Source organism: Agrobacterium sp. 22-209-1 (assembly GCF_053522485.1).
Window position 1 is genome coordinate 1 of the sequence record NZ_JBNWCH010000002.1, and the last position, 113736, is coordinate 113736.

The 113736-nt window shown below is 58.4% G+C and carries 113 protein-coding genes, 1 tRNA gene and 1 pseudogene (1 of these 115 only partly in view); 58 read left to right on the forward strand and 57 right to left on the reverse strand.

Annotation, left to right across the window (positions count from 1 at the left end; genetic code table 11):
* Positions 1–79 precede the first annotated feature (79 nt).
* The 20 genes from ACQZ48_RS04300 to ACQZ48_RS04395 all read right to left on the reverse strand — a co-directional run bounded on the left by ACQZ48_RS04300 (position 80) and on the right by ACQZ48_RS04395 (position 12911).
* Positions 80–1069, reverse strand: a complete 990-nt coding sequence (locus tag ACQZ48_RS04300) for a hypothetical protein (RefSeq protein ID WP_448728590.1) — start codon at positions 1067–1069, stop codon at positions 80–82.
* A 37-nt stretch (positions 1070–1106) separates the two neighbouring features.
* Entirely contained in the window at positions 1107–1352 is a 246-nt protein-coding gene (locus ACQZ48_RS04305) for a hypothetical protein (protein ID WP_448728591.1), read from the reverse strand.
* On the reverse strand, positions 1349–1645 hold the full coding sequence (locus ACQZ48_RS04310) for a hypothetical protein (RefSeq protein ID WP_220359614.1): 297 nt from the start codon (positions 1643–1645) through the stop codon (positions 1349–1351). Before ACQZ48_RS04310 ends, ACQZ48_RS04305 begins: the two co-directional genes overlap by 4 nt.
* On the reverse strand, positions 1645–3816 hold the full coding sequence (locus ACQZ48_RS04315) for a hypothetical protein (RefSeq protein WP_448728592.1): 2172 nt from the start codon (positions 3814–3816) through the stop codon (positions 1645–1647). Before ACQZ48_RS04315 ends, ACQZ48_RS04310 begins: the two co-directional genes overlap by 1 nt.
* 61 nt (positions 3817–3877) lie before the next feature.
* Positions 3878–4321, reverse strand: coding sequence for a hypothetical protein (locus ACQZ48_RS04320; RefSeq protein ID WP_448728593.1), 444 nt, complete (start codon positions 4319–4321; stop codon positions 3878–3880).
* Between the two features lie 62 nt (positions 4322–4383).
* Positions 4384–5829, reverse strand: coding sequence for a hypothetical protein (locus ACQZ48_RS04325; protein WP_448728594.1), 1446 nt, complete (start codon positions 5827–5829; stop codon positions 4384–4386).
* Positions 5822–6589 (reverse strand): terminase small subunit, encoded by a 768-nt coding sequence (locus tag ACQZ48_RS04330; RefSeq protein WP_448728595.1) that lies wholly within the window; start codon positions 6587–6589, stop codon positions 5822–5824. The genes ACQZ48_RS04325 and ACQZ48_RS04330 overlap by 8 nt, the downstream gene beginning before the upstream one ends.
* A gap of 77 nt (positions 6590–6666) precedes the next feature.
* The gene (locus ACQZ48_RS04335; RefSeq protein WP_448728596.1) at positions 6667–6879 is read right to left on the reverse strand and encodes a hypothetical protein; all 213 of its coding nucleotides are present in this window, start codon (positions 6877–6879) and stop codon (positions 6667–6669) included.
* Positions 6880–7059: 180 nt separating this feature from the next.
* Complete coding sequence (locus ACQZ48_RS04340) at positions 7060–7236, reverse strand: hypothetical protein (RefSeq protein WP_160297377.1); 177 nt, start codon at positions 7234–7236, stop codon at positions 7060–7062.
* Between the two features lie 780 nt (positions 7237–8016).
* Positions 8017–8094, reverse strand: a tRNA-Met gene (locus ACQZ48_RS04345).
* Between the two features lie 82 nt (positions 8095–8176).
* Positions 8177–8791 carry a hypothetical protein gene (locus ACQZ48_RS04350; protein WP_448728597.1) on the reverse strand — a complete coding sequence of 205 codons (615 nt, stop codon included), beginning with the start codon at positions 8789–8791 and terminating at the stop codon, positions 8177–8179.
* Positions 8788–9186, reverse strand: coding sequence for a hypothetical protein (locus tag ACQZ48_RS04355; RefSeq protein WP_448728598.1), 399 nt, complete (start codon positions 9184–9186; stop codon positions 8788–8790). Before ACQZ48_RS04355 ends, ACQZ48_RS04350 begins: the two co-directional genes overlap by 4 nt.
* A gap of 23 nt (positions 9187–9209) precedes the next feature.
* Entirely contained in the window at positions 9210–10106 is an 897-nt protein-coding gene (locus ACQZ48_RS04360) for a ribonuclease H family protein (RefSeq protein ID WP_448728599.1), read from the reverse strand.
* 61 nt (positions 10107–10167) lie between these two features.
* Entirely contained in the window at positions 10168–10461 is a 294-nt protein-coding gene (locus ACQZ48_RS04365; RefSeq protein ID WP_448728600.1) for a ClpX C4-type zinc finger protein, read from the reverse strand.
* Positions 10461–10682 carry a hypothetical protein gene (locus tag ACQZ48_RS04370; RefSeq protein WP_448728601.1) on the reverse strand — a complete coding sequence of 74 codons (222 nt, stop codon included), beginning with the start codon at positions 10680–10682 and terminating at the stop codon, positions 10461–10463. The genes ACQZ48_RS04365 and ACQZ48_RS04370 overlap by 1 nt, the downstream gene beginning before the upstream one ends.
* The gene (locus tag ACQZ48_RS04375) at positions 10679–11218 is read right to left on the reverse strand and encodes a hypothetical protein (RefSeq protein WP_448728602.1); all 540 of its coding nucleotides are present in this window, start codon (positions 11216–11218) and stop codon (positions 10679–10681) included. Before ACQZ48_RS04375 ends, ACQZ48_RS04370 begins: the two co-directional genes overlap by 4 nt.
* A gap of 1 nt (position 11219) precedes the next feature.
* The gene (locus ACQZ48_RS04380; protein WP_448728603.1) at positions 11220–11687 is read right to left on the reverse strand and encodes a hypothetical protein; all 468 of its coding nucleotides are present in this window, start codon (positions 11685–11687) and stop codon (positions 11220–11222) included.
* On the reverse strand, positions 11684–12541 hold the full coding sequence (locus tag ACQZ48_RS04385) for a hypothetical protein (protein ID WP_448728604.1): 858 nt from the start codon (positions 12539–12541) through the stop codon (positions 11684–11686). The genes ACQZ48_RS04380 and ACQZ48_RS04385 overlap by 4 nt, the downstream gene beginning before the upstream one ends.
* On the reverse strand, positions 12541–12702 hold the full coding sequence (locus tag ACQZ48_RS04390; protein WP_448728605.1) for a hypothetical protein: 162 nt from the start codon (positions 12700–12702) through the stop codon (positions 12541–12543). Before ACQZ48_RS04390 ends, ACQZ48_RS04385 begins: the two co-directional genes overlap by 1 nt.
* Positions 12699–12911: a Cro/CI family transcriptional regulator gene (locus ACQZ48_RS04395; protein ID WP_448728606.1), complete on the reverse strand. Its 213-nt coding sequence runs from the start codon at positions 12909–12911 to the stop codon at positions 12699–12701. The genes ACQZ48_RS04390 and ACQZ48_RS04395 overlap by 4 nt, the downstream gene beginning before the upstream one ends.
* 124 nt (positions 12912–13035) lie before the next feature.
* On the opposite strand from ACQZ48_RS04395, the gene ACQZ48_RS04400 reads away from it, so the two are divergent.
* From ACQZ48_RS04400 to ACQZ48_RS04440, 9 genes are all read left to right on the forward strand, one after another.
* Positions 13036–13731, forward strand: a complete 696-nt coding sequence (locus ACQZ48_RS04400; RefSeq protein ID WP_448728607.1) for a helix-turn-helix domain-containing protein — start codon at positions 13036–13038, stop codon at positions 13729–13731.
* Positions 13732–13805: 74 nt separating this feature from the next.
* Positions 13806–14609 carry an ORF6N domain-containing protein gene (locus tag ACQZ48_RS04405; protein WP_448728608.1) on the forward strand — a complete coding sequence of 268 codons (804 nt, stop codon included), beginning with the start codon at positions 13806–13808 and terminating at the stop codon, positions 14607–14609.
* Between the two features lie 55 nt (positions 14610–14664).
* Entirely contained in the window at positions 14665–15117 is a 453-nt protein-coding gene (locus tag ACQZ48_RS04410; RefSeq protein WP_448728609.1) for a hypothetical protein, read from the forward strand.
* Positions 15114–15782, forward strand: a complete 669-nt coding sequence (locus ACQZ48_RS04415; protein ID WP_448728610.1) for a hypothetical protein — start codon at positions 15114–15116, stop codon at positions 15780–15782. Before ACQZ48_RS04410 ends, ACQZ48_RS04415 begins: the two co-directional genes overlap by 4 nt.
* Positions 15779–16210: a hypothetical protein gene (locus ACQZ48_RS04420; RefSeq protein WP_448728611.1), complete on the forward strand. Its 432-nt coding sequence runs from the start codon at positions 15779–15781 to the stop codon at positions 16208–16210. Before ACQZ48_RS04415 ends, ACQZ48_RS04420 begins: the two co-directional genes overlap by 4 nt.
* Before the next feature lie 193 nt (positions 16211–16403).
* Positions 16404–17444 carry a tyrosine-type recombinase/integrase gene (locus ACQZ48_RS04425; RefSeq protein WP_448728612.1) on the forward strand — a complete coding sequence of 347 codons (1041 nt, stop codon included), beginning with the start codon at positions 16404–16406 and terminating at the stop codon, positions 17442–17444.
* A gap of 492 nt (positions 17445–17936) precedes the next feature.
* A complete protein-coding gene (locus ACQZ48_RS04430; RefSeq protein ID WP_448728613.1) occupies positions 17937–18695 on the forward strand; it encodes a hypothetical protein in 759 nt (252 codons plus the stop codon).
* Positions 18676–19383, forward strand: a complete 708-nt coding sequence (locus ACQZ48_RS04435; RefSeq protein WP_448728614.1) for a hypothetical protein — start codon at positions 18676–18678, stop codon at positions 19381–19383. The genes ACQZ48_RS04430 and ACQZ48_RS04435 overlap by 20 nt, the downstream gene beginning before the upstream one ends.
* A 397-nt stretch (positions 19384–19780) precedes the next feature.
* Positions 19781–20356: a type II toxin-antitoxin system VapC family toxin gene (locus tag ACQZ48_RS04440; protein ID WP_448728615.1), complete on the forward strand. Its 576-nt coding sequence runs from the start codon at positions 19781–19783 to the stop codon at positions 20354–20356.
* Here the strand turns inward: ACQZ48_RS04440 and ACQZ48_RS04445 are convergent.
* The 8 genes from ACQZ48_RS04445 to ACQZ48_RS04480 all read right to left on the reverse strand — a co-directional run bounded on the left by ACQZ48_RS04445 (position 20312) and on the right by ACQZ48_RS04480 (position 31852).
* Complete coding sequence (locus ACQZ48_RS04445; RefSeq protein WP_448728616.1) at positions 20312–22282, reverse strand: AAA family ATPase; 1971 nt, start codon at positions 22280–22282, stop codon at positions 20312–20314. The two genes, ACQZ48_RS04440 and ACQZ48_RS04445, sit on opposite strands and share 45 nt — an antisense overlap.
* A 45-nt stretch (positions 22283–22327) precedes the next feature.
* Entirely contained in the window at positions 22328–22945 is a 618-nt protein-coding gene (locus ACQZ48_RS04450; protein WP_448728617.1) for a hypothetical protein, read from the reverse strand.
* A 233-nt stretch (positions 22946–23178) separates the two neighbouring features.
* Positions 23179–24306 (reverse strand): AlbA family DNA-binding domain-containing protein, encoded by a 1128-nt coding sequence (locus ACQZ48_RS04455; protein ID WP_448728618.1) that lies wholly within the window; start codon positions 24304–24306, stop codon positions 23179–23181.
* A gap of 135 nt (positions 24307–24441) precedes the next feature.
* Positions 24442–27585, reverse strand: coding sequence for a type I restriction endonuclease subunit R (locus tag ACQZ48_RS04460; protein ID WP_448728619.1), 3144 nt, complete (start codon positions 27583–27585; stop codon positions 24442–24444).
* A 61-nt stretch (positions 27586–27646) separates the two neighbouring features.
* Positions 27647–28342 carry an abortive infection family protein gene (locus ACQZ48_RS04465; RefSeq protein WP_448728620.1) on the reverse strand — a complete coding sequence of 232 codons (696 nt, stop codon included), beginning with the start codon at positions 28340–28342 and terminating at the stop codon, positions 27647–27649.
* 3 nt (positions 28343–28345) lie between these two features.
* Complete coding sequence (locus tag ACQZ48_RS04470; protein ID WP_448728621.1) at positions 28346–28897, reverse strand: hypothetical protein; 552 nt, start codon at positions 28895–28897, stop codon at positions 28346–28348.
* The gene (locus ACQZ48_RS04475; RefSeq protein ID WP_448728622.1) at positions 28894–30201 is read right to left on the reverse strand and encodes a restriction endonuclease subunit S; all 1308 of its coding nucleotides are present in this window, start codon (positions 30199–30201) and stop codon (positions 28894–28896) included. Before ACQZ48_RS04475 ends, ACQZ48_RS04470 begins: the two co-directional genes overlap by 4 nt.
* Entirely contained in the window at positions 30191–31852 is a 1662-nt protein-coding gene (locus ACQZ48_RS04480) for an N-6 DNA methylase (protein ID WP_448728623.1), read from the reverse strand. Before ACQZ48_RS04480 ends, ACQZ48_RS04475 begins: the two co-directional genes overlap by 11 nt.
* Positions 31853–33760: 1908 nt before the next feature.
* On the opposite strand from ACQZ48_RS04480, the gene ACQZ48_RS04485 reads away from it, so the two are divergent.
* From ACQZ48_RS04485 to ACQZ48_RS04495, 3 genes are read left to right on the forward strand one after another with little or no spacing between them, the layout of a single operon-like run.
* Complete coding sequence (locus ACQZ48_RS04485; protein WP_142912748.1) at positions 33761–35947, forward strand: DDE-type integrase/transposase/recombinase; 2187 nt, start codon at positions 33761–33763, stop codon at positions 35945–35947.
* A 2-nt stretch (positions 35948–35949) separates the two neighbouring features.
* The gene (locus tag ACQZ48_RS04490) at positions 35950–36930 is read left to right on the forward strand and encodes an ATP-binding protein (protein WP_448728624.1); all 981 of its coding nucleotides are present in this window, start codon (positions 35950–35952) and stop codon (positions 36928–36930) included.
* A complete protein-coding gene (locus ACQZ48_RS04495; protein WP_448728625.1) occupies positions 36927–38774 on the forward strand; it encodes a TniQ family protein in 1848 nt (615 codons plus the stop codon). Before ACQZ48_RS04490 ends, ACQZ48_RS04495 begins: the two co-directional genes overlap by 4 nt.
* A gap of 333 nt (positions 38775–39107) precedes the next feature.
* Here ACQZ48_RS04495 and ACQZ48_RS04500 read toward each other — a convergent pair whose 3' ends face one another.
* The 13 genes and pseudogenes from ACQZ48_RS04500 to flgB all read right to left on the reverse strand — a co-directional run bounded on the left by ACQZ48_RS04500 (position 39108) and on the right by flgB (position 49001).
* Complete coding sequence (locus ACQZ48_RS04500) at positions 39108–40049, reverse strand: flagellin N-terminal helical domain-containing protein (RefSeq protein ID WP_077985423.1); 942 nt, start codon at positions 40047–40049, stop codon at positions 39108–39110.
* Positions 40050–40290: 241 nt separating this feature from the next.
* Positions 40291–41253 carry a flagellin N-terminal helical domain-containing protein gene (locus tag ACQZ48_RS04505; RefSeq protein ID WP_077983417.1) on the reverse strand — a complete coding sequence of 321 codons (963 nt, stop codon included), beginning with the start codon at positions 41251–41253 and terminating at the stop codon, positions 40291–40293.
* A 407-nt stretch (positions 41254–41660) separates the two neighbouring features.
* Positions 41661–42536, reverse strand: coding sequence for a flagellin N-terminal helical domain-containing protein (locus tag ACQZ48_RS04510; protein ID WP_077983415.1), 876 nt, complete (start codon positions 42534–42536; stop codon positions 41661–41663).
* Between the two features lie 373 nt (positions 42537–42909).
* Positions 42910–43647, reverse strand: coding sequence for a flagellar type III secretion system pore protein FliP (gene fliP / locus ACQZ48_RS04515; RefSeq protein WP_059760555.1), 738 nt, complete (start codon positions 43645–43647; stop codon positions 42910–42912).
* The gene (locus ACQZ48_RS04520) at positions 43644–44144 is read right to left on the reverse strand and encodes a flagellar basal body-associated FliL family protein (RefSeq protein ID WP_077983414.1); all 501 of its coding nucleotides are present in this window, start codon (positions 44142–44144) and stop codon (positions 43644–43646) included. Before ACQZ48_RS04520 ends, fliP begins: the two co-directional genes overlap by 4 nt.
* A gap of 27 nt (positions 44145–44171) precedes the next feature.
* A complete protein-coding gene (gene flgH, locus ACQZ48_RS04525; protein WP_077983413.1) occupies positions 44172–44891 on the reverse strand; it encodes a flagellar basal body L-ring protein FlgH in 720 nt (239 codons plus the stop codon).
* Positions 44888–45424, reverse strand: coding sequence for a MotE family protein (locus ACQZ48_RS04530; RefSeq protein WP_077983412.1), 537 nt, complete (start codon positions 45422–45424; stop codon positions 44888–44890). The genes flgH and ACQZ48_RS04530 overlap by 4 nt, the downstream gene beginning before the upstream one ends.
* Positions 45421–46473: pseudogene (locus ACQZ48_RS04535) on the reverse strand (flagellar basal body P-ring protein FlgI); the annotation flags it as partial. The pseudogene ACQZ48_RS04535 and the gene ACQZ48_RS04530, both read right to left, overlap by 4 nt.
* A 65-nt stretch (positions 46474–46538) precedes the next feature.
* Positions 46539–47027, reverse strand: coding sequence for a flagellar basal body P-ring formation chaperone FlgA (flgA, locus tag ACQZ48_RS04540; protein WP_077983410.1), 489 nt, complete (start codon positions 47025–47027; stop codon positions 46539–46541).
* A gap of 20 nt (positions 47028–47047) precedes the next feature.
* Positions 47048–47836, reverse strand: coding sequence for a flagellar basal-body rod protein FlgG (gene flgG / locus ACQZ48_RS04545; RefSeq protein ID WP_077983409.1), 789 nt, complete (start codon positions 47834–47836; stop codon positions 47048–47050).
* 17 nt (positions 47837–47853) lie between these two features.
* Positions 47854–48189: a flagellar hook-basal body complex protein FliE gene (locus tag ACQZ48_RS04550; RefSeq protein WP_020811276.1), complete on the reverse strand. Its 336-nt coding sequence runs from the start codon at positions 48187–48189 to the stop codon at positions 47854–47856.
* Entirely contained in the window at positions 48186–48605 is a 420-nt protein-coding gene (flgC, locus tag ACQZ48_RS04555) for a flagellar basal body rod protein FlgC (protein WP_065114841.1), read from the reverse strand. Before flgC ends, ACQZ48_RS04550 begins: the two co-directional genes overlap by 4 nt.
* Before the next feature lie 3 nt (positions 48606–48608).
* Entirely contained in the window at positions 48609–49001 is a 393-nt protein-coding gene (flgB, locus tag ACQZ48_RS04560) for a flagellar basal body rod protein FlgB (protein ID WP_077983438.1), read from the reverse strand.
* Positions 49002–49285: 284 nt separating this feature from the next.
* Between flgB and ACQZ48_RS04565 the strand changes: the two genes are divergently transcribed.
* Positions 49286–49936, forward strand: a complete 651-nt coding sequence (locus ACQZ48_RS04565; RefSeq protein WP_080791375.1) for a LysE family translocator — start codon at positions 49286–49288, stop codon at positions 49934–49936.
* 167 nt (positions 49937–50103) lie between these two features.
* On the opposite strand, the gene ACQZ48_RS04570 is transcribed toward ACQZ48_RS04565, so the two are convergent.
* The 4 genes from ACQZ48_RS04570 to ACQZ48_RS04585 are packed head-to-tail and all read right to left on the reverse strand — an operon-like array spanning position 50104 to position 53604.
* Positions 50104–50667: a hypothetical protein gene (locus ACQZ48_RS04570; protein ID WP_191217076.1), complete on the reverse strand. Its 564-nt coding sequence runs from the start codon at positions 50665–50667 to the stop codon at positions 50104–50106.
* 3 nt (positions 50668–50670) lie between these two features.
* On the reverse strand, positions 50671–52077 hold the full coding sequence (fliI, locus tag ACQZ48_RS04575; RefSeq protein ID WP_077983407.1) for a flagellar protein export ATPase FliI: 1407 nt from the start codon (positions 52075–52077) through the stop codon (positions 50671–50673).
* Between the two features lie 11 nt (positions 52078–52088).
* The gene (gene flgF / locus ACQZ48_RS04580) at positions 52089–52823 is read right to left on the reverse strand and encodes a flagellar basal-body rod protein FlgF (RefSeq protein WP_065114846.1); all 735 of its coding nucleotides are present in this window, start codon (positions 52821–52823) and stop codon (positions 52089–52091) included.
* A 1-nt stretch (position 52824) separates the two neighbouring features.
* Positions 52825–53604 (reverse strand): DUF1217 domain-containing protein, encoded by a 780-nt coding sequence (locus tag ACQZ48_RS04585; protein ID WP_089153245.1) that lies wholly within the window; start codon positions 53602–53604, stop codon positions 52825–52827.
* A 186-nt stretch (positions 53605–53790) separates the two neighbouring features.
* Here ACQZ48_RS04585 and motA point away from each other — a divergent pair, with 186 nt between their 5' ends.
* From motA to ACQZ48_RS04730, 29 genes are all read left to right on the forward strand, one after another.
* A complete protein-coding gene (motA, locus tag ACQZ48_RS04590; protein WP_020010426.1) occupies positions 53791–54663 on the forward strand; it encodes a flagellar motor stator protein MotA in 873 nt (290 codons plus the stop codon).
* Positions 54660–55619, forward strand: a complete 960-nt coding sequence (locus tag ACQZ48_RS04595; RefSeq protein WP_162520463.1) for a FliM/FliN family flagellar motor switch protein — start codon at positions 54660–54662, stop codon at positions 55617–55619. Before motA ends, ACQZ48_RS04595 begins: the two co-directional genes overlap by 4 nt.
* Positions 55620–55683: 64 nt before the next feature.
* Positions 55684–56223 (forward strand): flagellar motor switch protein FliN, encoded by a 540-nt coding sequence (gene fliN, locus ACQZ48_RS04600; RefSeq protein WP_077983405.1) that lies wholly within the window; start codon positions 55684–55686, stop codon positions 56221–56223.
* Between the two features lie 27 nt (positions 56224–56250).
* Positions 56251–57294, forward strand: coding sequence for a flagellar motor switch protein FliG (fliG, locus tag ACQZ48_RS04605; RefSeq protein WP_077983404.1), 1044 nt, complete (start codon positions 56251–56253; stop codon positions 57292–57294).
* Between the two features lie 125 nt (positions 57295–57419).
* A complete protein-coding gene (flhB, locus tag ACQZ48_RS04610; protein ID WP_077983403.1) occupies positions 57420–58502 on the forward strand; it encodes a flagellar biosynthesis protein FlhB in 1083 nt (360 codons plus the stop codon).
* 5 nt (positions 58503–58507) lie between these two features.
* Positions 58508–58945: a hypothetical protein gene (locus ACQZ48_RS04615; RefSeq protein ID WP_077983402.1), complete on the forward strand. Its 438-nt coding sequence runs from the start codon at positions 58508–58510 to the stop codon at positions 58943–58945.
* A gap of 308 nt (positions 58946–59253) precedes the next feature.
* Positions 59254–60546 carry a flagellin N-terminal helical domain-containing protein gene (locus ACQZ48_RS04620; RefSeq protein ID WP_077983401.1) on the forward strand — a complete coding sequence of 431 codons (1293 nt, stop codon included), beginning with the start codon at positions 59254–59256 and terminating at the stop codon, positions 60544–60546.
* Positions 60547–60856: 310 nt separating this feature from the next.
* A complete protein-coding gene (locus tag ACQZ48_RS04625; RefSeq protein WP_077983400.1) occupies positions 60857–61507 on the forward strand; it encodes a hypothetical protein in 651 nt (216 codons plus the stop codon).
* Positions 61504–62811: a MotB family protein gene (locus ACQZ48_RS04630; RefSeq protein WP_077983399.1), complete on the forward strand. Its 1308-nt coding sequence runs from the start codon at positions 61504–61506 to the stop codon at positions 62809–62811. The genes ACQZ48_RS04625 and ACQZ48_RS04630 overlap by 4 nt, the downstream gene beginning before the upstream one ends.
* On the forward strand, positions 62808–64085 hold the full coding sequence (gene motC / locus ACQZ48_RS04635) for a chemotaxis protein MotC (RefSeq protein ID WP_191217074.1): 1278 nt from the start codon (positions 62808–62810) through the stop codon (positions 64083–64085). Before ACQZ48_RS04630 ends, motC begins: the two co-directional genes overlap by 4 nt.
* The gene (gene fliK / locus ACQZ48_RS04640; RefSeq protein ID WP_191217073.1) at positions 64082–65443 is read left to right on the forward strand and encodes a flagellar hook-length control protein FliK; all 1362 of its coding nucleotides are present in this window, start codon (positions 64082–64084) and stop codon (positions 65441–65443) included. Before motC ends, fliK begins: the two co-directional genes overlap by 4 nt.
* Positions 65391–65957 (forward strand): lytic transglycosylase domain-containing protein, encoded by a 567-nt coding sequence (locus ACQZ48_RS04645; protein WP_162520464.1) that lies wholly within the window; start codon positions 65391–65393, stop codon positions 65955–65957. The genes fliK and ACQZ48_RS04645 overlap by 53 nt, the downstream gene beginning before the upstream one ends.
* A gap of 282 nt (positions 65958–66239) precedes the next feature.
* Positions 66240–66911 carry a response regulator transcription factor gene (locus ACQZ48_RS04650; protein WP_046800597.1) on the forward strand — a complete coding sequence of 224 codons (672 nt, stop codon included), beginning with the start codon at positions 66240–66242 and terminating at the stop codon, positions 66909–66911.
* Positions 66912–67016: 105 nt separating this feature from the next.
* On the forward strand, positions 67017–68294 hold the full coding sequence (locus ACQZ48_RS04655; RefSeq protein ID WP_191217072.1) for a flagellar hook protein FlgE: 1278 nt from the start codon (positions 67017–67019) through the stop codon (positions 68292–68294).
* Positions 68295–68316: 22 nt separating this feature from the next.
* Positions 68317–69795, forward strand: a complete 1479-nt coding sequence (gene flgK, locus ACQZ48_RS04660; protein WP_077983395.1) for a flagellar hook-associated protein FlgK — start codon at positions 68317–68319, stop codon at positions 69793–69795.
* Between the two features lie 3 nt (positions 69796–69798).
* Positions 69799–70902, forward strand: coding sequence for a flagellar hook-associated family protein (locus ACQZ48_RS04665; RefSeq protein ID WP_137409768.1), 1104 nt, complete (start codon positions 69799–69801; stop codon positions 70900–70902).
* A 34-nt stretch (positions 70903–70936) separates the two neighbouring features.
* Positions 70937–71281 (forward strand): flagellar biosynthesis regulator FlaF, encoded by a 345-nt coding sequence (flaF, locus tag ACQZ48_RS04670; RefSeq protein WP_063949721.1) that lies wholly within the window; start codon positions 70937–70939, stop codon positions 71279–71281.
* A complete protein-coding gene (gene flbT, locus ACQZ48_RS04675; RefSeq protein WP_004432543.1) occupies positions 71278–71727 on the forward strand; it encodes a flagellar biosynthesis repressor FlbT in 450 nt (149 codons plus the stop codon). Before flaF ends, flbT begins: the two co-directional genes overlap by 4 nt.
* Positions 71718–72188: a flagellar hook assembly protein FlgD gene (gene flgD, locus ACQZ48_RS04680; RefSeq protein ID WP_077983393.1), complete on the forward strand. Its 471-nt coding sequence runs from the start codon at positions 71718–71720 to the stop codon at positions 72186–72188. Before flbT ends, flgD begins: the two co-directional genes overlap by 10 nt.
* A gap of 48 nt (positions 72189–72236) precedes the next feature.
* Positions 72237–72503 carry a flagellar biosynthesis protein FliQ gene (fliQ, locus tag ACQZ48_RS04685; protein WP_077983392.1) on the forward strand — a complete coding sequence of 89 codons (267 nt, stop codon included), beginning with the start codon at positions 72237–72239 and terminating at the stop codon, positions 72501–72503.
* A gap of 158 nt (positions 72504–72661) precedes the next feature.
* Positions 72662–74749, forward strand: a complete 2088-nt coding sequence (flhA, locus tag ACQZ48_RS04690; protein ID WP_077983433.1) for a flagellar biosynthesis protein FlhA — start codon at positions 72662–72664, stop codon at positions 74747–74749.
* Positions 74746–75501, forward strand: coding sequence for a flagellar biosynthetic protein FliR (fliR, locus tag ACQZ48_RS04695; protein ID WP_077983391.1), 756 nt, complete (start codon positions 74746–74748; stop codon positions 75499–75501). Before flhA ends, fliR begins: the two co-directional genes overlap by 4 nt.
* A gap of 15 nt (positions 75502–75516) precedes the next feature.
* Entirely contained in the window at positions 75517–75936 is a 420-nt protein-coding gene (locus tag ACQZ48_RS04700) for a hypothetical protein (protein WP_137409770.1), read from the forward strand.
* Positions 75937–76050: 114 nt separating this feature from the next.
* Entirely contained in the window at positions 76051–76608 is a 558-nt protein-coding gene (locus ACQZ48_RS04705) for a rod-binding protein (protein ID WP_003503348.1), read from the forward strand.
* A gap of 29 nt (positions 76609–76637) precedes the next feature.
* Positions 76638–77006 carry a hypothetical protein gene (locus ACQZ48_RS04710; protein ID WP_448728626.1) on the forward strand — a complete coding sequence of 123 codons (369 nt, stop codon included), beginning with the start codon at positions 76638–76640 and terminating at the stop codon, positions 77004–77006.
* Positions 77006–77539 (forward strand): flagellar basal body-associated FliL family protein, encoded by a 534-nt coding sequence (locus tag ACQZ48_RS04715; RefSeq protein WP_077983389.1) that lies wholly within the window; start codon positions 77006–77008, stop codon positions 77537–77539. Before ACQZ48_RS04710 ends, ACQZ48_RS04715 begins: the two co-directional genes overlap by 1 nt.
* Before the next feature lie 202 nt (positions 77540–77741).
* Entirely contained in the window at positions 77742–78416 is a 675-nt protein-coding gene (locus ACQZ48_RS04720) for a WecB/TagA/CpsF family glycosyltransferase (protein ID WP_191217071.1), read from the forward strand.
* Between the two features lie 114 nt (positions 78417–78530).
* Positions 78531–80306 (forward strand): GumC domain-containing protein, encoded by a 1776-nt coding sequence (locus ACQZ48_RS04725; RefSeq protein WP_191217070.1) that lies wholly within the window; start codon positions 78531–78533, stop codon positions 80304–80306.
* A gap of 77 nt (positions 80307–80383) precedes the next feature.
* The gene (locus tag ACQZ48_RS04730; protein WP_137409774.1) at positions 80384–81283 is read left to right on the forward strand and encodes a bifunctional methylenetetrahydrofolate dehydrogenase/methenyltetrahydrofolate cyclohydrolase; all 900 of its coding nucleotides are present in this window, start codon (positions 80384–80386) and stop codon (positions 81281–81283) included.
* Between the two features lie 19 nt (positions 81284–81302).
* Here ACQZ48_RS04730 and ACQZ48_RS04735 read toward each other — a convergent pair whose 3' ends face one another.
* Positions 81303–82328, reverse strand: a complete 1026-nt coding sequence (locus ACQZ48_RS04735) for a LacI family DNA-binding transcriptional regulator (protein WP_448728627.1) — start codon at positions 82326–82328, stop codon at positions 81303–81305.
* Positions 82329–82602: 274 nt separating this feature from the next.
* Here ACQZ48_RS04735 and ACQZ48_RS04740 point away from each other — a divergent pair, with 274 nt between their 5' ends.
* From ACQZ48_RS04740 to ACQZ48_RS04775, 8 genes are all read left to right on the forward strand, one after another.
* Positions 82603–83964 (forward strand): ABC transporter substrate-binding protein, encoded by a 1362-nt coding sequence (locus ACQZ48_RS04740; RefSeq protein WP_191217068.1) that lies wholly within the window; start codon positions 82603–82605, stop codon positions 83962–83964.
* 102 nt (positions 83965–84066) lie between these two features.
* A complete protein-coding gene (locus tag ACQZ48_RS04745) occupies positions 84067–85080 on the forward strand; it encodes a carbohydrate ABC transporter permease (RefSeq protein ID WP_080791351.1) in 1014 nt (337 codons plus the stop codon).
* A gap of 1 nt (position 85081) precedes the next feature.
* Positions 85082–86242 (forward strand): carbohydrate ABC transporter permease, encoded by a 1161-nt coding sequence (locus ACQZ48_RS04750; protein ID WP_137409776.1) that lies wholly within the window; start codon positions 85082–85084, stop codon positions 86240–86242.
* A gap of 37 nt (positions 86243–86279) precedes the next feature.
* Positions 86280–87935 carry a beta-galactosidase BglA gene (gene bglA / locus ACQZ48_RS04755; protein ID WP_137410954.1) on the forward strand — a complete coding sequence of 552 codons (1656 nt, stop codon included), beginning with the start codon at positions 86280–86282 and terminating at the stop codon, positions 87933–87935.
* Positions 87936–87955: 20 nt separating this feature from the next.
* Complete coding sequence (locus ACQZ48_RS04760; RefSeq protein ID WP_077983382.1) at positions 87956–89044, forward strand: ABC transporter ATP-binding protein; 1089 nt, start codon at positions 87956–87958, stop codon at positions 89042–89044.
* 237 nt (positions 89045–89281) lie between these two features.
* Entirely contained in the window at positions 89282–89638 is a 357-nt protein-coding gene (locus ACQZ48_RS04765) for a hypothetical protein (protein ID WP_162520486.1), read from the forward strand.
* Between the two features lie 125 nt (positions 89639–89763).
* Complete coding sequence (locus ACQZ48_RS04770; RefSeq protein WP_142912770.1) at positions 89764–90027, forward strand: type II toxin-antitoxin system ParD family antitoxin; 264 nt, start codon at positions 89764–89766, stop codon at positions 90025–90027.
* The gene (locus ACQZ48_RS04775) at positions 90024–90323 is read left to right on the forward strand and encodes a type II toxin-antitoxin system RelE/ParE family toxin (RefSeq protein ID WP_191217067.1); all 300 of its coding nucleotides are present in this window, start codon (positions 90024–90026) and stop codon (positions 90321–90323) included. The genes ACQZ48_RS04770 and ACQZ48_RS04775 overlap by 4 nt, the downstream gene beginning before the upstream one ends.
* 84 nt (positions 90324–90407) lie before the next feature.
* Here ACQZ48_RS04775 and ACQZ48_RS04780 read toward each other — a convergent pair whose 3' ends face one another.
* From ACQZ48_RS04780 to ACQZ48_RS04810, 7 genes are all read right to left on the reverse strand, one after another.
* On the reverse strand, positions 90408–91772 hold the full coding sequence (locus tag ACQZ48_RS04780) for a metallophosphoesterase (RefSeq protein WP_191217066.1): 1365 nt from the start codon (positions 91770–91772) through the stop codon (positions 90408–90410).
* A 197-nt stretch (positions 91773–91969) separates the two neighbouring features.
* On the reverse strand, positions 91970–93790 hold the full coding sequence (gene edd / locus ACQZ48_RS04785) for a phosphogluconate dehydratase (RefSeq protein WP_077983378.1): 1821 nt from the start codon (positions 93788–93790) through the stop codon (positions 91970–91972).
* A 125-nt stretch (positions 93791–93915) separates the two neighbouring features.
* Entirely contained in the window at positions 93916–94614 is a 699-nt protein-coding gene (pgl, locus tag ACQZ48_RS04790) for a 6-phosphogluconolactonase (protein WP_191217065.1), read from the reverse strand.
* A 10-nt stretch (positions 94615–94624) separates the two neighbouring features.
* Complete coding sequence (gene zwf / locus ACQZ48_RS04795) at positions 94625–96100, reverse strand: glucose-6-phosphate dehydrogenase (protein ID WP_077983427.1); 1476 nt, start codon at positions 96098–96100, stop codon at positions 94625–94627.
* A 78-nt stretch (positions 96101–96178) separates the two neighbouring features.
* Positions 96179–96565: a hypothetical protein gene (locus ACQZ48_RS04800; protein WP_142912773.1), complete on the reverse strand. Its 387-nt coding sequence runs from the start codon at positions 96563–96565 to the stop codon at positions 96179–96181.
* Between the two features lie 27 nt (positions 96566–96592).
* Entirely contained in the window at positions 96593–97879 is a 1287-nt protein-coding gene (locus tag ACQZ48_RS04805; protein WP_191217064.1) for an NAD(P)/FAD-dependent oxidoreductase, read from the reverse strand.
* Positions 97880–97891: 12 nt separating this feature from the next.
* Entirely contained in the window at positions 97892–99331 is a 1440-nt protein-coding gene (locus ACQZ48_RS04810) for a glutamine synthetase family protein (protein WP_077983374.1), read from the reverse strand.
* 123 nt (positions 99332–99454) lie between these two features.
* Between ACQZ48_RS04810 and ACQZ48_RS04815 the strand changes: the two genes are divergently transcribed.
* The 3 genes from ACQZ48_RS04815 (at position 99455) to ACQZ48_RS04825 (ending at position 102057) form a co-directional block, all read left to right on the forward strand.
* The gene (locus ACQZ48_RS04815; RefSeq protein ID WP_191217063.1) at positions 99455–100639 is read left to right on the forward strand and encodes a BaiN/RdsA family NAD(P)/FAD-dependent oxidoreductase; all 1185 of its coding nucleotides are present in this window, start codon (positions 99455–99457) and stop codon (positions 100637–100639) included.
* Positions 100640–100794: 155 nt separating this feature from the next.
* Positions 100795–100929, forward strand: a complete 135-nt coding sequence (locus ACQZ48_RS04820; RefSeq protein ID WP_276327083.1) for a hypothetical protein — start codon at positions 100795–100797, stop codon at positions 100927–100929.
* Positions 100930–101184: 255 nt separating this feature from the next.
* Positions 101185–102057, forward strand: a complete 873-nt coding sequence (locus tag ACQZ48_RS04825) for a LysR family transcriptional regulator (protein WP_077983371.1) — start codon at positions 101185–101187, stop codon at positions 102055–102057.
* Positions 102058–102072: 15 nt separating this feature from the next.
* On the opposite strand, the gene ACQZ48_RS04830 is transcribed toward ACQZ48_RS04825, so the two are convergent.
* Together ACQZ48_RS04830 and aceA are read right to left on the reverse strand one after the other, a co-directional pair.
* Complete coding sequence (locus ACQZ48_RS04830) at positions 102073–102330, reverse strand: SMc00767 family acetate metabolism repressor (RefSeq protein WP_003493954.1); 258 nt, start codon at positions 102328–102330, stop codon at positions 102073–102075.
* A gap of 84 nt (positions 102331–102414) precedes the next feature.
* Complete coding sequence (gene aceA, locus ACQZ48_RS04835; RefSeq protein ID WP_137409788.1) at positions 102415–103704, reverse strand: isocitrate lyase; 1290 nt, start codon at positions 103702–103704, stop codon at positions 102415–102417.
* Between the two features lie 253 nt (positions 103705–103957).
* Here aceA and ACQZ48_RS04840 point away from each other — a divergent pair, with 253 nt between their 5' ends.
* The 5 genes from ACQZ48_RS04840 (at position 103958) to ACQZ48_RS04860 (ending at position 109758) form a co-directional block, all read left to right on the forward strand.
* Positions 103958–105373 (forward strand): helix-turn-helix domain-containing protein, encoded by a 1416-nt coding sequence (locus ACQZ48_RS04840; protein ID WP_191217062.1) that lies wholly within the window; start codon positions 103958–103960, stop codon positions 105371–105373.
* 152 nt (positions 105374–105525) lie between these two features.
* Positions 105526–106623 (forward strand): polyamine ABC transporter substrate-binding protein, encoded by a 1098-nt coding sequence (locus ACQZ48_RS04845; protein ID WP_448728628.1) that lies wholly within the window; start codon positions 105526–105528, stop codon positions 106621–106623.
* A 240-nt stretch (positions 106624–106863) separates the two neighbouring features.
* Entirely contained in the window at positions 106864–108021 is a 1158-nt protein-coding gene (locus ACQZ48_RS04850) for an ABC transporter ATP-binding protein (protein WP_142912780.1), read from the forward strand.
* 11 nt (positions 108022–108032) lie between these two features.
* Positions 108033–108941: an ABC transporter permease subunit gene (locus tag ACQZ48_RS04855; RefSeq protein WP_077983366.1), complete on the forward strand. Its 909-nt coding sequence runs from the start codon at positions 108033–108035 to the stop codon at positions 108939–108941.
* 4 nt (positions 108942–108945) lie between these two features.
* The gene (locus tag ACQZ48_RS04860; protein ID WP_004432617.1) at positions 108946–109758 is read left to right on the forward strand and encodes an ABC transporter permease; all 813 of its coding nucleotides are present in this window, start codon (positions 108946–108948) and stop codon (positions 109756–109758) included.
* A gap of 310 nt (positions 109759–110068) precedes the next feature.
* Here the strand turns inward: ACQZ48_RS04860 and ACQZ48_RS04865 are convergent, their stop codons facing one another.
* Both ACQZ48_RS04865 and ACQZ48_RS04870 read right to left on the reverse strand, forming a co-directional pair.
* Positions 110069–111733 carry an ABC transporter permease gene (locus ACQZ48_RS04865; RefSeq protein ID WP_191217061.1) on the reverse strand — a complete coding sequence of 555 codons (1665 nt, stop codon included), beginning with the start codon at positions 111731–111733 and terminating at the stop codon, positions 110069–110071.
* Between the two features lie 78 nt (positions 111734–111811).
* Positions 111812–113736: the 3' portion of an ATP-binding protein gene (locus ACQZ48_RS04870; protein ID WP_448728629.1), read on the reverse strand. Its footprint extends 1849 nt past the window's final position; only the last 1925 of its 3774 coding nucleotides appear in the window; its start codon lies beyond the right edge, outside the window — the gene reads right to left on this strand; it ends in the stop codon at positions 111812–111814.

The following is a 113736-nucleotide window of genomic DNA, read 5'->3' on the forward strand; positions in this document are numbered from 1 at the left end:
CCCATTGGAAACATTCCGCCTGCAGAGGCCGAGGAACGATACTACGCCATGCTGGACGCACCAGCATTGGCCGCATAACTTAAACCAAACGGTCTCCGGTAAATCCGGTGCGGTTCAGGTCGTCACCTGCGGCGTTCTTCAACGCGGCAGCCTTTGCCCTCAAGTCGGGGTCTGCGTTTACGGCCATGTCGTAAGCCCGCTTCAGAACGGCCTCTTTCGAGGCGGAACCACCGAGCTTCTGCTTTGCCATATGAATGAAGCTCACAAGGTCAGGCTCGGGAATCTGGTCATAGAGCGGCATGTCTTTCGACGTGCGGCCCAGCAGATCATCGATTTCCTTTTCCTCGCGATCCTCAATCAATTTCGTGGTGATGCGCTCATCGATCCGCGACGGGTCACTCATCTCGCGGATGGTGTTCTCCAGTCGGCTGATCGTCTTCAAGAGCGTTTCAGTGTTAGCGTTGCCACCTTCACCCGCGCCGCCGAACATCTGCTGAAGCTGGGGGCGCAGTTCGTAGGTGTCGGCAATCGTCATCAGCGTTTCGATCGGATTATCATCCATCTGGCGCTGAAGGTTGAACAGGTAATCGACGGCCTCGTGTGGCTTGTAGTTGCCACGGCCACCGCCGAAATATTCCTTGTAGTTGGCAAACACGTCCATGACGGGCTTGAACGTTGAGAGCGCCTGCCCCTGCTGGGAAAGCGTCTTGTGAAGCTCTTCCTGATGGGCGCGAAGGTCTTCCTTCACGTCATCAGGGATTTTGCCCCACAGGGCCTCTTTGCCGCGCCAGCTTGACGGGAGAGGAACGCCAGCCGGAGGCGTCGAAGTATCACCGGCCGCGTCTCCCTCTCCCTCACCACCTTCCAGTGGTTCGTCTGCACCGTCGCCGGCGGCATTATCAGCGGCATTCGATTTGAACCGGCCGCCCTCATCCCGAGACGAACCAGAACCGGACGCGCGATCGAACGCAGCCGCGAGGGCTTCGTCTTCGCTAACATCCGTGTTGATCATGCCGGGGTCTACATGCGCAGCATCGTTTGACTGCGCGTTGAGTTCTTCGACGCTCATCGCAAAAGTTCCTTGTTCGGTCTTGGAAGGTGGGCTGTTACCGGCCGAAAATCAGGCAGGCATAGGCAGCAAGAGCAGCAGCGAAGGCCGCCCAGGCGAAATAACGGGAGACGCGGTAGGCTTGCTCGTCCTGGCCGGCAAACTGCGAGGCGCACGCTAGGAAAGCGGCGCCGATGGCAATATTGCGGGCCCAGACATCACCAAACACGATGATGGCGACGAGAAAGATTACCGCAAAGACGGCTGCCGTGATGGCAAAGCAAACGTGCATGATGCGTGTCATCGATATTCCTCACTCACCTGAAGCCCTCGCTTGGCAGCAAAGGCCTTGTTTCGGATTTTCCCCTTGGTCGGAGACATGGATGGCTCATATTCGACGCAGCCATTGCGTTTCAGGTCATCGCGCCGTTCCGATCGAGTGCTAATCACCCGGCCGTCAATCGGGCTCCGGTATTCGGGAATATCGCTGATGATCATTGGCACCGGCACCGGCTTTGCCCGCTCTTCCGGAGAAAGCATCGGTGCGCCGGTAGCCTTGTCGACCATCTGGCCGTTTCTGCTGACGTAGACCGCCATTATTGCGTCGCCTCCATCATAACTGGCACTGGTATGCCGAGTTGTCGCTGCTTTAATTGCAGATCAGCCTGCCTGATCTGAAGCTCAAGTTGTTTCAGCTGCTCGTTCAGGCCAGCGATGATGAGGTCTTTCGCTGCCTTGGCGTCCTCGTATTTGGCCTTAGCGAGCTCTCGGCTCATCCGCTGGTCAAACTCCGCCTGAAGCCGCGCTTCGCTCTGCTGGGCCGCCTGTGTCTTGATCTGGGCGTCTATCTGCGCTGGGTCAGGTTGCGGCGCGCCGCCTTGACCTGTATCGGCCGCTTTGCGCGCTGCATCGGCCTTCGTCCTGGCATCCGTGACCATCTTTTCGAGCGTGTCTTCCACAGACTTGCCAAGATTGAACATGCGCGAGGTTGAGGCGAAGATTTCCACGGCAGCATCCGCCGGCAAAGCACCCTGCTGAACAAGGGGAGCGACCGCGGCGAAGTATGCGGATGCACCTTGCAGGAACTGCGATACTTCCGCCTTCTGCCGGGTCAGATCGGCGCGGATGGTGGAATCGCTCTCCACGTCGATCCGGTAATACGTCGCCAGCTTGCCACGAAGCAGGCCGATAACTGACGCCTTCTGCTGCATCTGCTCGGCCGTGTCGTTTGGCGTCGGCATGATGGGGATGCTGGTCATCTCCTGCAGCGTCTGGAACGTGAACCGCGTGGCGATGATTTCGGTCATCATCACGAACAGGTCGCGCGCATAGCGCTCCATCATGCGCTGCATCTTCTGGATGCGCAGAGAGCCCCACTGGCTTTTGATCTGCTGGGCGGTCGCCGTCTCCGAGGCCACCGAAGCACCGCGAACAATGTCCGAGATGCCGGATATTTCATAAATTGCCTGCTTCGTCTGTTCGCGAGCACTGTAAAGCTGCTGTAGAGCGACGATGAACTTCTCGATAGGCCAGAAGGCGATAGCGGCAGCAATGCCGCCGGCGCTCTTCGACCACAGTTCGCCGTCAGTGATTGGCGCGAATTCATCATCCTCAAGGTCGATAACGCTCTTCAGCGTCTCTTCCGTGCCCGAATACCAGCCTTTGACCTTCATGGCCTTGGTCAGCACGTCGATGCGCTTGGAAATCGTGTCCAGCTGATCGGCAAGCTTGCGATAGATCGAGAACGGGTTAACCGGCTTCAGGCGGCCCGTGATTTCGATCGGCTGCATAGGCGTGGGCACCGGAAAGAAATTCGACAGGCCAAGCGGATCGTCCACGACCTTGAGCATGAGCCCGTTATCGGAAACGAAATAGACCTTCTTCGTCTTCTTGCACCAGATTTCCCAGCCGCAAATATCCTCTCCGCTCTCCGTCCAGGTCTTTGTCTCGCTTTCATCGAACTGGCTGCGGATAAGCGAGCTATCGAAAGAATCGTGCTCGTCATCCTTCGAGATAACGAACCTGAAAGCGTCCCATGGGCGATCCTGCCAGCGCTTTGACGGGCCGTGCCGGTAATCCTTCCAGCTTACGGCTTCGAAGCTAATGCGCTCGTTTTCGAGACGTTCAGGCGAACTAAGTTCGCTATCTCTACTTCCGCCGGCGTCGAAGGAGGGTTCGGACGACCGAACACCGTCTTCTGAAGAAGCGTCTTCTGCTGCTCTGGAGTCATCTCCATAAGAGCTTTCATCTTTTGCGCCGCTCGTTGCTTCATCAGTTCGATCTGCAGCATCTTCCAGTTCCTCTTTATCAGGCTCACCACCCACGACATCGCCATGGAACTTGATGCGCACGATGCCGCGGCCAGCAAGGAACGCATCCTGCGCAGCGGCTTCAAGCTCGACCTGAAGGCGGCTGTCATCGATCTGCACCGAGATAGCACGCTCAAGGATATCGGAAACCACGCGGGCAGCCGGATCAGGGTCATTGAAGCGGCGGCGGATATCAGGAACCGGCGACGAGTTGATGACGGCCGGAACGATGGTTTCAACGTTCGAAAACAGGATGTTGAAATCATAACGCTTGCCCAGCGTCTTTTCGTTGTCTTCTGCCTTCTCTTCGTTGGTATAGGCTTTGGTCGCTATCTGGGCGTCATCAAGCCATTCTTTTTCCAGCTTCGACGCGGCCTCAACACGGGCAATCCACTTCGCGCCAAGCTCGCGCTTTGCTTTCCCTTCAGGGGTCGCAAGGTATTTCTGTTTGCGGGCCATGAGCGCTCCAAAAGAAAAGGCCCGCCGGAGCGGACCCTATGAAAGGTGATGAGAGAGACGGTTAGGGCTTGGTCGGATTGTCGGGATCGGGGTCAAGCTTGGTCGAGACGATTTCGCCCGCCGGGCCCTTGCCATCCTTGCTTGCAGCCTTTGCCCGTGCCTTACGGCCTGGCTCAAGAACCTTGTCGACGGCCTTCTGTTCAGCCTTTGCCTTATCGCTGGAAAGGTTGGGCTTGCCGGTTGCCGAGTCCTTGCTCTGGGGCTGGTTCGTCAGCGGGTTACCGCCTTCGTCCGGAACCTGTTCAACGACAGCGCCGCCGGCAGGTGCGGAAATGAACTGTTCGATACCGGGAAGTTCTTCCCGCAGTTGGTCGAGCAGCTTTTCATCCGGCTTACGTCCGGCACCGAAGACGAGTTCGGATGCGCGGGCACCAGCGAGACGACGTTCGCCGCCATTCCACTGACGCTTGATGGATTCGTAAGCCTGCTTCTGAGCTTCTTTCATTTTGAAGTCCTCGCTTCTGGACTTCGACGCACTGTTTCAACGCCGTCAGCCCTGATGGGTTCCTAGTTTCGCTCTCGCTTCCGGCGCTTGATCATCGCATCAATCTGCTCCTTGAGCGTCATGTTGCCGGTGATGGTGCCGTCCGCGTTTGCCTGCAGTCTCAATTCATCCTTCGGCGGAGGCGGCGGAGCTTCCACCTTTGCCTCTTTCCACGCCAAACCGAGATACCGGAACGATGACCCGATATGCTCCGCCCAGTCTTTGACCGGGTTCTGGCTGAAAACCTTGAACTCTGAATTCCATTCCCGCCGATAGTTCTTGAGGCCAGACACTCCAAGCTCTATGCGGTCGCCGCGCTCGTCGTCATCATCGTGGAACGTTGCGACCTTGATCGTCATTCGACCAGCGTTGATGCCATCAGCTACCGATGTGATGGTTATCGGCTTCGGCTTGCGACCACACAGCCTCATCATTTCCGATCGGCTGCGCTTCTGCCCCCAGTTCTGATGCAGGATATCGTGAGGAACATAGTCGTTCCCCTTGTACCCCTTCTCATTCAGCCAGGCGCACCATTCCTCAAGGTCTTCCGTCTCGGGCCGGTAGAAGTCCACGATCCGCGGCCCAGGCTCTCCGGGGATCACCTGGAAGCACCAGATCGGGTTATTGGCGGCCTTTCCCAAGTCCCAGACCGTATGGACCGGGTAACGGTCATCGATCGGAACCGGCTTAAATCTGCCGTCTCGCTCCGCTGCTGCGACTTCTGCGCCCCAGTAGGCACCAATCATCGCCCCGTTGAACGAGCAGTAGAATTCCTGCTCAATCAGAAGGTCTGCAATCTCCTTACCGAATAGTGCTTCGTATTCCTTGCGCTGCGCCTCGATCGCCTCAAGACTGATTGCGCCGGTATCGGCCGCCGTCAGCACTTGGACAAACCACCCATTCGGGTTCGTCAGCTTGTCGAAAACGTTGCCCTTATGCTGGTCCACCATCTTCTTGACGTGGTTGCCACCGCGAGGCGTGGTGATGAACGATGCCCATCCGCCATTTTCCGCGAGGATAGGCGACAGGTAACCCCAAGCGGTAGGATCAGCCAGAGCCCATTCCGAAGCCGTCACGCCGACAGGTGGCGTACCAACGAGGGCGTCATAGTTATCCGATCCAACAACCTGCCACGTCGCTCCGTTCTTGAAGCGAATGAACATGTCGTTGTCGCGGGTGCTGGCGCGTATCTGAGGCGGGAAAGCCTCGTCAATGCGCCTCTTCCCGGTTCTGGGGTTCACCGCGTCCCAGATGGCTTTACGGGCCTGCGCGTATTGCGGCAGCATGTGCCAATAGGTGCCGACACGATTATGAGCCGCCACCGCGTGCTGTCGAAGGTTTATGTCGTCCTTGCCTGCGCGGCGATGCCAGACGAGAAGCTGCCGATTGCAGCCATCCATCCAGCTGTCCCACGCGGGCTGCTGGTAGTGCCGAGGCTCCCACTCGTGAGGAAGATTGATCTCACCCACGTTTCACCACGTTGATGACGACATTGCCGCCGAGGTTGATCTCATCCTTGAACATGCCCAGATGCTTTGCGACCTGTTCAAGCGCCTTGTCCTGATCGCGCATCTTTATCTCGATACCGTTCGCCGTCTGCTTGGCGCCCGCGTAAAGGACCTTCGCATCGCCTTTCAGGTGGCGGGTGTCTGCGATGTGAACCTCGCCCACGCCTTCACCGTGACATTCCGGGCATTCGGCATTCGGTTCCTTCGTGCCATCGAAGCCATAGCCGCCGGCGTCAGATGGGTATTCCGGAGCCTCGCCCGTGCCTTCCGCCTTTGCATCCGCCTCTTCCATGGCTCGCTGATATTCGGTAGCGCGCCACTGGTACTTGTGATCGGTGCCCCAGCAGTATCGGCAGCAAATCCGGCGATGGCTCACAATCGCATTAGGGTCGGCTGTGGCGAGTTTCCACCACTGCGCAAGCACCATATCGGCGGTGATGTCCAAACGCTCTGCACGGGCTTCCTGAGCCGCTGCTATGGCATTCTGAATTTCAGGTTTCGTTAGGTTCTCAAACCCAACCGCGCCCGCGCTCTTTTTGCTGTATCCAGCCCGGATGGCGGCCTGCGTGGCATTGAGGTCGATCAGGTATTCCCTGACGAATGCCGCCTGTTTCGGTGTGAGCTCTGTCATAAGGTTTCGACGCCTTCGTGAATGAAATCCGGTTTGCCTTGCTTTGCACCCCATATGCCAGGTGAAACACCTGTCGAGCGGACGGCGCATGGTTCTAAGCCGTGAGCAAAGCCTTGTTCCTCGTACCGGTTGACGAGGTTAGGATCGTCCGCTCGTCCATGAAGAGGTTAGGATGGCAGGTAATACTGCCACCAGAAGTCCGGCCCGCCATACAGATACTGATGCTTCTGGATGCACCGACGCCGTACCCAGCGAAGCCAGACAAGGCGCTGGTCGTATGTGCGGACCGGGAACCATGCAAAATGGTCGTGCCAGCCGCTTACAGGGTCGCCAAACATCATCTGCGGGTTTGGCTCCCGCTCTTGCTCGGTGGTGGTCATGGGGTGGGCTGCGCATCAGACTGACGAGGCCGGACGGTGAAAGCTCGATGCTTCAGCAGATCCGCAAAGGTGAACCCCACATCAAGGCAACCGCGCTCCTCTTTGGGCAAAGCTACGAGAGCAAGGTTTGCGAACAATCGGGCAATTGCCAGCCGCGTGTACGGGAACCGTGTCATCGGGTTACTCAGCCAGCTTTTCGATAACCTTGCCGGCTTCTTTGCCGATGCGTTTTGCTTTCGAGACGGTGTAAGGCTCGTCACGGTCGACAAGCGCGCCACCGAGAGTGACGGCATCCACGGCGACAGAGACAGGGAGCGTTGCAACGTCAACCACAGTGCTAATCAGCTTGCCAAACATGCTCATCTCCTGAAACGAATGCAGCCCCACCTTGTTACGGGCGGGGCTGGTGAAAAGCAGGACAGGCCAGCGGTCGAAACGCTGCAAAGGCTCGGGACGATACCCTGACCACACCTAGCGAAGCACAGCCAAACTGGAGCCTCGCCTTGTCCTGAGCCTGCCGACTAGCGACAGGTGGGTGATACATGCCTGCCTACAGGCTTACGGATATATTCGATGCAGAGCGTGATGTTTGCAGTTGCATGGTCCGCTCATTCCCCGATTCACCGTGACCTCGCCATGGGCCTTAAATCAATATGGCAAGCACTCGAATGAACAAGAGGCGATGGCCGTCGCCCAACCATAACCGCCCGACGCTGCTTCCCGGCATCCATATCCGGCCTGCCATCAGAACCCTTTGCATCAGGTTCCCCGCGTCACGCACTGACGTGTCTCTCCAGATGTTTCCACCTGCATCGAACCCTTTCAGGAAGGAACGGCCGGGCACGAACCCCAACCTTCACGAGCTATGCCCGCCTTCCTGATTTGCTGCGAGGGCCGGACGCTACCCCGGCGATGTTTTTCACGGGGTGCTTCCCTTTCGGGCTTGCAGAGCCGTGTAGGTAACCTTCCTACCTTGCTGCGGTTCTTTTTGGACTTCCGCTATAGTCGCATTGCGTGTCTTCGAATTTCCACGCCGCCTCGCATTCCGTTGCCCTGTTGGGCGAATATGACCCACCAACGGTGCTCTTCCAAGGAGAGGCGGCGGGGGTTCTGTTGTCGGTGCCCATCGGGCGAATTTGGTTGCGGTGGCAGGATTTGAACCTGCGGCCTTCAGGTTATGAGCCTGACGATCTACCGGGCTGCTCTACACCGACATCTGCTTTATGCCGCCTCGCGCTTTCGAGCTTCACGCTGGCGGCGGATTTCAAAACCTATGTGGACCCCGGCTCGTCATCCGCTATGCAGCGGGAATTTCTTCGGGTGATGTCCACGAACGCAAACCCGATCTTATTGATTTGCCCGTGTGTTTTGCCTCGTCGTGGGCCACCTGTAAACCAGCCTCCAAGGGCCAGATTGTTCCGCTCTGGCGAATGCTGTCCTCAATTATCTGCAAAGACCGAACAATCCAGCGCTGCACTGTTCGTTTAACCCACGCCTTTTTTTGCGGGTTTCGGCGGTTCCGGTTGTTCAAATATCGGCCCCAGTCCCATCCGCGGGCCTTCACCTCTGCATAGGCAAGCAGAACCTGGCGGGCTTCGTCATCCCAGATGAAGGTCCTAATCCAGCCGAAGGCCTCTTCCATGCGCGATATCCGTTCCCGTGAACACTTGGCGCGGCGTTCGGTTCGGCGCCGCTCGGCGGCAACCATGTCTTTCTTCCACCGGCCGCCCTCTGCGATGTCCTCACGCTCCCGGGCGAAGTTCTCGGCCGGCGTGTGGATGTAATCCGGCATGGACGATCCGAAAGCCTGCGGACCGACGCGCACCGGCAGGGCAATATCCGTTTCGAACGCCTCGATCAGTCGCTCAAGAATGCCGTTTTGCGCTTCGGTCATGGATGCGTTTTTGCTCATGCGGCTTGTTCCTTCTGAAGAATGGCGCGCGCCAACTCGATACCGATAGCGACAGACTGTTTTGTGAGTGATCCACCGGCCCCAACAGAGAGGCGCAGAGCGGCTTTCTTAATCTCGGCAACATCGATAGCGGAAAACGCGCCAATCGCTTCCCTTGCCTCGCTCTGGGGGAAATGGACAGAAAGAAACCGCCATATCGACCAGAGATAGATATCATCGAAGCAAACGGGATTGCTGGCCTGGATGCAGCGGACGGTTATTCCGGTTCTGTCGATGTCCTTCCGCATCAGTCGCGCAACTTCACGTCCGCCATAGACCACATTGGCCGGTCGCGGGTCGCGCTTGAGATGATACGGCAGCACCTTGACGCCGTAACCTTCAAGGAAGCGATGCACGTTGATGCCGTTGGGTGACCGGTTCACACTGCCCCCATGATTTGCTTGAAACGGGCGTCGAGGTCATTGGCAGCATCGAGCAGAGACAGTTCATCCTCGCACCGGCCGCGCGTCTCGGCCTCCATACGCCCTTGTTCCGCCAGTTCGTCCGCGCGCTCATTGCCGGCAATGTCGGCATGGCCTTTGACCCACTTGATTGAAATACGGCTGTGGGGCGTATTTGACAGCGCCTCATCGATCGCCCTCCACAGATCCACGTTCTTAACGTGCTCGGTTGCCGCAGGGCTCTTCTTCCAGCCGTTGCGCTTCCACTTATGGCGCCAGTCGTTCACGCCGTTGACGCAATATTGGCTATCGCACCAGATCGTTATAGGCTTTTCACCAAAACTGGACGAAAGTGCCTTCGCCTTTTCGATCGCGTTCAGCAGGCCGGCGAGCTCCATCTGATTGTTCGTGGTTTCAGGATCGCCGCCGCGCAACGAGGCGATTTCCACGCCGTCCTCGAAGACAGCGACACCCCAACCGCCTACGCCAGGATTGGGAACTGACGCGCCATCACAGAAGATGTGCACGCCTTGCGAAAAGCGCTCGGGACTGAAGTCTTTGTTATGCTTATTCGATTTCGCTTTTGGTAACTGACGGTTACCTTTTTTCTTGCCATCCTTCGGGGTATTCGTGTCACGCGAATCCCTTGAGGGTATGTGTGTCATGCACATCCCTTTCTCGGTCACGGCTTTCTGGATCAGGAAGAGCGTCGATGTCATGTCGGCGCCCTTGTCGGGGAACTTCACGCGCGTGCCGAGCAGCTGCTGCGCCATGAAGGCCGCCTGACGGGCGGAGACGAAAGCGCGCGTGTCTGCGCCTTGGCCTTTGAGATAGTCGCGCAGCGGGTAAAGCGACGGCGGGAACGTGTATGTCATCGCGCGAGCCTCCATTTGCGGGCAACCAGCTGCAGCTTAATCTTGATGATTTCGAGCAGGATCATTTCGCCGCCCTCGCTTTGTGTTTTTTCTCAATGACGATGCCCATGGCGACCTCGACACATTCGTCGCAAATAAAGCTCCCGCGGCCTTCGAACAGGGTCTTTACCCGATGCTCGCTCTTGCCGCAGAATGAGCAGTAGACGGTGGGCTTGGCCTTTATGGCCTCCAGTTCCTCTTCAGCCTTCCGCTTCGCCGCCATGGCTGCGTCTGACGTCCGCATGAACTCGTCAACGCGCTTGGATGCGTCGGCTCGAATTTCCTGCAGCTTCTTGGTGGAGATGATCCTAAACATCATGCCCCCTTTTTGATTTTGAGGGGGCGGCGGGTTCTCGTGGCCGAGTCCTTGATGCTTACAAGCACTGCATCACGATCATGCCCCGTAACCAGCGTGGTTCGCAGGGCGCGCGGAACGGATGGCGTGACGAGATCACCAACCCAGAAGCCGGGACGCTTCTGGCGGAACTCGTAGAACGACGTTGACGCCGTCGGCAGCTTTGTAACGGTGGCGGTCATTCTGCAGCCTCCGTCTTTGCTGGAATATTGAACTGCTCACCGATAAGCGTCAGTTGGGCGACGATCTGGGAAAGCATTTCGGAGCCGCGCTCTAGGTTGCTGAGATGGAGATCGGCGTTCTTTCGGAATGGCAGGAGAGGGTAGAAGTCCTTGTCGGACTCGTCATAATCGTTGTCTCTCGCTTCCTGCACCTCCTTGGCAAACCATTTGGCCTCCTTATCGAAGCCTTCAGAAAGACGCTTCAGCGTTTCCGAAACGCATTTGATAATGCCCTGGTCGATGACGGTCAGCGATCCCTTGTAGGAGCCAGCCGGCAAATCCATCAGATCGAAACCCTCAGGAAGCAAAACCATAGCGGGCTTGCCGCGCTCGTTTTCCAGTTCGGCGTTGACCTCAGCCATCGCCTTTTCGATATCCGTGAATTTCTCCTTGCCGAAGCGTTCCATGAACGCCTTTTGCATGGCTTCAGGAGCCATATCGACGCTGATCGTTTCGCGGATGTAATTCTTCAGTTCTTCGTAGCGTTCTGGGGTCATTTCAGGCTTCCTTGTTCGGGTTGATGTCGTTTTCGATCAGAATCCGGCCCCACCAATCCGCCTGCCTTGGCGTCAGTGTGAGCTTGTTTTTGTAAAGCTTCGCCCAAGCCAGCACCTGGTTGATGAACAAAATCTCTTTTTCATTGAGGTCACATTCGCTGACGAGGTGCGGCGCCCAGTTCATCACGACTTCCCAATCCACCTTGACGCGGTCTGGCATCGGCGGCGGTGGCGGTTCAGCCTTCTTCCTCGCCTTCGGCTTCTTTGACTCGGGCCGATCTCGGTAAACCACACGGTCAACGACCCTCACTTTCGGCTGCATCTCGCCGGCAAGGTCGTGCAGTGAGGCACCGGATTTTTCGAGGATGCGAATGATTGCTCGTGCTGTGGCGACGACTTCGCCGTCATGGTCACTCGCAAGACGCGGGAAAAGCTTGCCGAGCTTGTCGATCGTGGCGAGAGCGATCATTGCCGAACCTCGCCCGCGCGCGCAGCGTCATACTCAGTTGGTTCATGGGCTCCGCCCAAACCCGCAAGGAACTTCGTCCCTTGACCCAAAGCACTGGCTTCGCCAGCGCCGTTTTCACAGTTATCCTCCTCGTCATCGCCAAACAGCCATGCGCCGATTGCAGGAGCGTCCAGTTTTGCTTTTGAGGGGTCGATAACCGGAAACGACGGTGTGCCGGCTTTCATGGTGGATGTGCGGCGAACATCGGCCTCGGATTGATCCGCATATGCCTTTGCTTCGTCTTCCGTGTCGAACCTGCCCAAGTCCATGGTGACGCCCATGGCCGTGATCGTTGCGCGCCACTTTGAGCGACCGCGATCAAATCGAACGTGAGTTGAAACGACAAGAGAAGATGGGGAATTTAACGGTGAAGATTCCACTATTACGCTGCGCGCGCGTTCTTTATATAGGGCAGGCGATATTTTTTCTTTGGGACCAGCGGTCAAAATGTCCGGTTGGTCCCCAACGTTTAACAGGACATTTTGTCCGGTTGGTCCCATACGCTTGGCACCCATGATTTGCTCCTTGGTCAGGGTGAAGTCGTGATCCAGTTTCAGGCAGATGAGGTCAGCAGCGCGACCGCGCCGTTCTGACGCTTGCCGGCGGCTTCGGGACACGAGGCCGAGAGTTTCCAAAGCGGTGATCCCTCGTCTGGCTGTGCGTTCCGCAACATCAAGCCGATCGGCAAGTTCTTCTCTGGTGATGCCGCAGGCGCCAACATCATCAGCGCAACGCGACAGCACCTTCAGGATCGCCATAAGCGTCCTGTCGGGAATGACCTGCCTTTTGAGCCATGTTGTTGCGGTCGTGCTCATCAGCCGAAAGCTCTCCGCAGCATCTTCATATTGCGAGCTTCCTCAACGGCTGCACGAGCCTGAGGCATAGAAAGGCCAAACCGTGTCGCCAGCTCCTGGGCGGGTTCCGGTGGCCATGTGGGGAGGTTGGAAAGCCAGATGGCGGCGGCGGTGGCGCTCATGGGGACACCTGCGCGGGCTGAACAGGCATTTCGAAAGGGTAAAGGTCGGGGCGCAAATCGGAACGATTGACGCCTGACACCCTTTCAACGGCAAGAACTCGGTCTGCCGGCACCTTCTTCCACTGACTTACGGCTTGCGCCGAAACGCCGAGCCGGCGCGCGAGTTCTTTCGCGCTACCAACATTTTTAATCGCTTTTTCGAGGGACATCTGCGCCTTCCATAGTTAACGCTAATGCACCGGAGTAAAGCACGCCTTTACCTTAAAATCAAGCTATGCTTCATTGTTTATCTAAAGCATGCCTTTATGCTCCAGAGGGCAAAAGGAGTTCAGCATGTCGCTTGGAAGCATCATCAGAGATAGCCGCAAGGCGAAGGGCCTCACTCAGGGCGAGGTAGCGGAAAAGCTTGGCGTGTCGGTGCAGGCCGTTAGCCAATGGGAACGGGACGCGACCGTACCTGGAGCGATGAATCTTATCGAACTGAAAGAATTTCTCGGGTTCAGCCTAGACACGCCGATCACGGCTAGAGATATGCTTATGTATCTGCCGGACCCGATCATCAGCACAGCTTCTGGAAGGAGGCAGCCTGTTGTTGCGCCGCTTGTAAACTGGAACCAGCCCCCAGAGAAGTGGGGCGAATTAAACACGTTCGAGAGCTGGGGTACTGAGGACGAAGTCGAGGATCCTCGGGACTATTTGAGTATACACTGGAAGCCGGTAGGCGATGTGTGGGCGCTTGAGTATAAGGGCTTTACAATGAGGCCAGCATTCGAGACGGGAGACATCGTCATAATTGATACGGGGCGAGCGCCCGAAAAAGGGGACTTCGTTGTTGCGAAGATTGATAAACATTCCGCCGCAACGCTAGCCGTTTACGTTCCGATGGGGCTTGATAAGCGGAGAGCGCCAATTTTCGAGCTTCGATTTCTGAACGACAAGGAGCGGAAACCCGAGCGAGTTGACGGTGAAAACACTGGCTATGTTATTGGGGTGGTTCGAGAGCAGCGCCGGTTTTATCGAACGTCGTAAATTTTTTGTAAAGCCCTACTTGATTAAAAGGTAAAGCAGTGCTTTACTAACTCCATCAACTCGATGGAGCGAACATGCATACCGTAGAAATCCATGGGAATGAACTTCCGGTAACCGCCTTCAATGGCGTGCGCGTGCTGACGACCGAACGCCTGGCAAAGGTGTTCGGCGCGTCCGAGAGGCAAGTATCGGACAATTTTGCCAACAACGCTGACCGGTTCGAACTTGGCAAACACTTCTTCAAGGTCGAAGGCCCCGAGCTGCGCGCGCTTAAGGACAGACACGATTTCATCGGGTCTGTTGGCAAAAACGCCCGTAGCCTCATGCTATGGACCGACCGCGGCGCATCGCGCCACGCAAAAATCCTCGACACCGATATGGCATGGGACGTCTATGGCGAGCTCGAAGAAGCCTACTTCGCGAACCGCGCCGATCGTCGCCCAATGACGATGGCGGAAATGGCCCTCCAGAACGCACAGGCGCTTGTCGACATGGAACGCCGGCAGGCCGAACAAGACGCCAAGCTTGATGCGGTCGTTTCCGACATTGCCGAAATCAAACAGGCCCACACGGTTCTTGAGCGCATGCCGACCGACTGCGAAGGCATTGAGCGCATCCGGAAGCGGATGAACAAGGAATATTGCCTGTCCGTTACGGTGGTCGACAAGATCATGCGCGACAGCCCTTACGCTCCGACGGTTCGCGTTCTGGTTCGCAATCAGCACGCAGAAGGCGCACACAACTCCGGCTTCGCCATCAAGGAAGTCTCGGCAATCTTCAAGCGCTTCGTGAGCGAATGCCAGCACTCGGCCGGCGCGCTCCATACTCACCCCTATATCGACGGCCGGTTCAAGCTGGTTCTGCCGAAACGCGAATGATGCCCTGCTGATTTTTCAGCATCCCCAATTCACCTGACAATTTGGAGACACCATCATGCCGAACACGATTCCGGCCGCTGGCGAAGCCATGCCCGAAGTTACGCTTGAAGCGATGATTGCCCGCCACAACGCAGCCTTGGCAGCGGCAAACAACTGCGCTGGCCCTCTGGAAGACAGCCCCGAGGAAATCGAGATGCATTCTGCAATGAATGCGTTTTTCGAGAGCTCGGCCCGGCTTACATCCTTTGATGGTTTGATGGCTGCGCTTCGTCTTGCCGATAAGGAAAACGAAGATTTCGACTGCTCTGTGGTCAGCGCCACGCTTGTGAAGGGCGCGCTTGCCTATCTGGAAGGCCAGACAGCCCGCGAACGTCTTTCCGATCTCCTGCAGCAGGCAGGGCAGATCATCCGCGACAACCCCGATCTGGCCGTCGAGCGCATCACCATCAACCACGATGGCGTCCACACCCTCATCAAAATCCCGGTTACAGAGGAGCATTCAGCATGAAAACGACCCGTCGCACCTTTCTCGGCGGCGTAGCTGCTGCCGCTCTCCCTGTAGCCGCCACGGCCTGCGAGGGCGTAACAACCGCCCAGATCGAACCGTCGGGTCTGGCAGCGCTCATCTCGGCTTACAACGAAGTCACAGCCGAGGCCGATCGCATTGACGGCCTGTCCGAGGCTCTTTGGGAAAGCCCTGAGCGCCCGCCAGTGGCGATGCTGGAAAGCGCAGAACTGACACACTCCTACCGCTGGCATATGCTCCGTCAGAAGATGGTGATGACGCGGGAGGGCGTGAACGAACTGTTCGACCGTGAAAATCGTCTGCTGGAAGCTAACGCCAAGCTGGTTGAAAATCCGGCGACGTTTGCTCCGAGGTTTGCCAAGGTCGAAACCGATCGCGAGCATTACCTTGCGATATTCGACGCCCGCGAAGCGCGCTATCAGGCATGGACCACATCAAGCGGCTTTCATGAACTCGGCAAAGAGCAGGATCGCCTTTCCGCTCAGGAAAACGATCTGAACGAAACCATCATCGCGCACCCCATCAAGACGCTGGAAGACGCGCGCATGAAAGCCGCGCACATCAAGAAGGTCTACGGCTCGTCCATGAACGGCCAGGATCAGGCGACCTTCCTCGCAACCCTCATCAATGCGGGAGAAGAAGCATGACGAACGCGATCAATGGTATCCCGGCTCAGTTTCTTCGTCCGGAACAGGATTGGCTCAACGAATTGGACATGACGGCTTTCGAAGGCCGTCAGTTCAACGCGGTGTATGATGCTCTTTCACTCGCGATAACCGGACTTTCCGGCGTCATGAACCAGCCCAGAAGCAAGCGTGTCGGAGGCCTCAACCCCGCTGGCGAATACCTCAACACGATGTTCGAGTTCATGCACTCCGAACGGACGCGTCTGATCGAGACCCTGAACCATCGGAAGCCCAAAGACGATGACGAGGCGCACATCCGCATGTGCATACTCGTCCAATACGAGGCGGAATGCGAGGACATGGCGGCAAGCGAGTTGGCGGCCTTCGTCAAGTCGTTCAACAAAAGCGCCCCTGTGGATAAGTCGAATAACGGGGAGAACGACGGATGAGCGTCTTGCCGGAATGGACAAAGGGAATGCTTCCAGTCGGGATGGATGACGCCGCAACCCTGTTGGGCGTTTCCCGTCGCTTCCTGACCAATCTCGTCAAGACCCATCACCACTATGAGAAGCGCGGGGCGAAGAAGGTTTTTTACCCCGAGCACATCGTTTTGCTGCGGGAAAGCTTGAAGGAGAAATCCCCGTGTCGAACCTCGAACTCAAACAGCGCAACGGGGTCTGGTACGCGTCTGGCACAATCGCCGGAAAGCGCATACGAGAAAGCCTTGGAACTCGCGACAAGAAAGTCGCAGAAGAGCTCCGGGCGCAATACGAAGCGCGCGTCTGGAAACGTCATACCTATGGCGAGGAAGCGGTAAGGCTGTTTGAAGAAGCGGCCACCAGCTACATGCGGCAGGGCGGCGAGGCCCGATTCCTGCCGCCGATCATTAAATACTTCAAGGGGAGGGCGGTCGGCACCATCAAGCCGGCCGAACTGCGTTCTATGGCGCTGACGGTTTTCCCGACTGCGGCACCGGCCACCCGCAACCGGCAGGCAATTGTTCCCGCGCGCGCCGTTATGAACCACGCCCATGATCTCGGATGGTGCGGCGCCATCAAGGTGAAGATGTTCGAAACGCCTAAATCGAACAAGCACCAGCCGGTTGACCGGAAGTGGCTGGATGCCTTCCTGGCGCAATCCGACAAGGACAAGCTGTGGCATTTGTCGGCGCTGGTGCTGTTCATGAACCAGACCGCGGCGCGCGTGTCGGAAGCCGTGAACCTCATGGGCGAACACGTCGACCTATCGGAACGGGTGGCGGTGCTGGCCAAGACGAAGACGGAAGAATGGTCGGTGCGACACCTGACTGCCGAGCTCGTTTCGAGAATGGCGGGGCTGGATATCCAGAAGGGGGAGCATGTTTTCAGCTACACCGATCCGAAGTCGGTGAATAAGCGGATCGCAGCGGTTTGCGATCGGGCAGGGATCGAGAAGCGAACGACCCATTCTGCAGGGCGACATTCGTTTGGCACGAACGCCATGAAGCTCCCAGACGCGGATATCAAGATGGCAATGGATGCCGGCGGCTGGAAGTCTGCAAAGCTGTTTTTGGAAACATATGTGCACAGCAAGAACGCTGGCAAAACGCTTGCTGAAAAGCTCGACAAGCAAAATGGGCTCATTGGCACAGATTTGGCACAGCCTAGAGAGAAGAAGGCGTATCGATTTGGAAAGAAAGGGTAAATTCCGGTTTGCCCGCTTGCCTTGGTAAGGGAGAGGCCGAGAGTTCAAATCTCTCTAGCAGCACCATTTCTCTCCAAAGTTTCAAATGTTTACATGGTTGTTGAACCTGTCAGAGACTCTTAGGATTGTCTCCACAGATGCTTGGTGTGTCTCTGATAATTGCACAGGCTTGTCTCTAAGCGCAAAAGGCGCTTCGCTTGCCGTTTGACGGTACTTACAGGAAATCAAACCAAACAGAACATTCTGGTAATCATCTGTGTGTACCACCGTCCGTTGAATGGCGATTAGTGCGGTGACCTGGTGGTAGAAATTCAAAGATGGCTTCTCCGTTTGCTCGGAGAGGGAGATGACAGATATATCCAAAGACTTTCGCGAAAGCGTACGGGTGGAGATTCGTTCTCAGCTGGATGGCGATACGAGCTTGCGTACAATGCTCATGTCGTAGTCGTTGAACTAGCGAAGTTGCTCACGGCGTATCGAAATCTGGAGGATATGGAGTCTATAGAAGCATGCTATATCGACCAGTCTCCAACGGAGTTCGTCGATGATCTGAAAGTCAAGACGCTCACGGATGAACTGCTTATTCAAATGAAAAGTGGTCGAATCGACTGGGTTAGCGTCGTTGCAGATTTCAAGATACAAGAGCTTCACGACGATCTTTTGGGCCGCGACCTCAAATATATGCTCGTAAACGGTTCAGCACAAAGCCTTGCCAGTCTTCAGGAAAAACTCCGTGCAAAAGGGCTTCCAACAGCCCAAGCGCAATTGTTCGCCTACCCAGAAAGCTTTCCGGATTATCTAAGGCAGAACGGCCGAGCTTCATCTTCGCTTGAGCAACTGACAGGATCACCTAATGTGCTCGATTACGAAACGGCATATCGTGCGCTAGTATATGTCATTATCGTAGAAACTGGCAAAATAAGCTTCGTCAATCTGCTGAAAAAGGCTTCGGAACGAGTATACGATTTCCTCACTCCTTTAGACAAATACGATACGTACAAAGACTTCGAAGACCTGATCCGAATAAAGGTACCTGATTTGACCGTCCGGGTATCGGGCCGTCTACTTCACTTGGAAGATTCTGGTTTCTTGCAAACCTTCATCATACCTTTGCAGCTATCTCTGAGAGAGGGTTTCCGGGATTGGTTGGACAATCAAAATGACCCGCTGCTCGGGGACTTAGAAAATGCCTTGCATTTTTATCGTTGGAACGAAGTAGACAGGAGCGAACATGCGCAAAGAGCTGATTGATGCAATGGCGAGCGCTCGTTTGGCTCCATCTGGCCTGATGTACCGTCTTAGGATGCACGATGTCGGACAGCAGCTTGTCTCCTCTACGTTGGAAGAGGAAAAAAATGCGAGCAAGCAATTTCATGTCGTTTGTCCCGTGGAAGATTTCGAAGGAATTGGCAGCGGCGTACGCGGCGAACTAACTCGCTTCGGAAACGTGTCATACTCGTGCGTGTGGTCTCAATTCGAGAGAATGTCCACAGAGCCACTTATTGAGGTGTGCCCTATCTACAAGGCCTATCATCAGCCAAAGCCACAAGAAAAATACACCTTAGTGATTGCCTGTGCGAACGTGGGTTCCACCACTCCGCTTGTCTCGATCCTTACTCACATGATATGTGACAGGGGCTTCGAGGACTATGAGCGGGTTCAGATCATGGCCCCAGTGGTCAATATTAATGCGAAAGCGGAACTCAAACGGAGAATATCATTAAAAGAGGTGGAATGGTCACCAGCGCAGTTGGTAACCGCTTTTGAAGAATCTTCGGCAAGGGCACCAGGAGCGAGTGGCGATCCGATCACAAGGGAAGGTTTCTCAAGCGCTCGAGAGCGGTTGCACTACCTTCCTGACGAGATAAGAGCCGATCGCGACAGACGACGGGAACAAGCGCGTGAGCTAAGGCTACAGCCAGGTCAGACTTTTGACTGATGTGAAGAGCAGTAAAATTGCTGCGGACGTCATAAGAATTTCGATGGTGGGAACGTCCCACTTTGAATCAAACGTCTTCGATATCGCTTGGTCTCAGGCGGCCATCTTGATTTAATAGCTCTTCGAGTGAGTTGGTCTGTTTGTGATCAGACACGACCTGATTATCAAATGACACTCTGAACCTGCCATCGGGAACAATGATATATTGCGACGACGTCCGTGCCGCTTCCAGAAGGCTCGGCAGGTCGGCAGATGCTTCATCGATCGTCCAGGTTCGTGACATCGTCACCGTCGCTCCAATTTTCGAATTACGACTTCTATACCTCGACGTTTACGGAAAACCGGCACATGCCGGCTACGACCTTTGGTGATTCCGTTTACGTCCGAGGGTTTCGAAATGGCAGGCCCCATTTTTTTGCTGGATACGAACATCCTGAGCAATGCCGGTTTGCAACGACCTCCGCCAGGGTTGCGTGCCTGGATGAAAGCCATGGGAGCAGATTCACTCGCCATCTCGTTTCCCGCTATAGCAGAGTTGAGGCGGGGTGCCCATCTGGCCTTGAAACACGATCCACAAAAAGCGCAACGGCTCCACAACTGGATTGACGACATCCTCTCCGTGGACTTCCAGTTCGCCGAACTCACAGCCAAAGCCGCCAGTCTCTATGCCGAAATGACCACCGTCGGGCCCCTCCGACACCTCCATGTACCAAGCCCGGAGCAAAAGAAGGATAAGATTGGGCATGATCTCCTGTTCGCGGCCCTGTCGATCGCCCATCAAATGCCGATTGCGTCGTTCAACGTGAAAGATTTCATCCTGATCGACAGGTATTTCCCGTTACCGGGCGTTTTTCACCCCGTTGAAGTTCAATGGCACGTCCCATGCCGCGCTGTGATACACGACGACGATTACGGAATGACGCCGCCTTCATTGCCCGAGTTCGTATCCAGCGGTTTCGGCTTTATGAGGTAGAACGAAGCGCTCGTTCCTTTCTACGGCAGCTCTAACCACCGCGGCGGCCAAACTGCCCTTCCGCAAAAGACCGGCATGAAGATCGAGAAGGGCATCCCTATGTTCTTCGAGCAGGAATTTCGCGCGCCGAAACTCCGCCTGCAATGTCGCCTCGACTGATTTGCTGAGAGCCTTGCGGCGGTGACGGAATGCCGACAATTCACGTGGACTGTCACCAGGTTCGACAGCCAGGGTTTTCCCAAGACCCCACTTGGTTTCCATCATCGTCGCCAGATCAGTTGCACGGTTGAGGTCGGCCGATGGATCGCCACCAGCACCGCTACCGAATTCCCCGAACAACACTTCTTCGGCTGCGATACCACCCAGAAGCGTGGCGATCTTGTTGCGAAAATACGTCGAAGTCTTTCGACTGAACAGCCGCTCCTCGAACGCCGTGTAACCCAGGGATCGTGATCGGCTACCAGTCTGAATGGCTTTCTCGATCGAGACCGACACCAACGGATCGGCTTCGAGCAAAACACCGAGAATGGCATGTCCGAGTTCGTGGGCAGCGACACAGCGTTGTACGGCCATTGGAACTGGGATGACTGGTGGCATGGCTGTGGCGAGATCACTGAGCAACATCGAGCGTTTTGCTCTTCTCGCATGGCGTCGGGCATCACGGACACACCGTTCGATGTCGGCACCAGACCAGCCCTCGCTTGCCGACACCACGTCGTCCAGCGCTTCGTCTGCAAGGTCTCCCCGAAGATAGAAACGGAAAATGTCGTAGCGTGCCGCCCCATTCGGAAGCGGAATGGAAAAGTGGTGTTCCAGTCGTCCTGCCCGAAGAAGCGCTGGATCGATGATGTCCGGATAGTTCGTTGCGCCGATGACAATCACGCCTTCATGCGCCTGCGCACCATCCAGCAGTTCAAGTAGTGCGTTGATGACCTGCCGATGATAGTTATCGTTGCTACCGGTCCGATCATCGCGGCTCGTAAAACTGTCGAACTCGTCAATCAACAGGATCGAAGGTGCCTGTCTCGCGGCTTCGGAGAACGCTTTTCGCATGGCTTTGAGCATATCACCAAGGTGACCGGTTGCCTGCCAACGGGCTGCCGAACCTAATACGAGTGGTACGTCGCAGGTCCTCGCCAAAGCAGCCGCGTAAGATGTCTTACCCGACCCCGGAGGGCCGGAAAGCAGGACGCTGCAATCGACATCATCCCAAGTGAGAACTCCCGCCTTCCACGCCGTGATGTCCTCGGCAAGTTCGAGACCCCAGGCTTTGGCCTCACCATATCCGGACAGGTCGTGCAGTGTCGGTCCCGCCGACAAAAAGTCAGAGGAACGTTTTCCTTTTTCGATATGGGGATACCGACGGAGACGCCCGATGCTCACAGCCACGGATCGTCCGCGCCGCCAACCGAGTTCGACCCGTTTGGGAGATTGGTGCGACAAAAAATCGGCATCGGCATTCGTGATAGTCCCGAGCCTCATCCGCTGCGCCGCAATCCGATAATCGTTCGGAGCCGGTAGGGCCAAAGAGACCACGATATCAGCGACGATGCGGACCTCGTCAGATAGAAGCTCCTCGTCCTGGAGAAGAATGATCGCCCGTTTGAGTTCTCGAAGTTTTCTGAACGCCTGGAAATCGTCGGCAACTTCAGTTTCTTCACCGACGAACAGAACGTAGTTGCTGCCGTGTTCGCCGCCGACCGGCACAGTCCCCTCAAGCAACCATTTCGCGGCCATCTTGTGGGCATGAACATCAGCCTTAGGCGGCATGACGAAAGCTGCCACAAACGACGATCGCCTTTTCAGCAACTGGCGGATCGATCTCGACATCGCGATGATCGCTAGATGGGTCGGCAGGGTAAGCTCGTACTTCGAGCTATGGAACGGATCGCGATTGGCGATCAGGTTATCGCTATAAGACTGCATGGATGCCTCGGAATACGGGGAATGATGATGACGCTGACAGGTAGGTCAGGACCTTATCCGCCGCACCATTGTCTCGGGGCCGAGTAATTCCGTATCGAGATCGACTTCGACTAAACCGCGCAGGATCATCTGGGCCAGTCCGGCAACTGGCTTGGTTTCGGTAAAAACTGTAAGGCATTCGGCGATCGTCAGATTGCCGTGCTCTTCCAATACTGCGAGTAACCGCAAACGATCACCGAGCGCTAGAACTGCACCGCCATATCTCAAAAGGTCCCTTGCATTCTGAAGACGCGGACCATCGTAGACTTCATCGGCGACCAGACGTCGATATTTGATGCCATGGTTTTGGGCTGCGGCCTCGATGCTGCCTACGTCGACCGGCATCACCCTGTCGGACGCATCGACTAACAAGCGCCCGCCATCATCGTCGAGAATACCAAAATCAGGGACGTGGACGCCACCACGGTAATCGATCGAGAGCGGCATGCAGTGCCAGGACAAGACCGATGGATTGACGTCGAACAGACACGCCGCATCACGTGCGGCTTGTGATCGAAAGACCGGCGTACCGTCGCATTTGACCGTAGCCGTTGGATAGAATGTGCGGATGGATGCCGAATGGCGGCTGGCGCGAAGCAACTTCGCGCGCTGTGCGATACCCATTTTGAACCTCAAAGAAGCACGGTTGATTGAGGCCGCGATTATCGCGGCGAGCGGGGATCAACCTATTCGTATGAGGCGGGTGCGCTTTTTCATTCGTGAACGAATAGGGAACAAATCTCCAAAGGTCAATAGCGCCAGTAATAGAAATCTGGATAGCCGGGCGGAAACCACCTCATGGCATGTTCTACGTCTGGCGTTGATGAGCTGGAAAAAGCCTGGAACTCGAGTGACTCCTACTCAGCCGGTTCTGCGGCGACAATCTCTCCAAGCGCGACGCCGTCGGCATCTTCTGCGTCCGCAAGGCCGTCCTCGTACGCACTGATGGAACTCTTTGCCCCAAAAGAACGGAGCGCCTTGAGAGGTTCCTCCCTCATTAGGCGTTGGATTTCAGCAATCCCTGCCCGAGTGACGTAGCGTCGTTTGACCTTGGGGTCGTACTCGTGGAATGGCATGTCAAGGAGGCCGAACGTCTCCAGCAACGGTTTCACCGCCGATGCAGTGAGGCGACACCCTTCCCCATATAGTTCTTGTGCGATGGGTTGAAGCAATGGCGCAACTTCGCTTGGAAGATTACGGTCGGCCGCCTCAAGGGGGGCGTGTACTACTTCCCCGAGAGATACTTTTCCTACGACCAAGTATGCCGGGGAGCCATCATCCTCAACTTCAGTAAAACGGCCTTGGTCGATGAAGTTCATCGAGCGAGCAGTCTCCTTCGATACATAGAGGTTGGTGGCTTTTGCCGGGTCGCCAAATGAAGTTGCATCTACGACACCGACCTTTTCGTAGCCGACGCGTTCGACCGCCTTCAGGGTCTCCATGATAATTTTGAGACGGCGCTCCTCGCGCTCATCCAGGAGAGCCCGAAGTTCGTTGTACTTTATGGCTGCAGTTTGAGCGACGTACCGATAGTAGATAGTACCTTCGCGTATAGCCTCTTCATCTCGTGGATTTTGCCCGTTGGCATCCCAGGTTCTTTTCGCTCGGCTCTTTTGACAAATCACGGGTCGGTTGATGTTCGTCTCGACGCCTACCGCGAACAACGTCATTTCCCCAAACTGATACGTTTTCGTTTCAAATGGTATCTCGGGAGAAAAATCTTGTCGCAAGAGCGTGGTGATGTCGGCATCGTCGGGCAATCCGGCTATATCGGTGCCGACAAGTGTTCTTGGTCGATCCGCAACCCCGAACACGATAACGCCTCCTCCCGTGTTCGAGAATGCGGCCAACGTTCGTTCGTAGGCCGCCATTTGATGTCGGTCAAACGACCGCTTGAACTCGAGTCGGCGGCTCTCCCTACTGTGGACGCGTAGAGTATTCTCGTCGAATTCAATCAAGGAACTCAAGTTGTCAGGAAGTATCATGCCGGCCCCCATATCCGGCGCATATTAGATATCGGATTGGGATAAACGCAACACGTTCATGTAGCGTCAACGCTGCTTGATGGCGTCAATGAGCTTGTCGTCTTAACTCGCCGATTTTTCGGAGATAAAGTGGACTCATCCCCAATCCGCGGCGATTGCTTCGGCCTGACGGACGACCAAGTCGACAGCGGCCTTCTGTAAGTCCGGGGGATAACCGTATCGGGCAAGCATTTTCCGCACCTCGATGCGCATCTTGGCCCTCACACCCTCTTTGCGGGTCCAGTCCACGGTTGCCGAGTCTCGGATCGTCTGTACCAACAATCGTGCCAAGGTGCGCAACGTCTCATGAGCCATCAGTTCGCGTGCGGACCCGTTCTCGGCCAGCGCCTCGTAGAACGCGACTTCCTCCTGGGTCAGGCCCAGCTCCGCCGCCCGCGCGCCACTCGCTCGTATTTCTTTGGCAAGTGCGATCAATTCCTCAATGACCTGAACGCTGTCGACCGCGCGGTTGTGGTACTTGCGCAGAGTCTCGTCCAATCGATCGCTTAGCTTTTGCGCCTGAACTATGTTGGTTCGCGTGTGCGCGCTGATTTCATCTGCTAGCAAGCGACGTAAAGTCTCGACAGCCAGATTTTTCTGACTGGTGCCGCGCACTTCTGCAAGGAACTCATCGGAAAAGATGGAGAGGTCGGGCTGATCAAGGCCAGCGGACTTGAAGACGTCGAGGATGCCATCTGCCATCACGGCTTTTGAAAGCAGTTGGCGTATGTCCCGTTCAACTGTGGTGCGGCTACGACCCGTGCCCGAGGTGTACTTCGCCAAATTGGCGCGGAGCGCAACGACCATTGCTATCTCGTGCGCCCGACCCTTCACCCGGTCATCACCCGCGCTGATCGCATAGGCGACTTCCAGCTTGAAACCTGTCTCGATGAAAGCGTCACGTCTGCCCGTTCCCAGAAGGTGTTCCAGGCACTGTTTCAGAATCGTAAGGCGGGCCGTCGGAGGCGAGGTAAAGAAGTCCTTCCATGCGACACCATCGAGCAGCGCCAGCGCGCTCTCCAGCAGTGTTAGAGTCTGACGCGCAGCTTCGTCAGGGTCCATACGCACTTGGTCACGATCACCCTGGGTATACTTTTCCAAGGCCGCCTTCAGCTCGGTACCAATCCCCAAATAATCAACTACCAGCCCGCCCGGCTTGTCGCCCCAGACCCTGTTAACCCGCGCGATTGCCTGCATGAGACCATGACCGCGCATAGGCTTGTCAATGTACAGTGTGTGGAGGGAAGGAGCATCGAAACCGGTGAGCCACATGTCGCGCACGATGACGAGATCGAAACCAGATGATGGGTCCTTGAACCTATTCGCCAGCGCCTCCAAACGAGATTTGGTACGCAAGTGAGGTTGCAATGGCTGAGGATCGTCTGAACGGTTGCCGGTGATCACCACCTTTAATAGGCCGGACTTGTCGTCACTGGTGTCGTTGGAAACCCATTCTGGGCGCAGTTTAGCGATCTCGTCGTAGAGCATCACAGCGACCCGACGGCTGACCGTCACGATCATTCCCTTGCCGCCCGCCATAGCATCACGCCGCGTAGAGAAGTGATCCACGATGTCAGCGGCAATCTGAGCCACCCGATCAGGCGAACCGACGACTTCTTCAAAACGTGCCAGTCTCCCCTTTATCCGCTCCACCGCAGCATCGTCGCCTTCGGCAAGCTCCTCGGCGAGCGCATCGAGCTGGGCACGCTCTTCGTCATTCAGGGCAAGGTGTAGACGAGCAAGACGGGCCGAGTAATGGATCGGTACAGTAGCTTTATCAAGGACTGCTTGGGTCATGTCGTAGGTGTCAATGACATCCCCGAAAGTGCCGTACGTGTCGCGGTCTCGCTCTTCGATGGGTGTTCCTGTAAAGCCAACGACCGTTGCATGCGGAAGGGCCTGCCGAAGGTAGTCGGCGAACCCCACCGCTTCCCTCATCCCGCCGTCGTGCTCAACATAGCGTTTCTTGAAACCATATTGTGTGCGGTGCGCCTCGTCAGCGATGACGATCACGTTGCTGCGGTCGGTCAGAAGGGGATGCGAACCATCCTCACCCCTGAAGCGCTGGATGGTCGTGAAAACCAACCCACCTATATCAACCGCGAGGAGGCTGCGCATCTCTTCGGACGTCCCCGCCTGCCGAGGGGTGCCGCGCAGTGCCGCCCCGTGATCGGCAAAAGTTCCGAAAAGCTGGTCGTCGAGGTCGTTACGGTCAGTCACCAAAACGATGGTTGGGTTTTTCAGTTCTTTTGCTAGCTGAAGCTGTCGTACGAAGAACAGCATGGTCAAAGATTTGCCAGACCCTTGTGTATGCCAGACGACACCACCTTTTCGGGTTCCTGACTGTGCCGCGGCGAGGGTCGAGAACAGAGCCTTTTTCACGGCGTGGAACTGATGGTATGCCGCGAGTTTCTTGGACTTGACGGTACCATCCTTGACCTCGAATGCGACGAAGTCGGAAATTAGGTCTATAAACCGTTCAGGGGCGAAAACGCCGCGGATCAGCACCTCCAGCTCTGAGCGGCCCGCATCATCGATGTCGGTGCCATCAATAGTCCGCCATGGGGCAAAGCGATCCAACTGCGCCGTTATCGAGCCGATACGTGCGTTGCTACCGTCGCTGATAACCAGCACCTGATTGGTGCGCATCAGCTCAGGTGCCCTCGTCTTGTAAGTCGCTAGCTGGTTGTGAGCCTTTTCCAGCGTAGCTGATGCGTCGGACGGGCTCTTCAACTCCAACACCGCGAGAGGCAAGCCATTGACGAAAACCGTAACATCCGCTCGCACGGTACCTTTTTCGCCCTTTACAATGAACTGGTTGGCAACCAGTAGTCGGTTAGCCAGTGGATTATCCTGATCGACGATCCTGATGCCCACGAAACGAGTTGTCCCTCCCTCGTGCACTTCGACAGGTACACCACTGACGAGGAAAGGGTGGAAAAGTCTGTTGTTCTCGATGAGGTCCTGGCTCTGCGATGCCCGGATTTTTAGTACGGCTGAGTCGACCATGTCGGCCGTTGCCTCAGGGTTTAAGGAGGCGATTGCACTGCGCAATTCAGGCTCTAGGATCGCCTCGCGATAATCGGTCCGCGCGCCCATGGGGCCGTCCGGCGCAAGATAGTCGCCGGGAACACTGTTCCATCCGAGCAATTCGAACCAAGAGAGCGCCGCCAATTCGACAGCCTCTTCGGCTAACTCCATACGCGGACTATCGGGAGGAGTAGAATAAGTGTCGCTCATCGCTACCTCACCGAGCTATTATGTGCCAGGGCGTCACTCGAGAAGGGTTGCCACGCCCACTTCATGCCGCAACCTCCTTGTCGTCAGTGGCTTCGGACGCGCTCTCGGCCTCCCAGTCAATCCGCGCCGCGTCGTAGGCGGTCTCATCCAAGTGGAACAGGACGTAGCTGGGGTCGAAGGCCGCACCGGCGATCTCTATGGGATCGTACTCCGAGTCGAGATAGGCATTGAACGCGTTATGGTCACCGTAGTCCGGCTGGTCGCCTGCTGCGTCTTCAGGCGTGGTCCGGCTCCAGGCGACATCGAAGAGGAAAGCGACCAAGCTGTCGCACAGGCCACCCAACATCAGCGCATGCTGGCGCTGCAAGGTACCCCAGTCGAGTGACCCGCCGTGACGCATGTTCGGTATGTTGCTAAGTTCAGCGAGCGCCAGTGCCGCTCCATTTATACTACCGAGCAACTTGGTGATCGTTTCGCCAATCTTGTCCGTCTCGGGGTGATCCGCCACCGAAAAGTCCATGGCATTGAGTAGGGTGCGCGTTCGCTGCTGGAAATTCTCATTTTTCCCGAAAACGACGCCGAGGCGCGGACCTATGGTGGCATGTGCTGCCTCGAACAGCGTGCGGACACTCTGGAGACAGAAGGCAGGTTGAATCTCGATGCTTCGCTCCAGCGCTTCGACGTGGATACGCAGCGGCTCCGCCCGGTCGGGGTGGGTTTCCATGAGTGCGCGGAGCATCTGGAGCGTATAAGGCATGCGTCAGGCCCTCTCCCGTTCCAGCTCGAAGTCATGGCGTCGGACTGTGTCCAGCGCGTCGAACATCGTGGTCATGATGTGCCTGAGCTTGGCGAAATCGACCCATAGCTCCGGTGGGGCAGTGGGAGACGCGGCGTCATCGTAGCGGAAGGCCGTCGAGCGCGGGTCAACTGCGTCGAACTCGTGGATACGATCGCGCAGCCAGTCGACCTGAACGGTCGGGTAGCGTAAGGACAGCCGTTCGTGCAGCGCGTCTGCCATAGGCTGGAGGCCGTGCGTGCGGAGGTGTGCCCCCTTGAACAGACTCTTGAGATTCAGTTCCAGTGCGTGCCGGAAGCAGAACAAGATCGGGTCGACGCTCTCCCATGCTTCGCCATGTTTCATTGCCGCATCCAGCAGGCGGAACGCCGCAGCGCGGTAGGACATGACCATGTCGTAGGTATCACGCGCCGTATTGCCGTTGTAGTTGACCAACATCGCGCCGTACTGCGTTTCAGGTTCGTCTGGGGGATCAGCAAAGAGACGCCAGTTCAGATCAAGCCGCGCTTCCGTCATGCCGCCACCCCTGTAGCTCCGGCGTCTTTGATGCGGATTTCACCGGAGATCAGCTTGGGTAGCAGGGTCTCGCGGACCGCGCGCAGCGTAGCTGACTCTTCAACAAGGTTGAGGATGCGTTCATAGATCGGTTGGGCTGTACGCTCGAACGCCGAAACAATCTCGTCGCCGCCATAGATGACCTTTGCCGTCTGAAGGGTCGTGGTTGTGATCGTGTCGAACACCGAGCCATGCGCGCCACGTACCAGGTCGTTCACCATTGCCGAGAACGTGCAGGCGAGCCAAAACGGTCTCTTTGCGTCAGAGTGAAGTGCATAGCAGGTCTGGTTCATGGCCATTTCTCGACCAAACAGGCAGTGCCTGCCGGTGGTCGCTCCGCGCGCGACGACGACCGTTGAAAGGGCAGGCACCAAACGTGTGGCGCTTTGCTCCAGGCCGCGACGCGTGATGGTGCGCTCGGTGCTTGTAAGGAACCGATCGGCACATTGGCTCACGTCCTTTGCACTGGCCCATAGAACAGGGCCGTCCCAATAGGCTGGTTCATCAGTCTTCGGCGTTCCTCCAGAAATAAGTCGCGCATGGTCGAGGAGTGGAGCCTTGTCCCACCCCTCCGGCAGACCATTTTCTCCGAACCGGTCAGGGAAGAGGGCGGCGGTGGTGTCGGGTAGGCCCGTGGGGTGGCCCTTGGCCTTGGCGCGGACGGGTTCGAAATCAATGAACCAGCTCTTGAATGCCTCCCTCACCATCTCCTCCAGGGTCGCCGACATGCGCCGGTTCAACGCGATCTTGTCATCGAGAGAGCCAAGGAGATGGGCGATGCGCCTTTGCTCTCCAAGAGGAGGCAGGTTGAGTGGTATATTGCTGAGTATCTCCGTGTTGAGATTGGGCATGACCAGCCCAACCGCATGTTTCTTCAACCAATCGCGCGTTTCGGGCGCGGATATGTGAAATGACAGGAAGACCGGGTCGCACTTGGCTTCGTCAGGTCGAACGAGCAAGCAGCCCGTCCCGCAGAGCCAATCGACAGTGTCTCGGGTTACGAGTGCACACTTATCTACCTCGCCACGCCGGGAAAATACCAGATCGTTCTGCCGCAGCTTATGCCTAGACAAGCGATTGGCGTCCTCGTCGCGGATATAACTGATACCTTCCGTATAGATGCGGCGGTCACGTATATTGGTAGGCATGACGACGGGCACGCCAGATGGCACATAATCAGAGGCATGAAGCTGGCTTCCGAATGGCCCTGTCTGTATCCTGGCCACGACATCTGCCAAACGTGCAGTTGTCCACTCACCAGCCATGGCCGACTCCTGCCAGCGCCTTGCGAATGCGTTCGTCGAGCGCCACGCCCTCGGCCATTTGCTCGCTCAGCACATTGGTCAGCCGCGTCATCTTGGCGTCGAAGCCTTCCTCGTCCTCCTCCGCCGCCTCAGTACCGACATAACGTCCCGGCGTCAGCACAAAACCCTGCGCCTCGACCTCTTTGAGGGTCGCGGACTTGGCGAAGCCTGGCACATCCTCATAGTGTCCGCCTGCCTCTCTCCACACGTGGTAAGTGTCGGCAACCTTGGCGATGTCTTCATCAGTCAGTTCCTTCAACGTGCGCGATACCATCGTGCCGAGATTCCGCGCGTCGATGAATAGGATTTCGTTCGTCCGGTCACGCAGCTTCTTGTCACGTGAGAGGCCATTCGATTTGTCGCGGGTGAGGAACCACAAGCAGACTGGTATCTGTGTGGTGGAAAATAGCTGTCCCGGTAGCGCCACGATACAATCGACGAGGCCCGGATAGTGTATTTGCTTCCCGGATTCGCTGACAGTGATGCCCTCGATCAGAGCCCGGCGAATATCGCCCTCGCCAGACTGTTGACTGGAGAGCGAGCCGTTGGCCAGAACCACGCCGGCGTATCCATCGGGCGCAAGGTGGTAGATGATATGCTGTAGCCAGGCGAAGTTGGCATTGCCTGCGGGAGGCACGCCATAACGCCAGCGGGTATCGCCCCTGAGTTTCTCCCCGCCCCAATCACTGTCATTGAAGGGCGGGTTGGCGAGCACGTATTTCGCCATGAGACCCTTGTGCATGTCTTCGTGAAAGGTGTCCGCCCACTTGGAACCGAGGTTCGCCTCGATGCCCCGGATGGCGAGGTTCATCTTGGCGAGCCGCCATGTGGTAGCATTGGACTCCTGTCCGTAGACAGCAATCTGGTCGCGTGCCTTTTTGGGATCAACGTGCTTGCCCGCATGCTCCTCAACGAAGCGCTCGGACTGCACGAACATGCCTCCTGACCCACAGCAGGGGTCATAGACGCGGCCCTTGAAGGGTTCCAGCATGGCTACAAGAAGCTTCACCACGCTGCCGGCGGTGTAGTATTGCCCACCGCGCTTACCCTCCAGCTTAGCGAACTCACCGAGGAAATACTCGTAGACTCGACCGAGCACATCTGCACCATGATGCGCATCCTCGAACTTGATGTCCGAGAAGAGCTTGAGCACCTCGCCGAGCTTGTTCTGGTCCAGCTCCTGCCTTGCGTAATTCTTGGTCAACACGCCCTTGAGCGTAGGGTTCTCCGTTTCAATGGCGATCATGGCCTGATCGATAAGCTCGCCGATCGTTGGTTTGGTACTGGTGGCGTTCTCCTTGAGGAAGGTCCAGCGCGCACGTTCGGGTACGAAGAAGATGTCGGCACCGATGATGAGGTCACGAGCTGCGTCTGGGTCGTCAAGGAGGAAGGCTTCCTCCGGGTTCGCTTTAACCTCGTCAATGCGCGCATCGAACCGATCGGATATGTACTTTAGAAAAATAAGCCCGAGTGCGACATGCTTATATTCGGCAGCATCCATGTTACCGCGCAGCTTATCGGCGGCCGCAAAAAGTGTAGCCGCGATGGAAGGGCCAGGTTTTGCTGCCTTGGCAACGGGGTTATTGTCTTTAGGTTTTCTCCCACGTGGCACGACTAAACTCCAGTCTCTCAAAATTTGACAGTCGTGCCAGTTATTATCAACAACAGGTTAACAGCAGGTGGAACCCCAGCCCAGCCATCAGTAAGTAGTTGGGCGAGTCAGCAATCCAGTAGTTCACCTCGTCACCTTAGCTTGGCGCGAAAGCGCCGATCTCAAGCCTTTCTGATGTTGTGTCAAGAAACTCGATCGATTTTAGCCAGAAAAGAGGGCTTTTGGGCAGCATCCGCTTTTCCATCTGGACCACCGCGAACTCGACCGGGCGAGCTCTCGTCTCTGACGTAGAGCGAGGCCTGCAGTCTCTGCGCAGCCTCTGGGCCAACAACGGCGACAAGCCATATTGCCGGCCCCTTGGGCTGGCCATGGAAAAACTGGAGTGGGGGGAGCGGACTCGAACCGCTCCGTGCGGGCCTTTCGGCATAACGCTTGGGTCCCATTCACCCTCTTGTCGATGGCGTGTCCGTTCCCCCACCTGGCCCCACAGAACCGCAAGAACGTCCACTCCAGTCTTGAGCATTGCCTTCATGAATACCTCCGTTCGCTGATCAAGGTTGTAAACCCAGTCAATGCAGAGCCAGAGGGGAAACAGACACGCCCCGACATCTCCGATGGTGAAACCCAAGGTCACTAGCGCCGAACCCTGAATTCGATACAAAAGTGGTATCAGACGCGCCTGCCGTCGCCAAGTACCGACCGACCTATCGGCACCTGCCATGTCGAGGCGATCTTGTAAAAGCTGAATCCCGATAAAAATTTCACACGCGCCACTAATTTTAACCTTTCGTTAATATTTTACGCGTACGGGTCCGTGCGGTTCTGAAATGTGCTCTCAAATGGTGCACTGACGACCTCGAACGAGACAGATGTCTCGGGGTTTTTAATAGGCCGGCCTTAGGCACGGGCAGATGCGGAAGGGTGAAGATCATGGCTTGCATACGGAGAATAGCTCCTCACTGAGCCGTGAGCCTGCCTGAACGGGTGTGTTTTCGGCCAGTGGAATTGTCCATTGGAGCCGAGAGCGAGGAACCCGCGCATGTCGTTCAAGAACCGCGTTGCACGTAAACTCTATATGAAGCGTGAAGCCATTGTCGCTGCGTCGAGGGCAGCCTTGGTTTCCCACGAGGTAAAGGTCGAGAGCAGCCTCAAGAGTTCCTCGTCGCTCAAGCCTTCCGCCGAAAGCGCCGAGACGTTCCGTTTCACCCCGCCGCATCCTGGCCTAGCGACCCGCCGCCCTGCACTCAAGCAGGCCAAAACGTCACGTGGTCACTCGATCTTCCGCGGGATCATCCTCTGGCATGAAAGCCTTCTCGAGCTTCGCGTCTCCTATCTTCTCCAGACATGGAAAAACGTTCGGGAAATCCATTCGCAATACCCTCGCGTAACTTACGTCGATGCCGACGGTCGCACGCGCACCCACACCTTCGACTACTACGTCGTGTTCGAGGACGGCCGGCGGCTGGCGATCGCCGTCAAGATGAACCGCAAGCGCGCCTCGATGCTCGACATGCTGACCCGCATCGAGAACGATGGCATCTCACACAAAGGCGGACGCCGCCTGGCCGACGAGACGCGCCTGATGACCGAAAAGGACGGTACGGTCGCCTCCTTCCACAACTGCTCCGAAATCCTCGCCTCGCGCGAGACGTGCGATCCCGCAGCGGCAGATGAACTTCGCAAAATCGTTCGTCGCATGACTGGACGCTTCAGATTCATGACCCTCCTCTCCGGATGCCAGAACGTGGCCGCCCGTCGGGCTGCCATCTGGCATCTCATCGACCTCGGCGAACTTCTTCCCGAAGGCATCGGTCGGATCGACGAACTGACCTGGTTCATAACCGGCATGGCCAATCCCATGCCGTCTGAGCCTACCCAGTCCGTCACGACACGAAAAGGAGAGCGTACGTGTCCTACAGTCATCCCCTTCCGACCCGTACCCACACCCATTCCCTCGTATCTATGGGGCGTACCGACCGCTATCAGGAAGGCACGAGGAACTACATCCCGGTCTTCTCGGACAGCCTGACCTATACCTTTGCGCACGAGGAAGACCTCGCTCGTACAATGGTGCGAACCCGTCAGGACGTATGGGATCGTCTCCACGCCGGAGATGCCGACGTCTATTACTATCACCACAGCGCGCCCATCCAGCGCACGCTGGCCATCCATGGCGACAAGACGCTCAACGCCTTCGATCCTAAGGTTCGGTTGGCGGCTCGCCTGCGCGAAAAGCTGATCGGGCGGTACGAAACTGCGTGCAGGGACGCGAAAAAGAAACTGCCGTTCTCAGTCAAGCTCCAGCCCATGCTCGACGAATGGTGGGAAAAGGAACTCCTCGGTCCCGACGCCAAGAAAAAGAATGGTCGTCGACGCCGCACGGGTCAGACTGTTGTCAAAATCTCCAACGGTCCGAGCTGGAAGACGTTCAAACGCGACTACGACAAGTATATTGCGGCAGGACGCAATCCCGTCGTGTTTGTGCCGTTGCATCACGGCCCGGGGAGCCGCACGGTAATTCCGTGCCGCGCGAGCGAACTTTTTCATCAGAAGATGGCTCGTGAGTACCTGAGCCGCCTCCGGCCCACGCCGGCGCAGGTTCATCTTGCTTATCTCGCGGAGCGGGACGGGGAGAATGACAAGCGTCGTGCTGCTGGCCTCTCCGAGCTCCTGGAATTCTCGCTTACCAAGACGAAGAACGCGATCAACAGGTTCGATGCCTTTGAAGTCATGGCCAGCCGGGAAGGAGAAGAGGCTGCCCTAAAGTACTTCCGCGACGTCAAGGCGAGCTTCGATGTCGAGCGCCCCGGCGCTCTGGTCGAAATCGACGAATGGAAGGGCGACCTCATTACGCTGCTGGTGAAGACAGGCGTATGGGCGCATCTGCCGGACGTGTTCGTCAAAGCCTTGCCTAAAACGCTTCGAATCTGCGTGACCGTAGCCATCGACGTCGCCACCAGATACGTCCTCGGCGTGAAAATCACGCCGACCCCGTCGGCCGAGGCAATCGCTGGCGTGCTGCGCATGGCGATGACCGACAAGACCGATCTGTCGCGAATGGTTGGAGCCGAAACCGCTTGGTCGGCCCGCGTGAAGCCCGACCTCGCGTCGATGGACAACGGCGGGCCAATGCTTTCCGACCACTTCATCACGGGCGCTCAGTCCATCGGCGTGACCGTCGTTCGCCAGCCTGCGGGCGATCCCGCGCGCCGGCCGTTCATCGAGCGGCTGTTCGGGATCATCGGCCCGCTGATCACGCACTTCCTCGACGGCCGTACCTTTGCCTCGGTCGAAGAGAAGGGTGACTACAACGCGGAGGCTCATGCCAGCGTGTTCATGGACGAGTTCGCCAGGATCATCATCTTCGCGATCTGCGATATCTATCACCGTACGCGCCACAGCGGTCTCGGCGGCAACACCCCGCATAACGAGTGGGTCGAGGCTACCGGCTCTATCGAGATCAAGTATCCGCCCAGCCAGCTTCGTATGATTGCGGCGTTTGGTTATCCCACGACTGCGACGATCCAGAAGGACGGCATTGTCGTCTGCGGTGTGACGTTCCGTGATGAACGGCTCAATGCGCTCCGCCGCCGCATCGGCCAGAAGCCGATCGACGTGATGTACGACCCCATGTACGCGCGCCACGTCCTGGTGAAGGCGAAGGACGAAACGGAATACTTCGCCGTCGAAAACGTCCTCGGCCTGGATCACACCGTGTCATTTCACGAATGGCTGGCCGTCCTCAAGGAAGAGCGCGACGAGATCGCGGAGAAGACGAAAGAGGACCTCAAGATCATGTACGCGGGTATCCGTCGCATGCGCCGCACCGGAGAGGCCGCCACCATCCGCGCCAACCTTGGCGCTCGCATCCCAACGGCCGAGGACATGGAGCGGCTCAATCGCGAAGTTGTTCGCGGTTGGGAAGCGAACTGCGAGGCTGACGAGGTGATGGAGCCCGCCCCCAATACTGAGCCTCCGGGCGCTCTGCTGCTTGAAAATCAGCGTAGCGACCAGGAACTAGCGGAACAGGCCCGCGCCGAAGCGGTCGAAAAAGTGCGCTCACGCTCGAAGTTCGACGAACAGGAGGATGACTGATCATGGCTACCAAGAAGGTCAATCCAGATGCAATCCGGGAGCGTAGTGCCGAGCGATACTTCGAATCTGGCCGCGACAAAGTCCTCAGCGGGTTCATCGAGAAGCTGCGCAAAAACGCCAAGGACCTCGAAAGAGGCCGTGGTTCACAGCGCAGGTCGCTGTTCGTCATCGGCGAGACCGGAAGCGGTAAAACCCGGTCGATCACACGCATCCTGCCGCTGATCGAGGAATGGCAGCCATCCAAGGACGAATACGGCGACGATGTCACGCCGCTGATCTGCATCAAGCCGCCGAAGCCCTGCAACATGCGGGCGCTTGCCATCGAACTCCTGACCGCCATGCGTGTTCCGGTGAAAGGCCGGAAGACGGACCCGGAGCTTTGGGTATTCCTCAAAGAGCAGCTGAAGGAACGTGGCGTGAAGGCGATTTGGATCGACGAGATGCAGGACGTCCTTCGCAATAACACACCCAAAGCAATCCAGGCGGTCCAGGACGTTCTCAAGGCGCTGGTTCAGATCGATGGCTGGCCGATCCACACGATCTATTCTGGCGTGCCGGCGCTCGCTACCTTTCTCCAGGGGGATCGGCAGCTTGCTCGCCGGTCATACGTCATGCGGTACGAGCCCATGGAGTATCCCGAGGACGAAGAGTGGATCGAAAAAATCATCGAGACCGTCACTGTCGAAGACTGTGGCATGTCCCGCGCGGACGACACGCAGACTGACGTCTTCCGCGAGAAGCTCTGCCGAGCAGCGAGTGGGGCGTTCGGGCAGGTGGTCGAGCTCGTTCAGGAGGCATGCTTCCGGGCGGCCGATAGTGGGCGAACCCAAGTGAAGCTCGCCGACTTCACGAAGGTCTACGAAGGGATGACGGGATGCACGCGCCGCGACAATGTCTTCGTCGCCGCCAACTGGCGTGAGATCGTTCCTGCCCACGCGCTCGACGATATCGCACCCCCGGTGAAAAGCAGGAGGGCAGCATGAAGCTTCCTGTAAACGTCACGTTCCACCCCGACTCCGAGACGCCGCTCAGCCTCGCGTCGCGGTTGGCGCGTGCCATGGGCTGTTCGTCCGTGGCTGGCCTCATCGGCCACAGCATGGTTCAGGCCGTTGCTCGGGGCGACGAAGACGCAATCAGGATGCTTTCCTCATGGTCAGGGGTCTCGGTAGACCAGCTCCGGCGTTTCGCGGTGCCTACCAGCGAGGAAGCCGGGGAATGGCGGCTCGGCGACGCCGTTTTTCGCAAGGAGATGAGGGTGGCGGGGCGGTTCCGTTTCTGCCCTCGTTGTCTCGTCGAAGACATGGACAAGGGCAGGGGCCGACCGCAATCACGGCCATTCGAGCGTGCTTCGTGGATGACGCGTGCCATCATGGCCTGCACCCACCACCGCGAGCTTCTCGTTGAAGCCGGGGACAACGCGCCTGCGAACGATGTCGCCCTGTTCGCGGCTGAAGGCTGGCATTTGGAATGCCAGCCGAGCGCTCCGGCGGATGAGGCGGAGTTGGAAGTTGATGCGTACATCGAAGGCCGCATCGCGGGAAACCGTACCCAGTCATTCATCGACCGCCAGGAGGTCCACGTGCTGCTTATGCTCTTCCAGTTTCTCGGATGGCTCCTTCACAACCGTCTTCCTTCCTTCATCGTCGGCGGAAAGGCGGCCTCGACAATCGGCGGCCGGGCCGCCGGCTTCCTGGTCGCGAGGGAAGGACGGGCAATGGTCGAGAGGGTGGTGACGCAGGCGATCGATCTGCATCGGCCTGCCGCCAACACCATCACGGAGTTTTTCGGCTCGATGGTCCGCCACCTTCGGCGCAATGCCACCGTACCGGCTTACGCTGAAATCGTCGGGCTGTTCCAGGACCTCGTAGAGCGCCATGTGCCGGTCGGGCCGGGAGATCGCTTTGTCCTCCCCGTCCAGCGTCGACACCTCCATTCGGTACGGTCGGCCGCCGTCGATTATGCTTTGGATCGGAAACGGGTCAGGAAGCTGCTCGAGGAGCAGGGACTCATCATTCACTCGAAACTCTCGGATAGGCGCGTCTACTTCTCGGTCGCGGACGCAGACGAAATCCTCGGGGACACGGCTGACAATTTGACCACGGTAGAGGTTGCGGCCTTGCTGGGAACCCATGAAAACCGTGTTCGCGACTTCATCGAGCGGGGGGTACTTGTTCCGTCTGAACGAGGTGTCAAGGGTGAGCGCCCTTTCTATCGTGTGTCGAAGGCCGCTCTCGACGGATTTCGTAGTCGCCTATTTGAGCGGACAAATCTGGTGGGGGAAGGCCATGGTCTTGTCCCACTCACCACCGCCTGCCAACGGAAGAGCCTTACCCAGGCCGACCTTCTCGAAATGATCGTTGAAGGGAAACTGACCCGTGTGGCCCGCGCCGACGACTCGATGACGGTGCGGAGCTTACTCGTCGATCTCCGAGAACTTCCTGTATCGGCGGAGGGCAATCACGGTGAAGACGATTACGGCAACGGGGGCGTCTACCTCAACATGACGGAGGTCAAGAATGCGCTGGCGACAACCGACGCGACCGTCGCAGCGCTGGTCAAGCATCGTGTTTTGCCTGTCGAGGTGAGGACAAATCCGAGAACTCGCAGACCGCAGTCATTCATTCACCGGGACACCGTAGATGCCTTCCTTGAGAACCACCGGTCCCTGCATCGGGTCGCGAGTGGGTGGCGGCGCAACATTGCCTGGATGAAGGACGAACTCGATCAGAACGGGATGAAGCCAATTTTCGAGACGTCGGGAAAGATCGCCAGGTACTACCGAAAGGAAGACCTCGCCAGGGTGTCATTGCTACCGCCGAACGCTTAGGTTTGTCTCTGAAAATTTGATCTCGAAGCCCGCGATCCGCGGGCTTTTTTTGTGTCTCGAACAGCGCCAGAGACATAGCTGAAAGATCGGGAGAGACGAAACAGATAGATGCAATAGCATGAGGTTCAATAAAATCAATGCCTTGCAGAGGTGTCAGAGACAATCCTTAGAGATCATGACAGAACCTGTCGCCTGCGGCTGCATGATCCATGCGTGTGCCACACAGTTTGCGGCAAATGGAAAACCGCGCCCCTTGCGAAGCGCGGTTTCCACATCCGAATATTCTGTTGCTGCCAGAGCGGGACGAAACCGCCCGTAGCCAACGGGCGCCGCTTACTGGCGGAATAGCGACAGGATATTTTCGGAACTGGTATTGGCGATGGAGAGCGACTGGATGCCAAGCTGCTGCTGTGTCTGAAGAGCCTTGAGCTTGGTGGATTCTTCGTTCATGTCCGCATCGACGAGACGGCCGATGCCCTTGTCGATGGAGTCGGTGAGTTTTGAGACGAAGTCTTCCTGCAGGCCGATGCGCATCTTGATGGAACCGAGAGCGGCGGATGCGCTGCTGATCGACTGAAATGCCGTTTCGACATCGGTGAGAAGGTTCCCGATAGTGTAGGTCGGCGGCGTTGCAGAATTGAAGAGCTTGAGATCGATATTCCATACGGAAATGCCGGACGCCGTGCCGGGCTGGCCGATGATGCCCTTTGTCGTGTCAAGCGTTGCGGGCGAGCCGGTCAGGCCGAAAAGCACATTGGCGGTTGTTGTGCCGGCGGTGGTGTCGACAAGCGTATAGTCCGTTTTCGTGACGCTGACGGTGCCGGCGCCATCACGCACAAAACCGGAAACGACGGTCTTGGCGCCGGTGCCCAGCAGCCAGTTTTCGCCACTGAAAGATGCACCCTGTGCAATCGATTCGAGCTGTTTTTTCAGCTGGTCGATTTCTTCCTGGATTTTGGTCTTGTCGACACCCTCTTCGGTAGCCGCGACGATTTTCGACTTGATTTCCTTGACGACTTCGACGGTGCTTTCCATCGCGGAATAAGCGACATCGACCTTGGCGGCGCCAAGCCCCAGCGCATCCTGAACGGCGGACAGAGCCATGTTATCGGAACGCATGGTCGTCGCGATCGACCAATAGGCGGCGTTATCGGAGGCCGATTTTACCCGCAGGCCCGAAGAGACACGGGATTGGGTTTCTTCGAGCTGGCCGCTGATGGCGCGCAGGGTTTGAAGCGCCGACATGGCGGCGACATTCGTGATAATGCTTGTCATAATTGCCCCTCTGAGCTGGCTAAATGGGAAGGGACATTCCGGGATCGCCGGAAACGACTGAGCGGCGTGATGCCTGTTAACCTCTTTTTCGTCTTGGTTAACGAGTCGTTTCGATGCGCTGATTTAGCCGTGATTTGGTTAATGAACTCTTAACCAAGAAATCTCTTAATTTTTCGGGGCCATTGGACAAACAAAAACCGCGCCTTTCGGCGCGGTTGATTTTTTCGCTTTCGGTCTTCGATTAACGGAAGAGCGACAGGATGCTTTCGGAGTTGCTGTTGGCGATCGAGAGAGCCTGAACGCCGAGCTGCTGCTGGGTCTGCAGAGCCTTGAGGCGGGTGGACTCTTCGTTCATGTCAGCGTCCACCAGGCGGCCGACGCCCTTGTCGATGGAGTCGGACAGCTTGGAAGCGAAATCTTCCTGCAGGCCGATACGCATGGAGAGCGAACCGAGCTTTGCTGCAGCGCTCGTCATTGCCTTCAGGGCGTTTTCAACCAGCGTCAAGGCTTCGGCCATGTTGGTGGCGCGGTCTGCGGCTGCATACTGGGTGATATCAAGCGTGTAGACGGACTGGGCGGCGACAGTTGTGAATGTTCCGGTCGTGCCGAGAATGCCGGTCGTGTCGGGGACGCCTGCCGAGTCGACCGAGCCGAAGAGCGTATTGCCGGTAGCGGTGCTGTCGAGGGCGTATTTCGTGGTCGTGACGTTAACGGCGCCACCGGTGGAGCGAACGAAGCCGGCAACGACCGACTTGTCCGGGGCCGTGCCGGGTGTTGCTGCGCCGAGGGTCGAAGCGCCTACCAGCCAGTTTTCGCCGTAGAAGGATGCGCCCTGTGCGATCGATGCGAGCTGCTTCTGGAGCTGGCCGATTTCTTCCTGAACCTTGGTGCGGTCGACGCCTTCTTCCGTTGCCGTGACCAGCTTTGCCTTGATTTCCTTCACGACTTCGATTGCCGATTCCATACCGGCAGAAGCGGTGTCTACCTTGGCGGCGCCGAGGCCGAGAGCGTCGGAAACCGAGGAAAGCGCCATGTTGTCGGAGCGCATGGTGGTCGCGATCGACCAGTAAGCAGCATTGTCCGCAGCTTCGCCAACGCGAAGGCCGGAGGAAACGCGTGCCTGGGTGGATTCCATGTTCTGGCCGATAGAGCGCAGGGTCTGGAGCGCAGACATTGCTGCGACATTCGTGATAATGCTCGTCATAGTAGTGTGCCCCTTGAATGGCTGATTAAAGAAGGGACATTCCGGTTTCACCGGGAACGGCGTACAGCATCATGCCTGCTAACTGGCTGATTTTTAACGTTAGCTCGCCGTTTCGATGTGCATTAGGTAACGCGGGTTTGGTTAATGAATTGATAAGCGCGGAAAGAAATTCATCCCCGAAAAATTTAAAATTGCAACCCTCGCGCGCACGCGCGCGTATCCCCGAAAGTTTAAGAAAAAGATAAGGCCGCATCCGTTTCCGGATGCGGCCTCGTGGATGCATTCAGTCCGATTCAGCCTTTCGGACCTTTATGCTTTCTATCCCAATCCGCGTTCGGTCAGCCCCCGTTTGCTTATGGAAAGAAATGGATCCCCCAGCCCCGAAGGGCTATTGAGAAGCTCGGCTCTTAGCGGAAGAGCGACAGGATGTTCTGCGAGTCGCTGTTGGCGATCGACAGAGCCTGGATTGCCAGCTGCTGCTGCGTCTGCAGAGCCTTCAGCTTGGTGGACTCTTCGTTCATGTCGGCGTCGACGAGGCGGCCAATGCCCTTTTCGAGGGAGTCGGAGAGCTTCGTTGCGAAGTCCTGCTGCAGGTCGATACGCATGGAAACAGAGCCGAGCTTGGCGCCAGCGCTGGTCATCGCCTTCAGAGCGGCTTCGACGGTGCTGAGGTTGGTTGCGACGGTTGCATCGGTCGTCGTCGCGTCCATGTTCGCCAGAGCGTAGGTGGCGCCCAGAATACCGCCGGTGCCGGCAGCAGCTTCGAACAGTACGTTGGTGGCCGAAAGTGTATAAGCCGTCGTCTTAACGGACGTCGTGCCGTCAGCAGCGCGGACGAAGCCGGAAACCACGGTTTTGTTCGCGGAGCTGAGATCATTGAGCAGCCAGTTTTCGCCGTTGAACGAACCGCTTTCCGCGATCGAAATAAGCTGCGACTTCAACTGGGTGATTTCTTCCTGGATCTTGCCGCGGTCCGCAGTCTGTTCGCTGGCGGCAACGTATTTGTTCTTGATTTCCTTCACGACGTCGATAGCAGCTTCCATGCCTGCATAGGCCGTGTCTACTTTCGCAGCGCCGAGGCCGAGGGCGTCCTGAACGGCACCAAGAGCTTCATTGTCCGAACGCATGGTCGTTGCGATCGACCAGTAAGCAGCGTTGTCGGTAGCCGAACCGACGCGCAGACCGGAGGAGATGCGGCCCTGCGTGTCTTCCATGTTGGAAGCAATCGAGCGGAGAGTCTGGAGAGCGGCGGTTGCGCCGACATTGGTGAGAATGCTTGCCATAATAAATGTGTCCCTTGTTTTTACGAAATACTGGAGTGGGGACATTCCGGACTTGGTATTACCGGTCGCAACGTTTCGGCTTCATGCCACTCGGTTCAGAAATTCTTAGTTTCGGAAACCAAACCCGCTGCGTGTGATTGGAATTTCGCAGCGAAAAATTGCACAATTATTAATTTGGGCGCCAAGAAATACTAGAAAATACTTATGGTTACTGAGTTATTTAGTTAAATGGTGATTTTTCTGTTTATAAATATAGTTACTCAGGGCCTAGGGAAAATGGTAAACAAAGCATCAAAATGCGAAAACCCCGCTGCCGTTGGGCTGCGGGGTTAAAAAACAGGGTTAACAGGTGTCAATCCGGCGCAGATGGCCGTTAGTTGAACGATCTGACAAGGCTGCCGACAAGCAGGTTCCAGCCGTCGATCAGCACGAAGAACAAAATCTTGAACGGCAGGGAGATGGAGGTGGGCGGCAGCATCATCATGCCCATTGCCATGGTGATGGTGGCGACGATCAGATCGATGACCAGAAACGGCAGGATGATGAGGAAGCCGATCTCGAAACCGCGCCGGATTTCCGACAGCATGAAGGCCGGAACCAGCACGCGGTAGTCGACGACATTGTCGGTCATCACTTCCTGTCCGCGCTCGCGGGCGATGTCCACGAACAGCTTCAGATCCTTGTCACGCGTATTGGCGTTCATGAAAGTACGGAAGGGCTCCGCAATGCGCTGCACGGCCTGCTGTTCGTTGATCTGGTTCTGCAGAAGCGGCTGTACGCCGTCGGTCCAGGCTTTGTCGAAGGTGGGCGACATGACGTAGAAGGTCATGAACATCGCCATCGACAGCAGGATCATGTTGGAAGGGGTCGAAGCCAGTCCCATGCCGGATCTGAGGATCGAGAAGGCGATCACGAAGCGCGGAAAGCTCGTGACCATGATCAGGATGCCCGGCGCGACGGACAGAACCGTCAGCAGGCCGAAGGTGCGGATGATCCACGCCGCGACGGAGCCGTCTATCTGCGTGTTGAACAGATCGGACGGGAATTGCTGGGCACTGGCAAGGCCCGGCAAAGCGAGAAGGACGGCGATGGTTACAAGAAATCGAATCATTCGATGACAAAGGTCCGGAACATGACCTTGGATACGCGCCCTTGAGAGCGCAGGTCAACTCGTTCCTGAATGTCATCCTTAAGATATTGAAAGCCGCGCGGCCCTTCCAGTTGCTGAAGGGAAACGGTCCGGACATAGGCGAGAATATCCTGGTGTATATCTTCCGCCAGCCCCACCTCGACCGGCCCCTTGAACATCAGCGCCACTTCCAGCCGCACCCAGTTCGTCGAGGGATAGGCGAGGTTGGTGGTGATGGGATCGAGCTGGACGATGCCGTTCGCCTCAGCCGAGATTTTCTCGATGCCCTCGTCCTTTTTCTCACCGTGCCCGCCGGCAGCGGCCGTGGCATGGGCCTCCGCGCCGGCGATCTTCGGCGCGATCATGCCGCCCACGAGCCAGCCGCCGCCCGCACCGACCAGGGTGAGGATGGCAACGCCTGCGATGGTCATGACCAGAGGGGAGGATTTTTTCTTGCCCTCTACCTGTTCGTTTTCCATGGGTCAGTCCGTTCCCGTGTACCGGCGTCAGAGCGGCGAGAACAGGTCGACGACCTGTTGCCCGACCGGGGGCTGTTGCACTTCCGTCAGACGTCCGCGGCCGCCATAGGAGATTCGTGCTTCGGCGATACGCTCGTAGGAGATCATGTTCTGGGCGTCGACATCCTGCGGCCGGACGATACCGCCGACGTTGAGGATGCGGATTTCGTGGTTCACGCGCACTTCCTGCGAGCCGCTGATGATGAGGTTGCCGTTCTCCAGAATGCCGGTCACCACGGCGGCCACCAGCAACGTCAGCTTTTCGGAACGCTTGGTCTTGCCTTTCGCCTGGGTGTCGGTGTCGGAGCCGTATTTGATGCTCGAGTCCGCTTCCGGGGTCCAGCCGAAGATTTCGGCCTTGGCCTTCCAGTTCAGGCCGCTGGCATTGGTGCGGTTGCGCTCGGTCTCATTGTCGAAATCGGCCTTGTCATTGATCTGGATGTTGACGGTCAGAATGTCGCCGATGTTGAGCGCGCGAAGGTCCTTGAACAGCGCACCCTGGCTGTCGCTCCACAGCGAATAGCCGCTGGCCATGTGCTTCGGCTGCTTGGGATACATGCCCATCTGCGGCGTCTGGCTGAATTGCAGGCCGCTGCCGATCGGGCTCATCGCGGGCGCGTTGCCGATTTCCTTCAGGGTCTGGTTGTTCTGGCAGCCGGCAAGCAGAGCGAGCGGCAGGAGGAGGGCCGGAAGACGACGCGCGGTCATGAAGGATCCTTCGAAGTGTTTTTGTCGGTTGCCTGCGACATGATGCCGGCGACGGTTGCGGCTTTCGCCGCATCCATTTCGCTGAGGATCAGGCCGGATTGGCGCGGCGGCAGCTGCATGATGATGGCGGCGGCGATCTCCACATGCATCTTTTCGAGCTGGGGTGCTGCGGCATCCGGCTTCATCGTCTTGTAGACATCAACAAGATTGGCTTTCGCCTGGGCGAGAAAATGTTCGCGGCGCGCCAGCCAGTCCTCATATTCCGCCTTGCGGTCTTCCAGCACGGCAATGCGCTCATTGACGTCGGACTGCAGCTTTTCCAGCTCCTGCTTCTGCATAAGATAACGCTGGTCGCGGGCCGCATCGGCGATGTTGGTGCAGAATTTCTGGATTTCATCCTGCGTGCTGAGTTCGGACACCACATTCTGCTGGCTTTCCGCGCCAGCGGCCGGCAGAAGGAATAGCAGCGAGGCGACGGCCGCGAAGCGAGTAAGGCCATTCGGGAATATGTTTTTCTTCTGATGTTCCATCATTGCAGCACAAGCTCCGCCTGAAGGGCACCAGCGGATTTGATGCCTTGCAGAATGGCGATGATACCGTCCGCCTTGAGCCCGATGCTGTTGAGACCGGCAACCAGTGTGCGAAGGTCGGGACCTTCGACGATGGCGACCTTGCTGCCTTCCTGCATGGCCATGATATCCGTCTGCGGCTGCACGGCTGTTTGGCCGCGCGAAAATGGCGCCGGCTGGATGACCTGCGGCGATTCCGTCACCTGCACGGTCAGCGTTCCGTAGCTGACGGCGACGCGGGAAATGCGCACATCCGCACCGATGACGATGGTGCCGGTACGTTCGTTGATGACGACCTTGGCAGGCGTATCCGTCTCGACCGTCAGATTTTCGATTTCCGCCATCAGTCGCGTCAGATCAGCGGTGCGCGGCTTCTGCACCGCAATTTCCTGCGAATCGCGCGGCTCGGCGATGCCATCTCCGTAACGGGCGCGGGCAAAGGCGTTGACGACATCCGCGACCCGCACGGCCGTCGAGAAGTCCGGGTTGCGCAGCTGAAGGACCAGATTGACCGAATCCTTGAACTTGGACGGCAGTTCGCGCTCGATGATCGCACCGTTCGGCACGCGGGCGGAGGTGGTGACGCCCTGCGTCAGCGTCGCGGCATCGCCCTGTGCGGAAAAGCCGTTGACGATCAGCGCACCCTGCGCGACCGCGTAAATCTGGCCGTCTGCGCCCGAAAGCGAGGTCATGATGAGCGTGCCGCCGCGCAGCGACGAGGCGTCGCCCAGCGAGCTGACTGTCACGTCGACACGGCTGCCGGGGCTGGCGAAGGGTGGCAGATTGGTTGTCACCATCACGGCGGCGATGTTCTTGGCGTTCGACTGGCCGCCCTGCGTGGTGATGCCGAGGTTTTGCAGCATCGCGCGCATGGATTGCTCGGTAAACGGCGAGGAGCGCAGGCTGTCGCCTGTGCCCTGCAGGCCGACCACGAGACCGTAGCCGATCAGCTGGTTGTCGCGCCCGGCCTGCAGCGATGCAATATCCTTGATACGGGATGTATCCGCATGGGCTGCGGGCAGCGAGAGGAAAGGTTGGGTCGAAAACAGAACGGCCGCGGCCAGGATACGAAGCACTCTCATTTCGCCATCACCTGAATGGTTCCGTCCTTCATGACCGTGCCACTGACCATCACGCCGGAATCGATGTTGCGTACCCGCACGACTTCGCCGAGCGAGCCATCGGTCATCGGCGTTCCCGAAGCCATCAGCGTCATATTGCCGATTGTGAAGACGAGTTTGACGCTGGTGCCGCGCGTGACGAGCGACGGTTCGCGCAAGGCGGCAACGGGGATCGTGCGGCCGGGAAGCAGGGTCTGCTTGGAGATCATGCCTTCCACTTCGCTGATATCGCTCGCATAACCCGAGGAAATATTGGGATTGGTCACTTCGACAGGCTTCACCTGGTCAGGCGAGATGGTCTCACCCGGATAGATGGTGCGCGTCGGGACCAGCGCCATCGGCGCCTGTGCAAGGGCGGGGGCAAGCGCCCCCAGCGAAAAGGCAGACGCAAGGCACATACGGACGAGCGCCGTTCTGTTGCTGCTATGTTTCCGGCCAAACCTCATGTTCGCCTGCCTTTCCGTTCTTACTTCAGGTTCTTGCTGACAATCGAAGCCATTTCGTCAGCGGTGGTGATGACCTTGGAATTCATCTCGTAGGCGCGCTGCGCCGTGATCAGATCGGTGATTTCCTTGACGGCGTCGACGTTCGAGCCTTCGAGGTAGGATTGCTTGATGTAGCCGTAGCTCGGATCATCAGGCACGCCGACGACCGCGTCGCCGGAGGCCGGCGTCTGGGCGAAGAGGTTGTCGCCCAGCGGCTTCAGGCCTGCTTCATTGGCGAAGTTGGCGATGGTCAGCTGGCCGAGTTCGGTGAAATCGGTGGCATTGCCGATGCGGGCCGTGACCTGACCCGTGCGGGTCACGGTGATGTCCTGCGCGTCCGTCGGGATATTGATGTTCGGGATGACGTTATAGCCGTCGACCGTCACCAGATTACCGTCGGCATTCTTGTTGAAGGCGCCTGCGCGGCTGTAAAGCGTCGAACCGTCGGCCGCCTCGATCTGGAACCAGCCCTGGCCTATGATCGCGACGTCCAGCTTGTTGCCGGTCTCGATCAGATTGCCCTGGGTGTGGATGTTGCGCACGGCCGAGGTCTGTACGCCGAGGCCGATATTGGCGCCCTCGGGCACGATCGCCTGGTTGGCGCGGTTCGGCACGCCCTGCATACGCTCGGTCTGGTAAAGAAGGTCGGTGAACTCCGCACGCGCGCGCTTGTAGCCGGTGGTGTTGATGTTGGCGATGTTGTTGGCAATGACTTCCAGATTGGTCTGCTGGGCGTCCATACCGGTGGCAGCGATGGCAAGAGCTCTCATGTCAATATTCCTGTGGGCTAGATCTGCATTTTGGTAATGTCGAGATAGGCCGACACGATCTTGTCTCGGAGCGCGATAGCGGTCTGCAGCGACTGTTCGGCCGAAAGCATGGCATCGACCACTTCACGCGTATTCGCCTTGCCCTGAATGCCTTCGAAGGAAGCGACTTCCGCCTTCTTCAGATTGTTCATCGCATCCACCGATATATTGCCGAGAACGCTGGCGAAGCTTGCGCCCGTCTGCTGGGCGGGCGTCGTCTGCTCGCTGCCGAAAACGCTTTCCGTCAGCGAGGAAATACCGCTTGCGCCGCGGGTGAGCGAAAGGGAACTGACTTGCTTGATACCGTCGATCATTGCGATGCCTTCAGAAGGTCGATTGTGGAGGCGACGAGGTCGCGCGTCTGGCGGATGACCTGAAGGTTGGCGTCGTAGCTGCGGTTGGCTTCGCGCATGTCCGCCATTTCAATCAGGATGTTGACGTTGGGCATCTTCACCATGCCGTTGCTGTCTGCGGCCGGGTTGCCGGGGTCGTATTCGTTGATGAAATCGCCACGGTCGACGCCGAGCTTCTTCACCGTCACGCGCTCTACGCCGCTGACGCGGTCGAGCTCGGACCCGAAGGTGACGGTCTTGCGGCGATAGGGGTCGGCGCCGGGGGTGTCGCCGGTGGATCTGGCGTTGGCAATGTTTTCCGAAACAATGCGCAGGCGCGTGGACTGCACTTCGAGACCGCTGCCGGCGATCTTGCTCGCCGCACTCAAGGGATCCATGGCTTACCTCTTAACCGTCATCAGCATCATGCGATGGAAGGATTTGACGAGATTGGCGTTCAGCTCGTACTGCCGCTTGATCTCGCCGGTCTTGGTCATTTCTTCAGCGAGCGCGACCGAATTGCCGGACTCCTGCATGCCGATCTCGTTGTTGATCGGGTTGTCGCGCACTGCGATATTGTCGCTGAGGGTGCTCTCGCCGAAGTGGGCAGGGTTGGTCCTCGCCATGCCGACTTGCTGGCTGGTGGCCTGCATGACCGCTTCGAAAGGGCTGACATCCTTGGCGTGGAACTTGGGTGTGTTGGCGTTGGCGATGTTGGTCGCCACGACTTCCTGCCGCACGCTCAGCCATTCCGCTTGGCGGGATGCCAGTTCGAACAGTTGAATCGGTTGCATAGACTTCTCCATCTCGTATGCCCCGAACCTACGGGGCTAATCTTGCGTCAGACTTGCGGGGAGGGGAGACGGCGCTGGCCAAAGGCCGGAAGCGGGACGGAAGAGGGTCTGCCGGAGATAAAAGCGCATGTCTCCATTGCGGCACGCGTCGCTTTGAATGGCCAAATGCGGCTGTCACGCCCATTCCAGAGAGCGCCGCGCAGGGTGGCTCGGAAGCGGATTCGATTCACCTTGAACGCGGCCCGATATTAGCGCTAGAGTGGTGAGAACGATGGGAGACAATCATGGATCTGGTAATTCCAAGTGCCGCCAATCTCGGCCTGTTCATCAGCGCCACGCTGGTGCTGCTTCTCGTGCCCGGCCCCGCAGTCCTTTATATCTTCGCACGCTCGGTCGAACAGGGTCGTTCCGCCGGTCTCGTTTCAATCCTTGGCATCCATACGGCGACACTCGTTCATGTCGTCGCTGCCGCTGTCGGATTGTCGGCGCTGCTCGCCTCGTCTGCGCTCGCCTTCAGCGTGGTGAAATATGCCGGTGCGGCCTATCTGATCTGGCTTGGCCTCAAAAAGCTCTTCGGCTCGTCGGACATTCCCGATATCGAGGGCGGTTTGCCGACGCGCAGCCGCATGCGCATCTTTCGCGAGGGCTTCATCGTCAACCTCCTCAATCCGAAGACGGCCTTGTTCTTTCTGGCTTTCCTGCCGCAGTTCGTTGAGGTCGGAAGGGGCCATGTGGCAATGCAGATCGCTTTTCTCGGCATTCTCTACACGGTGATCGGCGTTTTGACGGATGGGACATATGCCCTTGTGGCGGGAACGGCCGGCAACTGGCTGAAGCGCAGCCCGGTTTATCTCAGCGCTGAACGTTGGGTTAGCGGTTTCGTCTATATCGGTCTCGGTGTGACGGCGGCTTTTGCCGGCAACCAGAGAAAATAAACCGCGGGACTCGCAGTAGCCGTCCCTGACGGCTACTGCGGGGACAGCCCAGATTACCGATGGAATGACGCCGCAAAGGGGTCTTTGCGGCGGTCATCGGGAAGTTTTGCTTTGGGAGTGTTGTCACCGAGATGCGCAACGCGGCCTTCCGCTCATGGGTGGCCGGACTATTTTTCCGGATGATAGGTTCTTCCGGAGGACGTCTCTATCAACCACTCGCCGTTGCGTTGCTCGATCTTCGTCAGCAGCGCATTGTCAGGCAGGGTCGAGCCGACCCTCACCATATACATGCCCGAACCGTCCTCAATTAGGGCGCGGCCATTGGCGACATGCAGCAGACGGAACGATGTCTGGCCGGGGAAGGGCTGGTCTTCGATCCCCGCTGCCAGGTCGTTCTGTTTTTCCTTGCCGCCTGCGTTCACGGTGGCCGTCGTCAGCATGTCGGGCAGCTCCGCCGGCGGCGGGGTGTCTTCCTTGTTGCGGTTGGTCATGGCCATCGGCGAAACGCTGAAGACTTCCCGCGGCCCGGTATGGGGCAGATCGCGCGTGCGATCGCCGCCCGCCACCTTCATGCCGAATTTTTCTTCGTTGAAAAACACGTACCAGGGGAAAAAGGCTGCTGCAGCGGCGAGCCCGATGCCCGTCCATGCGAGAATACGGTCGGGTGTAAAGAAAACCGGCTTCGGCAGCACGTCTTCATCGTGGCTATTGTCGTTCCGCTTTTTCCTCACGGGTCAGCCTCTCATTCTCGGGGTTACCTGCGGCTGACCGTTCTGCGCGCCGCCGCGCAATGCGGTCGCCAGGTCGGCATAGGCATCCAGCGCTGCCGGCTCGCTCGGCAGTTGTTTCAACGTTTCATAGATGATCGGCACCTGCTTCACCGCCATGTCGAGATCGGGGTCGGTACCGGGCCGATAACCGCCGATGAGGCGAAGATCGCGCGTTTCCTCGAAGCGATGCACCAGCGCCTTGAGGCGCGAGACCAGCTTTTCCTGATCCGGTGTCCAGGCCTTCTTGGCGAGACGGGAGATCGAGGCGAGCGGATTGATCGGCGGGTAACGGCCTTCTTCGGCAAGGCTGCGGTCAAGCACGATATGACCGTCGAGAATACCGCGGGTCGAATCGGCAATCGGATCGTTATGATTATCGCCATCCACGAGGATGGAGACGATGGCGGTGATGGTGCCGGTGCCTTCGGCGCCCGGTCCCGCCCGTTCCAGCAGTCGCGGCAGTTCGGTAAAGACCGAAGCGGGATAACCGCGTGCGACAGGCGGTTCGCCCGAAGCGACCGCCACTTCGCGGATCGCATGGGCAAATCGCGTCACGCTGTCGATGATGAGAAGAACATTGTCGCCCTGATCGCGAAAATGCTCGGCGATGGTAACGGCGGAAAGCGGGGCCATCTTGCGCAGCATCGGGCTTTCATCGCTTGTCGCAACAACGGCGATGGACTTGCTCATGTTCTCGCCCATTGTGTCTTCGATGAACTCGCGCACTTCACGGCCGCGTTCGCCGACAAGCGCAATCACCACCTTGTCGAAGGCATCTGCCTTGGCGAGCATTGACAGCAACGTGGATTTACCGACGCCAGAGCCAGCAAAAATGCCGAGGCGCTGGCCGAGGCAAAGCGGCGAGAAGATATCGATAGCGCGAACACCCGTCTTAAAGGGTGTCTCCACACGCTTGCGGGTCATTGAAGGTGGTGCGTTGTTTGAAATCGAGCGACGTTCAATGCCCGGCGCAAGCGGCCCCTGATTGTCGATGGGTTCGCCCAGCGCGTTGATCGTGCGACCGCACCAGCTGTTATCGGGCGCGACGCGGAAAGCGCCCTTGCGGATGACGGTGTCGTGAATGCCGATCGGCTCGCCGGGCTCGATGGGGCAGACATAGCAGATGTCCGGCTCCACGCGCACCACTTCGCCGAGATGAATGCCGGTCGCGCTGCGATGGGCGACGAATTCACCGAGCCGCACATGCCGCGACAGGCCGGAAACCGTATAGTGCCCGGCGGCGATGGTGCGGACATGACCGCCATGCGCAACCGAGAACTCCGGATCGGCATAATGCCCGGCGAGGCTCGCCAGCTGCGCGAGCTTCGGTGAAATGGCATCAGCCGAGAGCATGGATTCCGGCATTGTCATCAGTCAGTTCCTCAACGCGCGCCGCCAAGCGTCTTGATGCCCTCGCCGAAGGTCGATTCGGTATCGCGCATCAGCGAGGAGATGCTTTCAAAGGCGCGGTTGACTTGGATGAGCTGGGTCATCTGGGAAATGCCGTTGACGTTCGACTGCTCGAGGTAACCCTGAACGACGCCGACTTCATGGTTGTTGACCACCGGAACCGGCTGGGCCACCGGCTTCACGCCGCTATTGGGATGACGCAGGAAACCCTGCGAAAAATCCGCCTGAAAGATGCCGAGGGTAGCGACGATGTTTTCGTTCTGCCGGATGGCTCCATCGAGACCGACGGTGATCGGGCCGCCATTCGGATTGAGCTGGATCGGACCGCCGCCGGCATCGAGAACGGGATAACCGCTCGAGGAGATGAGCGCGCCGTCCGGACGCATGGTGAAACGGCCGTCGCGGGTCAGAATCTGGCCATCGGGGGTATCCAGCGAAAACCAGGCGTCGCCCTTGATGGCAAAATCGAAGGAATTGCCAGTCTGCTCGAAAGCGCCCTGACGAGTGGAAAGATAGTCGTTGCCCTGCGAAACGAAGGCCACCCGAGCGTTCATGTCATTGTGATTCTTGGCGACCATTTCGTCGAATTTCACTTCGGAACCGCGAAAACCGACGGTGTTCACATTCGCCATATTGTCGGAAATGGTGGTGAGACGGCGCTCCAGCGCTATCTGTGAGGAGAGGGCGACATATAGTCCGGATTGCATATCATTTGCCTCCGAGTTTCAGGGAGTTGATCGAGATCAGCAGGTCAGGGGAAATGCCGTAGCCGCTGGAGGAGCCGAAAACGGCCAAAGGGTCGTAGGTCGTCGAGGGGTTTTGCATTTCCCACATGATGGTGAAACGCTCGAGCAGCTTTCCAACCTTTTCGGGGTCCTGCAGATCCTTGATATTGATGCTCTTTTCGATGAGCGCCGCCTGTTTGTCGATGTCGGCCGCGGAAAATGCGTCGGGGAGGTTGAACGTTGTGCGAAACACCTGCGCGAGCGCGTCGTCGGCGAGAAAATCGAGGCCGGATGTGATGGTTGATGCCTTGCGTTCGAAATAAAGGGCGAGCCGGACACCGTTATTGTCATCACCGGCTTCCTGTTCCAGGGTCTGGCGCGTGTATTTGCTGATGACGCCCGTTTGGGCCGCGTCGACCGAAGTCGCCGCTGCGCCCAGGCCGGCAAAATCCAGCGACTTCGCAAAATCCGCATAACGGCTGTCGGAAAGCTTGTTGGCGAAAGCGTCCTTGTCCGAGGCGCCTTCCGTCAGCACCTTGCGGATGAAAGCCTTCGCATAGGCCATGTCCTCAAGGCCGTGGGCCTTCAGCGCGTAATTGTAAAGGCGCGTATCGGCCATGAAGTCGTCGATGGATTTCACGTCGCCGATCTTCGCGCGATAATATTCGGTCTCGCGCGCCACGTCGGGCTGTTCCGACACCCGCTCAAGCGATTTGCCGATATCCTGACTGATCAGTCTGTAGCTGGTGTAGGTGGAAGTCACTGAACCGCCGCTCTCGTTTGATCCCGATCTCAAGGCGCACGTCCGCCTTTGTCGGCATAGTGCCGTGGCTTGCTTGTGCGAAACTGGCTGGAGACAGGAATGCGAGAGCGGCTTTGCGGACAGGTTCACGCAAGCCACATTTTTTAGACATGGCGCCATGGAACACTGTTCGGGCGTGGTCGATCAATGAATATTGTAATTGGACTTATAATCACCTTCGGCTGCATCATCGGCGGCTACATGGCGATGGGCGGTCATCTGGACGTGCTGGTTCAGCCGTTCGAATTGATGATCATCGGCGGCGCCGGTCTCGGCGGCTTCATCATGGCGAACCCCATGAAAGTCGTGAAGGATTCGGGCAAGGCGCTCGGCGAGGCCTTCAAGCATTCGGTCCCGAAGGAGCGAAACTATCTCGACGTGCTCGGCGTGCTCTATTCGCTGATGCGCGACCTGCGCACGAAATCGCGCAACGAGATCGAGGCCCATATCGACAATCCGGAAGAATCCTCGATTTTCCAGAGCGCGCCATCGGTTCTGAAGAACAAGGAATTGACCTCGTTCATCTGCGACTATGTTCGCCTCATCATCATCGGCAACGCCCGAAGCCACGAAATCGAGGCGCTGATGGATGAGGAAATCGAAACCATCCTGAACGACAAGCTGAAACCTTATCACGCGATTACCACCATGGGGGATTCCTTCCCTGCCATCGGTATCGTCGCGGCGGTTCTCGGCGTTATCAAGGCCATGGGCAAGATCAACGAATCGCCGGAAGTGCTGGGCGGCCTCATCGGCGCCGCGCTCGTCGGCACCATGCTCGGCATCATCCTGTCCTATTCGATCTGCAACCCGCTGGCGTCCCAGGTCAAGATCGTCCGCACCAAGCAGCACCGCCTCTACATCATCGTCAAGCAGACGCTGATCGCTTACATGAACGGCTCGGTGCCGCAGGTCGCACTCGAATATGGCCGCAAGACCATCTCCAACTACGAGCGGCCATCTATTGACGCCGTCGAGCAGGAGATGATGAACCCCGGCGGCGAAAACAAGGCGGCATGACGATGGCAAAAGCTGCAGCGCAACAAGCACCGGCCATCGACACGGCCCTTCTGGCAAAGTTGACGGGCGGATTATCCGATCGCAAGACGATCGCCAAGATCGGTTCCGATATCGGCCATCTCTACAGCGAGTTCCTGCCAGACATCTTCCACAGCGAGACCGGCATCGCGATCGACGTCGAATATGTCGGTTCCGAATCGGGACTGATGACCGATCTCATCGCCAATGTCGGGAGCAATGTCGCGGTTGCCGATTGTTCCCTGCGCAACTGGTGCCCCAATTTCATGATGACGGTCGGCAACGGTTTCGTCATCGCGCTCATGGAGCGCATGCTGGGCGCGTCGCCGGACATGATTGGCGAGCCGGACGAGCGCAGCCTCTCCCATATCGAGCTTGATCTCGCGGCCATGGTTCTTGGCCGCATCGCAGGTGTCCTGCGCTCCGGTGTCAACGCGCCGGGCGGATTTGAGGCAACCATCGATCCGCCATTCAATTCCAACGGCAAAAGCGCCTTCGACGAGATGATCGCCGGCCTCTACGGCGTGACCATCCGCCTGAAGGTCGATATTGGCAAGGTATCGTCGGAGTTCTCGCTGATCGTGCCGCAGCGCGCCCTGCTCAAGACTTCCATCGTCGCCCCCAAGGCTTCAGCCCAGGCGCTGAAGAAGCAGGAGGAATGGATGGAAATGATTTCGGAGCAGGTGAAGCGATCGCAGGTCACGCTCGAGGCGCGAATCAAGCTCGAAACACTGACGCTCAGGACGATTTCCAAGCTGGTGGCCGGCGATGTCATTCCGTTTCAGGCTCTGAAGCAGGACGATATCGGCGTTGAGGTCAGCGCCAACGGTTCCAAGCTCTACAATTGCGAATTCGGCAAGTCCGGCGACCGCTACATGGTTCGGGTGAAGAACAATGTCAGCACTGACGACGAGATCTTACGACATTTGATGGGTTAAAATCCTGCCCGGCCTTCGAGGATTTGGGCAGGTTGACGCAAGTTTCAAAGGGAATAATCAGCGCATGGCTACGAAGAAAACACCTGTGACCGATGATGCGGCGCTGCCGTCGTTTGAAGACGACGGCGACCTCGACCAGGCTATCGGCGATCTGCGTGGCGTCCTCAAGACGGATGCGGAAGGCTCGCTCTCCGATTTCGGCGACTTCGGCGATTTCGGAACGACGGACGAGGTTTCGACGGACACCGATCTTTCCGCCTTCGGTGGCGGAACGGACGATTTTGCGATGGACGATTTTGCCGCCGCCCCGCAGGTTGCGGGTGTGAAGGCGCCGCTTGGCAGCGGATTGTCCGAAAACATGGAAATGATCATGGACATCCCGATCGATGTCCAGATCGTTCTTGGCACCAGCAGAATGCTCGTTTCGGGGCTGATGAGCCTTGAAGAAGGAGCAACGATCGCACTCGACCGCAAGATCGGCGAGCCGGTTGAAATCATGGTGAATGGCCGCCGTATTGCGCGCGGTGAGATAACGGTTCTGGAAGACGACGATACGCGCTTCGGCGTAAAATTGATTGAAGTACTGAGTACGAAGAAAGCCTGATCCCTGTGGGGACGGAGAGGAAAGACCATGATGGACTTCGAGGATTTCGGTAACCCCATTGCGGGCAAGCCGTTGTCTCAGGCCGACAAGGCGGCCGCGGTGCTTCTTGCCATGGGCAAGGGCGTCGCCGGCAAGCTGCTGAAGTTTTTCACGCAGCACGAATTGCAGATGATCATTTCCTCGGCTCAGACCCTGCGCGTCATTCCTCCGGATGAGCTCGCGCAGATCGTGGCGGAATTCGAAGACCTGTTCACGGAAGGAACGGGCCTGATGGACAATGCCAAGGCAATCGAAAGCATTCTCGAAGAAGGGCTGACACCGGAAGAAGTCGACAGCCTTCTCGGTCGCCGCGCGGCCTTCCAGGCCTATGAAGCGTCGATCTGGGACCGTCTTCAGGAAGCCGAGCCGGAATTCGTCGGCAAGTTCCTGTTGCGCGAGCATCCGCAGACCATCGCTTATATTCTCTCCATGCTGCCTTCCTCTTTTGGCGCCAAGGTTCTCCTGACCATTCCGGAAGAGCAACGCGCCGACATCATGAACCGTACGGTAAACATGAAGGAAGTCAGCCCGACCGCCGCGCAGATCATCGAGAAGCGCGTGGTCAACCTCATCAACGAGATCGAGGCCGAGCGCAATGCCGGCGGCTCGACAAAGGTTGCCGATCTGATGAACGAACTGGACAAGCCGCAGGTCGACACGTTGCTCAGCTCGCTCGAAACGCTCAGCAAGGAAGCCGCAAACAAGGTCAAGCCGAAGATCTTCCTCTTCGACGACCTCATGTTCATGCCGCAGCGCAGCCGCGTCCTGCTGCTCAACGATGTTTCGGCCGATGTTCTGACCATGGCGCTACGCGGCGCCACGATGGAAATCAAGGAATGCGTGCTCTCCAGCATCAGCCCGCGCCAGCGCCGTATGATCGAATCGGACCTTTCCGTGCCGCAAGCCTCGATCAATACCCGCGAAGTGGCGATCGCACGCCGCGCCGTCGCTCAAGAAGCGATCCGGCTCGCCAATTCCGGCCAGATCCAGCTAAAGGAAGCCGCCGCGGACGAACAGTCGGCCGCCGCTTAAGCGGAAGCCGGTTGATAACCCGCCTCCAGGGCGGAGCCGGCCATTGCGATGGCCGGCCACGAACGCTAGTTTCGGGATGACGGCCTGCCGGGATCGGCGGGCCTTTTTTATTTCGGGAACGTGCCTTGGCAGACGATCAGGACAAGGACAGTAAAACAGAAGACCCCACGGAGAAAAAACTTCGTGATGCGGCGGAAAAAGGCAATCTTCCATTTTCGCGCGAAGTGCCGATCTTTGCGTCGTCGCTCGCCTTTTACTGCTATCTGGTTTTTTTTCTGCCCGATGGTGCCGGCCGTCTCGGTGTCACCCTGAAGGACCTGTTCGGCCAGCCCGAACAATGGAACCTCAGCACCCGGCCGGATGCCCTGTCGCTGCTCTATTTTCTCGGCACGTCCGTTGCTTACCTGCTCATGCCGGCGATGATCATGTTCATCGTTTTCGGGCTTGCCTCGTCTTTCCTGCAGAACCTGCCGTCGCCGGTGCTGGAGCGGGTGCGTCCGCAATGGTCACGCATTTCACCGGCAAAAGGCTTCACCCGTATCTATAGCAAGCAGGGCTTTGTGGAATTCGCCAAATCGGTGTTCAAGATCATGATCGTTTCGGTCATCATGTTCTTCGCGCTTCGCGGTGATTTCTACAGCCTCATCGATCTGATGTTTTCCGATCCGCAGGTGATTTTCGTCCGGTTGGTTGAAATCGTCAAGAAAATGATGGTGGTCATCCTGCTCTCGACAGCGCTGCTCGCCGCCGTGGACGTCTTGTGGACGCGCCATCATTGGTTCAGCCAGCTGAAAATGACGAAGCATGAGGTGAAGGAAGAATACAAGCAGTCGCAGGGTGACCCGGTGGTCAAGTCCCGCCAGCGCTCGATCGCCCGCGACCGTGCCCGCCGCCGCATGATCAACAACGTGCCGCGCGCGACACTCGTCATCGCCAACCCGACACACTTTGCGGTAGCACTGCGTTACGTGCGCGAAGAAGGAGACGCACCTGTCGTCGTTGCCAAGGGTCAGGACCTTATCGCATTGAAAATCCGCGAGATTGCGGAAGAAAACAATATCCCTGTTTTTGAAGACCCACCGCTTGCACGCTCCATGTTTGCGCAAGTCTCGGTAGATAGTGTGATTCCACCAGCCTTCTACAAGGCTGTGGCGGAGCTCGTTCATCGGGTTTACGCCATGAAGTCATCGAAAATACGGGTTCAATAAAACCAATGAAAAAATCCGCCTATTCCGAACAGCGGGAAATGATCGTCGCAGAGGCGATCAACCCGATCGCCACCGAATTACGCTTGTTAGACCCGGCCGACCTGATTTCGCTGCTCCGATTCGAGTGCTACGGCAGCATCGCCGACCTCGTTTCCTCGGCGGCGGAGCTTTATTACCATCCTGGTACGATCAATTTCGGCACCGGCGGCGAATATAAGCTCGAATGGGAAGGCGCGCCGGAGATCGTTCTCGATCTCGAGCTGAAGCCGAAGGGCGCCACGGTCTATGCGCGATTGACACTCGCCAACGAGCATGCGGCGATCGAGATCAATCACGTCTCGTTTCAGAACCCTTCCGAAAACCCGGACGAGAATACCGAGTTTCTCCGCCACAGCCTGGCTGCTGCCCGATTCGTGGCCACCCGTCAGGGCGAAGCGGCTTAACCGTATCAGCCGCCACATCTTTTCATCAAGTAAGTTGCGCTCGTTCATATCACGGGCGCAACCGCGTTTTTCCGGTGCGTTTTGATCCGGGCTTGCCCGAAGCCTGCCGGTTTATGCGAAACCCGGCTGCGAAGGTCAGGAACGCCTTGCAAATCAGTCTCGTTGTTTGTTACCTATCGCATTAACGATTTGTTAACGAACGGCAGGTCGCGGTGGTCGGTTCAGACCATTGGCGATGCGCATGATGCTTCTGCTCGTTGTCGGCACCGCGCCGGATTTCTTTTTAAATTTTGAGTTGGGTGGACCCCATGACCAGCATTTTGACCAATGCGGCGGCGATGGCCGCGCTGCAAACCCTGCGCATGATCGACAAGAGCCTCGAGACAACACAGGCGCGCGTATCTTCCGGTTACCGTGTCGAGACGGCCGCGGATAATGCGGCCTACTGGTCCATTGCAACGACGATGCGCTCCGACAATAATGCGCTTTCGGCCGTGCAGGATGCTTTGGGTCTGGGAGCCGCCAAGGTCGATACCGCCTATGATGCGCTTGAAAGCACGATTGAGGTTGTCAAGCAGATCAAGGCCAAGCTCGTTGCGGCTTACGGCGTGGGCGCCGACCGCAGCAAGATTCAGGATGAAATCAAACAGCTTCAGGAACAGCTGAAGAGCATCTCCGAATCGGCCTCCTTCTCGGGTGAAAATTGGCTGCAGGCCAGCATCAGCAACGGCGGCACGCCGCCGGTTGAAGAAGCGATCATCAAAAAGGTCGTTGCATCCTTCACGCGCACGGGCTCGGGCAATGTCGGGGTCACCACCGTCGACTACACGCTCGACGGCAGCACCGTGCTTTTCGACCTCAGTGGCGGAAAGCTCGGGATTCTCGACAAGAACGCCGTTTTTGTCAGCAAGACGGAATATGAAGTCACCCAGACGTCAACGACTGCTGGCACGACGACGGATACGAGCTATGTCGTGCCGAAGCTGACCGATGCACAGATCGGCGCGCTGAATGCCGCGACGGCGGATACGAATACCGATCCGAATGTCTACGGCAACGGAACCGACAATTATCTACGACTCGCCGAAAATGTATGGGTCAAGGTGACGGCGACAGATCCGTCGAGCGGCGGCGTCACCGTTTCCCCAGCCTATCGTGACACCGGTAGCAACGACTGGTTTTACGACACCAGCAGTGGAACGGCTTCGACCGGTCGTTCCCTCGAGTTTTCCGTCTCCACCCTCGATCTCGCCAAGCTTGACGTCGTCGCGGCAGCCATGGGCGGTTTTGCCGGCGGCGGCACGACCTATACCGATGCCGACGCCATCGACATGATGATGTCTTTCGTGGACAAGCGGCTTGAGGCGATGACTAGTACGGCTTCCAGCCTGGGTTCGCTGCAGAGCCGCATCAGCATGCAGGACAATTTCGTCTCCAGCCTGATGGATGTGATCGACAAGGGCGTTGGCCGTCTCGTCGATGCTGACATGAACGAGGAATCGACCAGATTGAAAGCGCTGCAGACGCAGCAGCAGCTCGGCATCCAGGCGCTCTCCATCGCCAACGCCAATGCGGAAAATATCCTCCAGCTCTTCAAGTAACGGGTCTGGCCGGCGTGGGCACGAGGGGATGGAGGGGCGCAGGCTTGCTGATCGAGCCCGCCTTCATCTTCGCACAAGTTTGAACACCTAACGTCGGGTCAATATGGGGCGGATTGCATGGCGTGATCTGGCCGGGAAACGTGGAAGAGACGGGCAGGGTAGCAAGGATGACGGTGGTGCCGCCAAACGGCTTAGAGCATTTCCAGGAAAAGTGGGTTCCGGTTTTCCGTCCGGAAATGCGACAGAACGCGTCAGATCGCAGGCAGCGAAACATGTACCGCCCCTTTGGCCTGTTTTGCTGGGGGCGGGCATGAGCGCGTCCATTGCACGATATCTCAAGGACTTCGGTGACACCCAGCCTGCCGGGATGGCCTTTGGCGATCCATTGGCGGATGTCGACGCCACATCCGCTTTTGTCGGTCTCGCAACGGGTTTCGATGACTTCGAAACCGTCGATGTTGAAGGTGAAAAACAGGCGGCTTACGCCCGCGGTCGCGAAGACGCCACCCGCGAGATCACTGAAAAGATGCAGGCGGAGAGGGAAGAGCTGATCGCTGCCCATACGGCTGAGCTGGAAACCCTGCGTTCGGGCCATCTTGAAGAAATCGCAGCTTCCCTGTCCCGGGGGCTGCGCGAGGGCATCGACGCGATTGCAGCCAATCTCAGCGAGCAGACCGCCAATATCCTTGCTCCGGTCCTGACGGAAAAGCTGTCGCTCAAGGCGGTCTCCGCGCTGGCGGATGTGGTGCGTAGCGCCATGCCGGATGGCGAAGAGGTCACGCTTGTCGTGAAAGGCCCGAAAGATTTGTTCGAGCGGCTGAAGACGCAGCCGGGCTTTGAAGAAGAAACGATGAAATTTACCGAGACCGCCGATATCGATCTTTCCGTCGAGCTGGGTGAAAGCGTGTTTGTGACGCGCATGTCCGCCTGGGCGTCCAGTCTTCGCAAGGTGATGAAATGAGTGAAGGCGAAAATCACCACCACGGCAAGAACGAGATCATCATCGTCAAGCGCCACAAGGGCGGGCATGACGGCGCCCATGGGGGTGCGTGGAAAATCGCCTATGCTGACTTCATGACGGCGATGATGGCGTTCTTCCTCGTGATGTGGCTGGTCAATGCCGCCAACGAGGAAACCAAGGCCTCGGTCGCGAGCTACTTTAACCCTATCAAGCTATCCGATGAGAAACCCTCGTCCAAGGGGTTGGAAAAGCCTGTCGATAAGGAAGAGGGCGTCCAGAAGAAGGATCAGTCCAACATCCAGGCGGAAAAAGTCACCAAAGGCTCCGCTGCGGCGACGGGCGAAGATCTGACCTCCCAGACCGGTGAACAGTCGAATTTCTCCGAAGCGGACTTTTTCGAAAATCCTTACTCCGTGCTCGCCGAAATTGCCCAGCAGGTGGGGCAGCAGGCCAATGTCAGCGCCAAGGGCGAGGGCGGCGCTGCTGATTCCGGCCCGGCGACGGGCGCTAGCGGCGGTGAAGCCTATCGCGATCCCTTCGATCCCGATTTCTGGACTCAGCAGGTGAAAATCACCCGCGCCGATCAACCGCAAAAACCGGTTGAACAGCAGCAACTCGCCGAGAACAAGCAAGAGGATGCGGCCGAAAACGCTCAGGCGGTCGCACTTAAGGCGTCCGAGACACCGGCCGACAACGCGGAAGACGGCAAGTCGATGGAAGTCGCTGCCGTGGTGCCGCAGCAGCGTCCGGACGCCGCAGAGCAGGCAGCGCTTGCGCAGCCGAAGCCGGATGAGCCGCGACAGGCAAGCGATGTTGAGCAAAAGGCGAGCGATGCCGACTGGGAAAAGGCCGACACGCTGCGTGAGGAGATCGAAAAGCAAATCTCAGGCATCACCGGCAGGCTTTCCGAAGGTCTGGTGGTGACGCCGGCGGAAGGCGGGTTGCTGCTTACCATTTCCGACCAGACGGAAACGCCGATGTTCAATATCGGATCGGCCGTTCCCCGGCGTGAAATGGTTCTGGCCATGGAAAAAATCGGTAAACTGCTTCAGGAGCGCGGCGGCAGCGTGGTGATCCGCGGCCATACCGACGGACGGCAGTTCAAGGGCGAGGCCAATGACAACTGGCGGCTCTCCATGGATCGCGCTCACAGCGCCTATTACATGCTGGTGCGCGGTGGTCTGTCGGAAGAGCGGGTAAAGCAGGTCTCGGGTTTTGCGGACCGCAGATTGCAGGTGCCGGCAGACCCTATGGCGGACGCCAACCGCCGCATCGAAATTCTGCTTGAGGCCGATCGGGGGTGAAAGTGACGAAAACCTCGAAACGCTGGCTTCTTCTTGCGGCGACGCTTTGCGGTCTCGGCTCCGAGCCGGGCAGGGCGTTGTCGCAGTCGCAAGACAATCTCATGCCCTATTCCATGCTGCGCTCCCTGCAATTCGTGCAGGATTCGGTCGCCATGGGCGACCATTCCGCCTCGGAAATGCAGCGATTTCTACTCCAGACCATCGATGAGCGGCTGAAGAGCGCGCCTTCGGCGATCTTCAAGGATCCGCGCAATGTCGATGCGGCGCTCATCTATGCGATGAGCGGCGGCAATCCGTCCACGCTGGAGTTTCTGGTCGCGCGCGATGTGGATGGCAATTTCGACAGCCGCGTCGCCGATGTCCTGCGCAAATACCTCTCCGGCAAGGGAACCCTTGTCGCGCAGAGCATTGCGGCCATGGTGCCGGAATATCGCGGCAAGCGGATTGGCGCCTATCTGGCGCTGATCAGCGGGAATGTGACAATCCCGCGCGATCCGCTGGCTGCGCTCGGCTTTTACGACATCGCCCGGCTCGAAGCGCCGGGCACCATCGTCGAGGAGGCCGCATTGCGCCGCTCGCTCGCCATTGCGGTCGAGGACGGCGATGCGGCGCGCGGCGTCGATTATGCGCAGCGTTATGCGCGGCGGTTCCTGCATTCGCCCTATGCCAGCCAGTTCGCAGACCTTCTGGTTTCGCTGGTGGTCAAGCGCGCCGATTCCATCGGCCATGAGGCGATACAGGAAACCTTTGCCATGATGGATACGGAAAGGCAGAAGGAAGCCTATCTGCGGCTTTCGCGGCTGGCGGCGATCAGCGGCAAGGATTCACTGGCGCGCATGGCGGCGTTGAAGGCGAAGGCGCTGTCTCCGGCACTGCCGGGTGAGCCGGAAGTGCAGGCCAATCTCTATGAAAGCCTTTCCAATATCGGCACGCCCGATGTGGTGAGCGCGATCGAGACAATCGGGCAAATTCCCGAAGCGCAGCTTTCGGATCGGGACAAGGCCTTGCGGGAGGCGGCAAGGACGATTGCCGATCAGGTGGTTCGTCCTCCTTCCCCGCAGGCCGGCGTTGAGGCCGAGACTGCGGCCGCGAATGAGACCGGGCGGGATCCGCCCGAAAATGAGGCGGGCGCTGCCGATGCAAAAAGCATATGGCGGGTCGAAACCCAGAAGGTTGACGACGAGGGCGATAATGTGCGGCAGCTCGTGACGAGCGGCCGCAGCAAGCTCGATGAAATCGACAGCCTGTTGAAGAAAGGCGAGGGGGCACCATGATCGACGCAACCATCAACACGATAGTGAATGCGCCGCCATCCGATCCGCGCGCCGGCGGCGCCGGCGTCAGGGACGACGCCAAAGGCGGCAGTTTCGGTGATGCCCTTTCCACGGTCCGGGACGAGCGCCCGCCGCACGCGCTGCATTCGCGGCGTCAGCAGGACGAAAATCCGGCTGAAGGACAGCAGTCGCAGCCCGATGGCGAGGCGGAAAAGATGGATGTCCCGGTCAAGCGCCCCCCAACATTTCTCAATGCGATGGTCAAGGAGCATGCCGGCGAAGGTCGTGCCCAGGAGGCCGTGGCCGAGTTTCAAAACGCTGTGAAAACGGTCCGCGCGACGCCGGAAAACGGCAAGACGGGCAAGAAGCTCAAAGACAACGTCGACAAGGGCGCCGAAGCGGCGGACGATGCGATCGATCCGAAGTTGACGGAACTGCAGATGGCGACGGCCGCTGCCGCCGATATGGCGACCGCCAAGACACCGCTTGAGGAGATTGCCCAGGCGATTGCCGGCAAGGCCGACACGGTTAAATCAGACCGGGGTGAACCCGTCCGGAGCAAGGCCGAGCACTCGATCAAGGACATGCCGACAGGGATTGCACCCGCCGGTAACGAGGCGGGTTCGGGTTCGGAAAACGAGGGCGACGCCGCGGCATTCCGTTTTTCCTCGCCGCGTTCGGGCGCGGCCCGTGCTTTGGATATGAGCACGGTTCAGCGTGACGGCCGCGTCGAGTTCGACGCGCGGGAAAGCACCGGCAAGACGACCGACACCATAACGGTTCTCGATTCACGGCGGTTCATTGGCCTCGCGCCTTCGACCAACGCCTCGGCTCTGACCGGCCTGATCGTCAATGATCCGGAATGGGTGAGCGCCATGCAGCCCGGTTCGTCGCTGTCCAATGCGGCGGCCCAGAGCAGCACAGGCAAGGTCGTCCATACGCTGAAGCTGCACATGACGCCGATCGAGCTTGGGTCGGTGACGATGTCATTGCGTCTTGCCGGTGACGAGCTTTCCGTTCACATGACGGTGGAGAGTGTTGCGGCCTATAAAAAGCTGCAGGAAGACAGCAAGAGCATCCTTGACGGCCTCAAGGCCCAGGGGCTGACGGTCGACAACATCACTATCAGCGTCGCTTCTTCCGACAAGAGTGACCAAACGGGCACACAAGGCAACAATCAGCAAAATCAGCAGGCGCAGCAGCAGGGGCAGCAAGCCGCCGCCGGGCGCAACCGTGACGAGTCCGGGGCGCGCGGCGACCGGCAAGGCAATGGCAATAATTTGGGGGTGCATAATGAAGGCATGGATGGCGCTCTTGGGTCTGCCCGCACTTCTGCTGACAATGGCGTCTACCTCTGACAACGCGTCCGCTTCGGCAACATCAGGTGTCTGCGAAAGAGAGATTCAGTCGGCGGCACGCAAATATGGCGTGCCGGAGGGAATTCTCTATTCGGTGGGGCTGACCGAAACGGGCCGCAAGGGACGGCTCGACCCTAACGCCATGAATATTGAGGGAAAACCGGTATTTGCCGCCTCCACCGAGGAGGCTTTGACCACTTTCGAGGCGGCGAAGCGCAACGGCGCGAAGCTAATCGACCTCGGATGCATGCAGATCAATCATTATTTTCATGGCGAAAACTTCGCATCCGCGCGGGAAATGTTCGATCCGCGCCGCAATGTGGAATATGCCGCCATGTTCCTGCGCAATCTCCACAACAGGCATGAGACCTGGACCATGGCGGTCGCGCGCTATCATGCAGGCCCGAATAATGACCCCGCGCAGAAGAAATATGTCTGCCGTGTCATCGCCAATCTGGTGGCGACAGGCTACGGGAAATGGACCCCCAATGCGAAAAGTTTCTGTGACGGATAACAACCTGAAATTGCCTTCAGACGTTGCGGGACTCGTATTTCGAAATGTGGCGATAGATTGATCGAAAAAAGGCGCTTCAAGCGGTTTTTTAGGAATTTTGAAATTTCTACACAAAAATTTTGTGCCATATATGGTTAATACCCACTATATATAGATCAAATCGGCACAAAATGGTTAATCAATTATTAATATCTATCGATGATTTTCTACAGTTGTTCGTGAATCCCCTGATTCGTACCAATGCCACATTGGAAAACACCACACTGATTCGGAGGCGGACGAATGATCGTAGTGGTTGATGAGCGCGAGCTCGTTAAAGACGGCTATACATCTCTATTTGGGCGTGAGGGCATTCCCTCGACCGGGTTCGATCCGGTCGAATTCGGGGAGTGGGTCTCGACGGCGGCGGAAAGCGATCTTGCGGCTGTTGAAGCCTTCCTGATCGGCCAGGGCGACCGGAGCTTTTCTTTGCCGAAGGCGATCAGGGATCGCACGACGGCCCCGGTGATCGCGGTCAGCGACCAGCCCTCGCTGGAATCGACGCTGGCGCTTTTCGACAGCGGCGTTGACGATGTCGTGCGCAAGCCGGTGCACCCCCGTGAGATCCTTGCGCGTGCAGCGGCGATCCGTCGCCGATTGCAGGTCATCTCGAATTTTACCGATGCGGGACCGATCCGGGTTTTCTCTGATGGCCGCGACCCGGAGGTGGGTGGTGAAGTGTTCCCCTTGCCGCGCCGTGAGCGCCGCATCCTCGAATACTTGATCGCCAATCGCGGACGCCGCGTTTCCAAGACGCAGATTTTCAATGCCATCTACGGCATCTTCGATGACGACGTCGAAGAGAACGTCGTCGAAAGCCATATCAGCAAGCTGCGCAAGAAGCTGCGCAAGAAGCTTGGCTACGATCCGGTCGATTCCAAGCGGTTCCTCGGCTACAGCATCGACTGGCAGTGATTTTCATTGACCCGCGTGGTCTTTTTCAAACGCGGTATTTCAGACAGCTTCACGCAAGCCAAACGCTTTACCTTCTCCCTGAAAGATGACCACGAGGGTTTTTGAATGAGTATTTTCGGCACTATGCGAACCGGTGTGTCCGGCATGAATGCACAGGCGAACAAGCTGGGCACCGTGGGCGATAACATCGCCAATGCAAGCACCACCGGCTACAAGCGCGCATCGACGTCGTTCTCCTCGCTCGTTCTGCCCTCCTCGTCGGGCAGCTATGCTTCCGGCGGCGTGCAGTCCAACGTTCGCTACAGCATTTCGGAGCAGGGCAACCTCTCCTACACCACCTCGAGCACCGACCTTGCCATTCAGGGCAACGGCTTCTTCGTGGTTCAGGACGGTGCGGGCACGCCCTACCTCACACGCGCCGGTTCTTTCGTGAAGAATTCGGAAGGGTATCTCGAAAACGCTGCCGGCTTCCAGCTGATGGGTTACCCCTACGGCTCCAATCCGCCGGCAGCGGTCGTCAATGGCTTCACGGGTCTTGAAGCCATCAACGTCAACGATTTCGGCCTGACGGCATCGCCCTCCACGCAGGGTAGCTTCCCCGCCAATCTCAATCGCGACGACAAGGCCGCAACGGCACCGCTACCGAGTTCCAACTCCGCGACTGCGGCGTTTGGCAACAAGACATCGTTGACGGCGTTCGACAGCGGCGGCGCGAAGGTGCTCTACGACTTCTACTACACCAAGACCGGCGACAACACCTGGGAAGTAGCGGTTTATCGTCAGGATCAGTCGACGAATGGCGGTTTCCCTTACACGGCAACCCCTGCGGCTAATCTTGTTCAGACAAAGGTGGATCTGGAATTCGATCCTGCCACGAACAAGCTCACGGCCGCATCTCCCAAAGGGATCACGATTAACGATCAGGTCAGTGGCGTGCCGCAGGCGATTGATATCGATCTGTCGCAGATGACGCAGTTTTCGGCAAAGTTCACCCCCGGCACAGCAGTGCTGAACGGTAACGGTCCGAGCCAGATCAAGGATGTCGAAATCGGCAAGGATGGTCTGGTGACGGCGGTCTATCAGGATGGCGGTCGCCGCAACATCTACCAGCTGGCGCTGGCCACGGTGCCGAGCGTCGACAATCTGAGCCCGCAGAACGGCAACGTCTATCTGCCGAGCAACGAGTCGGGTGTCGTTACCATCGGCTTCCCGCAATCGGGCAGCTTCGGTTACATCCAGAAGGGTGCGCTGGAGGGCTCGAACGTCGATATCGCCAGCGAACTCACCGATATGATTGAATCACAGCGTATCTACACAGCGAATTCGAAAGTCTTCCAGACTGGATCGGATTTGATGGACGTCCTGATCAATCTGAAGAGATAATACTTCTCACGAGGACAGATGAATGTCGCTCACGTCAGCAATGAATACTGCGCAATCGATTTTCAATAACACAGGTAAGCAGACCGACGTTACTTCGAAAAACATTGCCAATGTCGGTAATGCGAATTACGTCAAGCGAACCGCCATTCTTGGCACGACCATGGCCGGAGCGAGTATCGTCTCCAATGGCCGTGCCCAGAATGAAAGTCTTTTCAGGCAGACGATTTCCACTTCTTCTCTCGCTTCCGGCCAGAATACGGTTCTGACCGGTCTTGAGGAAATGAAGAGCATTTTCGGCGGCAACGATTATGAGAGTTCGCCGGCCACCTATATGAAGGAACTCCTGAAGAGCCTGGACGCTTACGCCGCCAAGCCGAGCGATGCCGCTCTGGCCGCAACGGCGGTCACCTCGGCTATTGATGTCGCCAGTTCCCTGAACAAGGCCTCGAGCGAATTGCAGTCGATGCGTCTGCGTGCCGACAAGGAAATCGCCCTTCAGGTCGACAAGTTGAACGGGCTGCTTGCAAAGTTCGAGGAAGCCAATAACGAGGTCAAGGCGCAGACGGCGATCGGCGGCGATCCAAGTGACGCACTCGACCAGCGCGAGACGCTTCTCAAGGATATTTCCTCCATTATCGGCATCAATGTCGTCAATCGTCCCAACAACGATGTAGCGCTTTATACGACGGATGGCGCGACGCTGTTCGAAATCGTGCCGCGCAGCGTCACTTTCAAAACGCAGCCGGGCTATGATGCGACGACCACGGGCAACGCAATCTATGTCGATGGCGTAGCGCTGAAGGCTGGCAGCGGCAGCAACACGACGGCGGAGGGGTCGCTTCAGGGCCTGATGCAGGTTCGTGACGATCTGGCTCCGACGATGCAGAGCCAGCTCGATGAAATCGCCCGAGGCCTCATTACCATGTTTGCGGAAAAGCCGGCGGATTCCACCAGCGGCCTGCCGGACATGCCGGGTCTCTTCACTTACGGCTCGCCGGCGGCGACCACCATTCCGGCAGACGGGATTGTCTCTCCTGGGCTCGCAGCGAGCATTACCGTCAACCCGGCGTTAATTATTTCCAAAGGTGGCAATCCGGAATTGTTGCGTGACGGCGGTATCAACGGTACCGATTACGTGATCAATACCGCAACCTCGGGGGGAACCGGCTTCTCCGAGCTGATCCGCAGCTATGTTACTGCTTTTGACGCGCCCATGAATTTTGCCGCGTCGACACGTATCGATACGAATACCAGCATCCTGAAATACGGCACCAACTCGATGGGGTGGCTTGAACAGGAACGTTCCGGTGCGACTTCGGCGAACGAAGCGAAAAGCGCGCTTTATGAGCGCTCCGCCACGTCCTATTCGAACAACACGGCGGTCAGCCTGGACGAGGAGTTGTCGCTGCTCATGGATATCGAGCAATCCTACAAGGCCGCGACCAAACTGGTGACGACCGTTGATGAAATGCTCAAGTCCCTGATGGACATGGTGAGGTAAACGATGAAAACGTCATTCATTTCATCGCTGGCGATGCAGAACAGCATGCGCAGCACCATCCTCAAGGCTCAGCTTGAGATGACCAATCTCAATACCGAGTTGACGACGGGCAAGCATGCCGATCTTGGCGTGACACTGGGCGCCAACACCGCCCGCAGCCTCGATCTCAATCGCGATATCGACCGCATTACCTCGCTGGTCAGCGTCAATTCGATTGCAACACAACGCCTCAAATCCTCGCAGACGGCGCTGGACGGTATGGCGAAGGCCGCGCAGGAGATTCAGAAGGTTCTGGTCCCCAATACCAGCAGTGAAGCACCGACGCTGTCGACGGTTGCCCAGACCATCTCGAATGCGTTCAACAACTTCACCAGCTTCGCCAATACGGCGGTCAATGGCGAATATCTGTTCTCCGGCATCAATACGGATGTGAAGCCCGTCGATGACTATTTCGCAGATGGATCTCCGCTGAAGGAAGCCTATGAGACGGAGCTGAACGCGTTCATGGCGGCGCAGACGCCGCCGGTGGGTGATTTCGCCAGCCTGTCGAAAACACAGGTCGAAACCTTCATGACGCATATCGAAGGCGTGTTCAACGGTACGACCACGGTCACGAACCCGCCACACAGCAGCCTGACGGCCGGCCAGAACTATGATTTCTGGACGACCTTCGGTTCGAAGGCGAGCGACACCAACATGACGAGCCGCATCAGCCAGAACGAGGTTGTCGAAACGTCGAGCAACAGCAACTCGCAGGGCATGCGTTATTTCGCCTTGACCGCGATGACGTCAATGACCTTCCTCGACGCGAAGGTGGACAGCGGCGTCCGCGAAATGGTGGCGATGAAGTCGGTGACCAATATCGGCACCGCCATCAACGGTCTGAACCAGCAGCAAAGCCAGCTCGGTCTTTCCGAAAGCCGTGTCTCGAAAGCCAATGATTCGCTGGAGGCCCAGAAAAAGATCATCGAAACGCATCTCTTGGATATCGAGGGGATCGATACCTATGAGGCGAAGACACGCCTCGACCTGCTGCAGCAGCAGATTGAAATCGCATACAGCCTCACGTCGCGTCTGCAAAAAATGAGTCTGGTCAACTACCTCTGATGATCAGGGGTGGCGGCAGATAAAGGATACATGAATGTACCAGTTTTCCTACGCCGAAATCATGGAGGATGGTGTCGCCAACGCGAAAGATCGCGAGCGGCAGGCGTTGACCAAATCGATCGAACTTCTGGTGGAGGCGAGGGACTCCTCCTCGCAGCGGCCGACGATTGAGGCACTTTTTTACACTCGCCGTGTCTGGATACGCTTCATTGAAGATCTCAAACAGCCGGACAACCAGCTTGCCATCGAGCTCAGAGCCAATCTGATCTCCATCGCGATCTGGATTTTGAAAGAGTGCGAACTGATCCGGAAACGTCAATCGACGAATTTCCAGGGCATAATTGACGTGACAACCATCATCAGGGATGGACTGAAATGAAAAGTACACTTCGGATTTCGCTGAAATCGGGCGAAAAGATCTTCATCAACGGCGCAGTTCTGCGTGTGGATCGCAAGGTAGCGCTCGAATTCCTGAACGATGTCACGTTCCTGCTCGAAAACCACGTTCTGCAGCCCGATCAGGCGACGACGCCGCTCAGACAGCTTTATTTCATCGCGCAGATGATCCTCATCAACCCGGAAGGGCGCGAGCAGTCCACCAACATGTTCCGCAAGTCGGTCAGCATGCTCTTGAACTGCTTCCAGCACGACGAGGTTCTGGCGGAACTGAAGCGGATCGACGGGCTTGTCGCATCCGGCAAGGCTTTCGAAGCGCTGAAAGCCATTCGCGGTCTCTACCCGATCGAGGAGAAAATCCTCAACAATCAGGAAATGACCCCCGCAACGATCGAACAGATTCGCAAGGAGATCGCACCATGGCGGTAGATGCAGTCAATTCGGCAGCGGCAAACCCCTGGGCGAATGCCGGCGCCAGCAGCAGCGACAAGAACGCGGCTTCGCTGAACTATGACAGCTTCCTGAAGCTCCTCATCGCGCAGATGAAGAACCAGGATCCGACCAGCCCGATGGACGCCGGCGAGCAGATGTCGCAGCTGGCAAGCTTCTCGCAGGTCGAGCAGACGATCAAGACCAACACCCATCTGAAGAGCATGCTGCAGGCGGAAGCCCTGACGCGCGCCTCCGATCTGGTTGGCAAGACGGTCAAGAGCGCCGACGACACCGTCACCGGCGTGGTGAAGGAAGTCGAGGTCTATTCGGACGGTGTTGTGGCCATCACCGAAGCTGGTGACAAGGTGCTGCTGCAGGCTGGCGTGACCTTCTCCAATGGCCCGATTACGAGTACATCTGATAGCGGAACCGATTCGGATAGCGCGACTGGTTCCTGACATTGAAGAGGCGGTATGACGCCGCCTTTATGAAACAAGGATGCGACGATGAACGAGGCCGATGCGCTTGATATCATGCAGGCGGCAGTCTGGACCGTTCTCGTCGCGGCTGGTCCGGCGGTTCTCGCCGCCATGATCGTCGGTGTCGTCATCGCCTTCATTCAGGCCCTGACCCAGGTTCAGGAAATGACGCTGACCTTCGTTCCCAAAATCGTAACGATCATGATCGTTCTCGGCGTCGCCGCCCCCTTTGTGGGCGCGCAGATATCGCTCTTTTCCAATCTCGTCTTTTCCCGCATCCAGTCCGGCTTCTGACCTCCGTTCGATCCCGATGCCACCCTCGCGCAAGCTTCAGCGGCTAGGGATAGGCGCGAAGCATCGGTCCGGATTGTGTGCGCTTTTCGAAAACCGGTGCTTCGGAACCGTGCGGCGGCTTTTCCGTCGCCCTTCTCATGAAGAGACAGGACGAAATCATGGCGCAACCACCAGTCATTTCCTTACCGAAGGTCAGTCCGAGCGCGCGTGATATCGGCTTCGCCCTCGGCATTGTGGCGATCCTCTGCGTCCTCTTCCTGCCCATTCCGGTCATGCTGGTCGATATTGGCCTTGCCTTTTCGATCGCGCTCTCGGTCCTTATCCTCATGGTGGCGCTCTGGATCCAGCGGCCCCTGGACTTCTCGTCTTTCCCGACCGTGCTGCTGATAGCGACCATGATTCGCCTGTCGCTGAACATCGCGACAACGCGCGTCATTCTCTCGCACGGCAGCGAGGGGCCGACGGCGGCCGGCGGCGTCATTGCGGGTTTCTCCAGTCTCGTCATGTCCGGCGATTTCGTGATCGGTCTGATCGTTTTCATGATCCTGATCACGGTCAACTTCATCGTCATTACCAAGGGTGCGACGCGTATCGCGGAAGTCGGCGCGCGCTTCACCCTCGACGCCATCCCCGGCAAGCAGATGTCGATCGATGCGGATCTCTCCGCCGGCATCATCGATGAAAAGGAAGCGCAGCGCCGCCGCCGCGAACTGGAAGAAGAAAGCTCCTTCTTCGGCTCGATGGACGGCGCCTCCAAGTTCGTTCGTGGCGACGCCATCGCCGGCCTCATCGTCACCGCGATCAATATCTTCGGCGGTATCATCATCGGTTATTTCCGCCACGGCATGCCCATCGGCGAAGCGGCCGACGTCTTCGTCAAACTTTCGGTCGGCGACGGTATTGTCTCGCAGATTCCGGCCCTGATCGTATCGCTCGCCGCCGGCCTTCTGGTCTCGCGCGGCGGCACCGCCGGCTCGACGGACCAGGCCGTTATCAATCAGCTGAGCGGCTATCCGCGTGCGTTGATGGTTTCAGCCATGCTGATGGGCCTGCTGGCCATCATTCCAGGCCTGCCGTTCCTGCCCTTCATCTTCCTTGGCGGCATCATGGCTTTTGGCAGCTGGTATATTCCACGCCAGGCCGAAGCCGAAAGCGCCCTTCGTCGGCAGGAAGAGGAGAACAAGGTTCTCCAGAACACCGAGGCGGAGAAGGATTCCGTCAAGCAGGTACTGAAGACCGCCGAGATCGAGCTCGCGCTTGGCAAGCAGGTTTCCACCCGCCTTCTTGGCGCGCATCAGGAACTGGCTTTCCGTGTCGGCAAGATGCGCAAGAAATTCGCGAGCCAGTATGGTTTCGTCGTGCCGGAGATCAAGGTCTCCGACGACATCATGATCCAGGAAAAAGCTTACCAGATCCGCGTCCACGGCACGACGATCGCCTCCAGCAACCTGCGTGTGGGGGATGTCCTCGTGGTGACTGGGGCAGGGCGCAAGCCGAGCATTCCCGGCGACGAAATCCGCGAACCCGCTTTCGGCATGCCTGCGGTCTCGATCCTCGAAACCTTCACCGAAGATCTCAAGCGCGAAGGCTTCCATCCGATCGATAACGTCTCCGTGGTGCTGACGCATCTGAGCGAGGTCATCCGCAACAACCTGCCGCAGCTTCTGTCTTACAAGGATGTCAAAATCCTCATCGACAGGCTCGACCCCGAATACAAAAAGCTGGCCGACGAGATCTGCTCGTCACACATGTCCTATTCCGGCCTGCAGGCGGTTCTGAAGCTGCTGCTCGCCGAACGCGTGTCGATCCGCAACCTGCATCTCATTCTCGAAGCGGTTGCAGAACTCGCGCCGCATGTGCGCAAGACGGAACAGATCGTCGAACATGTTCGGGTGCGCATGTCGCAGCAGCTCTGCGGCGATCTGGCCGACAATGGCGTGCTGCGCGTCCTGCGCCTCGGCAACAAATGGGACATGGTCTTCCATCAGGCGCTCAAGCGCGACCAGAAGGGCGAAATTGTCGAATTCGATATCGATCCCCGCCATCTCGAGGAGTTTTCCGAGCAGGCGTCGAAAGTTATCCGTGAATTCATGGATCGCGGCCTGCCCTTTGTCCTTGTAACCTCGCCGGAAACGCGGTCCTATGTGCGCATGATTATCGAGCGACTCTTTGCGACCCTGCCGGTTCTTTCGCATGTGGAACTGGCCAAGGGTCTCGAGATCAAGATTCTGGGCGCCATTTCATGATAACCGACCCGCAGGGGACAATCATTGCATTGTTCCTTGCCATCTGCCGTATCGGCGCATGCTTCATGACCATGCCGGGCTTTTCAAGCTCGCGCATTTCGCCGCAGATTCGAATGCTTCTGTGCGTTGCTGTGTCCATGGCGCTCCTGCCTGTGCTATGGGACACGATCTATCCGAAAGTTTCCGGCGCAAGCCAGGGCACGGTCGTCGGCCTCATCTTCACCGAGGTCGTCATCGGTTCGATGTATGGCCTGATCGCGCGGTTCTACACGCTCGGCTTCCAGTTTACCGGCGCGGTCATCGGCGCTTCCATCGGCCTCAGTGCGCCGGGTGGCGCCGATGTCATTGAAGACGTGCAGGAAAACCAGATATCCAATTTCATCACTTTCGGCGGCCTGCTGGTTCTGTTCATATTCGATTTCCACCATATCGTCCTCAAGGCGCTGGTGGATTCCTATACCGCCACACCGGTCGGCGCGCTGATCAGCGGCCAGAAAATGCTGATTACGCTGACCGACACGCTCAGGGCTTCCTTTTCCATCATGCTGCGCCTTGCCAGCCCCTTCGTGATCTATGGCTTGATGTTTAACGTCGCGGTCGGCCTCATCAACAAGCTCGCGCCGCAGATTCCGGTCTTCTTTATATCGACGCCCTTCGTGCTCGCGGGGGGTATTTTCATGCTTTACCTGTCGGTCGCAGCCCTTATCCGTCAGTTCGTGGATGGTTTCGGCCCCGTCTTTATCGGCTTTTGATCGGGAGAAGATGTTATGGCTTCGGACAAACGCTCGGAAAAACTCAAACGTCTGGTAACGGTTCAGCGGCACATGGAAAAAATGGCCGAGGTGGAACTGGCCGACACCACCCGCGCCCGTACCGAAACGGCGCAATCCATGGAGAGCGTGCTGGAGGCCATGAGTTCCATGGAGCCGGTGCATCAGACATTCTCCCGGCACTATTCGGACCGCTACGGCCGTCTCGTCGTCCAGGACCGCCAGCTTGAGGGCGTTCAGCAATTTCAGGAAAACAAAGTTCTGAAGGAAAAGACCAAGGCAGACCGGCTGGAGGACAGGATGCACCTCGCGCGCGATCTTGAGCAGCGCGAGGCCGAGGATAATGCAATCTATGATTTGTTAGAAATTACGAATGTTTCCCAGACACCAGCCTCCAGCAAGGTTGGCGATCCATAATCTGTCCCATTGTTGCATCGCGGGCGTTCTTGAGGACGTTTCCGGCGATGTTTCTTGATTGAGCGAATGCGTCGGCTTTTGCGCCGAGCATTCGTCAGCTCGGGAGATCTGGACGTGGCGATATCGGTGATAAGCGATCTGGTGATGGATGTGGTTCGCGCTGCGGACCCCCAGGAAGTTCAGGTCGCGCAGGAAAAACTCAAGGCGAACAAGGCGGCTTTTGCCGCAACCAGCCTTGCCGATGCCGGCAAGGGTTTCGGTGCCGCGGTCGATATGCTGGATGGCGCTTCCTCGAAGGCTGGCCTCGGCGACACCAATATTCGCGCGGCCCGCACCGAAATCCCGGAAACCTACCGCAAATATGAAGCCTCGGTACTCCAGACCTTCGTGGCCAACATGCTGCCGAAAGACAGCGAGGAAGTTTACGGCAAGGGCAATGCCGGCGAGATCTGGAAAAGCATGATGGCCGAACAGTTTGCTGACACGATCTCCAGGAATGGCGGCGTCGGCATTGCGGAGCAGGCTTACAAGGATGCGTTGCGGAAAGCCGAAAGCAAAGGCATTACCGACGTATCGATGAATGAAAAAGACCATAATGCTGCAATTCGGATGGTGGCGGAGTTCGAGCGGCAGGTCCTCGGCGTTTCCAATGAGAAAACGGACGAGGCTTGAGAATGAAAAACCCTAACGAGGAGACAAGCATGGACCTTATGTCGAACGACCACCGTATCCAATCCGTTCTCGGCCGCCTTGAGATGATCATCGACAATGAGAACGACAATATCGGTAAAGACCCCAAGTTCGACTTCAAGGTATCCAACGCCCACAAGAGCCGTTGCCTCTATGAGCTGACGATGCTGTTTCGCGATACGCCGCGCGAGGAAATCGCCGCCGGTTACATGGAACAGGTCAGGGGCATCAAGTCCAAGCTCGCCACCAATGCCAGCCGCGTCGAGGCGCATCTGAATGCGGTTCGCGCCGTTGCGGATTTGTTCAAGAACGCGCTCCAGGAAGCCGATACGGACGGCACCTATTCGCAGGAACAGTTCATGTACGGCGCAGCCTCCTGATGTTGAAGCTTCTTGTCACCGGCGTCTGGGTTTGCGCCGTCACGCTCGGCGCGGTGTATTTCTCCGTCCAGTTGGCGACGGCGCCCGCACCGGATGAGGCGGGGGCAAAAAAGGCCAATCTGCAACTGGTCAAGGGCGAAAGCATCACGATCCCCGTCATCAATGACGGCGGGGTGAACGGCTATTTCCTCAGCCGTATTTCGCTGCGCGTCGACAAGACCAAGATGGCGAAGATCGAGCTGCCGGCAACGCAGTTGATGACGGACGAACTGTTCACGCTGCTTGCGGGTTCTTCCATGGTCAATATCGCCAATATTTCCACCTTCGATCCCGAAGCCTTCAAGCAGCGCATCCGCGAGGGGCTGAACAAAAGGCTCGATGACGAGGTGGTCGAGGATGTGCTGATCGAACAGCTGGATTATCTGTCGAAAGCCGATATCCGCGAGCAGGACGGCAATGGCACGCCCCGTTCGGTCAAGCTCGTCGAGGGCGAGAAGGCCGAAGCCGGCAAAGAAGCGACGCCAAGCCACTGACGACCGGGGGGCGAGGGGCGTCGGCCAGATAGGGGATGCGGAGCATCCTTCTGGTTAATTGTCTCTTGCCGCATCCCCAGGCATTCGAGAGATTGCTTTCAGGCTAAATTCAACCAGTACCTGTATAACAAACCCACGAACCACAATCCCGCAGGCCATGCGTCGGATCGGTGGCGACGGCTTTGGCATTTGGGGGTTGGCAATGAGTTTCGCGTCAGGTCTCGCGCGGTCGGGATCGCAACGGAATATCCACGGACTGCGCGTCTGTGATCTCGATTGGAATGGGGCGCTGGAATTGATCAGCGGCAAGGCGTCTGCCTGTGAGGGGCATACGATGCTGTCCTTTCTCACCATCGAAAAGGTGAAGCTTTCGCTTAAGGACAACGCCTACCGGCAGATTCTTGAGAGCTGTCTGCTCTTGCCGCAGGGAAAGGCAATGAGGGCCGCTGCGCGCAACGAGAATGGCGAGCCTTTGTCTGCACCCATCGACGGCGTTGCCTTCACCATGGCGCTTCTGACCTATATGGCCGTGCCGAAGCGTATCGGTGTGGCGGGAGATGATTCGGCGCAGATCGGCGAGGTTCTCGCCAGGTTGCGGGCGCATGCGCCCTGGCACGATTTCGTCATGCTGAACCGCGACGCTTCGGCTGTTAAGGTGGATGTTCTGCTCGCGGGAATGTTGAAGGAAAACCAGGAAACATGGCTGCACCGCACCGTCAGCAGCGAGAATGCGCGGGTCACGATTGCGGTTGGGCAACTGTTCAAGGTCCTGTCTTCGGAAGTGGCCGGCATGCCGGAAATTTTCCGCAAGCTTCACATGAGCTGGCTCTACAGCCTTTGCGCCGAACCCTGGCACATCGCGCTCGGCAAGAGCTGAGGCCGTTCTCGCAGGCGCTGCGTTAACCATTTGTTTGCCACGATCCTTTAACCTCTCGTAAGGTTTTAACAGTCGCCCGTGGCGGGCGGCGCCGAGGGCGGCAGACGGCTTCAGATGGTTGATGACAATCCGGACATGATGGCGATCCGCCTTGACGAGGATGATGTCGCTGCGCCCGTATCGCAATGGCGCGGACATTGCCGTCGGCTCATGACGTCCGGCTGCATCGCCGCCGCCGCCGTTGTCGGTGCTGCCCTTCCGCTTCTGCTCGTCGATTCGGGCTTTCGCGGTTATGTTTCGCAAGCCCGGATCGAGGTTATCCAGACCGCTTACGATGCCCCGGATGCCGTCCGCTTTCTGGCGATGGCGCGTCGTACGCTGCTTTCACCCTCCGGGCTCGACCGTATAACCGCCGATCTTAAGCTGAAGTCGGCCGATATGGTCGGCGTTCGCAATCAGGGCGAGCTTGGCCTGCTTTTCGACCTTCTGACCGGCGCGGATGCGCGTCCGCTGTCTGAGCGGGAGGCGCTGAACGGTGCGGTGGGCGAAGCGATCCGGCTGGAACTGACCCCGGATGAAAACACGCTGATCGTGACCGGCAAGGCCGCGACGCCGGACGCCGCCATGCGACTGACCGATTATCTTTCGATGCGCGTCATCGCGGATGGCAAGGCCGGCACTATGACGCCCGCCATGCGCGAGACGGAAAGGGCGCGGGCAAGGCTCGATGAGGCGGAAGCGGCGCTGAACGGTTTCCAGATGCGCCACGGTGACGCGGTGATGGCCGAGGCGCAGCAACTCGAGCAGCAGCTGCGCGACGTAAACGACAGTCTGGCGCGTAGCACCCGGCAGCAACTGTCCATCCAGGCCGATCTGACAGCGGCTTCGGCCCTGAAGCCGAATGATGTATTTGCGAAGCCTTTGCCGGGCGGTACGGGTTTTTCGGTACTTGAGGATGTCAGGCAGAAGTATTCGACCGCCAGCATGGCGCTTGCTGCGGTTTCGGTCGATTACGGCCCGAAACATCCCCGCCGCATCGCCGCCCAGAATGCGGTGGATGCCGCACAGGCGCTTGCCGCCCCCGCCTTGCGGCAATTGCTGGAAGGCCTGCGGGCGGATGAAAAGCGCATCTCTCAGGAGATCGCGGCCGCCAATGGCGAGCAAAAGAAGTATCTCGACCGTCTTAATGAGCTGGGTGTCGCCCCCGGCGAGTTTTCCAGATTGCAGGGGGAACTGGACACGGCGCGAAATGCCTATCTGGAGGCAAGCGAACGCCGCGACCTCTCCGCATCCGCCACGCCCGCGCTCGAAACCCGTTTGACCAAGAAGGCCGCACCGGGCGAGTTGACCCGCGACCTGCCGCAGGCCGCCATGTTGGCGGGCGGCGGTGCATTGATCGGCCTGCTGGGCAGTCTCTATCTCCTGAGCTATCGTCGTCACGACGAGGAAGAGGAGGGCGCATTGCTCATCGAAGAGGGCGCGGAACATCCATCCTCCGTCGAGCCGTCGATTGAGTCTCTGCAGGTTTCCGAATTCGAACCGATCGAACCGGCTGTGTTCGAGGATCTGCAGAATCTTGCCGCAGGGGACAACATCGAGCCGGAGGAAGACGGCTTTGCCGATTATTACGGCGAGGCCGTCAATGACGACGACGACATGCCGCTGGACGAGCGCGTGCGGCAGGTGCTGATGGGCAACCGCACGGTCAGGAGTGCTGATCCGGCCCCTTACGGACTTCCGCCGCTTCTGGCTGACGCCCTTGCCGGGCACGTCGATCATGCCCAGGCCGAAGCAGAGGAACTGATGGAATTGCGACGCGAACTGGCGTTCCTGAGGGAGTGTCTTACCGATTACGCCGATCGCCGCGAAGACTACCGCAAAACAGCCTGAAAACGCCGCATTTTAGCTTGCATTCCTGTGGCGGGGGCACCATACGGAGCCGACGTAACCCAGCAGGAGCAGGACGCATGGCAGTTGTGATTGACGGGAAGGCGAAGGCGGCTTCGGTAACGGAGGCGGTCCGCAAATCGGCAGAAGCGCTTGAGGTGGAAAAGGGCGTAAAGCCTGGTCTCGCGGTTGTCATTGTCGGAAATGATCCGGCCAGCCATGCTTACGTGAACTCCAAGAGCAAGATGGCCAAGCAATGCGGTTTCAACTCCATCCAGCACACGCTGCCGGAAGAAACCACGCAAGCTGATCTCCTGAAGCTTGTCGGCGAACTGAACGCCGATGCCTCCATTCACGGTATTCTGGTGCAGCTGCCGCTGCCGAAACACTTCAATTCCGACGAGATCATCCAGTCGATCCTACCCGAAAAGGATGTCGATGGTCTGAGCGTGCTCAACGCCGGCAAGCTCGCGACCGGCGATCTCGCCACCGGCCTCATCTCCTGCACGCCCGCCGGCGCCATGCTTCTGGTGCGCGGCATTCACGGTGACGATCTTTCCGGCCTCAACGCCGTCGTCATCGGCCGCTCGAACCTGTTCGGCAAGCCGATGGGCCAACTGCTGCTGAATGCCAACGCCACGGTGACCATGGCGCATTCGCGCACCAAAGACCTCGCCATCGTCTGCAAGACAGCCGATATTCTCGTGGCTGCGGTTGGTCGCGCGGCGATGGTGAAGGGCGACTGGGTAAAGCCCGGCGCAACCGTCATCGATGTCGGCATCAACCGCATTGCCGCACCGGAAAAGGGCGAAGGCAAATCGAAACTGGTGGGCGATGTCGCCTTTGACGAAGCAAGCGCCGTCGCCGCCGCCATCACGCCGGTTCCGGGCGGTGTCGGCCCGATGACGATTGCCATGCTGATGGCCAACACTGTCATCGCTGCCTATCGCGCAGTCGGCAAGACAGCGCCGAAATTCTGAGTGAATTGAGACCGGCCGGTTACGCTTTCGGAGCCGGCCCCGTCGAGGCACGCACCACCAGTTCCGCCTCCCAGAGTTCCTGATGCGGTTCGGTCTGGTTGAGCTTGATCCGGTTGATCAGGCGCTGGCCCACCCGCACCCCCGCCGCCCGGAGCGACGAACGGGTGGTGGTCAGCGGCACGGAGAAATTATCCGGCTTCAAAAGCGGCAGCACGTCGTCATGGGCGATCAGCGAAATATCCTTGCCGGGTTTCAGGCCGCGCTGGTTGAGAGAACGGATCGCGCCGAGCGCAAGCGCGGTGCTGGCACAGAGAATGGCGGTCGGCTTTTCCGGCCGTGACAGCAACGCTTCCATGCCGAGATAACCTTCCTCATCGGTCATGCTGCTGTGTCTCTTGTTGTTCGCATGCAATGTCAGGCCATGTGCCGAAAGCGCCTTTTCCACCCCGAGACAGCGCCGATAGGTGAAATCATAACCCTCCGGGCCGTTCAGCAGCCCGATCCGCGTGTGGCCAAGCTGGAGGAGAAGCTGGGTCGCATCGCGAAACGCGCCCTCATTGTCCACGTCGAGATAGGGATAGTCCTCCTCCACGCCGACGGAGCGGCCATGGACGAGGAAGGGCAGGGAGAGCGACTGCAACATGGCGATGCGCGGGTCGTTCTTCTTCATATAGGCGAGATAGATGCCATCGACGCTGCCGTTTGTGGCGAGCCCCCGCAGAGCTTCGCGCTCCTTTTCCGGCTCGGTGGGCATGATCACGAGATGAAAGCCGCTGCGCGACGCCTCTTCACCGAGGCCGCTCAGGAATTCGCCGAAATGCACGTCGGAACGGTGGTGTTCGCCAATCGGCATGACAAGTCCGATGGAGCCGACCTTGCCCGTCGCCAGCCGTTGCGCTGCCGCATTCGGGCGATATCCCGTCTTTTCGGCAGCTTCCATGACGCGGCGGCGCGTTTCGGCGCTGACCTCCGGATAGCCGTTGAGCGCCCTGCTGATGGTCGTCTGCGAAATGCCCAGCAGTTGCGACAACTGTTTCAGGTTCATGTCTATAATTTCCTCCATGCGCGCGCCTAAGAATACGGCAAAGCCTCTCCTCAATTCCCAAAGCGCTTTAGATTTTTACCAGCCTCCACTGCATTTCTCAATCGAAAAGGATAGCCGCCTTCCGAATTAAATATGACTATTTATAAGGCGCTGCAACGTTTCCGAACAAAGAGCCTCTTGACTCTGTCTTAATGACAATGAGATGAATAGGCAGCCAAAGCGCTTTGATTGGAGAGGACGCTTTGAGCCTTTTATGTGATGGGAGGTAAATCACATGCAGAAGACTCTTTTGGCGACAGCTGCCGTCATGGCTTTGCTGTCCGGTGCGGCCTTTGCCGCCGACCTTAAATTTGCACCCGGCGGCGACGCCAAGTTCAACTGGAAAAGCTACGAGGACTTCAAGGCGGCCCATGCCGACCTGAAAGGTCAGACGCTGACGATTTTCGGTCCGTGGCGTGGTGAAGACGAGGCCCTGTTCCAGTCGGTGCTTGCCTATTTCGCCGATGCGACCGGCGTGAATGTCCGTTATTCCTCGTCGGAAAACTACGAGCAGCAGATCGTCATCGATACGCAGGCGGGTTCGCCGCCCAATATTGCCATCCTGCCGCAGCCCGGTCTTCTGGCCGATCTGGCGGCCAAGGGCTTCCTCGTGCCGCTCGGCGACGAGACCGCCAATTGGGTCAAGGAAAATTACGGCGCCGGCCAGTCCTGGGTCGATCTCGGCAGCTACAAGGGCAAGGACGGCAACAAGGCCTATTTCGCTTTCCCCTTCAAGGCGGATGTGAAGTCGCTCGTCTGGTATGTGCCTGAGAACTTCGAGGAAGCGGGCTATAAAGTGCCCGAGACCATGGAAGACCTGTTCAAGCTGACGGACCAGATCGTTGCCGATGGCGGCACGCCCTGGTGCATCGGCCTCGGCTCCGGCGGCGCTACCGGCTGGCCGGCGACCGACTGGGTGGAAGACCTGATGCTGCGCACGCAGCCGCTCGACGTTTACCAGAAATGGACGACCAACGAGGTCAAGTTCACCGATCCGGCCGTGGTCGAGGCGATCAACGAATTCGGCAAATTCGCCAAGAACGAAAAATACGTCAGCGGCGGCGTCGCGGCCGTGGCCTCCACCGACTTCCGCGATAGCCCCAAGGGCCTCTTCGACATTCCGCCGAAGTGCTACCTGCACCATCAGGCGTCGTTCATTCCGTCCTTCTTCCCTGAGGGCACCAAGGTCGGCACGGATGCGGATTTCTTCTACATGCCGACTTACGCGTCCAAGCCTGAACTCGGCAAGCCGGTTCTCGGCGCCGGTACGCTCGTTACCATCACCAAGGAAGCGCCTGCGGCCAAGGCATTTGTCGAATTCCTGCAAACGCCGATCGCCCACGAGGTCTGGATGGCGCAGTCGAGCTTCCTAACGCCCTATAAGGGTGTGAATGTCGATGCCTATGCCAATGAGCAGATGAAGCGGCAGGGCGAAATCCTCACGACTGCGACCAGCTTCGGCTTCGATGGTTCCGACCTGATGCCCGGCAAAATCGGCGCCGGCGCGTTCTGGACCGGCATGATCGATTTCGTCGGCGGCAAGTCCGCCGATCAGGTCGCCGCCGAAATCCAGAAGGCCTGGGACGGCCTGAAGTAAAATCGGATCAGGCCCGGCGGTTTGCTGCCGGGCCTTAACCAACGGAACGGCCCCGACGACCGAATAAATCAGCGCGGCGCGGAGAGGATCAAGGGAGGGAACATGGCTCAACAACTCGTGTCAGCCATCGGCGTCATGGTGGCGGGCGTTTTTGCTTGCGCTGCCTATTATTGGCTATCCGACAAGGCGCTGCAGGCGATCTTTCCCGTCCGCTCGGGAGACGTCATTCACGCATCCCGCAATCTCAATCGCCGCGCCGCCGTCCGGCCCTGGCTGTTCATCGGCCCGGCGCTGATCCTGCTGCTGGTCTATCTGGTGTACCCTGTCATCGCCACGCTGATCCTGTCCTTTTATGATCGGACCGGCAGCGAATTCGTTGGGCTTGCCAATTATCGCTGGGCGATTTTCGATGCCGGTTTCCGCCAGTCGATCTTCAACAATATCCTCTGGCTCGCTGTCGTACCGGCCGCCTGCACCTTCTTCGGCCTCGTCATCGCTGTCATGACCGACCGCATCTGGTGGGGCAACATCGCCAAATCCATCGTTTTCATGCCCATGGCGATCTCCTTCGTCGGCGCGTCCGTCATCTGGAAATTCATCTACGAATACCGCGCCGAGGGTCAGGTGCAGATCGGCCTGCTCAACGCCATCGTCGAATTTTTCGGCGGCAGCCCGGAAGTGTGGATTTCCATGCCCTTCTGGAACAATTTCTTCCTGATGGTGATCCTCATCTGGATTCAGACCGGTTTCGCCATGGTCATCCTGTCCGCAGCCCTGCGCGGCATTCCCGAAGAAACCATCGAGGCCGCCGTCATCGACGGCGCCAATGGCTGGCAGATTTTCTGGAAGATCATGGTTCCGCAGATCTGGGGTACCATCGCCGTCGTCTGGACGACGATTACCATTCTCGTGCTCAAGGTCTTCGATATCGTGCTCACCATGACCAACGGCCAGTGGAACACGATGGTTCTCGCCAATCTCATGTTCGACTGGATGTTCCGAGGCGGCGGAGACAGCGGCCGAAGTGCCGTCATCGCGCTCATCATCATGGCGGCCGTCACCCCGATCATGGTCTGGAACATCCGCCAGGCGAACCGCGAGATGGAGGGCCGCTGAGATGAACATCGTCAAACGTCTTCGCCGCGTCGGCCTGCCGCGCCTCATCGTCCACGCCAGCGTCCTCGTCGTCGTGCTTCTCTGGCTCCTGCCCACGCTCGGCATTCTCGTCAGCTCGCTGCGCGACAAGGACCAGATTACCGTATCCGGCTGGTGGACGGCCTTCTCAAGTTCCGAACAGACTTCTGCGGTTCGCCTCGCCGATGCTTCCGTGCAGAAGCAGGACGGCAGCCGCTACGTGATCTCCGGCAACGTCTTTGAAAACGGTCAGGGCGGCAAGGTCGCCGCCTTCGGCGTCCGTGTGCAGGAACCCACAGCCTTCAAAGCCGGGGAGGCTGCCGATATCGGTGATGGCGAGATACTTCTCGTCAATTCGGACGGCAGCTACGAATACAGCAAGGCCTCAAGCTTCGAGGGCTCTCGAGGCAAGCGCGTCTATATTTCCGTCGCCACGCCGCCGGTCTTCACGCTCGACAATTACCGGACCGTTCTGACCTCGGAAGGCATCGGGCAATCCTTCGTCAATTCGCTGACCGTGGCGGTGCCGGCAACCGTCATCCCGATCCTGATTGCCGCCTTTGCCGCCTATGCCCTGTCATGGATGAACTTTTCCGGCCGCAATCTCTTGATTGCCATGGTGGTGGGCCTCATCGTCGTGCCGCTGCAGATGTCGCTGATCCCGCTTTTGCGGCTCTATAACGAAATCGGCACCATCTTCGGTGTGCCGTCCAAGACCTATGCCGGCATCTGGCTGGCGCATACCGCCTTTGGCCTGCCGCTCGCCATCTACCTGTTGCGCAACTACATTTCCGGCCTGCCGAAAGAGATCATCGAAAGCGCCCGTGTCGACGGCGCGAGCGACTTTGAAATCTTCGTCAAGATCATCCTGCCGCTGTCCTTCCCGGCGCTCGCCTCCTTCGCCATCTTCCAGTTCCTCTGGACCTGGAACGACCTGCTCGTCGCCATGGTCTTCCTCGGCACGCAGAAGAACGAACTCGTGCTGACGGGTGCGCTCAACGCGCTGCTCGGCTCGCGTGGCGGCAACTGGGAAATCCTTACCGCCTCGGCCTTTGTTACCATCATCGTGCCGCTTGGCGTTTTCTTTGCTCTTCAACGTTATCTCGTGCGTGGCCTGCTGGCAGGCTCCGTCAAGGGAGGCTGATCAATCCATGAACGCCCATACCTCACAGGACACTTCCATGACCGCTTCGGTGACTTCCGCTTTGACGCCCAACAAGGACTGGTGGCGCGGCGCCGTTATCTATCAGATCTACCCGCGCTCCTATCAGGACTCCAATGGCGACGGCATCGGCGATCTCAAGGGCATCACCGACCGGCTGGCGCATATCGCCAATCTGGGTGCCGATGCGATCTGGATTTCGCCCTTCTTCACCTCGCCGATGAAGGATTTCGGATACGACGTCTCCAATTATGTCGATGTCGACCCGATGTTCGGCACGCTTGCCGATTTCGACGGGTTGATTGCCGAAGCCCACCGCCTCGGTATCCGCGTCATGATCGATCTCGTTCTGTCGCACACGTCCGACCAGCATCCGTGGTTCGTGGAAAGCCGCGCCAGCCGCAACAATCCGAAAGCGGACTGGTACGTCTGGTCTGACGCCAAACCGGATGGCACGCCGCCCAATAACTGGCTGTCGATCTTCGGCGGTTCGGGCTGGCAGTGGGACCCGACCCGCATGCAATATTACATGCACAACTTCCTGACCTCGCAGCCGGACCTCAACCTGCATAATCCGGAGGTGCAGGAAGAGCTGTTGAACATCACCCGTTTTTGGCTGAAGCGCGGCGTCGACGGTTTTCGCCTCGATACCATCAATTTCTATTTCCACGACCTTGAGCTGCGCGACAACCCGGCGCTGGCGCCGGAACGCCGCAACGCCTCCACGGCACCTGCCGTTAATCCCTATAACTTCCAGGAACACCTCTACGATAAGAACCGCCCGGAAAATATCGCCTTCCTGAAGCGCTTCCGCGCCGTGCTGGACGAATTCCCTGACATCGCCGCAGTCGGCGAAGTCGGCGACAGCCAGCGCGGTCTCGAAATCGTCGGTGAATATACGTCGGGCGATGACAAGATGCAGATGTGCTATGCCTTCGAATTCCTGGCCCCCGATGCGCTCACCCCGCAGCGCGTCGCCGATGTGCAGGCGGATTTTGCGAGAGCCGCGCCGGAAGGCTGGGCTTGCTGGGCCTTCTCCAACCACGATGTCGTGCGCCATGTCAGCCGTTGGGGCGAGCATGTCGAAGATAAGGACGCCTTTGCCAAGGTGCTTTCGGCGCTGCTGATGACGCAGCGCGGTTCCGTCTGCATCTATGAGGGCGAAGAACTCGGCCTCACCGAAGCCGATATCGCTTTCGAGGATTTGCAGGATCCCTATGGCATCCAGTTCTGGCCGGAATTCAAGGGCCGCGACGGTTGCCGCACGCCGATGGTGTGGGATGCGGGCCATGCGCAGGCCGGCTTCTCGACCGCCGACAGGACGTGGCTGCCCATTCCAGCCGAGCATAAGCAGCGCGCCGTCAGTGCCCAGCAGGGCAATGAAGCATCAGTGCTTGAGCACTATCGCCGTTTTCTGGCTTTCCGCAAAAAACACCCCGCTTTTGCCAAGGGCGGTATCGAATTCCAGCCGGTTGAGGGCGAAGTGCTGAGCTACACCCGCACGTTCGGCAACGAAACCGTGCTATGCCTCTTCAATCTCGCCGCAACGCCGGCAAAGGCCACGTTGCCGGAAGGGAACTGGGAGGTTCTTGAAGGCCACGGTTTTGCAAGCGGTCTTGAAGGCAGAAGCGTAGAACTTCCGGCATGGGGCGCATTCTTCGCCCGTTACGCCTGACAGATGAGGGAGGAACACCCATGACAAGTCTCGTTCTCAAGGATATCCGCAAATCATACGGGCAGGTGAAAGTCCTGCACGGCATCGATCTTTCGATCGAACAGGGCGAATTCATCGTTTTCGTCGGTCCGTCCGGCTGCGGAAAATCGACGCTGCTGCGCATGATCGCCGGGCTGGAGGAAATCACCGGCGGCGAGATGTTCATCGACGGCCAGCTCGTCAACGAAATCCCGCCCTCGCGTCGCGGCATCGCCATGGTGTTCCAGTCCTATGCGCTCTATCCGCATATGACAGTTTACGACAACATGGCCTTCGGCATGAAGATCGCCAAGGAAAACAAGCAGGAAATCGACCGCCGCGTTCGCGCCGCCGCCGAAATCCTGCAGCTGACGCAATATCTGGAGCGTTTGCCAAAGGCACTCTCCGGTGGCCAGCGACAGCGTGTCGCCATCGGCCGCGCCATCTGCCGCAATCCGAAAGTCTTCCTGTTCGATGAGCCGCTCTCGAATCTCGATGCGGCGCTGCGTGTCGCCACGCGCATTGAAATCGCCAAGCTCAACGAGCAGATGGCCGATACGACGATGATCTACGTCACCCATGACCAGGTGGAGGCGATGACGCTGGCTGACCGTATCGTGGTTCTGAATGCCGGCCGCGTGGAGCAGGTCGGGGCGCCGCTCGAACTTTACGAGAACCCGGCCAATCTCTTCGTGGCGAAATTCATTGGCTCGCCAGCCATGAACATCATCGAAGGGAAGATCGTCGGGACTGGCGAGCGGACGTCGATCGAGCTGGCCGGCGGCAAGACGCTTGCCGTCAATGTTCCAACCCCCGCATCCGAACAGGGCAAGGCCGCAAGCTTCGGTGTGCGGCCGGAAGATCTGAGCATCGTCACCGGTGATGATTATCTTTTCGAAGGGAAAGTGTCGATTGTCGAGGCTCTGGGCGAGGTGACGCTTCTGTATCTCGAAGCGCCGAAGGGCCAGGAGCCCATCATCGTCAAGGCACCGGGCATTGTCTCGGTCGCCAAGGGGCAAACCCTGCGTTTCGCCGCGCCGCAGGAAAAGCTTCACCTCTTTAATGCCGAGGGCAAGACCTACCGCGTCTGATTGCAGTCGACCCCCAAAAAACCCGGAACGTCCTCGTTCCGGGTTTTTTGCGGAGCTTTTTACGGCTGTGGAAAAATAACGGAAATGTCCCGCTCTCGGTCTGTTTAAGCCTGCGCTGATATGAATTGTTAAAGACTATGACCTAGTCTCGATCCATTGATCGAGCATGGGAGTCTGGACGTGCAGAGCGGTACGGGTGTCATCAGGAACCATTACCTGAGCAAGGAAGAATCCTTCATGTATGACCGCGAAAACCGGTTCCGCATGGAAGATACCATGAATGCGGCACGCATCGAATATACCGAAAAGGCCGTGATGCACATGGCGGCGCGCCGCTGCGATGTCATCCGCATCTCCCAGACCGAAGCGGTGCTGGCGCTGCTGACGAAATACAATCTGCCGAACCAGTTCTATCTCGATATTCCCGACGCTCGCATCACCAAGATCGGCTGCGTGATGTTGCGCGTCAACGCCAATAACACGATCCACGTCCGCTTCCTGCGCATGCTGACACAGAAGGAACTGGACCGCATTTTCGTGTTCAGCACACATCCCGCACACAGGGAACGCAAGCTCGATATCAGGTCGTTCTGAGACCATCTGCGGATCGGCGAAAATGGTTTAACCGGCTGTTTCGACCCTCCGCATCACCCCGTGTCATATCCAGCCGTTGCTAACTATTATCACGGGATGATATAGGTGGTGGAAAGGATATGGCTATGGCAAGCAGTGCAAATCTCGGTCGTCATCTGGAAACTTATGTTTCAGACCTTGTGAAGTCGGGGCGTTATAATTCTCGCAGCGAGGTGTTGCGGGAGGGTGTTCGGCTGGTGGAAGAGCGTGAGAAGAAACTCGCCGCTCTTGATCTGGCAATTGCGCGCGGACTTGCAGACGCAGATGCGGGACGCGTGACGCCAATCAAGGACGTTGCATCGCAACTTAGCGCGAAGTACCGAAAAATTGCGGAAGAAAGCGGGCTGTGATCGTCGTTCTAACCGACGAGGCCAAGGCAGACCTTGAACGCATCGGTGATTTTATTGCGGCTGATAATCCGCGACGCGCAGAAACATTCGTTGTCGAATTGCTGGACCGATGTTCAAGACTGGCGGAGATGCCTCGTGCTTATCCGCTGGTGCCCCGTTACGAGCAAACCGGTGTTTGTCGCCGTCCCTATGAAAACTACCTTGTTTTTTATCGTGTTACCGGAACACGGGTTGAAGTTCTGCACATTCTGAACGGTGCACAGGATCACGAATCCATCCTCTTCCCGCAAGACTGATTCACACATCGATCCCGAAAACGCGGCATGAATCAAGAATTTGCAGGCTCTTGCCGACTGTCTCTGCCTTCGATGCCTGTGAGCTTAAGAAAGCCCGCCCAGAACCGTCTGCTTCAGTTTCACATCCGGCACCTCGGTGAAGGTCAGGTCGCCGCGGCCGAAATAGGATTTCTGGTTGGTCGCGGACCAGTCGTTGCAGACCAGCTTGTAGCGCCCTTTCTTCTCCGGCTTTTCCGGCATGGCGTAGAGATAGTCGCCGGTGCGCGCTGTGAGCGGGATGTCGCCATCCTGGTTGCATCGCTTGAGGATTTGCGCTAACGCCTCGCCGTCCACTTCCGTCACCATCAGCTTGCCGTCGAAACGCAGCGAGGCGTTGAAATCGTAACGGCGAATCTCGCCCTCGGGCAGGCCCGCACCGAAGGAGGTGTGGCCGACGAAGCCGACATCCGCGCCAGTTTTGGCGGCGATAAGCTGCGCCACATGGCGGCCCGCCTCGTCGACGGTCATCGCCTTCGCCGATTTGCCGACAACTTCCCGTTCTTCCGCAGTCAGGTGTTTATCAAGCGTCTGCTCGATCAGGGCCTTGAGGGCAGGGGATGCGGGAGCGCCGCGATCGATGGAGATCGTCTCGATGGCCGCAGCCTTGCCGGGAGCCGCAATGGTCGCCACCGTCATGGAGGTGCACCATGAGCCGGTATGGACATAGCGGGTGGCGCCCTGTTCATGCACGAAGCTCAGATGGTCATGGCCGCCGACAAGCAGGGTGCCATCCGGCAGCAGCGGCAGGATATCACGGTCTGCGACGACGCCGGCATGGCTGAGAACAATGTTGATCGCACCGGGTTTGACGATGCCAGGAAGATTGGCCGTGGCCCATTCCGCGGGCTGCGGAATGTCGAGCATTTCGCGCGTGGCCTTCGGGTAGGTGTTGATCGCATTGGTGGCGAGGCCCGCCACGACGACCCGCTGCTCCCCGAAGCTCACCTCGGCGCTATCAGCCGCATAGGGTTTGCCGCTGCGCTTGTCGATGATGTTGGAAAGCACGGTTATGCCGAGCGCCTGGGCGCGGCTGACGAAATTGGCAAGATCATTGTCGATATCGGGTTCATGATTGCCGATATTGATGACCGTGGGGGCAAGCTTGGCGAGCGTCGCAAGGAAGGTCCATTCGATTTCGCCGGCCGAACGTGTGGCCACAGCGTTGCCGAGTTCGAAAAGATCGCCATTCAACAGGATGATGTGGGGCGTCTTGTCGGCGGCGATACGCGTTTCAATGGCCGCGAGAAGCTGGCCGATACGCTCATAGGCCGAATGCAGGTCGGAGATGACGATGGCGCGAAGGGCTACATCCTGCGCCATAACGGGCGTGGCCGCCACCAGCAGCGGCAGCATGGCGGTGCCTGCCATAAGCTTCAGCACGTCGCGGCGTTTGCTTGAAAAAATCGTCATGTCATTGCCCCATCATCCGAAACTGCGCCGTCGTCCCACGGTCGGCTGGAGAAGGCCCTATAGGGCGATCGTCACAGCCGCATGACAAGTCTGACGTTTAGGATGTGGGAAATAAAGCGGATTCTGTCGGTATCCCGGCGACACCGCAAAGCAGGGTTGAAAGGCGAAAGCCGCATCCGGCCTTCGCCTCCACAAAATCAATGGAAGAGAACGCTGGCGCCCTGATCGGCCGGGCCGGCATTGCGGCGGAAGGGGGCAAAAAGTTCGCGACCCATGCCCCATTCATTACCGGAAAGATCGGCGCGCGCCGGTTCGCGTTTTGCCAGCTCGGCGGCGGAAACCAGCACCTCGAGCGAGCCGGAAATGGCGTCGAGACGGATGATATCGCCGTCGCGGATGAGCGAGATCGGGCCGCAATCGGAAGCCTCAGGCGTGACATGGATGGCGGCAGGCACCTTGCCGGAGGCGCCGGACATGCGCCCGTCGGTCACCAGCGCCACCTTGAAGCCGCGATCCTGCAGCACGCCAAGCGGCGGCGTCAGGCGGTGCAGCTCCGGCATGCCGTTGGCCTTCGGTCCCTGGAAGCGGACGACGGCGATGAAATCGCGGTTGAGCTTGCCGTCCTTGAAGGCGTCCTGAAGTTCCTGTTGGTCGTGGAAAACGATCGCCGGTGCTTCGATGATGTGGCGTTCCGGCTTGACGGCGGAAATCTTGATGACCGATTTGCCGAGATTGCCCGTTAGCATCTTCAGGCCGCCCGTTGGCTGGAACGGGGTTTCGATGCTGGAAAGAACCTTCGGGTCGTGGCTCTGTTCGGGTGAGGGCTGGCGGGTGACGGCGCCCTTCTCGTCCAGCAGGGCATCCACGGTGTAGGCTGCAAGCCCCTGTCCGAAAACTGTGCGAACATCGTCATGCACGAAGCCCTGCTTCAGGAGCTGCTTGATGAGGAAGCCCATGCCGCCGGCGGCGTGGAAATGGTTCACATCCGCAAGACCGTTGGGATAGACGCGGGCGAGCAGCGGCACGATGTCCGAAAGATCGGAAATATCCTGCCAGGTGAGGATGATGCCGGCGGCACGCGCCATGGCGATCAGATGCATGGTGTGGTTGGTGGAGCCGCCCGTCGCATGCAGGCCGACGACACCGTTGACGACCGACCGCTCGTCGATCATCTCGCCAGCGGGCGTGAATTCATTGCCCTGCGCGGTGATGGCGAGAGCTCGCTTGGTGGCCTCGCGGGTCAGCGCGTCACGCAGTGGCGTGCCGGGATTGATGAAGGACGAACCAGGCATGTGGAAGCCCATGATTTCCATCAGCATCTGGTTGGAATTGGCGGTGCCGTAGAAGGTGCAGGTGCCGGGGCCGTGATAGGATTTGGATTCCGCTTCCAGCAACTCGGCGCGGCCGACCTTGCCTTCGGCATAAAGCTGGCGAATGCGCGACTTCTCGTCATTCGGCAGGCCTGATGTCATCGGACCGGCGGGAACGAAGACGGCGGGCAGGTGACCGAAGGCGAGGGCCGCGATCACGAGGCCGGGCACGATCTTGTCGCATACGCCGAGATAGAGAGCCGCATCGAACATGTTGTGCGACAGACCGATACCGGCAGCCATGGCGATGGCATCGCGGGAAAACAGCGAAAGCTCCATGCCGGGCTGCCCCTGGGTCACGCCATCGCACATGGCGGGAACCGCGCCTGCCACCTGCGCTATGCCGCCGGCCTCCCTGGCCGCATCACGGATGATCGCCGGGAAGGTCTCATAGGGCTGGTGAGCCGACAGCATGTCGTTATAGGCGGTGATGATGCCGAGATTGGGAACCCGGTCGCCGGCAAGGATGTCCTTGTCGGCGGGGGAACAGACGGCAAATCCATGCGCGAGATTGCCACAGGACAGAACGGAACGGTGAACGCCTTTGGAAACCTGCAGCCGCAGCCGCTCGAGATAGGTCTCGCGGTAGGGCTTGGAGCGTTCGACGATGCGGGCGGTGATGGCCTGAATGCGGGAATCGGCGGACATGGGCGTTCATCCTGTTCGTTGGTCGGCAACCGGCGTTCCGGGAGGTGAACGGCCGGTTGTCGTGGTTCAGTCTTCATGTCTTCGGGGCGCGTGTCGCGGGCCGCAGAGGCGGCAACCGCACTGGCTCATGGCGCCCAGTATATATCCACGGGCGTTTCCGCCCGGTTCAGCACGGCACGGATCGGCATTTCATCCTCATCCTCACCGGACTGTGCTTTCTCCAGCGTCGCCTTCTTGGCTGCACCTTCGATATGAAGCACCAGAAAGCCGGCATCGTGCAGGCTGGAGAAGTTGAAGGTCAACCGCTCCTCGCCGGCATTTTCCGCCGCCATGGTCAGGACGCCGCGCGGTTCATCGAGATCGAGCGCTTCGTAGAGATTATCTCCACCGGGGAAGAACGATGCCGTGTGGCCATCCGTTCCCATGCCGAGAATGACGACATCGAAGGGATCGCAGATCGCTTCGGTCTTGACCGTCGCAAGGGTTGCGGCATCTTCCGGCGAGGCCGCCGGCTGGAACAGCGGCACGAAATAAGCCGCCTTCGCCTTGTCCTGCAAAAGGTTTTCGGCGACGAGACGATGGTTCGACCGGTCGCTTTCCGGCGGCACGAAACGCTCGTCCACCAGCGTCACGCTGATATTGGGCCAGTCGAGATCGTGTTTGGAAAGCGCCTGAAAAAACAGCTTCGGTGTCGACCCGCCGGAGACCGCAATGCTTGCGGCCCCCCGTTCCTTGGTTGCCTCATCAAGGCGTTTGGCGACCTCAGCCGCCAGCGCGGTCGCCAGCGCTGAGGGAGTGTCGAAGACGTGAATGGTTTCGCTCATCGCGCGGCCCTCAGTCGGCATCGTGCCAGGTGCGGCCGTCGCGCTCGATCAGTGCGATCGAGCCGCTCGGACCCCAGGTGCCGGCCGTGTAACCCTGTACGCCCTGGCCAAGCTCTTCCCAGCTCTTGAGGATCGGATCGACCCAGTCCCAGGCGGCCTCGACTTCGTCGCGGCGCATGAACAGCGTCTGGTTGGAACGGATGGTATCCATCAACAGCCGCTCATAGGCATCGGGGCTGCGCACGTTGAAGGCTTCCGCAAAGCTCATATCCAGCGAGACCTGACGCAGGCGCATGCCGCCCGGGCCGGGATCCTTGATGAGCAGAGACTGCTTGACGCCTTCATCCGGTTGCAGGCGAATGACCAGTTTGTTGGCCTCGATTTTTCCGGCCGCATCGTCGAAGATCGAGTGCGGAATCTGTTTGAAGGTGACGACGATTTCCGAAACGCGGGTCGCGAGGCGTTTTCCCGTGCGGATGTAGAAGGGAACGCCCGCCCAGCGCCAGTTGGCGATTTCAGCCTTGATGGCGACGAAGGTTTCGGTGTTGGAAACGCCGCCTTCCAGCTCTTCCAGATAGCCTTTGACCGGGCCACCGGCGGAAGCGCCGGCGCGGTACTGGCCGCGAACGGTCAGCTTTTCGACATTACTGGTATCGATCGGCTTCAGCGAACGCAGAACCTTCAGCTTTTCGTCGCGCACCGCTTCCGATTTCATCGAAGCGGGTGGCTCCATGGCCACGAGGCAAAGCAGCTGAAGGATATGGTTCTGCACCATGTCGCGCAGCGCCCCGGCCTTGTCATAATACCCGGCGCGGCCTTCCAGACCGACCGCTTCGGCAACCGTGATCTGAACGTGGTCGATATGGGCGGAATTCCACAGCGGCTCGTAAAGCGCATTGGCGAAACGCAACGCCATCAGGTTCTGCACCGTCTCCTTGCCGAGATAGTGGTCGATACGGAAGATCTGCTCTTCCTTGAAGACGTGGCCGATGGTGTCGTTGAGTTCCTGGGCGGAGGCGAGATCGCGGCCGATCGGCTTTTCCACGACGATGCGGGTCGAACGGGTGATCAGCTTGTGCTCACGGATCTTGTCGGCGATATCGCCGAAAATGCCCGGTGCGACGGCCAGATAAAAGGCGCGCACGCGCTCCTTGCCTTCGTCCAGCAGCTTCTTCAGCACATCCCAGCCATTGTTGCCCTTGGCATCAACAGGCACATAAAAAAGCCTGTTCAGGAACACGGCAACCTGCGCGTCGTCATATTCGCCGGCCTTCAGGTGCTCCTTCAGCGCGTCTTGCGCGAATTTGCGATATTCCTCATGGGTCATAACCGAACGCGATGCGCCGATGATGCGGGTCGGCTCCGTGAACTGACCTTCGACCTGCCGGTGATAGAGGGCTGGCAGAAGCTTGCGCTCGGCAAGATCGCCCGTGCCGCCGAAAACGACACAATCAAAAGGTTCAACAGGAATGATCTGACTGCTCATATCGATTCTCTCGATCTTCAAAGGTTGGGGCATCAATAATCTAATCGATTTAAAAATGCCAGACTCAGTTATGTGAAATTATGAATTTTGGTTCGGCCGTAGGCCGTAAGTGGAATGGGTTGCGTTTCGGAATATGCCTTTTGCCGGCGGCGGCACCGAAAAGAAGAACAGTACCATGAGAGCGGCAATCCCCCGCCAGAACGGATGGATGGCGTCCGTCCTTCCGAGGTCGTGGCTTTGCTCGATGCTATCCAATAACATCTGCGCTTCCTCGACTTGTCGTGCAGCTACGCGAATTTCTATTCCACCGAGAGCGACAGTGTAATGCCAGAATATCGAGGCGAAGTGGCTCGGCAGCGCAAGCGTTGGCACTCCATATGCCCGCAGGAAAGACGCCGTCACTACGGTTTCTGCTAGCCCGTAGCCTGTTGCAACAGTGACAAGCCCGTCATCCGCTCTTTGCATCGAACCTCCTTGTTTCATACTGAAGGATCAGAACCTGTCCCGCAACGCGAACCACGACAACGCCAGAAAGAGCAGCGGCGCGCGGAGCGACGCCCCACCGGGGAAGGCGGGCACTTTCAGCCGCGCGAAGGGCGCCAGCATGTCCTTTTTACCGAGGACCAGATCGGCATAAAGCTTGCCACAATAATTTGACAGCATCACCCCGTGGCCGGAATATCCGCCGATGGAGGTGACGCCGGGCATGACCTCGCGCACGAAGACCGACCGTGGAAGTGTGATGCCGACGGAGCCGCCCCAGGAATGGGTGACTTCGACGGCCTTCAGCTCGGGATAGATTTCAGCGATCTGCCGACGGATATGGCTTGAAATATCGCGCGGCGCATCGGCCGTATAGGCCTCGCGCCCGCCGAACAGCAACCGGTTGTCGGCCGTCTTGCGGAAGTAGCGCACCACGAAACGGGAGTCGGCCACGGCCTCCCGGTCGGGAATGATGTCAGGAAACGCATCCAGCGGCGCGGTGGCGCCGATAAAGGAACGGATCGGCATTATATGGGCGGCTGTTACCGGTTCCAGATTGCCGATATAGGCATTGGTCGCAATCAACACCCGTGGCGCGGTGATCGTACCGAAAGGGGTTTCGATGATGGTCTTGCCGCCCACTTGCCGGATGGATTTCGCCGGCGTCATTTCATAAATGTCGGCGCCGGCATCTTTCGCCGCCTTAGCCAGCCCCACCAGCAGTTTCAGCGGGTGGATATGGCCGGTGCCCGTATCGCGCGTGCCGCCGAAGTAATGGGTGGAGCCCACGCGTTTACGCGCCTCGCCGCGTTCCATGTAGGAAATATGCGGATAGCCGTAGCGATTGTTCATCGCATCGACACTTCGGCGATAATCATCCTCGTAGGCGGCCTTGTGCGCCACATAGAGCTGCCCGGGAAGATATTCCATGTCGATGCCGCGGCTGACGGCGAAGCCGCACAGGTAGTTTTTGGCGTCCTCGGCAATGTCGAACAGCAGCTTCGATTGCTCGAAACCGATCTCTTCTTCCATCTCGTCGGGGAAGGAACGCTGGCCGGTGCCGAACTGCCCGCCATTGCGGCCCGAAGCGCCATCGCCGAAACGATGCGCTTCGATGAGGGCGACGGAGACACCGTTTTCGGCGAGGTTGCAGGCGGCCTGAAGGCCGGTATAACCGCCGCCGATGATCGCGACATCCACCTGCTTCGACCCGTCGAGGGTGGGATAGTCAGGCCGCTCGCCGACGGTTGCCTGATACCAGGATAGTCCCGGCGCAATCGGGCTTTGCCATGTCATGCTCGTGGTTCCTCACACGTTGAGAAGCAGGAACTCGCGCTCCCAGGGGCTGATGACCTGCATGAAGGTCTCGAATTCCCCGCGTTTCAGGCCGGCATAAAGGCCCACGAATTCATGGCCGAACACCCGGTCGAACTGCTCCTCGCCTTCCAGCAGGGCAACGGCTTCAAGCAGGCCGCGCGGCAGGTCGATGGAGCCTTCATTTGCCGTATCGGCGGTCGGTTCGGTCGGCTCGATATTGTTGACGATGCCGAGCCAGCCGCAGCCGAGCGAGGCGGCAAGCGCCAGATAGGGGTTGGCGTCCGAGCTCGGCAGTCGGTTTTCGACACGCCGCGCCTGCGGGCCGGAAATCGGCACCCGGAAAGCCGTGGTGCGGTTGTCGTAACCCCAGGCATTGTTGACCGGGCAGGCCATGTCGGGCGTCAGGCGGCGATAGGAATTCACATAGGGCGCCAGCATGACGAGCGCGTTCGGAACATAACGCTGCATGCCGCCCACGAAGGAGAAGAATTCTTTCGAGGGGCTGCCATCAGGATTGGAAAAGATGTTGCGGCCGCTGTCGATTTCCACCACCGATTGGTGGATATGCATGGCCGAACCCGGCTGGCCCTGCATCGGCTTGGCCATGAAGGTGGCGTAGATGCCGTGCTTCAGCGCCGCCTCGCGAATGGTGCGCTTGAACAGGAATACCTGGTCGGCAAGCTCGATCGGGTCGCCATGGCGCAGGTTGATTTCCAGCTGCGCCGGGCCTTCCTCATGGATCAGCGTATCGATCTCGAGACCCTGTTTTTCGGAGAAATGGTAGATATCGTCGATCAGCTCGTCGAATTCGTTGATGCCGGCGATGGAATAGCTCTGACCGCCAACGATGGAGCGTCCGGACCGGCCCTTCGGCGGATGCAGCGGATAGTCAGGGTCGTCATTCATGGCGACGAGGTAGAATTCGATCTCAGGTGCGACGACCGGCTTCCAGCCCTTTTCGGTATAGAGCGAAAGCACGTTCTTCAAAACGTTGCGCGGCGTGTAGGGAACGAAATTGCCCTCGGCATCGACAACGTCGCAGATCACCTGCGCGGTTGGATCGCTTTCCCAAGGCACGACGGACAGCGTCGAAAGATCCGGCACCAGTTTCAGGTCGCTGTCGCGTGGCTCGTAGCGGAAGTTCGCCGTCTCATCAGGATATTCGCCTGATATCGTGTGGCGGTAGAGCGCGGACGGCAGGGCGAGCGAGGTGTCGCCCGTGAATTTCGCCGTCGGCATCATCTTGCCGCGCGCAACCCCGGCAAGGTCTGGCGTGATGCATTCTATGTCTTCGATCCCGCGCGCGCGCAGCCATTGCGCGGCTTCGCGCCAGGAGGAAACGCCACGGGTGGAGGAAAGATCGAGGGGAGGGGACTTCTTTGCCATGGTTGCCTGTTTCTTCGGGCGGAGCATGGTTTTTTTGGCGGGCATGTATCACCGGGTCTGTGTTTCTGGTGGAGCCATCATAACCGTAGTTTGACAATTGGCGAGGGGGAAAGCGCCATTGACAAGCGGCGGCACTTGGAAAAGAGGAAAGGAAACGGATCGGATGAAATGATGACAGAGAAATGTGACGTGCTGATTTTGGGAGCGGGCGCCGCCGGCATGATGTGCGCCGTCCGCGCCGGCCAGCGCGGCCGCTCCGTCGTCGTTCTCGACCATGCGAAAGCGCCGGGCGAAAAGATTCGCATCTCCGGCGGCGGCCGCTGCAACTTCACCAACATCCATGCCGGGCCGAAGAATTATCTGTCCGCCAATCCGCATTTCGCCAAATCCGCGCTCGCTCGTTATACGCCGCGCGATTTCCTTGCCCTTGTCGAAAAACACCGCATCGGCTGGCATGAAAAGACGCTCGGCCAGCTTTTTTGTGACGACAGCGCCAAGGACATCATCCGCATGCTGCTTGGCGAAATGCAGGCGGTGAATGCGAAGCTGCGGCTCGAAACCGCCGTCTCTGATGTCACCCATGATGGCGCCCGTTTTCGCGTTGCGACATCCGGAGGCGTCATCGAGGCCGAAAGCATTGTCATTGCGACGGGCGGCAAGTCGATCCCGAAAATGGGCGCGACCGGATTTGCCTACCAGATCGCCGAGCAATTCGGCCTGTCGATTGTCGAAACGCGTCCCGGCCTTGTACCTCTGACGCTCGATCCCGCTTCGTTGGAAAAGCTCAGCCCGCTTGCCGGCGTCGCCGTTCCGGCCGAGATTTTCCATGGCAAGACCTCGTTCGAGGAGGCGTTGCTGTTCACCCATCGTGGTTTAAGCGGCCCGTCGATCCTGCAAATCTCCTCCTATTGGCGCGAAGGCGATGTCATCCGCCTGAAACTGGAGCCGGCGCGCGATATCCTCGCCTTGCTAAAGGAAGCGAAACAGAAGAACGGCCGCCAGTCGGTCCAGACCGCTCTGGCGGAAATCCTGCCGAAACGGCTGGCCCAGCATGTCGTCGAAAAATCGGGCCTGACCGGCAATCTTGCCGATATATCAGACAAGGTTCTGGCGAGTTTGGCGAATGAGGTGCAGGACTGGCAGATCAAACCCGCCGGGTCCGAAGGCTACCGCACGGCGGAAGTCACGCTTGGTGGTGTGGACACGACCGGCCTCGATTCCCGCAGCATGGCGGCAAAATCCGTGCCCGGCCTCTACTTCATCGGCGAATGTGTTGATGTTACCGGCTGGCTCGGCGGTTATAATTTCCAGTGGGCCTGGGCCTCCGGGCAGGCGGCTGGCGAATTCGCCTGAGATCGCCTGCCTTAAGGCCTTGTTAAGGTGCATGGAGTCATCCTGATAAAATGCCAGCAAGGCAGGATCACCCCGTGATCCCGCTGCACATGATGTCCTGCTGGAGGCTCTTAACAGGGCATGGGTCGGTTGAGTTTTTTGTCAGGAGCCCGCGCATGAACAGATCTGCACATCGCCGTCCTCACGCCATCGCCATTGCCCGCGCCGAAAGCGAGAGCCGGCAGCTGGCCTTCCGCCTCAGCATCATCGCCGCCGGTGCTCTCGCGACCCTGATCGCTCTCTTGTACTGATCGGCGGCTTCTTGCCTTCGCAAGGTCGATAAGCGCGCTGAAAAGCCGCGACATGCGCGATGCCTCGGCCATATCCTTATAAAACTGTTCTTCCTGCAGAATGGCTTCGCGCCGCGTGCGCGGCTTCTGATTGTCAATGATGGCCCGTGCTGCAAAAATCGCGTGCATGTTCGCTCTCCTTCTCACTGCGGAGGGCCATGATGCACGCCGTTTTTTGATTTATCTGCGCAAGAAAATGCGCTACGTTTTTCACCGATGAAAAACGTCACCTGGGATTCCTACCAGCTTTTTCTCGATGTATCACGCAGCGGTGGCCTGACGGGTGCTGCCGCGTTGACGGGTTTAAGCCCGGCAACTGTCGGGCGGCGCATGGTCGAGCTGGAGGAGCGCATCGGCAAGGCCCTGTTCCAGCGCAGCCAGACCGGATACGCCCTGACGGCGGATGGCCGCGCGTTGTTCGACCGGCTTCAGGCGATGGAGAATGCAGCCAAGGACATCGAGGGATGGCAGAAGGCGTCGTTGGCGTCTTCCATCGTTCGTATTGCCGTCGGTACCTGGAATGCCTGGCTGCTGGCAGTGAATTTCTCCGCCATCTGCACGGATCGCGATGATTTCCGCATCGATCTTTTCATTGCCGAACAGCGGGCCTCTCTGGCGCATCGCGAAAACGACATCGGCATCCGCGCCTTTGAGCCGCAGGAGCGTAACCTTGCCGCCATCAAGACGGGGGAGGTGGCCTATGCGCCCTACAGGCTGCGCAATGCTGCCGCCACTGTAACCGACCGTTGGTTGGCGGTGGCGGAAGAGAGCGCCATTTCCACCTATCTGCGCTGGCCGCATGAGAACCGCCGCAACGATATTGCCGTGACGGTGAACCGGCCGGTGGCGCTGCTCGATCTGGTGCTGGCCGGGGCCGGGGTCGCCGTGCTTCCCTGTTTCGTCGGCGATGCGGATGCGCGGCTTCTTCGTGAAGGCGGCGAAATCGAACCACTCCGCCACAATCAATGGATCGTCATGAATAATGACGATCGCCACCGCCGTGATATCAGGACGGTGGCGGATCGGATGACCCGTCTCATCAAGGGGCATTCCGATCTTTATGCCGGGCGCAAGAGCCGCCCGGCATGAAAGAATGGCTGCCGGTCAGGCGGCGGCACTTCCCTGCGCAACGATGACCGGGATCAGCAGATCGCCCCAGTTGCCGCCGCCGCCATGGTGGCGGGCCGAGCGGACGAGCTCGACGGAAACACCGGCCTCGACGGCTTTCATGACGGCCTGGTTGAGGCGGTGCAGATCATTGGCCAGCATGCGGATGGCTGCCTGCTGATCCTGCGTCATGGCGGAGGATTGCTCCTCGGCGCGTTCCTTGACGTGGGTCTTGATGGGGTTGTGGGCATTCATGGCATTTCTCCTCTCATTATTGTCAGGGGTTTTTGATCCGGTTTGCAAGCCCTTCCCGATATCGGGAAGGGCCGTTTTGCTTGTTTATTCGGCCGCCGGGCGGAACTGGTCGTGCTCGGTGGATTCCTTCATGGCTGTCGTGGACGACGTGCCGCCGGAAATGGCGAGCGATACGGCGTCGAAATAGCCGGTGCCGACTTCGCGCTGGTGCTTGGTGGCGGTGTAACCGTTCACTTCCGCTGCGAATTCCGCCTCCTGAAGCTCGGAATAGGCCGCCATCTGCCGGTCCTTGTAACCGCGCGCCAATTCGAACATGCCGAAATTCAGCTGGTGGAAACCGGCAAGCGTGATGAACTGGAACTTGTAGCCCATCGCGCCGAGTTCCCGCTGGAACTTGGCGATCGTTGCGTCGTCGAGGTTCTTTTTCCAGTTGAACGACGGCGAGCAATTGTAAGCCAGCTTCTTGCCGGGATGCACCTTGTGCACGCCTTCCGCAAACCGGCGCGCCTGTTCGAGATCCGGCTTTGACGTTTCGCACCAGATCAGGTCGCAATAGGGCGCATAAGCAACGGCGCGGGCGATGCAGGGCTCAAGACCGTTCTTGACCTGATAAAAGCCCTCGACGGTGCGCCCGGCATCGTAATCAACAAACGGACGGTCGCGCTCATCGATATCGGAGGTCAGAAGCTTGGCGGCCTCCGCATCCGTGCGGGCTATTACCAGCGTCGGCACACCCATGACATCAGCCGCAAGCCGCGCCGCCGTCAGGTTGCGGATATGTGCCGCCGTCGGTATCAGCACCTTGCCGCCGAGATGCCCGCATTTCTTTTCCGATGCCAGCTGGTCTTCATAATGAACGCCCGCCGCACCCGCCTCGATGAAGGCCTTCATGATCTCGAAAGCATTGAGCGGCCCGCCGAAACCGGCCTCCGCATCGGCAACGATCGGCGCAAACCAGGTGTCGACCGAAAGGCCCTTGCCCTCCGCCGTCTCGATCTGGTCGGCGCGCTGCAAGGTGCGGTTAATGCGCTTTGCCAGTTCCGGCGCCGCATTGGCGGGGTAAAGCGACTGGTCGGGATACATGGCCGATGCCGTGTTGGCGTCCGCCGCAACCTGCCAGCCCGAGAGATAGATCGCCTTCAGCCCGGCGCGAACCATCTGCATGGCCTGGTTGCCGGAAAGCGCGCCGAGCGCATTGACGAAATTTTCCTCGTTGATCAGCTTCCACAGCCGGTTTGCGCCCATTTCGGCCAGCGAATGGCGGATGTCGACGGAGCCGCGCAGCCTCTCCACATCGGCGGCGGTATAGGTACGCTCGATGCCGTCAAAACGTCCCTGCGGTGCACCCGGAACAAGCTTGTAAAAATCAGTCATACTTCTCTCTCCCAAGATAAATACAGTTTCAAGAACGGGCGACTGTGCATTGCGTGCGCCGCCGTTCGATGTGACTACATTTACATTTTTCGAGATTTGAGCGCCAGAACAAACATAAAAACAGTGACTTGAAAGAGGTTATCCTGTAGGATGCGTGACAGGGTGAAGCTGTAAAATTGTAAATTTTGTAAAAGACTTTGGCCCCACGAGTTTGTAACAGACTTGTATGAGTCGCGGATGGGGAGGTGAGGCTGTGTCGGAAAACAAGATTTTTGCCGGGCCGCGTGTGCGCCGCATTCGCAACGGTCTGGCGTTGACGCAAACGGCGATGGCCGACGCGCTGGCGATCTCGCCATCTTATCTCAACCTCATCGAGCGCAACCAGCGGCCGCTCACCGTGCAGCTGCTTTTGAAGCTTGCCTCCGTCTACAAGGTCGATCTGGATGACCTGCAGGGAGAGAGTGCCGGTTCCGCCGGGCAGCTGCGCGAGGTCTTTGCCGATCCGCTGCTTGCGGGCGAGGTGCCGTCGCCGCAGGAACTGATCGAGGTTGCCGATGCCGCGCCCAATGCGGCAAGCGGCGTCCTCAAGCTTTACCGGGCCTACCGGGAACAGGCGCAGCGCCTTTCCGATCTCTCCGATCTTCTGGCGCGGGAAGGGCATGAGACGGCGCTTTCCTCCACCCGTCTGCCGATCGACGAGGTACGGCATGTCTTTGAAAACCGGCCGGCCTATTTCCACACCATCGATGCGGCGGCCGAAGAACTCCACAAACACCTGTCGGCGGGCGACGATCTGGCTTCGGGGCTGAGGGCATGGCTTCAGAAAAACCATGGCATCGTGGTCCGCACTCTGCCGGTTCATGCCATGCCGAACCTCAGGCGGCGTTATGACCGCCATTCGATGCGGCTGTTTTTATCCGAACGCCTGTCCCAGCCGGATCAGCTGAGGGAAATGGCCATGGAGACCTGTCTTCTGGCGCTTCGCGAAGAAATCGGCGGGGAGCTGGAGGCGCTGAGCCTGAAAGGGGAAGAGGCAAGGCGCATCGCCCGCTTCGAACTGGCGCGTTACGCCGCCCATGCGTTGATGATGCCCTATGGCGCGTTCCTGAACGCCGCCCAGCGGGCGAAATACGATCTCGAGGTTTTGCGGTCGCGCTTCAACGTTTCTTTCGAACAGGCGGCAAACCGTCTTGTCAGCCTGCAACGGCCGTCAGCAGCGGCGATCCCGTTTTTCCTGATGGAAATCGACAATGCCGGCAACCGTTTCCGCCTTGCAGGGGCCAGCGGTTTTCCACGGGCGCGTTTTGGCGGCCTCTGTCCGCGGCTCAACATCCATGCCGCCTTCGCACAGCCGGGACAGGTGCTGGTGGAAGCAGTTGAGATGCCGGATGGCGACGCGTTCCTCACTGTGTCGCGCACGCTGGAAGGCCCGCAGGCGGGTTTCGGCGAAAGGGTGCGGCGAACGGCCGTGCTTCTCGGCTGCGATCTCGCCCAGGCCGGAGACACCGTCTATGGCCCGGCCGCCTCGGGTGCTGCGCCCGTCGCCGTCGGGCCTTCGTGCCGGCTGTGCGAAAGGCAGGGCTGTCTGTCGCGGGCGGAAGCGCCGCTGACGCGGCCGCTGGGGCTCGATGAAATGGTCACCGGTCTTAGTGTTTTCGACTTCCAGTAGGTGTTTCCATTCGCATTTTTGCAGCCGGAACACATTTGGTTGAAAATGCTGTGCTGCACATTTCCCGCTTGCTCCCTTTTGTTTTCCTTTCTAGTCTCTCCAAAAAAAGGGGATCACGCTTCCACCGTGAGGATGCGTTAACAGGAGACATCATGAAAAACCGTTCTCTCCGTCTGACCTTGGCTCTCACCACCGCGCTCGTTGCTGCAGGCTCGGCAATGGCCCAGGAGAAGGTCGTCCACGTCTATAACTGGTCGGATTATATCGACGAATCGATCCTTAGCGATTTCACCAAGGAAACCGGTATCAAGGTCGTCTATGACGTTTTCGATAGCAACGAGCTTGTGGAAACCAAGCTTCTGGCCGGCAGCTCCGGTTATGATGTCGTGGTGCCCACCGGCCCCTTCCTCGCCCGCCAGATCAATGCCGGCGTGTTCCAGAAACTCGACAAGTCCAAGTTGCCGAATCTGAAGAACATGTGGCCCGAGGTTTCCGAGCGTATGGCCAAATACGACCCCGGCAACGAATATGCCGTGAACTACATGTGGGGCACCACCGGCATCGGCTATAATGTCGCCAAGGTGAAGGCGGCCCTCGGCGATGTTCCGGTCGACAGCTGGGATATTCTCTTCAAGCCGGAAAATGCCGAAAAGCTGAAATCCTGCGGCATCAATATTCTCGATGCGTCGGACGAGACCTTCGCCATCGCCATGAACTATCTCGGCAAGAATCCGGATAGCAAGGAAACCGCCGATCTTGAGGCGGGCGGCGACGTCTACATGAAGATCCGCCCCTATGTGAAGACCTTCAATTCCTCCGCCTATATCGATGAACTGGCGAACGGCGACAGCTGCATCACCATCGGCTGGTCGGGCGATATCCTGCAGGCGAAGAGCCGCGCCGAGGAAGCCAAGAACGGTGTCGAGGTGAACTACGTCATTCCGAAAGAAGGCACCTACATGTGGTTCGACAACCTTGCCATCCCGGCGGATGCCAAGAATGTCGAGGAAGCCCACGCCTTCATCAACTATCTGATGCGACCGGAAGTCATCGCCAAGGCCTCCAACTATGTTCAGTATGCGAATGGCAATCTCGCGGCGCAGGCGGTGATGGATGAGTCCGTCGTCAAGAACCCGGCGGTCTATCCCGATGCCGAGACGCTGAAGAAGCTCTTCACCATCTCGCCCTATGGACCGAAGGAACAGCGTGTCCTGAACCGCGTCTGGACGCAGATAAAGACCGGTAGCTAAGCAGATTTGGAATGGGGTGGATTCTATCCACCCCCATTCCTGCGCTTGCCACAGTTGCCAGCGACCTGACGTCTGTCAGGTCAGATGAAGTCTTTTCAGCCCAAGGACTTGGGTTGGCTGGTTCCCTGTGACATCCTCGGGGTTGTTCCGGGGAACAGGAATGAAGACAATGGAATGGCATCGATACGGCCTCCTGGTCGTATAGGTTGTCGATGGGTTCTTGGGTGAAACGGGGCGGGCATGGCAAAGACACTTGGACCGGTCAAACGCAAATTTAGCCCTTGGGACAATCCCGATGCGGTGCCCTTCATCCGCTTTGAAAACGTCACCAAACGTTTTGGCGATTTCGTCGCCGTCAACAATCTGACGCTGGATATCTATGAACGCGAGTTCTTCTCGCTGCTCGGCCCCTCCGGCTGCGGCAAGACCACGCTGATGCGCATGCTGGCCGGTTTCGAGGAACCGACCGAGGGCCGCATCCTGCTGCAGGGCAAGGATATTTCCGGCGTTCCGCCCTATAAGCGGCCCACCAACATGATGTTCCAGTCCTACGCGCTTTTCCCGCATATGTCGGTGGAAAAGAACGTCGCTTTCGGTCTGGAGCAGGACGGCCTGCCCAAGGCGGACATTTCCGCCCGCGTCGAGGAAATGCTGCGGCTCGTCAAACTCAGTGAATTTGCCAAACGCAAGCCAAGCCAGCTGTCCGGCGGCCAGCGCCAGCGTGTGGCGCTTGCCCGCTCGCTTGCCAAGCGGCCCAAGGTGCTTCTGCTGGATGAACCGCTCGGTGCGCTCGACAAGAAGCTGCGCGAGGAAACGCAATTCGAACTGATGGACATCCAGACCAATCTCGGCCTTACCTTCCTCATCGTCACCCACGATCAGGAAGAAGCGATGACGGTCTCGGACCGCATCGCGGTCATGGACAAGGGCAATGTCGTGCAGGTGGCGACACCGGCCGAGATTTATGAAGCGCCGAATAGCCGCTATGTGGCGGATTTCATCGGCGATATCAATATTTTTGACGCCAATGTCGTCGCCAATGCCTCCGATATCGGCAAGCCCGGCCCGGTGACGCTGGATTGCGAAGGGCTGAAGGTGGCGGTGGAGCAGGAATGTGCTGCCGCGATCGGCAGCCAGGTGGCTTTCGCCATCCGCCCCGAAAAAGTCCGCATCTCGCTCGACCAGCCCGCCGATAGCAGCATCAATTCCGCCTATGGCGAGGTCTGGGATATCGGTTATCTCGGGGACTTCTCCGTCTTCATCGTCAAGCTTGCCGATGGCCGCGTCATCCGCGCCGCGCAGGCGAATGTCTCGCGTCTCGTGGATCGCCCGATCACCTTTGGCGATATGGTGTGGCTGAACTGGAAGCCGGATTCCGGCCTCGTCCTGACGCGCTGAGGGAGGTTTCGATGGCGATCACCACTCCTGAAAACCGGCAAAGCCTCTGGCGCTGGCTGGTCGTCGCGGTTCCCTATGTCTGGCTGCTGCTGTTTTTCGCAGCGCCCTTTTTCATCATCTTCAAAATCTCGCTGTCGGATACGGCAATCTCCATGCCGCCCTATACGCCGGTCTTCGAAGGATTTTCGAAGCTCGGCGCGTTTTTCTCGCAGTTGGATTTCGAAAACTACCTGTTTTTGACGGAAGACCCGCTCTATATCGACGCTTATCTTTCGTCGTTGCGCATCGCACTCATCTCCACCTTCCTGTTGTTGCTGATCGGTTATCCCATGGCGCTTGCCATGGCGCGTTCGCCATCATCCGTCCGCCCGACGCTGGTAATGCTGGTCATCCTGCCGTTCTGGACCTCGTTCCTGATCCGCGTTTACGCCTGGATCGGTATTCTGAAGCCTGAAGGTCTACTGACGGTGCTGTTTCAGTGGCTCGGGTTTCTGGGGCCGGACCAGCAGGTCAACATCTTCCGCACCGAGACGGCGATCTTCATCGGCATCGTTTATTCCTATCTGCCCTTCATGGTGCTGCCGCTCTATTCGGCGCTGGAAAAGCTCGACAATACGCTGCTGGAAGCGGCGGCCGATCTCGGTTGCCCGCCATGGAAAGCTTTCTGGAAAATTACCTTCCCGCTGTCGCTGCCGGGCGTCGTGGCCGGATCGATGATCTGCTTCATTCCGATAACAGGGGAATTCGTCATCCCCGATCTGCTTGGCGGCGCCCAGACGCTGATGATCGGCAAGACGTTGTGGACGGAATTCTTCGGCAACCGCGACTGGCCCTTGGCATCCGCCGTCGCCGTGCTGCTTCTCATCTTGCTGGTGGTGCCCATCGCCATCTTCCAGAACCAGCAGAAGAAGGCGGGGTGAGGCCATGAAGCGTGGAAAATTCGACATTACCGTCCTCACCCTCGGTTTTGCCTTTCTTTATATCCCGATCATCATCCTGATCGTTTATTCCTTCAACGCCTCTAAGCTCGTCACCGTCTGGGGCGGCTTTTCGCTGCAATGGTATCGCTCCATGTGGTCGAACCAGGGGCTGATGGATGCGGCCTGGGTGACGCTGCGCGTCGGTATCCTCAGCGCCACCATCGGCACAATTCTCGGAACGCTTGCGGCGCTGTCGCTGACGCGGTTCGCGCGGTTTCCGGGCCGGGTGCTGTTTTCCGGCATGATCTATGCGCCGCTCGTCATGCCGGAAGTGATCACCGGCTTGTCGCTCCTGTTGCTCTTCGTGGCCGTCGGGGTGGATCGCGGTTTCTGGACGGTGGTTATAGCCCATACGACTTTCACCATGTGTTACGTGGCGATTGTCGTGCAGTCGCGGCTCCTGACCTTCGATCGCAGTCTTGAGGAAGCAGCGCTCGATCTTGGCTGCCCACCGGTCAAGACCTTCTTCCGCATCACCCTGCCGCTCATTTTTCCCGCCGTCATCGCCGGCTGGATGCTGGCCTTCACGCTGTCGCTGGACGATCTGGTGATCGCCAGCTTCGCCACGGGCCCCGGCGCAACCACGCTGCCGATCAAGATCTATTCGCAGGTTCGCCTCGGCGTAACGCCGGAAATCAACGCCATCTGCACGATCCTGATCGGGCTCGTCACCATCGGCGTGATTGTCGCCTCCATCGCTTCCAAACGCACGGAATTGCAGCGGATGCGGGACGAACATGCGGCGGCACGGAACTGATCGAATACCCTGCGTCAATTTTTACGCGTTACTGTTGAAATCGCGAGAAAAGTAGAAGCTGTTAATTTAGTTTCGGCGTTTTACGGTCTCAGAATAGGAATTTTCGTGGGTAATTGATCGATTTTGGTTTTAACCGCTTGTTAATAGGAGTTGGCGGAAAGTAAATCCAACGCAGGGCCGTCAAATTTTTGATAGCCGGGACTGATAATTTCCATATGGCGAGATTGTCCCCCTTTCTCTCGTTGAAAAGCACAACTCATTCAGGCGGCCGCAAGGCCGCCTTTCTTTTTGCCGCAAAGGCTCGCGCCACTCAGCGATTTTCGGGATGATCCATGGATTTCGATACGAGAAGCACGGGAATAAGTCCGGCAATGATGATGATGATCGCCGGCACGGCCGCATCCTGCACCCTTGCGCGCGACGCATCCTCATAAACCAGCGTGGCCAGCGTGTTGAAGCCGAAAGGCCGGAGCAGGATGGTGGCCGGCAGTTCCTTCATGGATTCGATCAGGACGAGCAGAAAAGCCGTCAGCGCTGCGGGCCGCATGTTGGGCAACAGCACCTTGAACAGCGTCTGTGTCCGGTTGCGCCCAAGCGTCCGCGAGGCCATGTCGATATGCGGAGAGAGCTTGTGGAAACCGGCATCGAGCGTACCCTCCGCCATGGTCATGAAGCGGACGGCATGGGCGTAAATGATGGCGAAGGCGGTGCCGGAGAGCAGCAGCCCGGTGGAAAAGCCGAAATGTGCGCGTATGAAGCTGTCGACGCCATTGTCGAGGCTGGCCAGCGGAATGAGGACGCCGATGGCAAGCACGGTTCCCGGCGCGCCATATCCCATGGAGCCGAGGCGCGCCGCCACTTTTGAGAGGCGCGAGCGCTCGGTGCGGATGGCATAGGAAAACACGAAAGCGGCAATCAGGGTCACGAAGGCGGCAGAAAGCGAGACTTCGAGACTGTGTCCGAGTGCTTTCAGAAGCTTCGGCGCAAACAGCGCATCGAGCCTTCTGGTGGCGTAACCACCCAGCACGATGACGGGAATCAAAAAGCCGCTCGCCACGGGAACGAAGCATAGAAGGCTCGCGCCCCAGCGCCGCCAGCCGGCAAGCACCTTCAGCCGGTGGCGCTGCGCCATGCTTGTCGCTTTCGGCGCGCCGAAACGCTGCTTTTCCCGCGCATTGCGTTCGATGACGATCAGCGCACCGACGATGACGAGGATGACGGCGGCGATCTGCGTCGCATTGGCGAGGTTGCCGCGATTGAGCCAGGTTTCGTAGATGGTGAAAGTCAGCGTCTGAACGCCGAGATATTCAACCGCGCCGATATCGTTCAGCGTTTCCATCAGGACCAGAGAAAGCCCGATGGCGATGGCCGGCCGGGCCATCGGCAATTGCACGGAGAAGAACACGTTCAGCGGTTTTGCGCCAAGCGTGCGGGCCGCTTCGGCCGCAAACCGTCCCTGCATGGAAAAGGCGGCGCGGGCCGAGAGATAAACGTAAGGATAGAGGACCGAGCTCAGGACGATCACGGCGCCGCCAAGCGATCGTATGTCCGGAAACCAGTAATCGCGGATGCTGTGATACCCGAAAGCGGCGCGCAACGCGCTCTGCACCGGGCCGGTAAAGTCGAGAAACTCGCCAAACGCATAGGCGGCGAGATAGGAAGGGATGGCGAGCGGCAGGACGAGCGCCGCGGACAATAACCGCCGCAGTGGAAATTCGAAGGTGGTGACAAGCCAGGCGCAGACGATGCCGAAGAAAGCCGTCGTCGCGGCCGTCATCCCCAAGAGCAGGAAGGTGCGAAACCCGGCGCGCGGCAGGACATTGACGAGAAGATGCTGCCATCCCTCCGTGGTGCCCGTCAGCGCCAGCCAGAAGATCGCCAGAATGGGCATGGCGGCAATGGCCGCGACGATGACCGCCGTGATGGGCAACACCGAGAAGCGTCTTGTTGCCGGAAGGGAAACCGTCATGGACATGCCAGTCTACTGTCGTGCAAAGGCCTCAACCGGCGACCATGGTGCCGGCGGCTCTCGCATTGCTACGCCCGCATGGCCTCAGTTGGCAAGAACCCGCTGCGACGGAAAGGTAATTTCCACCAGCGTGCCTTCATTCGGCGTGGAGGTGATGGAGAAATTCGCCCGGTTGGCGTCCACCATGGCTTTGGTCAGCGGCAGGCCGAGTCCGGTGCCGTCACCGCGTACACGCTTGCCGGACGAAGCCACCTGCCGGAATGGCTTCATCGCCTGTTCCAGTTCCGCCCGTGTCATGCCTATGCCGGTGTCGCGGATGCGCAGCGACACGCTGCCATTGGCTTCATAGGCGGTGGAGACGACGATCTGGCCGCCGGATGGGGTGAACCGGATGGCGTTCGACAGGATGTTCAGCACGATCTGCTTGATCGAGCGCAGGTCGGCGACGATCTGCGGCACGGATTGTGCCAGCGCCGTGCGGATGATGACGCGCTGGTTATTGGCCTGCGGCTGCACCAGCGAGACCGCCTCGGCCACCGTCTCGTTCAGCGGCACGGCGATGAAATCCACATCCATCTGCCCGGCCTCGATCTTGGAAATATCGAGGAGATCATTGACGATATCGAGCACATGCCGGCCTGAACGGCCGATATCATTGGCATATTCCACATAACGCGGATTGCCGATCGGTCCGAAACGTTCGGTCGCCATCATATCGGAGAAACCGATGATGGCGTTGAGCGGCGTGCGGATTTCATGGCTGACGCGCGCCAGGAAATCAGTCTTGTGGGCATTGGCGGTTTCCGCAGCCCGCTTGGCGTTGCGCAGTTCTTCTTCCGTGCGCTTCCACTGGGTGATATCGCGGATAACCACGCAATAGCCATGCGAGGATTTTAGCCGGCCGATGGTCATGAACAGCGGCAGGAAGCCGCCGGAGGCTTCGCGGCCGATCACTTCGCGGCCGTCGTTCAGCACGCTGGCGACACCGTTATTGGCAAGGCCGGAGAGATAATCCAGCACGGCGCGCTGGCTCTCATGGGCAAAGAGGGTGACGAAAGGCTTGCCGGCGATTTCAGCGTTGTCATAGTTGAACAGCGCGCTGGCGGAACGGTTGAGCGAGCGGATTTCGCCTTCGTCTCCCAGAAGCACAACCCCGTCGGTGGCTGTTTCCAGAATGGAATGCAGCTCCTCCACTTCCCCCTGCAACAGGGAGAGGCTGCCTGCTTCCGCACCTTCGACATCGCCAGTGGCAATATTTTCGTTGGCTGCTGCAACCGGCGCCTGCTTTTCCTCAAGCGGCACCAAAGACAGCATCAGCGCCTTGGTCTCTTCCCAGCGGATAGACTGCAACCGCGCCTTGACGGGAATGATGTCGTTTTCGGCGCTCACGACCACCATGCCGCCTTCATTGTCCGGCATTTCTTCCAGCTCCTGCCGCTGCAGCAGCGCTTCCAGACCCCCCACCTCTTCGAGTTCGTCGAGAGAACCATAGCCTGTCAAGCGCAGGAAATCCGGATTGGCGTGGATCAGCCTGTCGCCAGCATGCACCAAAAGCGCCACGGGCATCTGATCCAGCGTCTCGGCCGTCAAGGCATTCGTGGGACGAACGGACGGGCTGACCATGGCGGCGGCCATATCGGCAGCCGGCCGCTCGTCAGCCGCAGGTTCCTGCTTTTCGTCGGAACCGCTTTCATCCGGGGGTGCACGAATGGCCGCAGGCTGCTCGCCACGAACATAATCGGCGAAAAGATCGTCTTCCTCCGCGGGCTCGGTTTTATTGCCGTCATTTTCCGTTTCGGAGGGTGCGCTTTCCGAAGCATCCGCATCGATATCCCGCCGGATATCCTGCATGATCGGCTCAGCGGAGATGGCCTCCTCATCCGTTTCCCGGTCTTCTTCGCAAGCAGCATCCGCCGGTGCAAGAGCTCGGCCGATTTCGCGGAAGGCGGCCTGCTCGCCTGCGGTCAGCCCCTCGCGGGAGCGCGAGCGGCGCTCCTCCAGATGGACGA

Excerpts from the sequence above, each read along its gene's own strand:
- ACQZ48_RS04300 (WP_448728590.1), bottom strand. The coding sequence starts at position 1,069 with ATGAGCGTCGAAGAACTCAACGCGCAGTCAAACGATGCTGCGCATGTA.
- ACQZ48_RS04305 (WP_448728591.1), bottom strand. The coding sequence starts at position 1,352 with ATGACACGCATCATGCACGTTTGCTTTGCCATCACGGCAGCCGTCTTT.
- ACQZ48_RS04310 (WP_220359614.1), bottom strand. The coding sequence starts at position 1,645 with ATGGCGGTCTACGTCAGCAGAAACGGCCAGATGGTCGACAAGGCTACC.
- ACQZ48_RS04315 (WP_448728592.1), bottom strand. The coding sequence starts at position 3,816 with ATGGCCCGCAAACAGAAATACCTTGCGACCCCTGAAGGGAAAGCAAAG.
- ACQZ48_RS04320 (WP_448728593.1), bottom strand. The coding sequence starts at position 4,321 with ATGAAAGAAGCTCAGAAGCAGGCTTACGAATCCATCAAGCGTCAGTGG.
- ACQZ48_RS04330 (WP_448728595.1), bottom strand. The coding sequence starts at position 6,589 with ATGCGCCGTCCGCTCGACAGGTGTTTCACCTGGCATATGGGGTGCAAA.
- ACQZ48_RS04335 (WP_448728596.1), bottom strand. The coding sequence starts at position 6,879 with ATGACCACCACCGAGCAAGAGCGGGAGCCAAACCCGCAGATGATGTTT.
- ACQZ48_RS04340 (WP_160297377.1), bottom strand. The coding sequence starts at position 7,236 with ATGTTTGGCAAGCTGATTAGCACTGTGGTTGACGTTGCAACGCTCCCT.
- ACQZ48_RS04350 (WP_448728597.1), bottom strand. The coding sequence starts at position 8,791 with ATGAGCAAAAACGCATCCATGACCGAAGCGCAAAACGGCATTCTTGAG.
- ACQZ48_RS04360 (WP_448728599.1), bottom strand. The coding sequence starts at position 10,106 with ATGACATACACGTTCCCGCCGTCGCTTTACCCGCTGCGCGACTATCTC.
- ACQZ48_RS04365 (WP_448728600.1), bottom strand. The coding sequence starts at position 10,461 with ATGTTTAGGATCATCTCCACCAAGAAGCTGCAGGAAATTCGAGCCGAC.
- ACQZ48_RS04370 (WP_448728601.1), bottom strand. The coding sequence starts at position 10,682 with ATGACCGCCACCGTTACAAAGCTGCCGACGGCGTCAACGTCGTTCTAC.
- ACQZ48_RS04375 (WP_448728602.1), bottom strand. The coding sequence starts at position 11,218 with ATGACCCCAGAACGCTACGAAGAACTGAAGAATTACATCCGCGAAACG.
- ACQZ48_RS04380 (WP_448728603.1), bottom strand. The coding sequence starts at position 11,687 with ATGATCGCTCTCGCCACGATCGACAAGCTCGGCAAGCTTTTCCCGCGT.
- ACQZ48_RS04385 (WP_448728604.1), bottom strand. The coding sequence starts at position 12,541 with ATGAGCACGACCGCAACAACATGGCTCAAAAGGCAGGTCATTCCCGAC.
- ACQZ48_RS04390 (WP_448728605.1), bottom strand. The coding sequence starts at position 12,702 with ATGAGCGCCACCGCCGCCGCCATCTGGCTTTCCAACCTCCCCACATGG.
- ACQZ48_RS04395 (WP_448728606.1), bottom strand. The coding sequence starts at position 12,911 with ATGTCCCTCGAAAAAGCGATTAAAAATGTTGGTAGCGCGAAAGAACTC.
- ACQZ48_RS04400 (WP_448728607.1), top strand. The coding sequence starts at position 13,036 with ATGTCGCTTGGAAGCATCATCAGAGATAGCCGCAAGGCGAAGGGCCTC.
- ACQZ48_RS04405 (WP_448728608.1), top strand. The coding sequence starts at position 13,806 with ATGCATACCGTAGAAATCCATGGGAATGAACTTCCGGTAACCGCCTTC.
- ACQZ48_RS04410 (WP_448728609.1), top strand. The coding sequence starts at position 14,665 with ATGCCGAACACGATTCCGGCCGCTGGCGAAGCCATGCCCGAAGTTACG.
- ACQZ48_RS04415 (WP_448728610.1), top strand. The coding sequence starts at position 15,114 with ATGAAAACGACCCGTCGCACCTTTCTCGGCGGCGTAGCTGCTGCCGCT.
- ACQZ48_RS04420 (WP_448728611.1), top strand. The coding sequence starts at position 15,779 with ATGACGAACGCGATCAATGGTATCCCGGCTCAGTTTCTTCGTCCGGAA.
- ACQZ48_RS04430 (WP_448728613.1), top strand. The coding sequence starts at position 17,937 with ATGGAGTCTATAGAAGCATGCTATATCGACCAGTCTCCAACGGAGTTC.
- ACQZ48_RS04435 (WP_448728614.1), top strand. The coding sequence starts at position 18,676 with ATGCGCAAAGAGCTGATTGATGCAATGGCGAGCGCTCGTTTGGCTCCA.
- ACQZ48_RS04440 (WP_448728615.1), top strand. The coding sequence starts at position 19,781 with ATGGCAGGCCCCATTTTTTTGCTGGATACGAACATCCTGAGCAATGCC.
- ACQZ48_RS04445 (WP_448728616.1), bottom strand. The coding sequence starts at position 22,282 with ATGCAGTCTTATAGCGATAACCTGATCGCCAATCGCGATCCGTTCCAT.
- ACQZ48_RS04450 (WP_448728617.1), bottom strand. The coding sequence starts at position 22,945 with ATGGGTATCGCACAGCGCGCGAAGTTGCTTCGCGCCAGCCGCCATTCG.
- ACQZ48_RS04455 (WP_448728618.1), bottom strand. The coding sequence starts at position 24,306 with ATGATACTTCCTGACAACTTGAGTTCCTTGATTGAATTCGACGAGAAT.
- ACQZ48_RS04460 (WP_448728619.1), bottom strand. The coding sequence starts at position 27,585 with ATGAGCGACACTTATTCTACTCCTCCCGATAGTCCGCGTATGGAGTTA.
- ACQZ48_RS04465 (WP_448728620.1), bottom strand. The coding sequence starts at position 28,342 with ATGCCTTATACGCTCCAGATGCTCCGCGCACTCATGGAAACCCACCCC.
- ACQZ48_RS04470 (WP_448728621.1), bottom strand. The coding sequence starts at position 28,897 with ATGACGGAAGCGCGGCTTGATCTGAACTGGCGTCTCTTTGCTGATCCC.
- ACQZ48_RS04475 (WP_448728622.1), bottom strand. The coding sequence starts at position 30,201 with ATGGCTGGTGAGTGGACAACTGCACGTTTGGCAGATGTCGTGGCCAGG.
- ACQZ48_RS04490 (WP_448728624.1), top strand. The coding sequence starts at position 35,950 with ATGGCTACCAAGAAGGTCAATCCAGATGCAATCCGGGAGCGTAGTGCC.
- ACQZ48_RS04495 (WP_448728625.1), top strand. The coding sequence starts at position 36,927 with ATGAAGCTTCCTGTAAACGTCACGTTCCACCCCGACTCCGAGACGCCG.
- ACQZ48_RS04500 (WP_077985423.1), bottom strand. The coding sequence starts at position 40,049 with ATGACAAGCATTATCACGAATGTCGCCGCCATGTCGGCGCTTCAAACC.
- ACQZ48_RS04505 (WP_077983417.1), bottom strand. The coding sequence starts at position 41,253 with ATGACGAGCATTATCACGAATGTCGCAGCAATGTCTGCGCTCCAGACC.
- ACQZ48_RS04510 (WP_077983415.1), bottom strand. The coding sequence starts at position 42,536 with ATGGCAAGCATTCTCACCAATGTCGGCGCAACCGCCGCTCTCCAGACT.
- fliP (WP_059760555.1), bottom strand. The coding sequence starts at position 43,647 with ATGATTCGATTTCTTGTAACCATCGCCGTCCTTCTCGCTTTGCCGGGC.
- ACQZ48_RS04520 (WP_077983414.1), bottom strand. The coding sequence starts at position 44,144 with ATGGAAAACGAACAGGTAGAGGGCAAGAAAAAATCCTCCCCTCTGGTC.
- flgH (WP_077983413.1), bottom strand. The coding sequence starts at position 44,891 with ATGACCGCGCGTCGTCTTCCGGCCCTCCTCCTGCCGCTCGCTCTGCTT.
- ACQZ48_RS04530 (WP_077983412.1), bottom strand. The coding sequence starts at position 45,424 with ATGATGGAACATCAGAAGAAAAACATATTCCCGAATGGCCTTACTCGC.
- flgA (WP_077983410.1), bottom strand. The coding sequence starts at position 47,027 with ATGAGGTTTGGCCGGAAACATAGCAGCAACAGAACGGCGCTCGTCCGT.
- flgG (WP_077983409.1), bottom strand. The coding sequence starts at position 47,836 with ATGAGAGCTCTTGCCATCGCTGCCACCGGTATGGACGCCCAGCAGACC.
- ACQZ48_RS04550 (WP_020811276.1), bottom strand. The coding sequence starts at position 48,189 with ATGATCGACGGTATCAAGCAAGTCAGTTCCCTTTCGCTCACCCGCGGC.
- flgC (WP_065114841.1), bottom strand. The coding sequence starts at position 48,605 with ATGGATCCCTTGAGTGCGGCGAGCAAGATCGCCGGCAGCGGTCTCGAA.
- flgB (WP_077983438.1), bottom strand. The coding sequence starts at position 49,001 with ATGCAACCGATTCAACTGTTCGAACTGGCATCCCGCCAAGCGGAATGG.
- ACQZ48_RS04565 (WP_080791375.1), top strand. The coding sequence starts at position 49,286 with ATGGATCTGGTAATTCCAAGTGCCGCCAATCTCGGCCTGTTCATCAGC.
- fliI (WP_077983407.1), bottom strand. The coding sequence starts at position 52,077 with ATGACAATGCCGGAATCCATGCTCTCGGCTGATGCCATTTCACCGAAG.
- flgF (WP_065114846.1), bottom strand. The coding sequence starts at position 52,823 with ATGCAATCCGGACTATATGTCGCCCTCTCCTCACAGATAGCGCTGGAG.
- motA (WP_020010426.1), top strand. The coding sequence starts at position 53,791 with ATGAATATTGTAATTGGACTTATAATCACCTTCGGCTGCATCATCGGC.
- ACQZ48_RS04595 (WP_162520463.1), top strand. The coding sequence starts at position 54,660 with ATGACGATGGCAAAAGCTGCAGCGCAACAAGCACCGGCCATCGACACG.
- fliN (WP_077983405.1), top strand. The coding sequence starts at position 55,684 with ATGGCTACGAAGAAAACACCTGTGACCGATGATGCGGCGCTGCCGTCG.
- fliG (WP_077983404.1), top strand. The coding sequence starts at position 56,251 with ATGATGGACTTCGAGGATTTCGGTAACCCCATTGCGGGCAAGCCGTTG.
- ACQZ48_RS04615 (WP_077983402.1), top strand. The coding sequence starts at position 58,508 with ATGAAAAAATCCGCCTATTCCGAACAGCGGGAAATGATCGTCGCAGAG.
- ACQZ48_RS04620 (WP_077983401.1), top strand. The coding sequence starts at position 59,254 with ATGACCAGCATTTTGACCAATGCGGCGGCGATGGCCGCGCTGCAAACC.
- ACQZ48_RS04625 (WP_077983400.1), top strand. The coding sequence starts at position 60,857 with ATGAGCGCGTCCATTGCACGATATCTCAAGGACTTCGGTGACACCCAG.
- ACQZ48_RS04630 (WP_077983399.1), top strand. The coding sequence starts at position 61,504 with ATGAGTGAAGGCGAAAATCACCACCACGGCAAGAACGAGATCATCATC.
- fliK (WP_191217073.1), top strand. The coding sequence starts at position 64,082 with ATGATCGACGCAACCATCAACACGATAGTGAATGCGCCGCCATCCGAT.
- ACQZ48_RS04645 (WP_162520464.1), top strand. The coding sequence starts at position 65,391 with ATGGCGCTCTTGGGTCTGCCCGCACTTCTGCTGACAATGGCGTCTACC.
- ACQZ48_RS04650 (WP_046800597.1), top strand. The coding sequence starts at position 66,240 with ATGATCGTAGTGGTTGATGAGCGCGAGCTCGTTAAAGACGGCTATACA.
- ACQZ48_RS04655 (WP_191217072.1), top strand. The coding sequence starts at position 67,017 with ATGAGTATTTTCGGCACTATGCGAACCGGTGTGTCCGGCATGAATGCA.
- flgK (WP_077983395.1), top strand. The coding sequence starts at position 68,317 with ATGTCGCTCACGTCAGCAATGAATACTGCGCAATCGATTTTCAATAAC.
- ACQZ48_RS04665 (WP_137409768.1), top strand. The coding sequence starts at position 69,799 with ATGAAAACGTCATTCATTTCATCGCTGGCGATGCAGAACAGCATGCGC.
- flaF (WP_063949721.1), top strand. The coding sequence starts at position 70,937 with ATGTACCAGTTTTCCTACGCCGAAATCATGGAGGATGGTGTCGCCAAC.
- flbT (WP_004432543.1), top strand. The coding sequence starts at position 71,278 with ATGAAAAGTACACTTCGGATTTCGCTGAAATCGGGCGAAAAGATCTTC.
- flgD (WP_077983393.1), top strand. The coding sequence starts at position 71,718 with ATGGCGGTAGATGCAGTCAATTCGGCAGCGGCAAACCCCTGGGCGAAT.
- fliQ (WP_077983392.1), top strand. The coding sequence starts at position 72,237 with ATGAACGAGGCCGATGCGCTTGATATCATGCAGGCGGCAGTCTGGACC.
- flhA (WP_077983433.1), top strand. The coding sequence starts at position 72,662 with ATGGCGCAACCACCAGTCATTTCCTTACCGAAGGTCAGTCCGAGCGCG.
- fliR (WP_077983391.1), top strand. The coding sequence starts at position 74,746 with ATGATAACCGACCCGCAGGGGACAATCATTGCATTGTTCCTTGCCATC.
- ACQZ48_RS04700 (WP_137409770.1), top strand. The coding sequence starts at position 75,517 with ATGGCTTCGGACAAACGCTCGGAAAAACTCAAACGTCTGGTAACGGTT.
- ACQZ48_RS04710 (WP_448728626.1), top strand. The coding sequence starts at position 76,638 with ATGGACCTTATGTCGAACGACCACCGTATCCAATCCGTTCTCGGCCGC.
- ACQZ48_RS04715 (WP_077983389.1), top strand. The coding sequence starts at position 77,006 with ATGTTGAAGCTTCTTGTCACCGGCGTCTGGGTTTGCGCCGTCACGCTC.
- ACQZ48_RS04720 (WP_191217071.1), top strand. The coding sequence starts at position 77,742 with ATGAGTTTCGCGTCAGGTCTCGCGCGGTCGGGATCGCAACGGAATATC.
- ACQZ48_RS04725 (WP_191217070.1), top strand. The coding sequence starts at position 78,531 with ATGGTTGATGACAATCCGGACATGATGGCGATCCGCCTTGACGAGGAT.
- ACQZ48_RS04730 (WP_137409774.1), top strand. The coding sequence starts at position 80,384 with ATGGCAGTTGTGATTGACGGGAAGGCGAAGGCGGCTTCGGTAACGGAG.
- ACQZ48_RS04735 (WP_448728627.1), bottom strand. The coding sequence starts at position 82,328 with ATGAACCTGAAACAGTTGTCGCAACTGCTGGGCATTTCGCAGACGACC.
- ACQZ48_RS04740 (WP_191217068.1), top strand. The coding sequence starts at position 82,603 with ATGCAGAAGACTCTTTTGGCGACAGCTGCCGTCATGGCTTTGCTGTCC.
- ACQZ48_RS04745 (WP_080791351.1), top strand. The coding sequence starts at position 84,067 with ATGGCTCAACAACTCGTGTCAGCCATCGGCGTCATGGTGGCGGGCGTT.
- ACQZ48_RS04750 (WP_137409776.1), top strand. The coding sequence starts at position 85,082 with ATGAACATCGTCAAACGTCTTCGCCGCGTCGGCCTGCCGCGCCTCATC.
- bglA (WP_137410954.1), top strand. The coding sequence starts at position 86,280 with ATGACCGCTTCGGTGACTTCCGCTTTGACGCCCAACAAGGACTGGTGG.
- ACQZ48_RS04760 (WP_077983382.1), top strand. The coding sequence starts at position 87,956 with ATGACAAGTCTCGTTCTCAAGGATATCCGCAAATCATACGGGCAGGTG.
- ACQZ48_RS04765 (WP_162520486.1), top strand. The coding sequence starts at position 89,282 with ATGTATGACCGCGAAAACCGGTTCCGCATGGAAGATACCATGAATGCG.
- ACQZ48_RS04770 (WP_142912770.1), top strand. The coding sequence starts at position 89,764 with ATGGCAAGCAGTGCAAATCTCGGTCGTCATCTGGAAACTTATGTTTCA.
- ACQZ48_RS04780 (WP_191217066.1), bottom strand. The coding sequence starts at position 91,772 with ATGACGATTTTTTCAAGCAAACGCCGCGACGTGCTGAAGCTTATGGCA.
- edd (WP_077983378.1), bottom strand. The coding sequence starts at position 93,790 with ATGTCCGCCGATTCCCGCATTCAGGCCATCACCGCCCGCATCGTCGAA.
- pgl (WP_191217065.1), bottom strand. The coding sequence starts at position 94,614 with ATGAGCGAAACCATTCACGTCTTCGACACTCCCTCAGCGCTGGCGACC.
- zwf (WP_077983427.1), bottom strand. The coding sequence starts at position 96,100 with ATGAGCAGTCAGATCATTCCTGTTGAACCTTTTGATTGTGTCGTTTTC.
- ACQZ48_RS04800 (WP_142912773.1), bottom strand. The coding sequence starts at position 96,565 with ATGCAAAGAGCGGATGACGGGCTTGTCACTGTTGCAACAGGCTACGGG.
- ACQZ48_RS04805 (WP_191217064.1), bottom strand. The coding sequence starts at position 97,879 with ATGACATGGCAAAGCCCGATTGCGCCGGGACTATCCTGGTATCAGGCA.
- ACQZ48_RS04810 (WP_077983374.1), bottom strand. The coding sequence starts at position 99,331 with ATGCCCGCCAAAAAAACCATGCTCCGCCCGAAGAAACAGGCAACCATG.
- ACQZ48_RS04815 (WP_191217063.1), top strand. The coding sequence starts at position 99,455 with ATGATGACAGAGAAATGTGACGTGCTGATTTTGGGAGCGGGCGCCGCC.
- ACQZ48_RS04820 (WP_276327083.1), top strand. The coding sequence starts at position 100,795 with ATGAACAGATCTGCACATCGCCGTCCTCACGCCATCGCCATTGCCCGC.
- ACQZ48_RS04825 (WP_077983371.1), top strand. The coding sequence starts at position 101,185 with ATGAAAAACGTCACCTGGGATTCCTACCAGCTTTTTCTCGATGTATCA.
- ACQZ48_RS04830 (WP_003493954.1), bottom strand. The coding sequence starts at position 102,330 with ATGAATGCCCACAACCCCATCAAGACCCACGTCAAGGAACGCGCCGAG.
- aceA (WP_137409788.1), bottom strand. The coding sequence starts at position 103,704 with ATGACTGATTTTTACAAGCTTGTTCCGGGTGCACCGCAGGGACGTTTT.
- ACQZ48_RS04845 (WP_448728628.1), top strand. The coding sequence starts at position 105,526 with ATGAAAAACCGTTCTCTCCGTCTGACCTTGGCTCTCACCACCGCGCTC.
- ACQZ48_RS04850 (WP_142912780.1), top strand. The coding sequence starts at position 106,864 with ATGGCAAAGACACTTGGACCGGTCAAACGCAAATTTAGCCCTTGGGAC.
- ACQZ48_RS04855 (WP_077983366.1), top strand. The coding sequence starts at position 108,033 with ATGGCGATCACCACTCCTGAAAACCGGCAAAGCCTCTGGCGCTGGCTG.
- ACQZ48_RS04860 (WP_004432617.1), top strand. The coding sequence starts at position 108,946 with ATGAAGCGTGGAAAATTCGACATTACCGTCCTCACCCTCGGTTTTGCC.
- ACQZ48_RS04865 (WP_191217061.1), bottom strand. The coding sequence starts at position 111,733 with ATGTCCATGACGGTTTCCCTTCCGGCAACAAGACGCTTCTCGGTGTTG.